We start from the raw sequence: 91,390 nt of genomic DNA, 5'->3' as shown, positions 1-91,390 counted from the left end.
TAGGGGCATAGTTTAAAGGTAGAACAGAGGTCTCCAAAACCTCCAGTGTGGGTTCAATTCCTACTGCCCCTGCCAATAAATATGGCGATTGTGGCGAAGTGGTTAACGCATCGGATTGTGGTTCCGACATTCGTGGGTTCGATTCCCATCAGTCGCCCCATTTTTAGATTAAACTCGAATAATAGCTTATACTAACTAATAAATTTAATTGTTGGGCTATAGCCAAGTGGTAAGGCAACGGACTTTGACTCCGTCATTCGTAGGTTCGAATCCTGCTAGCCCAGCCAACTTAATGCGGAAGTAGTTCAGTGGTAGAACATCACCTTGCCAAGGTGAGGGTCGCGGGTTCGAGCCCCGTCTTCCGCTCCAACAAATTTGGCGGCATAGCCAAGTGGTAAGGCAGAGGTCTGCAAAACCTTTATCACCGGTTCAAATCCGGTTGCCGCCTCCAAAATCTTGCCGGTGTGGCGGAATTGGCAGACGCGCACGACTCAAAATCGTGTTCCGTAAGGAGTGTCGGTTCGACCCCGACCACCGGTATCATTAGATTAATTCTTGCCAAGATTAATCATTAAAAAGACTCCCAAATGTTGAATTAAAACATTTGGGAGTCTTTTTTTGTATAAGAGTAGCAAATCGAAATAGATACCGGAATCTTTATACATTCCCTTCAAATCCCTCCATCAATTACCATTGGACTATCTAAGATAATCTGTTAATATAGATTTAATTTAAATTGAGAACCTTTAAGAGCAGTCCAGAGAGGCTGACAAGGTGGGCGATACTTTGTTTGGAGAACGTATTTATACACATAATATATTATTGTGTGAATAATACGGTTATTTCTGACACCTTCCACTTGTCACTTTATGGCAAGTGGTTTTTTTTGCTCACCAAGACTAATAACTTGGGAGGAAACAAAATGCAATTAAAAGACAAAGATTTTTCATTTCAATCAGTACCTGAAGCAAAACGTAACAGCTTTCTGAAAATGCTTGTTGTTATGCTTGGCTTCACATTCTATTCAGCAAGTATGTGGGCTGGTGGATCATTAGGTGAAGGATTAACATTTATGCAGTTGATTGGTGTCATCTTATTAGGAAACCTTATATTAGGAGCATTTACCGGTGCATTAAGTTATATTGCAGCAAAAACAGGATTATCGACTCACTTACTGGCACAATATAGTTTTGGTGAAAAAGGAGCATATATCTCTTCATTCATGTTATCAGCAACCCAAGTCGGATGGTTTGGTGTAGGACTAGGAATGTTTGCCTATCCGGTTTCTAAATTAACTGGCCTTCCACTAGTACCGATTGTCATCATTACTGGGATTTTAATGACAGCAACTGCTTATTTCGGTATGAAAGCTTTAACAATCTTAAGTTTTATCGCTGTACCGGCTATTGCGATTTTTGGATCAACAAGTGCGGGAATGGCCATTTCAGATATGGGAGGAATGGAAGCGCTCATTGCTTATAAACCTGAAACTTCCTTAACATTAGCAGCAGCTTTAACGATTACAATCGGTTCATTCATTAGTGGTGGTACATTAACACCCGACTTTGCACGCTATGCAAAATCAGGAAAACATGCTGTAACAACAACTGTCATTGCCTTTTTCTTAGGAAATACATTAATGTTCCTATTTGGTGCGATTGGTGTAATAGCAACCGGTCACAATGATATTTCAGATGTAATGATTTCACAAGGCTTACTATTGCCGGCTGTTTTAGTGCTCGGATTAAACATTTGGACAACAAACGATAACTCCCTGTACGCATCTGGACTTGGTTTTGCAACTATGTTCAAGAAGCCAAAGGTATTTATGGTTATGATGAACGGTACGATTGGTACGGTATTTGCCATCGTTCTTTATAACAATTTCACAAGCTGGCTGACATTCCTGGGATCCACTCTGCCGGCTATTGGATCAATTATTATTGTGGATTTCTTCTTTATCCAAAAAAGACAATATATTCAGTATGAGCAGGCAAACATTGCAAAAGTACATGTTCCAGCCATCATTGCATGGGCTGTTGGTGTCATCTCGGGGTTAACATTGCCGGGAATCGCTTCACTAAACACATTATTGATTACAGGAATTGTTTATGTAGTTGCTGTTAAGCTAATGAAAACAACAGTTGTTACCGACAGGGAAGAGGAGGCAGGATGCTATTATGAAAAAGTGGGCTAATGCTTCGATCTTTGGACGAGAAGGTCTTTGGGATTTACTAATAGAAAATGGTACGTTTGTAAAGATTGTTAAAGCTGGTACAAATGAATTTGACAGCTGTGAAACACTCGATCTAAGCGGAAAGATGGTTTGTGCACCATTTATTGAGCCGCATATTCATCTGGATACTGCCTTAACGGCAGGCCAACCACGTTGGAATGAAAGTGGGACTTTATTTGAAGGTATTCAATGTTGGTCTGAACGCAAAGATTCCTTAACAAAAGAGGATGTAAAAGAGCGTGCAAAGAAAGCCCTTAGCTGGCAAATTGCTAACGGAATAGGTGCTGTGCGTACACATGTCGATACAACGGATCCTTCTTTAGTAGCATTAGAAGCTATGCTTGAAGTGAAATCAGAAATGAAAGACTTTGTTGATTTACAAATTGTCGCTTTCCCGCAGGAAGGTCTAATATCTTATCCAAATGGGTTGGAGCTGGTAGAGGAAGCCTTAAAAATGGGTGCTGATATTGTTGGGGGCATCCCTCACTTTGAATTTACGCGTGAAGACGGAGTTCAATCGGTTCGCGAGATTTTTAAATTGGCCATGAAATATGACAAGCCGATTGATATTCATTGTGATGAAATTGATGATGAGCAGTCTCGGCATGTGGAAGTTGTAGCACGTGAAACGATTATGAATGAGTACCAAGGTCGTGTTACAGCAAGTCATACGACGGCAATGGGATCTTACAATGATGCCTACGCATATAAATTAATGCGTGTACTTAGACTTGCAGAATTGAATTTCGTAGCAAATCCATTAGTGAATATTCATCTGCAGGGGCGTTTTGACACGTATCCAAAACGTCGTGGCTTAACACGCGTAAAAGAGCTTGATCAAAACGGATTAAATGTTTGCTTCGGTCATGATGATATTATGGATCCTTGGTATCCAATCGGAAACGGGAATATGCTCCAAGTATTGCATATGGGCTTACATGCTTCACAGTTAATGGGCTATAGTGATATTGCAAACAGTTTACGTTTTGTGACTGGTAATAGTGCTAAAGCATTGAACCTTAAAAATTACGGTATTGCTGAAGGAAATCCAGCAAACTTCGTTGTGCTGAATGCGGAAGATGGTTACCATGCCCTTCGCCTGCAAGCAGAGATTCTATACTCTGTTCGAAACGGTAAAGTGATTGCTGAAACGAAGCCTCGTGAGACGAACATTTTTCTGCAAGATCAAAAGAACATTACCTTTATGTAAGTAAAAGTGAAGACTATCATCAGTTAATGAACTGCCCCTGAAACGGTAGACACGGATTTACCTCTTCAGGGGATTTTTTGAGTGAATGTATATGATGAACAACGTATTGAAGCGGTTAAAAGATACATAAATGGCTCTGAAACATAAGAGAAAGTTCGAAAATGAAATTAAACACGGGAGTTATCAAAAAACGAAATTTATATATGAAACGTAGTGCTATCTTCCGGATTATGGAAAATCCTCGAAGCAGGTAGGTTAATCTTAATGTAATATAAAAAAGCCAAGGGCAAATTCTTAGCTTTTTTTCCGAATATTGAGTGGGATGGATGGCTGAATTCTTTTTTGATTTGTATGATGGCTTTAGTTTTTTCTCCTTTTGTTACCTCAGATGATAAAGAACCAGGGCCTCCACTACGTTCATAATAGACTTTCCCATCAACCTCTCTCTTTTTCTGATTATCCTCAAAATATATTTCAAATTTAACCTCATCATTTTCTGGTAATGTATTTTCATAATAGTAAATATATAATTCTTTCCTGCTTAGTTCGCTTTCAATTTTTATAAAAGCAACTACAGTGGGATATCCACCACTTCCTGTAGGTCCATAGGAGAAAAAGACTCCATAATCAAAATTCTTATCGATGATCTTAGAAATTTTCTTTCTAATTGAGATTGATTCATAGAAGTTATGTTTTTCATATCTTCCTTAATGAACGATTTTATAATTATATTTTATCAAAATGAAGGATTCTCTCGCATTATAAAATGGAAAATAATAGTTTTAATTATGTTCGTAACTGAATTCAGATTAATTGACGATGAGTAAGGTATATGAATGTTGGACATTTACTCACTATCCGCATGATTAGTAGTAATCGAATGGAACGTTATTTACCGAGTTGTTTGTTTAATATTCAAAATATTAAAAAAGTAAGTTGACTTGTACAAACGAGTGGAATATGATGGTAAAAAATGAATGCGCTTACAATAATAGAGCTTGTTTTAAAAGAGTAAAAGACTAAAGGAGGTTATAAATAACTTGTAATTTAAAGGATTGACTAGGTTCAAATGAGTATAAACCATAAAAATTGAGGTGTATAGAATGAGCGTGTTAAGTGCTGGTAAACGTAAGATAATGACTCTTGTTTTGGCATTAATACTGGTTTTGTCCTTTTCATTGGCTGGCTGTAGTTCAGGTGACTCCCCTTCTGATGCTAAAACAAAAGATGGAAAAGCTCAATATACCATGTGGACATTTGTACAAGTACATGCTGATTATTGGAAAGATGCAGCTGAAACCTGGAATAAAAATCATCCTGATGAACAAATTAATTTAAAAATAAATGTTCTTCCTTTTGATCAGATGAATCAAAAGTTACAGGTAGCATTAAATTCTGGTAATGGTGCTCCAGATATCGCGGACGTCGAGATTGGACAATTCGCTAAATATACGAAAACAAACAAGCCTCCATTTGAAGATATTACAAATGAAGTAGAACCATATAATGAAAACTTAGTAAAAGGACGCACAGATAATTATACGGTAGATGGCAAAGTCTATGGTCTGGATTATCATGTAGGGACAACTCTTGTTTATTACAATATGGATATCATGAAAAAAGCGGGGGTAGATCCATCCACTATTAAAACTTGGGATGACTATGTGGAAGCAGGGAAAGTGGTTAAAGAAAAGACGGGTATATATATGACTTCTGTAGAAACAAGTTCCCAATTTGTATATACGGCAATGGTTGCTCAACAGAAAGCAGATATGGTAAGAGATGATAAGTCTATTTTATCCGAGGAAGCCAGTGTAACTGCTGTACAAACTCTTCAAGATATGGTCTACAAACATAAAATTGCTAAAACGGCAGAAGGCGGCCATCAAGATGTTGAAGAATATTATGCAGCCTTTAATAAAGGTAAGTATGCTTCAGTGGTCATGCCAGCGTGGTATATGAGTCGTATGGTAAGCTTTATGCCTAAATTAAGCGGAAAAATAAAAATCCAGGGTTTACCAATATTTAAAGAGGGAGATCTCCGTTCGGCGGGACTTGGAGGAACAGCTACAGTTGTCACAAATCAAGCGCATGATAAAGATTTACTTAAGAAATTTGTAGTTGAATCCAAGGCCAGTGAAGAAGGATCTATTAAGACTTGGACAATACTTGGTTTTGATCCAATTCGATCAGATGTATGGCTGAGTCCTGAAATGGAAAAACCGAACAAATACACAGATTATTTCGGAACTGATATTTTTAAACAAATGGCAGTATTGAAGGATGAGGTAGGAACATTAAGTTTTACCCATAATAGTTATCCGATTATTATTGATGAGTTACTCACGAATGGTATGCCAAAAATGATGACTAAACAGGCGGACGTACAAAAAACTTTGGATGCTGTTGATAAATCTGCCAATAAACGAATTAAAGCAGGTAAATAATGTTTGTAATCTAACAAATTAAGGAGGGAACATTCTCTTCTTAATTTGTTGGATAACATTTTTGTATGAAGAGGGATAAGGGGGAATGAAGATGACGAACGATATTACGGCACAAATAAGTCCAAAGAGCAAAAATCCATTAAAAAGAGAAAAAAAGAAAATAAATATGCAGAAGGTAGCTCCATATCTATTTGTTTCCCCGTTTATTATTGTATTTTTAGTGTTTTCTTTATACCCTTTTATAAATTCGATTATTATGAGTTTCCAAAGAATCTCAGGTTTCGATGAAACGACATTTATAGGTTTAGAGAATTATAAGCGGTTGTTTACAGACCCTGTATTTTACAAAGCTTTATGGAACGTTACCAGGTATACATTTTGGACTATTTTAATTTTAATTCCATTACCACTCTTGCTGGCTATAGTGATGAATAATAAAAATACTAAATATAAATATTTTTTTAGATCAATCTTCTTTATACCAGTATTAACATCTACGGTAATTGTAGGGCTGGTATTTAAATTTGCTTTCAGCAAAGAACCTACTGGAGTATTCAACAGTTGGCTTAGTTACCTTAACATAGGTCCGATTGATTGGCTTAATAATTCAGGGACAGCTATGTTTGCACTTGTAATAGTATGTGTGTGGAGATGGCTTGGTGTAAATATGATTTATTTTTTATCTGGGTTACAAAATATCCCACGGGAGTTGTATGAATGCGCTGAAATTGATGGCGCAAGTAAATGGGATAAATTTAAAAGTATAACATTGCCAATGATTAAACCAATTACTACTTATGTTTTAACTATATCTATACTCGCAGGCTTTTCATTATTTAATGAAACTTATGTGTATTGGGGAGCACAGTCTCCAGATAATATTGGAACAACTTTCTTAACATATATTTACAAAACAGCCTTTAGCGATGGGGATTTCGGGTATGCATGTACGCTTGGAGTAATAATGTTTGTGATTGTGGTTGCAATAAATTTGATTCAAGTTTCAGTAAGAGGCTTATTTAAGGAGGATTAATGATGAAGGCCAAAAAAAGAGTATCAACCCTGATCACAACCCTATTACTTAGTGTTATCGGATTTATTATACTGATTCCTTTTTGGTTTATGTTAGTCTCCTCCTTTAAAGAATCCTCAGATATTTTTGCACAGGGTTTAAATATACATATAGATTTATCCAGTATCAACTTTAGTAACTATGGAAAATTGTTTACTAATAATAATGGTATATTTCTATCCTGGTTTAAAAATAGTGCACTAATAACAATTATACAAACAGTTTTAGTACTGATTTTTTGTTCAATGGTAGGTTATGGTTTGGCACAATATCGTTTTAGAGGCCGAAATTTTATTTTTATGCTTGTCTTGATTATGTTGATGGTTCCGGGTGATATTTTATTAATTCCGTTATATAAGCTAGTTACAAATTTAGGCTTAATGGATACATACGCAGGGGTGATATTACCAGGAATAGTTCCGCCTGCTACAGTGTTTTTCTTTAGGCAATATGCAATTGGGATTCCAAATGATTATGCTGAGGCCGCTAGAATAGATGGGGCGGGAGAATTTCGTATTTTCTCGCAAATATATGTACCGATGATGAAACCGGCTTTTGGAGCAATGACTATTATGACTTCCATGGGAGCTTGGAATAATTTTCTTTGGCCATTGATTGTTATGAGGTCAGATGAGAATTTGGTTATACCTGCAGGGTTATTAACTGCAATGACACCATATGGTAATAACTATGATATCGTCTTTTCGGGCTCGATCATGTCTATTATTCCTATACTTATATTATTCTTATTCAATCAAAAATCTTTTATATCAGGAATGACTGTTGGTGGGGTAAAAGGTTGAAGTGTCAGTAAATGAGGTGTTTTTTGATGGCAAATAAAAGCTTTTTAATCAAAACTACAAATATTGTCTGGAGTTTATTTGTGGTAGGTATTTGTGCTTTGTTAACGAGTGGTATTCTGATTTTTTTATTGCTATTTGTAAAATTCCACTTAATTACACTTCCCTTATATTTAATTGCTTTTTTGTTAATTGGCCCAACAATGGGGGCGATATTCCAAACTATTTTTAAAATGCTTTTTGAAACTGAAATTAGGGTCGTGAGAAAATATTTCTATTACTATAAGAAAGATTTCAAAGATTCCTTAAAACTATGGATTCCATACAGTGTATTAATACTGATTTTGTGTGCAGATATTGATTTTCTGGCCTCCAACGAAAAAGGCGCATATTTGTTACCTATGTTATTTTTAATCCTTCTTTTATCAATGATTAGTTATGTCTATTCACTCATTCTATATAGCCGCTTCATTATCAGGATGAGAGACATTATAAAATACTCCCTTTATTTAGTCATCAATCGCCCGGTACAATCTTTATCTATTGTTATATTAATCTTTATCCTGTATCAATCGTTTAAATATTTTGGCAACTTTGCGATATTTTGGGGAGTCCCGATGTTTGCAGCGTGTACTGTCTTGTTAGTGAGAAATGTGTTACTACAGATTGAAATGAAATATGTTCAATAAATAGATTGAAGAATACTATCATGCATATTACAGAAATCTGTTGAAGAAATATGGCTCTTAGTGAGGGATTCGGCAATTTATGAATGTGAGTTAAAAGTGAAATGATCCGATCTATCGTTTAAAACCAGAAAGCATTTAGAAATTGGAGGAGGATTGAGCGAATACGAAAATTATCACAACTGACATTTCATGTCGATCGTTACGGTAGAGATTGAAAGAGGTGAAAGAATGAATAGGAGAAATATTTGAAAAGCTGTTCAGGAAGTATCAAAGTCAGTGAAGATCATATTCAATCTTTAATTAAGGAAGCAGATTTAAATAAGTTCAATATTGTATCCGATGAATTATATAAAGCAAGGGTAGAAATATGCAAACAATGTTCTTCTTTTCAATATGGGACAACCTGTTCTTACAGCCGGTCAATCATTCATTATCAAGCGAAATTTAAAAGTCAGACTTGTCCGTACCCAAGGGAATCAAAATGGGCAATGATAACGATCTGATTTGAACATATTGTACTTATATAAGTTAGGCTAGTACAAACAAAATGGAGGGATTGTAAATGGCAGCCAATAAAGCAAAAATGATTCTAGAGAAAGATTTTAAAATCGCTGAAATTGATAATCGTATATATGGTTCATTTATTGAACATTTAGGCAGAGCTGTATATGGAGGTATTTATGAGCCTACTCATCCTCAGGCAGATGAAAATGGCTTTAGAAAGGATGTTCTAGAATTAGTAAAAGAACTAAAAGTGCCGTTAGTCCGATATCCTGGAGGGAATTTTGTCTCCGGCTATAATTGGGAGGATGGTGTGGGTCCTAAAGAAAAACGCCCAAACCGCTTAGATCTTGCATGGAGTACTACAGAAACAAATGAAATGGGTACCAATGAATTTATGAAATGGGCTAAATTGGTGAATGCAGATGTAAATATGGCTGTTAATTTAGGTACGAGGGGAATTGATGCAGCTAGAAATTTAGTGGAATATTGCAATCATCCTGGAGGCTCTTATTATAGTGATTTGCGCATCTCGCATGGTGTAAAAGAACCCTATAATATAAAGACATGGTGTCTTGGCAATGAAATGGATGGTCCTTGGCAAATTGGACATAAGACCGCTGCTGAATATGGAAGAATAGCTCAGGAAGCAGCAAAGGTGATGAAGTGGGTAGATCCAAGCATCGAATTGGTAGCATGTGGAAGTTCGCATAGAGCGATGCCTACATTTGCTGATTGGGAAGCAACGGTATTAGATTATACATATGACCATGTTGATTTCATCTCTCTTCATCAGTATTATGGGAATCGAGACAATGACCTATCCAATTATTTAGCTTTATCTTTAGAAATGGATGATTTCATAAAATCAGTTGTCGCCATTGTTGATTATATTAAGGCGAAAAAACGTGGTAAGAAAACTATAAATCTATCTTTTGACGAATGGAACGTTTGGTATCACAGTAATGAGCAGGATAAACAGATTGAACCTTGGAGTATTGCGCCTCCTCAATTAGAGGATATATATACTTTTGAAGATGCGCTCTTAGTTGGATGCATGTTGATTACGTTGCTGAAGCATGCGGATCGAGTTAAAATTGCCTGTCTTGCGCAGTTAGTGAATGTCATTGCGCCGATTATGACAGAAAATAACGGACCTGCTTGGAAGCAAACTATATTCTATCCTTATATGCATACTTCCGTTTATGGACGGGGTATTTCGTTAAATCCGATTATTACTAGTGATAAATACGATAGTAAAGATTTTACGGACGTTCCATATTTAGAGTCTACAGCGGTTTATAATGATGAGGAAGATACATTAACTATTTTTGCGGTTAATCGTCATCTTGAAGAAGTTTTGGAGCTAGAGGTAGATATACGTAATTTTAATGAATATGAAGTAATCGAGCATATTGTTCTAGAAAATGAAAATATTAAACAAACCAATTCAGCACATAAAGAGACAGTAAAACCACATTCCAATGGGAATGCAAAATGTGAGAATGGTAAGGTAATAACCATTCTGCCGAACTTGTCATGGAACGTAATTCGTTTAGCAAAACAGAGATAATTATAAAGTATGGCATATTTTTTTAATATATTAGAAAATATGCCTGCTTATCTAGTATTATTTGAAGCAAGTAAGTACTTTATAGCTGTTCACAAATTGAGTGAGAGTTGTGGATTTAAAACAAGATCGATAGAAGAAAGAAGTATTTCTACATTTTCTCAATTAGACAGCTAATTTTGTTGTATACTTTGTTTATCTATTAGACAAACAAAGTATAAAGTGCTACAATGCTAATTAATACAGGTTGCAGATTAAGAATTTAGAGACTCATATTTTGTAAGCATTTACATAAACGATCTGAAACCTAAAAAATTTGGGAGGCATGCCACAATGGCTTATTTCGAAACTGTTAATAAAATCCAATATGAAGGCGCTTCATCTAAAAATCCTTTAGCATTTAAGTATTATAATCCAGAAGAAATGATAAATGGAAAAACAATGGAAGATATTCTCCGATTCTCAGTTACCTATTGGCACACGTTCACAGCAGATGGAACAGATCCATTTGGTGTTGGTACAGCGATTCGCCCATGGAATAATCTCAAAGGTTTAGATTTAGCAAAAGCCCGTGTGGAAGCGGCATTTGAACTCTTTGAAAAATTAAATGTTCCTTATTTTGCTTTCCATGATGTAGATATCGCTCCAGAAGGAAGCACATTAAAAGAAACAAATGAAAATCAGGATATTATCGTAGCAATGATTCAGGAATACATGAAAACAAGTAAAACAAAGTTGCTTTGGAATACAGCAAATATGTTCACAAATCCTCGTTATGTACATGGTGCTGCCACTTCTCCAAATGCTGATGTATTTGCCTATTCAGCTGCGAAAGTAAAAAAAGGCTTAGAAGTAGCGAAGGAACTTGGCGCTGAAAACTATGTGTTTTGGGGCGGTCGTGAAGGCTACGAAACACTCCTAAATACGGACATGAAGCTTGAACAAGATAACTTGGCTCGCTTCTTCCATATGGCAGTTGACTATGCGAAAGAAATCGGTTTGAATGTTCCTTTCTTGATTGAGCCAAAACCTAAAGAACCTACAAAACACCAATATGATTTTGATGTGGCGACTAGTATGGCTTTCTTGCAAAAATATGATCTGACAGATTATTTCAAGTTCAATATTGAAGCTAACCATGCAACTCTTGCTGGCCATACATTTGAGCATGAGTTAAGAACAGCTCGTATCAATGGAATGCTTGGATCAGTGGATGCAAACCAGGGGGATACACTCCTTGGATGGGATACAGATGAATTTCCGACTGATCTTTATTCTAATACATTAGCAATGTATGAAATATTGAAAAATGGAGGTTTAGGCAAAGGTGGTTTAAACTTCGATGCAAAAGTACGACGGGGTTCATTTGAGCCAGAGGATCTTTTTCATGCCCACATCGCTGGTATGGATGCATTTGCTATTGGATTAAAGGTAGCAAACAAGCTTATTGAAGATAAAGCTTTAGATAGCTTTGTTGAGGAACGCTATAGCAGCTATCAAGAAGGCGTTGGCTTAGATATCGTTGAGGGCAGAACCAACTTCCGTGAATTAGAAAAGTATGCTCTTCAATTAACTGAGATTAAGAACACATCTGGAAGAACAGAGCGCCTGAAAGCCATCATCAACCAATATTTATTAGAAACACTATCAAGCGTACACGTTTAATCTATTAATCTTACAAAGTGCTGGAAGCCTTTCCTCCAGCACTTTTTTTAGAAAAGGATGATAAGGATGAAATATGTTATTGGTGTAGACCTCGGAACAAGTGCAGTGAAAATCTTACTGGTGAATCAGCGTGGAGACGTATGTATGGAAGTAGCAAAGTCATATCCGCTTATTATTGAAAAATCTAGTTACAGTGAACAAAACCCGGAAGAATGGGTTGAAAAAACAACAGCAGGAATAGCGGAATTAATTCACCAGTTCGATGGAGATGTAAATGATATCGAGGGGATCAGTTTCTCGGGTCAGATGCATGGTTTAGTTTTACTAGATGAAGATAATCAAGTCTTAAGAAATGCAATTTTATGGAATGACACGAGAACGACAAGGCAATGTCAGGAAATATACGATGTTATGGGGAGTAAACGTTTATTAGAAGTAACGAAAAACCCTGCATTAGAAGGCTTTACCCTGCCTAAAATTCTCTGGGTAAAAGAAAATGAACCAGACATTTTCAAACGTGCCAGATTATTTGTGCTCCCAAAGGATTATTTACGCTACCGTCTAACTGGAAATATCCATATGGACTACTCCGATGCTGCAGGAACGCTATTACTGAATGTGGCGGAACGGGAATGGAGCCAGGAAGTATTGGCGGCATTTGGTCTATCCTCTGATTTTTGCCCACCATTAGTGGAATCACATGATTTCGTAGGTACAGTAACAGCTGAATTTGCCCAAAAAACAGGATTGACTGAAGCGGTAAAAGTGTTTGCAGGCGGAGCTGATAATGCATGCGGTGCGATTGGTTCCGGAATTTTAACACCAGGAAAAACGTTAGCAAGCATTGGTACCTCTGGTGTCGTACTATCTTATGAAGAAAGAAATGACCAAGATTTTAATGGGAAAGTTCACTATTTTAATCATGGTGAAGAAAATGCTTACTATACAATGGGTGTGACGCTTGCGGCTGGCTATAGCTTAAGCTGGTTTAAGGAAACGTTCGCGAAGCAAGAAGATTTTGATCAATTTTTGGCTGGAGTGGAAGAAGTACCTGCAGGCAGCAATGGTCTATTATTTACGCCATATATTGTCGGTGAAAGAACACCACACGCAGATGCCACTATTCGCGGTAGCTTTATTGGCGTTGATGCATCTCATGATCGGAAATATTTTGCCCGTGCGGTTCTGGAAGGGATAACGTTCTCTCTAAACGAATCAATTGAAATTTTCAGGGAAAATGGTAAGACGATTAATTCAATAATCTCTATTGGCGGCGGTGCCAAAAATGACACATGGCTGCAGATGCAAGCGGATATTTTCAATACGAAAATTGAAAGACTGACAAGCGAGCAAGGTCCAGGAATGGGAGCGGCGATGCTTGCAGCGTATGGATGCGGTTGGTTTGCTTCATTAAACGAATGTGCCCATCATTTTATTCAAGTTGCAAAATCCTATGATCCGATTCAAGAAAATGTCGAGACGTATAAGCGATTATTTAAGGTATATCAACAGGTATATACTCAAACGAAGGGGCTTAATGAGCAACTTGAAGAATATAGAAAATAATTAATGGTAATGGTGTTATTTGGGTTTTGAAGTGCCAAAGGTGATGTTGTAATCCTTTTCTAACTGCTAGTAAAAAGTAAATAATATTCGTAAAATAAGTCGGACTATTAAATCTGACTTATTTTTTTGATTAATAGGTCAGATTTTTTTGTAATGAGAGAGAAAGTTCTAACCGTTATTAAATTTTTATAGGTCCCTCAATATTCTGTTAATGAGAGAAATAAATGAGTTCGATTATATTCCACGTGTACTTGTGGAATACTTTTTATATGGTTTTAGCAGTTTATTAGGAGGATCTTGATGGATGAACTAAAAAAGGAAAGTCATCAATTGGAGAAAATAAGTCCGTTTGAGTTAAAAGATAAGCTCATTGATCTTGCAAAAGGAAAAATGAGAATCACTAGAACTATGCTGGATGCAGGACGGGGGAATCCTAATTGGATTGCAGCGACACCTCGAGAAGCGTTTTTTGCTTTAGGGCAATTCGCTGTTACAGAATCGAGGCAAGTATGGGATGATGGCAATTTAGCGGGGATGCCAAGTCGGATAGGAATTGCAGAACGTTTTAATAAATATGTTGAGGCCAATCGACAAATTCCAGGAATTCATTTGCTGAAAGAAATTATTCAATACGGTATCAAAAATAAACAGTTTGAGCCAGATACATGGGTCTATGAATTAGTAGATGGAATTATTGGTGATAATTACCCGATTCCGGATCGAATGCTTGTTAGAACTGAACAGGTTGTACATGATTTTTTAATTAAAGAGCTATGTAATGGTGATTCGTCGGCTGGTCCGTTTGATTTATTTGCTGTTGAAGGAGCAACGGCAGCGATGTGTTATATATTTGATACGTTATTTAAAAATTATTTGCTGCCCAAAGGATCTAAGATTGCGGTGATGGTTCCAATTTTTCCGCCTTATATAGAGATTCCAGAGCTTCCTAACAATGATTACGAACTTGTGAAAATTGAAGCAACCGAATTAAACAATGAAGGACAGCATACATGGCAATACCCTGATGAAGAAATAGAAAAATTAAAAGATACGGACATTAAAGCACTTTTTTTAGTAAATCCGAGCAATCCGCCTTCAGTTTCTTTGGAAAAGAAATCCACAGAAAAAATCATACAAATCGTGAAACAAGATAATCCAAATCTTATGATAATTTCAGATGATGTATATGGTACTTTTGTTGAAGGGTTCCGTTCCTTAATGGTGGATTTACCATTCAATACAATTGGGGTCTATTCATTTTCTAAATATTTTGGTGTGACAGGCTGGCGATTAGGGACGATTTCCATAAATCGATCCAATGTCTTTGATAAATTAGTCGATGATTTACCAGAAGAAACGAAGGAGGTTCTACATAAAAGATACGCTTCGCTTACACGGAATCCAGAAAGTCTTACGTTTATCGATCGAATAGTTGCAGATAGCAGAGCCGTTGCGATGAATCACACAGCTGGATTATCGACACCGCAACAAGTACAAATGGCTTTATTTTCAATTTTTGCAATGCTCGATACCAATAATGAATACAAGAAAAAAACTATGGACATTTTACACCGGAGGATGAATTTATTATACAAAGGTCTCGGTTTACCTAAGAAACATTTGCCTAATGATGCAGATTATTATACAGAAATCGATTTGGAAATCTGGTGTAATCATCACTTTGATAAAGGGTTCACCGATTACCTGAAAAAGAATTATAACCCGGTTGATATTTTATATCGCCTAGCAGAAAACTCATCGATTGTATTATTAAGCGGCGAAGGATTTTCAGCACCAGTATGGTCCATTCGTGTATCTCTTGCTAATCTAAATGATGAAGACTACTTACAAATTGGCCAAGAACTAAAAAATGTACTAGAAAATTATGTGATGGAATGGAAAAAGAAAATGGGCCATATTTAAATTTAAGTGCCTAATTCCAGAGATTTTACTAATGCTATTTAGGTATCATCAGACGGAATATAATTATTCCTGTATAATAATGGTCGAGGCTTTGCTACGAAATTTATGTAGCAAGGCTTTTTAAGTTATTTAATATTCTGTCATTTCATTGCTACTATTTATTATTGATAATAACCATATTTTACTCCTTTACCAGATTAAAATGTTGAAGTATAGTTGTACATGTTATTTACAATGTTAAAAGATGACTATATAATTAGAAATTATTGTAGAATAACTAAAATGTTAGAATAGGAGAGTAGTAATGGAACTATTAGGGATCTTGATTATAATAATAGGATTTGCACTAAAGTTAGATACCATTGCAGTAGTTGTTGTAGCAGGTATTTCGACTGGACTTGTGGCAAACATGAATATCGTAGATATACTTAATACACTTGGAGAAGCATTTGTATCAAATAGAGTAACTTGTTTATTTTTGATTACCATTCCTGTTATAGGGTTGAGTGAAAGATACGGATTAAAAGCCAAGGCAGTTATGCTTATTAAAAAAGCAAGCAGTTTATCAGTAGGAAAATTACTGAGTGGTTATACGTTTATAAGAGAAGTAACGATTGGTATGGGCGTAACACTTGGTGGACACCCACAATTTGTTAGACCTTTAGTAAGCCCAATGGCAGAAGGTGCAGCCGTTGCTAAATACGGAGATAAGGTCGACGAAAAAGATATTGAAAAAATAAAATCATACTCAGCAGCATCTGATAATATCGGTAATTTCTTTGCGCAAAATGTATTCATCGCAAATTCTGGTGTACTTTTAATTGCATCTACACTGGAAGGGCTAGGCATGCAGGTAGATACACTTGAAGTAGCGAAAGTTTCAGTACCAGTTGCCGTTATTGCATTCATATTCTGGACTGCTCAAAATTTATTATTCGATAGAAAAATGACGCAAAAATATTCTAGTAAAAATGGAGAAGGACGAGGTGAACAATAATGGATATAACACAAATCTCTAATCTTTTATTAGAACTCTTTTATATTATAATCGGTTTATTCATGGGAGTTACCATGGTATTTACTTTAAAGGATAAAAACCACAAAACAAGAATCGGTACAGCTATGTTTTGGGGAATACTAGCCGTAATTTTCATACTTGGAAACTATATTCCAAGTACGATAGTAGGTATTTTAGTAGTTGTTATCGCTGTATTATCGGCAACTAAGCAAATAAATATTGGAACGTTAAAACAATTAGATGAGACATTCGCTAACTTAAAAGCAGAAAAATTAGGCTTGAAAATTTTCATCCCATCACTGTCTATCGCAGTTATAGCCATGCTTGTGGCTCAATTTACAAGTTTCCCTGGAACGGTAGCGATTGGCATAGCATCAACAATAGCATTAGTATTAACGTTTATATTAACTAAAGCTACTTCTAAAGAGCTATTAGAGGATACAAATAGAATGTATCAATCAATTGGAGCATTTGCGATTCTGCCTCAATTATTAGCTTCATTAGGCGTATTATTTACGACAGCGGGTGTAGGCGATAAGATTGCATCGATTATTTCGAATGTGATCCCAACAGGTAATGCATTGGTAGGTGTAGCAACTTATTGTGTAGGTATGGCTTTATTTACAGCTATCATGGGTAATGCATTTGCCGCATTTGCTGTAATAACGGCTGGAATCGGTGTTCCGTTTGTATTTGCTATAGGCGGAGACCCCCTTATCTGTGGAACTCTGGCATTAACAGCTGGATACTGTGGAACATTAATTACACCTATGGCTGCAAACTTCAATATGTTACCAGCTGCATTGCTTGAACTAAAAGATAAGAATTCAGTCATAAAGGCACAAGCTCCAATCGCTTTAACATTATTAGTTGTTCATATATTTATGATGTATATTTGGGGATTTTAAGATAAAAAACTTACAATAGGAGAATAAATTATGAAAGTATTAATAACTGGATTTGATGCATTCGGAGGAGAGCCAGTAAACCCAGCTGAAGAAGCTGTTAAAATGGTAAACAACAAAATCGCAGGAGCAGAGGTTATTAAGGTCATTATACCGACAGTTCAAAATAAATCTGTTGAAGCAATAGAGAATGCAATAGAACAGCACAAGCCGGATATTGTCATATCAGTAGGGCAGGCAGGAGGAAGATTTGATATAACTCCTGAAAGAGTTGCTATTAACCTGGATGATTATAGAATTAAAGATAACGAAGGTAATCAACCAATTGATGCAGTTATCCAACCGGATGGTCAACCTGCTTATTTCTCAAACTTACCAGTAAAAGCTATGGTTAAACATATGAGTGAAAATGGAATCCCGGCAACGTTATCAAATACAGCCGGAACATTTGTATGTAACCATGTAATGTACGGAATTCTTTACATGATTGATAAGAAGTATCCAAATATAAAAGGTGGATTTATTCACATCCCTTATATGACTTCTCAAGTGATGGATAAGAAAAATACTCCGTTTATGTCGTTAAATGATATTGTAAAGGGCTTGGAACTGGCTATTGAAGCTTGTGTTATCTATGACGAAGATATAAAAGCAATTGGCGGAGAGATTTGTTAATGAGTCGGATCAATCTTTTTGTTTATGGAAGCTTACGGGAAGGGTTTTTCAATTATAATAAGTATTTAGCTAATAAGGTCATTGAGAAAAAAGAAGCCAAATTAGAAAATATGAAATTATATCATATGCCGTATAAAGGTTATCCTGCTATTACATTTGGTGAAGATGTAGTATGGGGAGAAATCATGGTCATAAAAGAAGATTGTTACGAGGATACAATGAAGGCAATGGATGAGATGGAGGGATACATTAGTGAAAATAATCCCGAAAATGAATACCATAAAGTAGTGCTGGAAGTAGAAAATCTTCATACCCATCATAAAGAAAAATGTTTTGTTTATTTCTATAACAAAGACAAAGATTCAATTTTTGAGAGTAGTACCATTTATATTCCGCATGGTGATTGGAAAGAATACATGATAAGTGGAAATTTACAAAAAGAGCTTTCTCCAAATAAGAATATTTTAATCGGGATGGCTAAAGAAGAAATGCGAGAAAGCTATGTTTATAGCTGAGCTTTCTAATGTAATCCGAGTATTAAACAGCTGTGTAAAAGCAGCTGTTTTTCTTTTTTTGTTTTTTGATCTGGAATTAAAGAATTTCACCTAACCCTATCTCTTGGTAAGGTGTTGAAAACTAGCATTTTTCATTAGGTCAGGAGGTATTATTGTCCTCCATAAATCCTTTATTTTTATGATATAAAATAACGGTGAGCAGGATAATACTGGCTGCTATCCAGATGGCTGTGTTCCCCATATGAATACTGGAATAGGTCCCAACTAATGCACCAAAAATAAAGGAGAGTATAATGGCGGAAAACCCTTTAAATTTTCTTTTTGATTCTGAATCACGATCTATAAAGGCGCCGTAAAAAGCTGAAGAGGCAGTTCGCAGATTTCCGGTTGTGATGGTTGAATTGTAGCTCCAATTTTCCAATTTGTTAAAGGTAGCGATTTGCAGGGAGGATACAAAGGCAATGCTCATAGTGACAATCATATTCGGTACACTTCCTGGTAACCAACCGACAATAAATAAAATGACACACTCCAGTATTAAAACTGCTCGTCTATGCATATCGTGTTTGTCTTTGATGTATTCGGCTGTTAACACGCCGGCAATAAAAGCTAAAAAAGGCGGTACATTCTGAATGGCTGCACCGTATTTTGTGCTGGCTGCTCTCACCGCAAATAAAACGGTATTTCCTGTTTGTGCAGTTGCAAAAACTCCGTCCCTTGTAACGTATGTATAAGCATCTAAAAACCCACCTACTAATGCCAGGATCATTCCCATAACTAAGGAATTAGCTGATAATGAAAGAAATTTTCTTATTCTATGTTCCATATATATCTCCTTACGACCAGCCCATTTTTAGCAAAAAGGAAGAGAACGTGGCTTTTATGAAAATGATTCCACATACCTACTTAGATTATTCAAAAAATCTTGAATGTCATTATCCGAAAAATAAGTGGATGAGGAAACGGATGCGATTTTTTTGCATTTTAGATGGACGGAGAAGCTAACTGCTACTAAAGAATGTAAATGATTTATTACGCACTATTAGACCGTTTGCTCGAGGAAGAGGGGAGATGAAATAGAGGGAGTTATCTTTGCAAAGAATGAAGAACCTCCATTAGTAACTAGAGGTTCTTCATTCTTTTTAGGCTTTAATTTTCTTTACATTCATTTCTTTTAGAGAAACAACTTTTGTTTTCTTACTATATTTATATCCAAACCACAAAATTAGAAATAGCGGAAGACTGATATAGGATACTAATAAACCGTACCAATCTATAGTACCGCCAAATAAGGCATCGGTATTTTGGCCAAGTATGATCAGGGTACATAGTGTGGCAGCAGCGAGCGGTGCGAACGGGAACCATTTTGCTTTATAAGGAAGATCATTTACATCATATCCCTGAGCCACATATGCTCTGCGAAAACGATAGTGGCTAATGGCGATGCCAAGCCAGGCAATAAACCCAGATAAACCGGCTGCATTAATGAGCCAGACATAAACCACACCATCTCCAAAAAATGAACTTAAAAATGCCAGACAGCCAACCAGGCCAGTAGCAATTAAGGCATTGATGGGTACACCTTTTTTGCTTAATTTTCCAAGGAATTTTGGAGCATGTCCTCTTTCTGCTAAGTTCCATAGCATTCGGGCTGCTGCATACATTCCTGAGTTACCTGCTGAAAGAATGGCGGTCAGGATGATTGCGTTCATAACAGATGCAGCAAAGGCAATGCCAGCGCGCTCAAATAGAAGAGTGAAAGGACTTTTTACGACACTATCGGTAGCAGCAAGGTCCGGAGTAGTATAGGGAATCACTAAACCGATGATTAAGATAGAAAGAATAAAGAAAATTAAAATCCTCCAAAAAACTGAATTTACAGCTTTAGGAATAGTTTTTGCTGGTTCCTTACTTTCTCCGGCCGTAATCCCAATAAGCTCTGTCCCTTGAAATGAAAAACCAACGACCATAAAGACTCCTAATATAGCCATGATTCCTCCATTAAAAGGTGCATCATCAACTGTGAAATTCTTGAATCCAATGGCTTCTCCGCCCATAATTCCAAATATCATCAAGACACCTGTACCAATAAAAACAATAATGGCAATTACTTTTATTAATGAGAACCAATATTCTGACTCTCCGAAGCTTTTAACAGAGAGAGCGTTTAGTAGAAAAATAATGAGAAGAAATAATCCACTCCATAATGCTGAAGGGCTATCAGGAAACCAAAACTTCATTATTAACACAATCGCTGATAGCTCTGCTGCAATCGTGACTGCCCAACTATACCAGTAATTCCAGCCAAGTGCGAAGCCAAAGGCAGGATCGACGAACTTTTCTCCATAGATACTGAATGATCCCGCAACGGGCATATGTGCGGCCATCTCTCCCAGACTTGTCATTAAAAAATATACCATTATACCAACAATTGCGAAGGCAACAAGGGCACCGCCAGGACCGGCAGCATGAACTGTATTTCCACTAGCCAGAAATAATCCCGTACCAATCGTTCCGCCGAGAGAAATCATTGTTAAATGCCTGGTTTTTAAATCTCTTTTTAATTTTCTTTTCTTTTTACGTTTATATATAGGTGATGCTTCTTTAATGGCAGGTTCCATTATTATGCCTCTTTCCTTCTTTATGTCATTTATTAATTAGTAGTGTTATATACCAATTTAGCAAGCAAGCTTAAACATTTTTGTTAACAATCTAATATTTTAGAAAAAACAGTAAATTTATAATTTGGGAATAATAAAAATAGCGTGGGCAATGAGAAAAGAGCCTCTCTTCTTTACAGAGAAAGGCTCTTTAAAACAGAGGGTAAGCTATTTATTTATGAGATTCGAGGTTTAGCGTTCCATCAATAATTTTATAAACTTTATCACAATAATCTATTAGTCTTGTATCGTGTGTGACCACAATGGTTGTTTTACCATGATTGGTAGTTGCATTTTTCAACATTTCCATTACCTCAAAGGCGCGGTCAGAATCAAGGGAGGCGGTTGGTTCATCAGCAAGAATGATACTAGGATCTGTATATAATGCTTTTGCTAATGCAACACGTTGGCGCTCACCACCCGATAAATCTGATGGGAAACTGGTAAGCAAATCCTCAATTCCAAGTGCCCTGTAAAGGCTTTGAATTTGAGTATTATCCATATTATCCTTCTTTACTTTATCAAGTAAATGCATTTGCTGATTTACTGTAAGAAAGGGTACAAGGTTAGAGGCTTGCAAAACAAAGCCTATTTCTTTTAAACGAATGGATGCTCGTTCTTTTTCCTTTAGGTTAGTCAGGTTTTGATCATTTACAATCACTTCACCGTTGCTTGGTGCTTGAAGACCGCCCGCAATGGTTAGAAAAGTACTTTTTCCAGAACCGGAAGGACCGATAACGGCAATTAATTCTCCTGAATCTGCCGAAAAGTTAGTAGTTTTTAATGCTTCGATTTCTGTACGGCCGGACATGAAAACTTTGTTGACCTCTTTTAATTCAAGTAATGCCATTATGTTAACCTCCTATCGCGTCTAAAGGATCGATTTTGACAATAGTCTGTACAGAGAATAGCGCTCCAAGTATAGATACAATAACCAGGACAGCAGCGTATATCAGCATATCCATATAGTTAAAGGCAACAGGAACAGCTGCTGGTAAGAAATATCCGGTTATAAGAGTTAGGGTGAAACCAACAATAACTCCTGCTAAGGATAGGATAAATGTTTGGGCAATCACTGATTTGGACAAATAGCTGTTGGAAATTCCCTGTGCTTTCATAACTCCGAAAATACTGATTTTTTGAATGGTTAATACATAAAGGAATATCGCCAGGATGACGGCAGATATGATAAATAGAAAATAGATCATAAAGGTTAATGTCAAGTTTTGTTCGGAATATCCGGGCATGTTTTCAATAAATGTTTGTGTTGAAACCACACTAAGTGAATCGTCGACAGCGACGCTTTCTAAGTTATCTGTACGAATGACATAACCATTAATTTGATCATCTTTTTGCTCTGCTGCATCACCAAAACGAACTTCCTGTATCGTTTCCAGTGATCCATACAATACTGGTGCAGCATTAAATTTTGCATCCTCAGTGAATCCGGTAATCGTAAGAGTGATGTCCGTAGAAGAAAGGCTCAATTCATCGCCAATTTTAAACCCTTCATCTTTGAGAGAATCATCGGCTATTACATCACCCATTTTACTAAAAGCCTTCCCTTCACTTACATCAGGCATAATAAATTCATCTTCATTGATACCGAAAAGTGAGACATTTGTTTTTATATCATCTGTTTTTGCGATGGAGTTTACTTGAGACAAAATGGCGTATTCATCTGTACCGTCCCCCTCAAAATCGCCGATTGCCAAAGTTGATTGCGGGAGATTTATATCTGATTCATCCGTCAGTATGACTCCATCTGCCTCCCATTTATCAACGGCTTCTTTATTTAGGTTTTCAAGCCCATTAGCTAATCCGGATAAAAAGAATACTAGGTAGGAAACGAGTGTTAAAACACCGACAATTAATAAAAAGCGAAGTTTATTATTCTTTATTTCATTCCAGGCTAAAAACATGTACCCCATCCTCACATTATTTGTATTTAGAATATAATTAATATATAGATAATGTATAAGAAAAATATAATAATAGCAAATAATTGAATTTGAGGTAAATTTAATTATGAAAAGAAAAATGCCCCAACAGGAATTGGGGCATGAAGTAAGTATTTAATTTTTATAATCATTAATCTGACTCATGATGTTCAGCCAGTCTTTGTCAAACGGAGATACATCCCAGCGAGGTTCTTGTTTTTTGCTTTCTTTAATTCCTAAACCGCCGATGATGAATTTTAACTTTGGATTTTGCTTATAAAGAATATCTATATATTTTTGGGCCTTCAGTTCGTGTTCATCACTGGAGATAGAAATGGCCACTATCTCAATATCTTTTTCCTTAATCAACTCATCCAACCCATCAAGTGGTGTATCGGCGCCTATATAATAGACTGGATAATGCTGCTCTTTTAAAAAGAGAGTAAAGAGGATTAATCCAAGTTGATGATGCTCTCCTTCCGGACAAATGGCAATCACTTTGGGTAGAATGGGGGATGAATGGAAAATCGTAAAAAAATTAATGGCACGCTGAAGCACAATATTACTGATCATATGCTCCTTAATAACAGACAACTCTCCCTTTTCCCAAGCATCTCCAACTTTATACATAAGTGGGACGACAATTGAATAAAAGACCGTTTTATAATGAAATTGAGAAAAATATAAATCAAAGAGCTGATTGCATCTCTCGGAATCAAAATGTAGCGTTGCTTCAAATAATTCATTAATTTGCGCTTCAAATGAATGATTAATCGTGTTGTCGATTAATTGCTCCTTTTCAATTTCACCTTTGTGGATTTTCAGAAGCTGAACTGCCTGGCTGACGCTCATCTTATGATCCTGAACCTGTTTTTTGAGCCATTTTAAATCATTTACATTTTCTTCTGTATATACTCTATGACCCGATTCAGTACGTTTCGGAGTAATAGCATGATAACGGGTTTCCCATGATCGAATAGTAACAGTTGGCATATCTAATAATTTAGAAACAGCATTAATCTTATACATAAAATAACCTTTCTTTTACAAGTACTATAAATTCTCTATATTTTAACTGTATATTAAGTTTATAAAAGAATGCAATTCCTGGGTTACTATTTAGTTTTGGATTTTGTTAGGTTTAGGAAAAAAGAGTTACTTTAGTGGGGTAGTTTTTTTAAATGGAAGAGTTATGGATTGAGGTAATTCAATATTATAATAGAGGTAGTGTTGAAATTAATAGAAAACATACAAAGATAGTTCAGCCATTCCTTTATAACATAATCCCTGAACATTTTTTTAAGAGATGAACTACCAATAATATATGCACTCTAAAAAGAAAATTATGATTTGTGGATGATTTTAAGGAATATTAAAAAAAGTAGGCATTTCATACATAAAAGAGAACCCAGTCAAGAGACTGGGTTTCTTCAGTTTTAATATAATTTAAGGCAGTCTAGTTTCTTGGTTCTTTAGGCGATTTTGTTGATCCGGTTTACGGCCTTTATCAATTGCGTTTTCTGGCTTCTTCTGACTGTTTTGAACTTTTCTTTCGAGTTCTAGTAATCCTTCAGTGTTATTTTTGTCTGTCATATTGTCGCCTCCTAACGTGTTGGTTATATTTTTCATTCCTGTATTCTTGAGCTGAAAACATCTTTATCCAGCTAGCGTATTTAATATTTTGCTGATTATCCCTATAGATTTAAGTGAATTTATAGGATAACAGTTAGCAGATTTTAAAATAAAAAAATATATGTACATATTTTCCAGTAGGGGTTAAACTATATTCAGAATATTTTAATCTTTCGATCAAATCACCGTTTCATATCTTTATCTATAAGAAAAATAGGGGGCATGTGTAATGAAAAAGAAGAAACTAGCTGGTATTATTCTTTCATTATCATTAGGTATGGGTGTTTTGGCCGGCTGCGGTGGAGAGAAATCAGGCGGCGGAGAAAAAGGAGATACGATTAAAATTGGAGCCAACCTTGAGTTAACTGGCGGTGGGGCGTCCTATGGTCAATCCATTGTGGAAGGGATGGATCTGGCACTTGAAGAAATAAACAAAGAAGGTGTCGGTGGCAAAAAACTGAAAATAGTAAAATATGATAACAAGTCAGATGCAGCAGAAGCAACGACCGGAGCAATCAAGCTTGCCAGCCAGGATAAGGTGGATGTCATGATTGGTGCGGCGACAAGTACAAATACATTGGCGCAGGTCCAGGTTGCCAATGATAACAAAGTTCCATTAATTACACCTACAGGGACGAACGAAACGATTACTTCGAAGGATGGCAAGGTTAATGAATATGTTTTTAGAACGTGTTTCATTGATCCGTTCCAGGGAACAGTTGCAGCGAATTTTGCTCAGCAGGAATTAGATGCAAAAACAGCTGCTATCTATATTGATAGCTCCAGTGACTATTCCAAGGGGCTAGCTGCAGCATTTAAAGATGCATTTACAAAAGCAGGCGGTCAAATTGTAGCAGAAGAAGCATTCCTGCAAAAAGATACCGATTTCCAATCAACATTGACAAGAATCAAAAAAGCAAATCCGGACTTTGTTTTTGTTCCAGCATTCTATGAAGAAGTTGGATTAATTTTAAAACAAGCACGTGAGTCAGGAATTGAAGTTCCAGTTATGGGAGGAGACGGTTGGGATTCTCCTAAGTTACTAGAAATTGCCGGTAAGGAAGCGCTGAATAATACCTTTATCACGAACCATTATTCTGCTGGAGATCCGGACAAAAAAATCCAGGATTTTGTATCGGCATTTAAAAAGAAATATAAAGATAAATCACCGGACGCCTTTGCAGCACTTGGTTATGACACAGCCTACTTCATTGCAGATTCGATAAAACGCGCAGGAGATGACGCAACACCTGAAAAAATTAAAGATGCACTTGCTGAAACAAAAGATTTACAGCTTGTATCGGGGAATTTAACGATGGATAAAAATCATAATCCGGTTAAATCTGCGGCCATTTTAAAATATGAAAATGGTGAGCAAGTTTTTGAAACAAAGGTAAATCCATAAGAATGAGGAATAGGAAGCTTTGTGATAAAGCTTCCTATTTTTGAAATAATGACCGAGGGGAGTCTAAGGTTATGGAATTTATTCAGCAACTTGTAAATGGGATATCACTTGGCAGTATTTACGCGTTAATAGCGCTCGGTTATACGATGGTGTATGGAATTGTAAAATTGATTAATTTTGCACATGGCGATGTATTTATGGTTGGAGCCTTCATCGGCTTTTATGCGATTACGTTTATGGAATTATCTTTTTTTCCCGCACTGCTTCTTGCCATGGTTGCCTGTGCTATCTTTGGAGTTTTGATTGAACGGATTGCGTACAAGCCTCTGCGTAATGCGACTCGTATTGCGGCACTCATTACGGCCATTGGGGTTTCCTTATTAATCGAAAACGGGATGATCCAAATCAGGGGAGCGCAGCCTGAAGCATATCCAAATAATGTTCTGCCAGCAGATTCAATAGATATCTTTGGTGTTACGATAAAAAGTCAATCGCTGATGATTTTGGGTGTTTCACTCTTCTTGATGATCGTTCTGCAATTTGTTGTTCATAAAACTAAAATTGGCCGGGCGATGCGTGCAGTTTCATTTGATGCAGATGCTGCTAAATTAATGGGAATCAGCGTAAACAATACAATTTCTGCTACGTTCGCAATCGGATCAGCACTTGCGGGAGCAGCGGGTGTTATATTTGGGACCTACTATACAAAAATAGAGCCATTAATGGGAGTAATGCCGGGACTTAAGGCTTTCGTCGCCGCGGTCCTTGGAGGGATTGGCATTATTCCAGGTGCCATGGTAGGCGGTCTGTTGCTTGGTGTAGTAGAGGGGTTGGTAAGTGCCTCCGGTTTATCCTTATGGAGGGATGCAGCTGCATTTGTTGTCCTCATCTTGATATTAATTTTTATGCCGCAGGGCTTGTTCGGAAAAAACAGAAGAGAAAAAGTGTAAGGGAGACATGGCGATGGCAATTCTTAAGAAGGTTAAAGGTTTTTGGCTCTCTATTTTACTCTCATTCGTCTTGTTTATCGTGGTACAGGTTCTTATTTCAGGCGGATATTTAAATGCTTTTAATACTAATCTTATTGTGACAATTGGAATTAATATTATTCTGGCAGTTAGTTTGCATCTAATTATTGGAATTACGGGCCAGTTCTCGATTGGACATGCTGGCTTTCTGGCAATTGGGGCATATGCTTCTGCTGTCATGTCTATGATGCTAGAGGTCTCATTCTTATCTGCCTTATTAATGGGAGGGATTGCAGCGGCCTTGGTAGGCATGCTTATCGGGATCCCGAGCTTGCGTTTAAAGGGAGATTATTTGGCGATTGCCACTCTTGGGTTTGGAGAAATAGTTCGTATTGTTTTTCTTAATATGGACTCCGTTGGTGGGGCAAGAGGGATGATGGTCACGCAAATGACAACCTGGCCTTGGGTTTTTGCCTGCTTACTAGTGACCATTATCGTCATTCGGAATTTCACTAATTCTACTCACGGTCGTGCTTGTATATCTGTGAGGGAAGATGAAACAGCAGCTGATTCCATGGGTATTAACACAACCTATTATAAGGTGGCTGCCTTTGTCATTGGTGCCTTTTTTGCTGGGATTGCCGGTGGGTTATATGCTCATAACTTTTATATTATTAATCCGTCAACCTTTGGTTTCCTTCGGTCGTTTGATATTTTAATATTCGTCGTGCTTGGGGGATTGGGCAGTATGTCAGGTTCTGTGATTGCAGCAATTCTCCTTACATTAATTTCTTCCTTCCTATCAGATTATTCTGATACGCGGATGATTCTTTACAGTATTATCCTAATTGTGACAATGCTGTACAGACCGCAGGGATTGATGGGTACAAAGGAAATTACCTCATTTTTCAAAAGGAAGACAAAAGGAGGCATGAAGGATGCAAACCACCAAACCACTGCTTAAGGTTGACCAAATTGGAATTCATTTCGGAGGGTTAAAGGCTGTAGCAGATGTATCTATGGAGCTGTATCCCGGTGAACTGTGCGGCTTAATAGGACCGAATGGAGCAGGGAAAACCACCTTTTTCAACCTTTTAACTGGTGTGTACGTACCATCAGAAGGAACCATTCATTTAAACGACGATAAGCTTAACAAATTACCGCCTTATAAAATTACAAGAAAGGGAATTAGCAGGACATTCCAAAATATTCGCTTGTTTGGAGATTTATCTGTCATAGATAATGTCAAAGTTGCTTATCATTCACAGGCTAAACATTCTATGCTCAGTTCAATTATACGAATGCCTAATCATTTTTCGGGAGAATTGGAAATGGACCAAAAGGCTGTAGATTTCCTGAAAATATTTAATCTGGATTCTTATCGTGATGAAAAGGCCAAGAATCTTCCATATGGAATGCAACGCAGACTTGAAATAGCCAGAGCCCTAGCAACGGGTCCGCGGTTACTGCTGCTGGATGAACCGGCAGCGGGTATGAATCCGAAGGAAACAAGTCAGCTGATGGAGTTAATCAGCTTAATACGTGAAAAATTTGATTTAACTGTACTTTTGATTGAGCATGATATGCAGCTTGTGATGGGGGTATGTGAACGTATTTATGTACTTGATCATGGACAATTAATCGCACACGGTACACCGGATGAAGTCCGCAATAATCCTAAGGTTATAGAGGCTTATCTTGGCGAGGAGGTTTCCTGATGCTGAAGGTTGAAGATATTAACGTTTACTATGGAAATATTCAGGCATTAAAAGGTGTCTCTTTTCATATTGACGAAGGGGAAATTGTTACCTTAATCGGTGCAAATGGGGCTGGAAAAAGTACACTACTTAAAACTGTTTCAGGTTTACTTAAACCGAAGCAGGGTCAAATCATGTATCAGGGTAAATCCATAGGTGGAAAAGCAGCTCAAGTGATTGTAAAGCAGGGAATCTCACATGTACCAGAAGGACGGCGGGTTTTTGCCAATATGACAGTGGAAGAAAATTTACAGCTTGGTGCTTATTTACGTAGGGATCGAGCTGGGATTAAAGAGGATATGGAGAAGGTATTTGATCTTTTTCCAAGGATGAACGAACGTCTTAAACAGCCGGCAGGAACATTGTCAGGTGGAGAACAACAAATGCTCGCAATGGGAAGGGCATTAATGGCTAAGCCCAAATTGCTTTTACTCGATGAACCTTCCATGGGATTGGCTCCACTACTGGTTAAAACAATTTTCCTCATAATTGAAGAAATAAATAATGCGGGAACAACTATTCTTTTAGTTGAACAAAATGCTAATTTGGCACTATCGATTGCCAACCGTGCCTATGTAGTGGAGACCGGCAAAATCGTCCTCTCGGGTTCGGCAGATGAGTTAACCTCAAGTGAAAAAGTAAAGATGGCCTATCTTGGCGGACATTAAAGGTGAATCACTCCTCTGTAAACTTTTACAGGGGAGTTTTAGTTTTGTGTGGGTTACAGGAACGAGAGGATTGGATTAATTAGCCTAACATGTTGTCGATCGGGTTACTCGTTAAGCAATTGAGTCAGGCTTCATCCTAATAATTAATCAGATAATTGTAAAAAAATACACATCTATTCCACATTGTGAACAGGAACGTAATCTGTTATATTAGAATAACAATTAGATAGTACCTTATCATTCCGATGGGGTAGAGGCGCAGGATTCAAGAGTAAGCTATGTGAGGATGACAACAGAGAGCATGGCCGAAAGGGGAAACTGCCGAAGCAAGTTGATTAGTCAAAAATGAATTTGCTGGGGTTGTTTTAAATAAAAGCAACACTGTCATTATAAGAGGTTCTTATAATGAGGAGCTACAGGTCGTGATGGAGAAAGAAAAGCTGATAATGGGCTGCAGTAGATATTTCTCTATTGCAGCCCTTCTTTATTCTCTTTTTCATAAAAGGATAGAGCGCAAGGGTCAGCATACACGGCGAGTTCCCCTTATTTATTTGAAGGAGGAAAAAAGGAATGGAGTCGACAGTTTATACGCTTATTCCCCCACTATTGGCAATTCTAATGGTGGCTGTAACAAGGAAGGTTTTGCTTTCACTTGGTGCGGGGATTGTAGCATCAGCTTTAATGCTTACTGATTTTAATATTAGTAATACGTGTATCCTTATATGGGATGCGGTAAAAGGAATCTTTATATCAGATGGATCACTGAATGTATCCAATATATATATTATTTTATTCTTGCTCATCCTTGGCATCATTACGGCTTTCATTTCCATTTCCGGTGGGAGCCGTGCTTTTGGTGAATGGGCGATGAAGCATGTTAAAACAAGAGTTGGGGCTCAGCTGGTAGCTGCCTTGCTTGGAATACTCATCTTTATTGATGATTATTTTAATGCTCTGGCGGTTGGTCAAGTATCACGTCCGATTACAGATAGACATCAAATACAGAGAGCGAAGCTTGCCTATTTGATTGATTCTACCTCAGCTCCCATCTGTGTAATCATGCCAGTATCCAGTTGGGGGGCTTATATTATTGCACTGATTGGAGGAATTTTCATCACTCATGGGGTGACAGAATACAGTTCCTTATCAGCGTTCATTCAAATGATTCCAATGAATTTTTATGCGATTGCGGCGTTGGCAATGGTGTTCATTGTGATCTATCGAAATTGGAATATTGGTTCGATGAAAGTACATGAGGATAGAGCGGTAAAAGAAGGTATTCTTTATAATCCATCCAAGACAGTTCCAGGTGAATTAAAAGAAGATTTACCGAGAAGTACAACTGGAAGGGTTGGAGATTTGGTAATCCCCATTGTAACTCTTATTGTAGGTACAGCGGCTGCGATGCTTTGGACAGGTTATCAGGCAGTTTCTGGACATGCAACACTTCTCACCATTTTTGAAAATACTAATGTCACTAAATCATTGGTTCTGGGTGGTACAATCGGAATTATTGTAACGTTTATTATGTTTTTACGACAAGTTTTTATTTTGCATGGAATTTCTTTAAAGGTTTTCACAGTAGGAGTAAAACACGGAATCGGCTCCATGCTGCCAGCGGTTTATATTTTATTATTTGCCTGGACAATCGTTGATTTAATCGGCAGGCTTGGAACGGGCCAGTATTTGGCTGGACTTGTACAGGATTTAAACTTAAATGTATCCTTTCTGCCATTACTTTTATTTTTAATAGCCGGATTGATGACATTTGCTACGGGTACCTCATGGGGATCATTTGGTATACTGCTCCCGATTGCAGGAGAAATCACGGCAGCAACAGATATTTCGATGATATTGCCGGCAATGGCGGCTGTATTGGCTGGTGCGGTATTTGGTGACCATTGCTCACCGATTTCTGATACAACCATTCTTTCTTCTACTGGTGCCTGTGCGAATCATATTGATCACGTGATGACGCAAATCCCATATGCTTTAATCAGTGCGGGTATAGCTATGGTAGGGTATATTGTCCTTGGATTTACAGGAAGTACGCCGATGGGATTAATCACGGTCATTATCTTGCTGGCATCTTTTGTATGGGTATCTAAGCCCAAAAAGCAGGAGCAATTAGAAAACAGTATTATTCATTAATAGATAGGATGGCTGGATACCGGCCATCCTTTTCTTTTTGTCTCTTTAACTAATAATGTGATGTTTGAACCATAAAATGCTCTACTTAAATTTTTGTTGAAAAGGGTTAAAATTGTATTTCTCCTGTTATAAGACCTATATAAATAATTGCAATAAAAATGGCTAATATGGAAAGGGATATTTTATAAAATAAAGAAATAGATTTCAGACGTTTTTTTAACTTATCAGAAAGATGTAAAGTAAGGATTAGTATAGAAATTCCAATTATTATTGCTAGTAAATCCGTGTAAGTAAATGGCTTACTAATATAACTGTCTAAATAAAAATTAGTCAGGATAATCATGCCAATTAGTAGACATTGTATACCTAAATATTTAATAAGGTTCATTTTTATACTCTCTTCTTTGTAAAAAATTAGCTAAGATAAAAAATTGAAAAAGCTCCCATGATAATTGTGGGTTTCCCCCTTTCACTATCATGTAAAGAATTGATTTATTTTATCCGCACAAATTTCCTAATAGTAGTAATGATTATTCCGCATATCAAGGCAACGGCGATGAAGGTAATTAGAAAAAACAAAGGAGAACCAACTGTTCCAAAAGCCACTTCACTTTGTAGCATTTTTACATTTTCCCATTCATCTTTAATATCGGGTTTATAAGTCTTTATAGTTATATAGCCTACGATTAGGGATCCACCAATATAGATTATATGAATCACAAATGAAACAACCAATGATTGAATAATAGTTTTCATTTAAACACACCCTTAAGCACCTTGTATTTCCATTATAATCCATGTTGGTTATTTCAGTAAATAGGACATGTATAAAGTCTGGATAGAGTCTGAAAAACCCATCTGAAGTGTTTAATACATGAATAAAACGGATAAATATTATTATATTTATATAATAATTTACTATTCGGAGAGTTTTATAACTTTTAGGATAAATTTTATCAGGAGGGTGAGGAATCGTGAGAAGCAGTATTCCATTTAGGTCATTGGTATCTATTATCATGCCAAGCTATAATTCAAAGGTTTTTATTCGTCAAACCATAGAATCAGTTAAAAAACAAACCTATGAAAACTGGGAATTAATTATTGTTGATGATGCTTCGACTGACAATAGCAAGGATATGATAAAAGAGTATCTAATGGATGATTCCAGAATTAAATTAATTACCCTGCAGGAAAATGTCGGTCCGGGCAAAGCCAGAAACATGGCTATTCAGGCAGCCAAAGGACATTATATTGCCTTTCTAAACAGCAAAGATTTATGGGCACCGAATAAATTGGAAAAGCAGCTTGAATTCATGGAAGCGCATAACTTGGCATTTAGTTACACTGATTATCAGTTTATTGATGAGGAGAACCAAGCATATGAACCTGTTATTGAGATGCCGGTTCATCTTACATATCAAGATTTGTTAAGAGATACAACAGCTATTGGCTGCTCGACTGTCATGATTGATAAATATAAGGTTGGGAAAATTCAATTAGTACATAACCGAGATATTCCTGAAGACTTCGCCCTTTGGCTTTCTATATTGAAAAGAGGATTTAAAGCGAAGAGACTAAAAAATGTCTATGTTTATCTTAGAAAAAGCAATGATGTTTTGGAAAAAAACAATTACCAAACGGCATCAAGAATCTGGTCGTTATATCGCCAAGTAGAGAAATTAGGTGTTTTTGAATCTGCTTTCTGTTTTGTAAATTATGCAAAACACGAGGCGAAAAGAAATCGAAGCTTAAAAGAATAAGGGAAAAGTGACGCCTACTAAATAAGGGCGTCACTTTTTAAGTAAATAAAAAAATGCGATTTTTGTCGAAAAAAGGTTGAAATCAGGTGAACTTTCTGCTAGTATAATATTTATCTTCTTTGCGGGTGTAGTTTAGTGGTAAAACCTCAGCCTTCCAAGCTGATGATGAGGGTTCGATTCCCTTCACCCGCTCTTGAATTGTTAACAACGCAGTGTTTCGTAACTTAGGAGTACGAAGCATTGCGTTTTTTATATTTTGATAGTATTGCATTCTTGGCTCAGTAGATGGATGGCAGATTCCCCTCCATGGACTTGAATGAACATCTTGGATATCGCGCCCATCATTTGCTGTGCTTGTTCAATGGTGATTTCGGGATAAAAATAAATGATATGCAGTGCATCTGAAGTATGGTCATCCACACTTGTGCGTACAGAATCAACATACGGGCTACCAAAAGGGCCTATTTGATCAAAAGAACCTATAATACCCTCCGATTTATTTACACGGCCATTTAATCCCTCATAGGTATCCTCAGCAACACCAATTCGAAATTCTACATCACCTTTCACAGCTGATAAATCATATATTCCTAATGGACAAGTATATTGCAGGGAGAAAAAATTATTGAGAGCAATCGCTGAGTTGCCTGACGGCGTGTATGCTTCTTTTTTGACGCGTCTAAGTAAGGATTCTACTGAGGGACGGTAACGAGATGGATCACTTCCAGTTTGTTTAAATACTTTCCTCCATGATACAATCCCTTCGTATGCATTCAAGGATTTACTCTCTAGTTCAGTATGTAAATGTTCAATATAGAGCTGAAGGCGTCCTACTAGCATCGGGGGAATGGCATCAGCAACAATTCCTTGATAGCGGATAATACCGATTTTTACATCGCCGGCCTTTGCGAATAGCTGGCGATCTACATGAATTTGCATAAATTTACACCTCCAAAATGATTGGATATAGTTTACCATACATATAAAAGTTATTCATTTTCCAGAGAAAGGAGAGGCTAAGATGGATTTTCAAATACTCAAAGATGAGCTTATCGAATATAGCAAGACAATAGGGATTGATCAAATTGGATTTACATCAGCTGATCCTTTCCAGGTTTTAAAGAAACGACTGATTGATCAACAGAACCTCAATTTTGCATCGGGTTTTGAAGAGCCAGATTTAGATAAGAGGACTAATCCAAGAAGGCTAATGCCAGAAGCACAATCTATTATAGCTATTGCTGTAGCTTATCCATCTAAACTCAAAGATGCACCTAAAAGTAAAGTGGGGGATAGACGTGGCATTTTTAGCCGCTCTTCTTGGGGGCAAGATTATCACTATGTGGTGAAAGATCGCCTGAAGAAGCTTGAAGCTTTTATTTTAGAGCGCATGCCGAATTCTTATTTATCCTCTATGGTAGATACAGGTGAGCTGGTTGATCGGGCCGTAGCAGAGCGGGCTGGTATAGGCTGGAGCGGCAAAAATTGTTCGATTTTAAACGAAGAATTTGGTTCATATATGTACCTTGGCGAAATGATTACAAGCATTCCATTTCCTCCGGATACTCCAATGGAGGATTTGTGCGGAACATGTACAAAATGTTTGGATGCCTGTCCTACCGGTGCGTTGGTTCAAGGAGGACAGATTAATGCAAAGAGATGTATATCCTTTCTGACTCAAACGAAGGATATGATTCCTTATGAATTCAGAGATAAAATGGGTAACAGAGTATATGGATGTGATTCCTGTCAGACATCATGTCCTTATAATCGCCGTATAGATTTTCATAATCACCCTGAATGTGAGTCTGATCCTGAGTTGGCAAAACCTCAGCTGGTCTCCCTTTTAAGCTTGAGCAACCGCCAGTTTAAAGATAAGTTTGGCAGTGTTTCAGGTTCTTGGCGTGGGAAGATGCCCATTCAAAGAAATGCGATTATCGCATTGGCACATTTTAAGGATTCAGAAAGTGTTGCTTCAATTAAAGAATTGCTGCAAAAGGATCCTAGGCCTGTTATCAGAGGTACAGCAGCATGGGCGCTTGGAAAAATAGGTACCGAGGAAGCAATGGCTGTATTAAAGGATTGTTTAAAAGAAGAGACCGATCAGATGGTAGTGGCTGAAATAAATAATGCCTTAGAACGTCTTATGTTACCGGAGTAGCTTTTTACTCCGGTTTTTTGTATGTATTTTAGTCATTCATCATACTTTTTAGAGAAGGAGTGGATGAATGGATGAAAGAGAAACTGCAAAAACTGGTCGAGGAGAGGATACAAAAACTCAAAGAGAATACATCCTCAAATAAGACAGATAATATGGAAACCTTATTGAAGAAGCAGGAAGGCATGCGTAAACGCAATGGAGAAATAGTGAAGGTCATGGCAAAAGGGCATGTGAAAAAAATCAAGGAGCGGGAAGATGTCGTCGATGCTATATATGAGACTCATTGGAAGCTTGTAATGAAGCAAGGGACACAATTTTACATGGAAGAACATGTGGAGCTTCGTAAAGCTTCCTTTAAAGAAACTAAACTCTTGATAGATCAGAAATTAAATGTTAAGCCTCAAATAATGGAACAAGACCTCCTGAGGAGTTTAGATCTTACTTCCTCGCGTGCCAAGATTGCCTATAATCGGTTAAAGGCGGTTCAATACGCCGAGAGATGGTGGAATCCCTTTAATCCCACCTATCCACAATTCACCGATGATTGTACGAATTTTATATCTCAATGTTTATATGCCGGTGGTATACCGATGTGGGGTAAACCTAATCGTTCAAAGGGGTGGTGGATAGAAGGAAAAAGCAATTGGAGCTTTAGTTGGACAGTGGCACATGCTTTTATGCTCATGTTAAAGGCAGCTTCTTGGACGAAGGAAGTAAAGAATCCTTCCCAATTAATGATTGGAGATATTATTTGTTATGATTTTGAAGGGGATGGCAGGTTTAATCATAATACGATTGTGACCGGAAAGGATGAATATGGCTACCCTTTGGTGAATGCTCATACAACGAACAGCCGTATGAGATACTGGAATTATGAAGATTCTACTGCCTATACGCCTAATATCCAATATAAATATTTTCATATAATAACGAATTAGGTCTTCCATTTTTGGAAAAAGAGAAATAGTGTTATAATGAAGGCTGCTTATACTAACCAGAGGTGAGGAAAAGTGTCTTTACATATTGTTTTATACCAACCATTAATCCCGGCAAATACGGGGAATATTGCCCGTACATGTGCAGCTACAGATACAACCCTGCATTTAATCCGTCCTTTGGGCTTTTCCACTGACGATAAAGCTTTAAAGCGTGCCGGCCTTGATTATTGGGAGCATGTAACTATTATTTATTATGATTCAATTGAAGATTTTTTTGAAAAGAACAGTGGTGGGGAGTTCTTTTATATCACAAAATTCGCGAAGAATTATCATAGTGATATCTCATATGAAGATACCAATAAAGATTACTACTTTATCTTCGGCCGAGAAACGACAGGTCTGCCAAAGCATTTATTAGAGGAACATCCTGAAAGAGGATTGCGTTTACCTATGAATGATACTCATGTTCGTTCGCTTAATTTATCGAATACAGCAGCAATTGTTATCTATGAAGCTTTACGCCAACAAAATTATATTCATTTGACATAACTTCTCTTTCTAGAGAAGTTTTTGTTTTATAAAGAGTTAAACAAAATTTTAGATAACACTTCTATAATTTGTTATATTTGTACTACGTTATAAAGGAGCTGAGTCCAGTGAATGAAACGATTAACCTATTAAATAATCACCGATCGATTCGTAAATTTAAAGAAAAATCTCTCTCAAGGGAGCAGGTTGAAACAATTATAAGTGCAGCCCAGTCTGCATCCACATCGAGTTTTGTTCAAGCTTATTCAATCATTGGGGTCAGTGATCAAAGTAAGAAGACACAATTAGCGGAGCTGGCAGGTGGACAATCGTATGTTGAACACAATGGATATTTTCTAATGTTTTGCGCCGATTATCATCGCCATAAGTTGGCTGCTGATATGGAAGGTATGAATATGGATCACAATCTGGAAAGCATGGAAACATTCATGATTGCGTTAATTGATACAGCCTTGGCTGCACAAAATGCTGCTATTGCAGCTGAGTCTATGGATCTTGGTATTTGTTACATCGGTGGTATACGGAACAATATCGAAAAGGTATCTGAGCTTTTAAAATTGCCTGATCGTGTTATTCCACTCTTTGGAATGGCTATTGGCTATCCAGATCATGAATCTGATCTTAAACCGCGCTTACCGCTGAAAGCAGTCTTTCATGAGAATGAATACGAGGACAAGCAAGCAGAACTCGAAGAATACAACGAAATTATCTCTGCTTACTATAATGAGCGTACAAACGGATTGAGAAAAGATAGATGGACAGAGCAAGTCGTTGGTATGTTAACTAGTAAACAACGTGAATTTATGATGGATTTTGTTAAATCTAAACACTTTGCGCTCAAATAAATAAAAACACAAAATACCCCTCACTTTTATCTCAAAGTGAAGGGTATTTTGTGTTTTGTTGCTATGGGACATGATTATTTTAGTCTTTGTTCCTTAATGCAGTCGTTTCAGCTTTTTAGTTAATCCAGCTTCGACGGCTAGAAGCTCAGGACATAAGCATGGTCTCTGCAGGAGGAAGAACACCTCCTTCCGAGCCCCTGTCTTATGCTCCTCGCGGGCCTACACGATGTAGGTCATGAAGACGTTGCCACAGGACGTGGCGTATTTAGTCTTCGTTCCTTAATATAGCCGTCTTAGCTTTTTAGTTAATCTAGCTTCAGGGCCTAGCCGCTCGAGACATAAGTGTGGCTGCTACGGGAGATAAAAGCGCTCTCCCTACGCACCTCATCTTATGCTTGTCGCGGCTGATCAAGGCCCTTCAGCTTTTTAGTTAGTTTTATCATTGTAGCCGCCGGTGAAGATGGCTGCGAGGAATGCTAGGGATACGGCAATAATAATGGCAAGTTTCATTGGATGATCCTCCTTGTATGAATGCTTTGGAAAAAGTATACCATATAAGTTAATTTTTTCTCCACTAAGAATATTTTAGAAAATTATAAAATGGTAATTCATTATGGATTCTTAAGGGGCTTACACATGTTTGCCTATATACGTGCATACAGTATTAGTAGCAGCTGAATCACAGCTAGGGGAGGATTAATACTGAATGGATATCATTAAAAAAATAGAACAATTTAGAGAAGAAGAGGAAAAGCTGAAGTGGGAAGGGACATTCGGTGATTATTTGCAATTATTAAAGAAAACACCCTTAGTAGCTCAATCAGCTCATTCCAGGGTTTACAACATGATTAAGGATGCAGGTGTAGAAATTGTTGATGGGAAGAAAAAATACAGCTTTTTTAAAGATGAATTATTTGGCCTCGAGGAGTCACTTGAGCGCCTTGTAGAGGAATATTTTCATCCAGCTGCTAAACGATTAGATGTGCGAAAACGTATTTTGCTACTAATGGGGCCTGTGAGTGGTGGTAAATCGACCTTAGTAACGCTTTTGAAACGCGGATTAGAACGATATTCACGGACGGATCGGGGAGCGATTTATGCGATAAAGGGTTGCCCGATGCATGAAGATCCATTGCATTTAATACCGGCACATTTACGTAATGATTTCTTTGAGGAGTATGGAATCAGGATTGAAGGTAATCTTTCACCTCTAAATTTGATGAGGTTGGAACAGGAATATGGTGGCCGTATTGAAGATATGCTGGTAGAAAGGATATTCCTCTCAGAAGATAAGCGGATTGGAGTAGGGACATTTAGTCCATCTGATCCGAAATCACAGGACATTGCAGATTTAACTGGAAGCATCGACTTTTCTACGATTGCTACGTATGGGTCTGAGTCCGATCCGCGCGCCTATCGATTTGATGGTGAATTAAACAAAGCGAACCGCGGGATGATGGAATTCCAGGAGATGCTGAAGTGTGATGAAAAATTCCTGTGGCACCTGCTTTCTTTGACTCAGGAGGGTAATTTTAAAGCTGGCCGATTTGCGTTGATTAGTGCCGATGAATTAATTATAGCGCACACGAATGAAACGGAATATCGCTCCTTTATTTCCAATAAAAAGAATGAAGCCCTGCATTCTAGGATTATCGTAATGCCAGTCCCTTATAACCTGAAAGTATCCGAGGAAGAAAAAATCTATGAAAAAATGATTCATGACAGTGATGTATCGAATGTTCATATTGCTCCGCATACTTTAAGGGTTGCAGCCATGTTTACTACTCTTAGCAGATTAAAAGATCCAAAAAAAGGCGATATTGATCTTGTTAAGAAAATGAGGCTATATGATGGAGAAAACGTGGAAGGCTTTAATTCTGCAGATGTAGAAGAATTGAAGAAGGAACATTCGGATGAAGGGATGGGCGGCATCGATCCGCGTTATGTCATTAACCGAATATCTTCAACTATTATTAGAAAAGAAACACCTTCCATTAATGCACTGGATGTATTGCGTTCCCTAAAAGAAGGATTGGATCAGCATGCTTCAATTACAGCCGAGTTGAAAGAACGGTATATGAATTATATCTCACTTGCACGAAAAGAATATGATGATATCGCGAAGAAGGAAGTACAGAAGGCATTCGTTTATTCCTATGAGGAATCAGCCAAAACCTTGATGAATAATTATTTGGATAATGTGGAGGCATTCTGCAATAAGTCAAAACTTCGTGATGTCCTAACAGGTGAGGAAATCAATCCTGATGAAAAATTAATGCGATCTATTGAAGAGCAAATCGGAATTTCTGAGAATGCTAAGAAAGCGTTTAGGGAAGAAATCTTAATTCGAATTTCTGCATATGCCCGTAAAGGAAAGCGATTCGATTATAATTCTCATGACCGTTTACGGGAAGCAATACAGAAGAAACTGTTCGCTGACTTGAAGGATGTCGTTAAAATTACAACCTCCTCTAAAACTCCAGATGAAAGTCAATTGAAGAAAGTAAACGAGGTAGTTGCCAGATTAATAGATGAACATGGATATAATTCTACCTCGGCAAATGAGCTTCTGCGTTATGTAGGCAGCTTGTTGAACAGATAAGTATTGACGAAGGAGAGCTATCTTACATGTCGAGGTATTCGACTTGTAGATAGTTCTTTTTAGGTTGCTTTCTGAAGATTAATGAGGGCACCTATCTTAGGTTAGCTGAAATATCGGGGGTATCGGCTGGATAAAAGACTAGTTTGGCCGGATTATGAGGAGAATCGGCTGGAAAAGGCTAAGATTGGCCGGATACAAAGTTAAAACGGCTGAACGAAGGCTCAGTCTAAGTATTCTCTATGGCTTTAAAATGGGAAAAAATGTTTATTGGGTTGATAGGATGGGAATAGGTCTTATGAGGTGATAGTGATGAAAAAAGACGAAAAGGCAGATACAATCGCTGAAAGTCTTGCTGAAAATGGCTCGATGGCACCGGATCTTGAAGAAATGAAGAACCTTGGAAAACAGATGGAGCACCTAAGGACAAATAAAGAATTATCCAAAGAATATAATAAGCAGCCTGATCCTGTTCAACATGAGGAAGAAGAGGCAGAAAATAAATAAATAGTAGTAGTTTTACAAAACGCTTGGTAAATGGCATCTCCCATTGTATATTCTGTTTGACAGTAGGGGAGATTACTAAGCGTTTTTTTCTTTTGATTAGATATATAGCCTAACACCAAATCGTTGGTTCGGTACATAGAGGTGAAGGGAATCTGGATACTTGGTCAATTTTTAAGATAAATTACTCTTTGCGTTCAGCTTCCATATTTAGCACTTCTCCATAATATTCAGGATAGTAATTTCCCTTTTAATAACTCTCAATGGCTTTATCTGAACCTTAATGTTAATACTTACTAAACTATTCTCAGTAATAAGGATGGTTATAGATTCTATAATTCCAAATGACAAGGGGATAAGCAAAACTTTGTCTTATTTTAAGAATATTTTGGCAATAAATTGTAGTTTACGCATAGGATAGAGTAATCAAACATTAAATTCTAAAAAAGACTATTTAACATCTAGAGTATTATGATAAATGTGTTATAGGAGGGGGAAAAACGATGTCGGATAAGAACAATAGCCATCAGTTCGCCATTTCAAAGGAAGATTGGGCCCTCCATCGAAAAGGTTTTGATGATCAGCAAAGACATCAGGAGAAAGTACAGGAAGCGATACGTAATAATCTACCTGATCTAATAACAGAGGAAAGCATTATTATGTCCAATGGAAAGAATGTTGTGAAAATCCCGATACGCTCTCTTGATGAATATAAGATTCGTTATAATTATGATAAAAACAAGCATGTTGGTCAGGGAGATGGAGATTCCCAGGTTGGAGATGTAGTAGCAAGAGATGGAAGTGGACAAAAGGCGCCAGGAAAAGGAGGAGAAGCTGGAGATCAGGCAGGAGAGGATTATGTTGAGTCTGAAGTTTCTTTATTGGAAATAGAGGAAGCCTTATTTGCAAAATTGGAATTACCGAACTTAAAAGAAAAGGAACAGGGAGATCATACCATTGAGCATTACGAATTCAATGATATTCGTAAAACAGGTTTAATGGGAAATGTGGATAAGAAGCGAACGATGATTAGTGCATTTAAAAGAAATGCACTGGGTGGCAATCCTGGATTTACACCTATTTATCAAGATGATCTTAAGTTTAAAACATGGAATTCAGTTGTGAAGCCAGAATCTAAAGCAGTCGTTTTGGCTATGATGGATACTTCTGGAAGTATGGGGCTTTGGGAAAAATATATGGCACGTAGCTTTTTCTTTTGGATGACACGTTTCTTGAGAACGAAATATGAAACAGTTGACATCGAATTTATTGCTCATCATACAGAAGCAAAGGTGGTAGACGAAGAGGATTTCTTTTCTAAAGGTGAAAGCGGTGGGACGATTTGTTCATCAGCCTATCGGAAAGCATTAGAAATAATTGAACAAAAGTATCCGATGGAACGCTATAATATTTATCCTTTTCATTTTTCGGATGGTGATAACTTAACTTCAGATAATCCTCGTTGCATAAAACTTGTGGAAGAATTGATGGAAGTATCTAATATGTTTGGGTATGGTGAAGTTAATCAATACAATCGTAATTCCACATTAATGTCCGCATATAAAAATATTAAAGATGAAAAGTTTCAACACTATATATTGAAGCAAAAGGCAGATGTCTTTCATGCTTTGCAGTCATTCTTTAAACCAGAAAGTATGATTCATTAAAGTATGTTTCTCTTTAAGGAGTAAATAATTAAATTGCTTAGTATAAAGACGCTAGGGTATTTATCCTCTAGCGTCTTCTGATTTAACTGGACTTCTTGGTATTACTATTTTTTGTTTTATTATAAATTGCTATTGTCACATAAATAAGGATCAAAATGAGTTGACCGGCCATGGTTTCAACTGTTGGATAAAAACCAATTTGATTGAACACGGGTAATTGGTGAATGACGGTCGTCGGCAATATATTGGTGAGCTGTAATGTATGAATGCTTGAACCGATGATTTTAAATGCCAATACATAGATGAAAATGGTGGCTACAAAGAAAAATTTATGCACTTGGATTCGTACACTCATTTTGAATAATATAAAGGCAACAAGAGCCAGAATGGCTAATGCAATGATAATACCGAGGGTAAAATCAAACATCGGCATGTTGGGGGCAATACCCACGTAAAAAATAATAGTTTCCGCTCCTTCACGGAAAACAGATAAAAACGATACAGTAGCCATGGCAAACACAGATTGTTTTGAGATGGCCTGTCCCATTTGCTTCGATAAATAAGAGTTCCAGGATGCAACATTAGATTTGTTATGAAGCCATCCCCCGACCCCAATCATCATGGCAGCGGCAATTAGTCCGACATAGCCCTCCAAGATTTCGCGGCTCGTATTAACGGTCAATGAATTAAAGATGAACGATAATGCCACAGCGGCTACTGCAGATACAAGGACCCCTAAAAGAGCACCCATATAAATCCATCGAGCCATGTGCTCCTGATTCGATTTCTTCAGGAATGATACGAGTACCATAATAATAAGAAGTGCTTCCAAACCTTCACGTAATAAGATCAATGCAGAATCCCAAAAAGTATAATCGCTATCTTCCTGCAATAATTGGATTTCTGTTTTGAAATTAGATAATTGGTTAGTGATCGAATCTGTATCTATAGTATCCTTCGTTAATTCACTGACCAGAATTGGTAAATCACTTTCCAAGTTTGTATATAAGGAACTGTTGCGGGTAGAAACCTCCATTTCAATGTTCGGCCAAACAATAATGAATTCTGTCAAAGCATCACTGGCCTCGTCAAACTTTTCCATATCAATTGCCTGCAAGGCATCATCAATATGATTAATTAACGTTTGGAGTGAGTAACTTCCTTCTTCAACAGCAATATCTTCACCTGCCAAAAATTGTTCAATGGACGCTTTAAACGCTGCATATTGACTTGCTACAAGGGGTAAGTCTGGGTCTTCGCTTGCCAATGTGATGCGGATAAAAGCTAACTGTGTTTCAATTTGTCCATACATACCTACACTTTGATCACGTACAGGCTGTTCGTATTGATTCCATTTTCCATTAAGAACATTGTATGCTGGTAGAATCTTTTCATAGTCGTCCGTGGCTAATGCTTCTTCAAATTGCCTCATAAAAGGTGTATACTTCGTTTCAAACTCTTTCCGTTCTGCTTCCTCATCAACTGGATTTTCAAGTTTTTCTAATTGAGAAAGAGTTGTTGATAGCTGCATGATTGTCTTAACCCGTTCTTCTTGTGTTGAAGATTCAAGTACCGCGTTTAGTGCATCATCAACAGCTCTTTTTGCTTCCTTCTGTTCGGAAGTCACCGATGCCCAATTTTCTGCAAACTTATCTATAGCTTTTTGGGTTTGTTCGTCATTTCCTTGCTTTGCATTAATTAATGCATCACTAATTGATATGTAAAAAGAGCTGTAGGATGTTGCAGCTAAAGCTGGCAAAGCTACAAGCATACAAACTAGAAAACTACAAATTTGTAAAAAGCGCTTCACCTAAATAACTCCCTTTTTCAACACCAGGGAAGCAGGCAAAAATGGCGCTGCCTCGATGTGTAATATATTCATTTAATTTATCGTTACGGCCTAAACTATTTTGAATGTCGATAAATTGTTGCGGATGTTTTTGGAACGAGATAAACAGTAAGCCAGCATCATAAGCCCCGGTGTTTGACATAATGCCTGAAGAATAAGAAAAAGAACGGCGGAGAATCTTTTGCTTTGCTAATCGTGCAAGATGGACATGGGATGTTTCCGGAACAATGTAGTTGCCATTTGCATCTTTCTCTAATTCATTAAAATCGTCAAATTCATCTTTCTTACCGAATGCCGCTCCGCTTTCACGATAGCGGCCAAATGTTGCCTCCTGCTGATGTAAGCTGGTCCGATCCCATGTTTCCAAATGCATTTGAATGCGACGATAAACCAAATATGTTCCATTTACCAGCCAACTTTTCGATTCACCGGATTGAATCCATACAGAATCATTATATTCACTGTTTTTGGCAGGATTAACCGTACCATCTTTAAATGCAAATAAGTTGCGCGGTGTACTTCCATCGCGTGGAATGGCATTAAAACCAGATTGAGACCATTTGCTTCTGACCTTCCCGTTTGCCGCACGAACCAAATTCCGTACGGCGTGAAATGCTATTTGAGGATCATTGGCACATGCTTGTATGCAAATATCTCCGCCATTGTATGCTTCATCTAATTGATCTTTTGGGAAATGCGGCAAATCCATCAATTCTTTCGGCCTTAAATGCTGAATGTTAAGATTTTTATTATCGAATAGAGAAGGACCAACCCCAAACGTTATAGTTAAGTTAGAAGCATCGATTCCCATCGCTTCACCAGTATCAGTGGGAGGGATGTGACCGTTAGTGGAAGGTTCGACGATTTGTTCACCATTCATTAACCGAACAGTAAGAGATGTCCACAATTTAAATAATTGGCGCAATTCCTCTTTTGATTCTACTAAAACGTCCAATGCGGCAAAGTATATATGGCCTTGTAAAGGGCTTGTGATACCGGATTGATGGCGTCCATAAAATGCAATTTTGTTTTTTACAGACTGGTTATCATCCAAGGAAGGTTGCAACTCATAGCCTAAAGCATTCATCGTGGAACCCAATCCGCTTGCACCGATAACCATTCCTGTTGCTCCGATGCTAGTTAATTTCAACATCTCGCGTCTTGTCATTTTGTTAGTAGACAACGATACTCACCCTTATTCTAAAATGATCCCCATTTGGCTCAATGGTTCACCTAGTTGATTGACGGCTGTGGCTAATGCATTTGTATCTTTTTTCGTCAATTCATTGTATGATACATAGCCGCCATCAGCTGTTTCATATTTTGATAATAATTCATCGAGCTTAGCGAATTTCTCTTCTAGTGTAGTGACCAAGGCTTCATCTTTTGCTTCGATTTTATCATGTAAAATCTCGAAGATTTTTTCTGCCCCTTCAATATTTGCTTTAAAGTCATAAAGGTCTGTATGTGAGTAAATTTCTTCTTCACCTGTAATTTTTGAAGTGGATACTTCGTTCAATAAATCAACAGCACCAGTAATCATTAAATCCGGTTCTACTTCGACTGTTTGTACTAATGCATGCAATTCCTTTGTATCAGCTAATAATTGATTCGCGACTTCTTCATAACCCTTAGTTGTGTTTTCAATCCATAATGCATACTCAAGTTTATGGTAGCCAGTCCATTCTTCTTCGCCTTTGCCTTCTTCCTGGATATCAGCCAGACGGCCATCAATGCGTGGATCTAAGTCACCGAAGCTTTCCGCGATTGGCTCAGAGCGTTCAAAAAACATGCGCGCTTCAGGATATAATGCTTTCGCGGTTTCGATATCTCCATCCAGGAACGTAGTAACAAATTTTTCAGTTTCGACTAGAAAAGAATCCATTTGTTCCAAAGCGAATGTTTTATAAGTATCCGTTTCGGTTTTCAAGTCGGCAACAGTTGTTTTAGTCGATGTTGTTTGGTCTGCCGGTGTTGCAGTGGAAGCTGTTTCTTCTTCTGTACCGCATCCAGCTAATAGTAGGGAGGCTGATAAAACAGCTGCTGACATCATATTGAATTTTATAGACTTAAATTTCATAATTTGTAACCTTCTCTCTAGAAATTGTTATTGTAGAGATAATAAAATCCTTCTTAGTGTCCTACCCAGCCAATTTTTGAAGTAATGAATAATTGATATACATATTAGATTGATTAGACCGAGTTATTAATAATACTTTTTTATCTATTCAAAAATTAAATGTGATAGATAAGTAGGAGAATAAGGATGATTGTCATTATCTGCTAGTATACAAACTATATGATATTGATAATCATTATCAATTGTCAATTCAAAGTTTAAAAATAGGACTTTATACATGTCATAAAAATATTTTCGACAAACGTCATTAAAAAATATATTAGAAAATTATCGAACTGAGAATCATTATCATTGACAATGATTCTCAGTATTGCTAATATTTAAACCGCAAATGACTGATATATGGTTATTTATGTATTGAGTGATGTACATGTCATCAGGTTGATTAGGAATTTTAGGGAGTAAGATCGAAGAAGTAAAAGGAGGAAGATATCTAGTTTCAAGAAAAATTTTCTGAAAATACATAAAATTTTGTGACTTAAGATCTATTTACACGAAAAGAGGAGTTTAAAGATGGGGAAAAAGTTATTCAAAGGATTAACAGCAGCTACAGTGGCGTTCACATTTGCTATGCCGCTTGGGACAGTTTCAGCTAAAACAGTGCAAAAGACCCAAGTTGAGGTGCCTGCTATCGGCACTGCCAACAATGGCCAATTGATAGAATCAGAGGGGAATACAGCAACGAATGTATCTTATGGTGGGAAAGCTAGTGAAGAACAAATAATCGTGAAATATAAAGATGAAAAAAGTTCTGCCAAATCCGTGGAGAAAGTTGAACAATTGGGTGGAGAAGTGGTAGAGACTACGGATGAAATGGCTCTTTATAAAGTGTCGGAAGAAAATGTTGAAACTTCGATCGAAAAGCTAGAAGAAATGGATAATGTGGAATTTGTTGAAAAAAACACAATTTATTCAATTGAGGGTACAGTTAATGATACATACTTTGACAGTCAGTGGAACTTAGAAGCAATCAATGCTCCAAAAGCTTGGGAAGCAGTAGAGAACACAGATAGAGATGACGTAGTAGTGGCTGTCTTGGATACAGGTGTCCAAAGCTCTCATGAAGACTTGGAAGGCCGTGTGTCGGAAGAAGCTGCCACTTTCGTTGATGGATATGAAGAAACATTCGCATGGGACGATAATGGCCATGGAACCTTTGTTTCCGGCATTGTTGCAGCAAATTCCAATAATGAGAAGGGGATTGCTGGGGCAGCAGGCAACAACAACGTTAAAATTTTACCGGTTAAAGTCATGAGTAAATCGGGTGTTGGTGATGCTTATAATATTGCGAGAGGAATCCAGTATGCAATAGAGAAAAAAGTAGACGTCATCAACTTAAGTTTTAGCGGAGAATATAGCGAATCGGTCGATAAAGCTATACAGCAAGCCCATGAAGCGGGAATTGTTGTTGTAGCTGCTTCAGGTAACGGAGGCGGAAATGCAGATGTTTCGTATCCTGCAGCATTACCGAACGTTATTTCAGTTGGTGCCATTGCCGCCAAAGACCAAGTGTATGCGGGTTCTAACTATGGTAGTACGCTGGATCTTGTGGCTCCTGGTGTAAGTGTTTTGAGTACATCGATTTCAGGGGATTTAGGCGATGAAAATGGTCATTACAAAACAGGTACCGGTACTTCTTATGCAGCACCGCATGTAGCAGCGGTAGCAGCACTATATAAATTGAAAAATCCAGAAGCGAATGTAACGGCAGTAGAAGAAGCATTATCAACGACAGCTGTTGATATGAATACGGATGGGTTTGATGAAAAAACTGGCTATGGAAAAGTCGATGCATTAGCTGCTTTATCTGATGATGTAACAATCTCTCCCTTATCCTTTACTTTGCCAAAAGCGAATGCAACTGTTATTGGTAAAACAGCTATTCAAGCAGAATTAAACAATGTAACAGACGTTGTAAGTACAAAGTTTTATATTGATACAACGGATGAAACCAACTTAATCGGCATTACCGAGGGTAAAGCCTCGTCCACTGTTTCTGTAGAATGGGATACAACGCAGGTTGCCGATGGTGAACATAAAATCATAGCTGTTACATATGATGAGAATGGAAATAAGATTACTCAAGCTGAGCGTTCTGTAAAGGTTCTTAACGAAGCGCAATCCGGTTATATGTTCAGTGTGAAAACACCGAATGATACTGTCGCGAAAGGCGCGGCCGTTCAGTTGTACGAAAAAGTGAAAGCGAAGGATGGCGAGTATTCTTATTCATCACTTTGGTCCGGTGCAACAGACTCTGAGGGAGTTGTTCGTGTACCTAGTCATGTCGGTACAGATTTAAAAAAACTTACAGTTGTCGTTCAAGGAAAATTTGATTCCGAAGAGGGTAATGCATGGTTCATGTATTCACGTGAAGTAAACAGCAGCGGCACAGTGGAGTTGGCTAGTGAAAACACGCAAGCGGTATCATTGAAAACTCTTGGTGCAAATGGTGAAAACGTTGAAGAGGCACAATACTTCATTAAGATGAAAGATGAAGAAGGATTGGATATTACTGCCGATACAGCAATCAATGAAGAAAATGCAACAAAGTCCCCTGTTGTGTATTTGGATAAAGGTGCATACAGTCTTTACTCTTATTATAAACAAGATGGAGACACGTACTTTTTAACAAACTCTGATGCTTCGATTACGAGTAAAACATCGTCATTGGTCTTTGATAGTCATGAAACCGGTGAAATCGCTATCGATAATTCAGACGGAAAGCTTGTAAATGCAGTACTTTACTTGGATAACGAAGATGTGTCTGAAATTTTTGGTACATCTGAAGTATTAACAGGCCAAAAATTTTTCGTAACAGCTGGTGAATATGATTATATTGTCGATGCAGAGGTCAAAGATCCTGATGGCGGTGAAAATTGGATTTATGTTTTAACGAATGATGACCAAACCGCTGTGGTTGAAAAAGGCGGAAAAACATCCATTAAAGCTGGTGGATCGCTTGAAATCAGTGAATTCCTACCGGATCAAGAGTCATTAAAACGGTATTATGCACAACGCGGATTGACATATATTGAGCGTACAAGTCCATATACGGCTTATAAGTTAGATGGCGCAATTTATACTAAGCAAGTATTCTCTGATGAATACGGAAATATGTTAGTCGGGATGTACCGTGGTTCGGTAGACCCAACAAACGCATTGTACAAGAAGAATGTTGAAACTGGCGAAACGGTCATTATGGATGAGGAAAATACCGTAGCTGCTATAAACTTTGGTGACCTTTATCCAGTTTATCAAGTAAAGAGGGTTTCGGATGGCGAAATCATGTTAAATAGTTATACGAAAAACCCTACAAACCCAGCTAATCGTAGTTATTATTTTTATTCCTTCTGGGTACCGAATAGTTCAAAAGTGACAAACGGTGAGTATGAGCTTTCATTAACATTGGATTCAAGCCCGCTTGCACCGAATGGTTTGAATAAGGCAATGACCATCGACATGCAAGATTCAGGTGTCAATGTAACATTAAAAGATGATCAAGATCAAAATAAAGCAACATACGTGACAATCAATCGAGTGGAAAAAGACGAACATGGCGAATATCAGTGGGTACAGGCATTTGGACGGAATTCAGATTCTACAACGAAGGTATTATCCGTTCCTTCAAATCTTGAATTGAGTCAAGAGGAAAATGGAAACGTTGCAATCATCCGGTACACAACATCGACTGGTGAGTTTGCGTATTTGTTCCGTCAATTTACTGATCTTGAGGAACTTTCTGTTCCGATAACCATCCCTGACAATATGCAAAAAGTCTCCATCTCTGCAATGGATGGCAGTGAAAAACTGGATAATGTTTCTTCGAAGCTTTGGATGATTAAAAAGCCTGTTGAAGTAGATGGCGTAACCGTATATCCCACAGCAAACAACTTGCAAAGTTACAAAAAAGAAGCGGTTTACTTAGAGCCAGGTTCATTTGTCATCGAAGGCAGCTATGTTACCCTGCCAAATGCGGATGGTGAAAAATCAAACTATTATTTCTTAGAAAACGATGTAGAAATCAAAGCTGACGATGAAAATCAAGTTATCTTCAATACGGAAGAATTAGCGGAAATTAAAATCGATGCAAATACTGAAGACTTCAAAGATGTTCGTGGAGCTATATTGTATCCATACAATCAATATAGCTCGGCATTTACAAAAACATTGCGAGTTGGCCATAAATTCTATGTGCCAGCTGATATGGAAATGGACTTGCAGGTACAGCTTGGTTATGGAGATCCAGAATCAACTGATTATATCTGGAATTACTTTTTATATAAAGGTACACAAACATTCAGCGCTGATGAAAAGGTAAACTGGAAGGTAGGCGGCCAATTCAAGGCTTCCATTGCTTTAAAGGATAACAAACTGAAGCAAGGTGAACCTTTATCTGCCGATACATCCATTCAAGATGAATATGGAAATACCATTAGTTCGGTAATTGTGAATAAGACGTCTGATTATAGCATCGCGGAAAATCAGGAGATTGTTTATGAACGTTTGGCGAATGGGCAAATCGTCGAAAAAGTGGGGACAACAGACAGTGGGAAATACCAGATAACTCATAGTGGTGTAACTGAAGCCAGTTCGGAAAGTGTAAAACCATTACTGCGTATATATAATAAAAAAGGTGAAATAGTAGTGGAACAATCCAATCTGGATTTCTATCAATCTGTTGAAGACTTACCATTATCATTGAATACAGGCAGATATCGAGCTGAATTAGCGATGGCAGCAAGCCCCATGGGACCAATAACATCAAGTGAGAAGGAGGGATTATTTAAGGTTACAAAGAAAAAATATCCTCCAACCACTAAACCAAACGGGAACTGGTCAAGTGAAGATTTAACAGCCACTATGACTAAGAAGAAAAATGGTTTCTCGTTTACTTTTACAGAAGAGCAGTTGAATACAATCAAGGCATCGGATGTGGGAAAGGTAACATTAGTCACAAATACCGGTGTAAAGATTCAGGTTGATACAAGTGAGTTTAAAGAAAAATATGCAAATACTTTAACAATGAGTCTTTCATTGAAAAAAAACCGACTGATCTTTGGAGCTTCTACAAATGGTAAGAGCATTCACTTCTCGAACTATGTATTCATTAGTCTGCCTCAAGAAGAGCTTTCCGCTCCTCTTGAGAAAATAGTCATTTTACGTGAAGGACGAAAAGGAATTGAAGTGGTTCCTCACATTGTGACCGATGAAGGCATCGTGCTAAAAGTAAAACAAGGTGGACAATTCAAAATAAGCACAAACAAAAAACCTTTTCATAATAAACGTTCATAAAGAGTATATTGAAGGAAGCGATTGATCTTAGGTCAGTTTTAACATTTTTGTTTGAAACAAAAGGCTGAATTTCATGTAAAGAGAAGTTTCTTTAAAAAAGAGATGGAGAGTATAGGTTTGATATAATAAAAAAGACTGACGTTATGGCAGATGAAAAATCTCGTGCCTTGCGTCAGTCTTTTTTATAAGTTAATTATTTTATTTCCATCATTGCAACAAGTTTCTTGGATAGTGCTAAAAGAATTAGACCGAAGAAAATTGCTACACCGCCGATAAGGGCGAATACTTCAAAATATCCAAGTGATTGTGTTACAGCAGCTAATTGTCCAGCAATAATGTTAGCGACACCAGAAGAAGCTAACCATACACCCATTAGCAAGGACGCTAATTTAACTGGAGCAATTCTACTTACAAGGGAAAGTCCTACTGGAGATAAGAACAATTCACCCATTGTATGAAGGAAGTATGTTACCACGATGAACATGATACTTGCTTTTTGTTGAATGCTTGCAGCATCATTACCTGTTTTGAAAATTGCAAATAACAATACGATATAACCTAAACCTAGCGTAATCATACCCATTGCCATTTTAGTTGGAACTGGGATGTCACCACGTTTGGAACTTGCAAGTTTAACCCATAATGCAGATACAATTGGTGCCAAGAGTACGATGAATAATGGGTTAAGTGATTGGAACCAGGATACTGGCACTGTCCAACCGAATACTTCACGATCTACAAAGTCTTTTGTATATAGAGTTAACGAACTTCCAGCTTGTTCAAAACCAGCCCAGAAGAAAACAACAAAGCAAGTAATGATAATGATTACCCATGTACGTTGTTTCTCACTGCGTGTTAATGGAGCATTGGATTTTTCTTTAGATTCTTTTGTTGCAGAAACTGCTGGGCGTTTACCAGCATCACCTAAATATTTGTTAGCCAATAAGTTAAATAGTAATTGACCAATGATCATACCAATTGCTGAAATTAAGAAACCATATTTGTAGCCATAGGTCATAACACCGTCAATTGTCTTAGTAAATAAGTCTTCCGAAACAAAACCGATGACTAATGGAGCAAAGAAAGCACCAACATTTATACCCATATAGAAAATTGTATAACCTGCGTCACGGCGAGATTCATTGCCTTCATATAATTGGCCAAGCAATGTGGAAATATTTGGTTTGAAGAAACCATTACCAGCGATTAATAGAGCTAAGCCAATGTATAAGAATGTTTGGCTTTGATGGGCGAACAACGCGATATTACCTAAAGCCATCAAGACCCCACCAATCGTGATGGACAGACGGTGACCTAAATAGCGGTCTGCTAACCATCCACCGACAAGCGGCGTGAAGTAAACAGCACCAGTGTAGAATCCATAGATACTGAGAGCTGTTTTATTATCAATCCCTAATCCGCCACTGACTAATTCAGTAGTTAAATAGAGGATTAAAATGGCACGCATGCCGTAATAACTAAATCTTTCCCACATTTCTGTTAGGAATAAAAGATATAATCCAGGAGGATGCTTTTTCTTGCCAAGCTCCTGAGCTTGAGTGTTAACTGACATCTTTATTTCCTCTCCTTATTTCATTTCGCATAAACATTATTTTAAAAAAATTTTAACTAAATAACAATAGTTTTTTTAACGCTTTAGCGAAGTAAAAAGATTCATAAATATTCAATAATTATTAATTTTTAAATAATGTTTTTACACATAGTAAGCTGAAGATATGAATATGAGAATAACTTTTTTGTATATAAATACATTGGTTTGTAAATCTATATTAACATAAATAACTATATTAAAAAAGTGTTTAATCGGATTCAGGAAAATAAAACTATTGGAAATAAATTTACAAATAAAGTATTATTAGGGAAATGGATGTGTGATATAAATAATTTGGTGTAATAGGATTACGTTTTCCTATAAAAGGGGAAATATCTAGATAAAATATAATATGGTATTTCAAAGGGGATTGGTGGAGTGTTTAAAACAGAAAACAAATTACATATTTCATCTGAAATAGGCCAACTTAAAAAAGTACTATTACATAGGCCGGGTAAAGAAATTGAGCATGTAATTCCTTCAAATATGGAGAGATTGCTATTTGATGATATTCCCTTCCTTCCCAGGATGCAATTGGAGCATGATCAATTTGCAACTGAGCTGGAAAAACGAAATGTTGAGGTCATCTATTTGGAAAGTTTGGTTAAAGAGTCATTTACTTCTCCAGAAATCAAGTTGCAGTTAATAGATACTTTTTTACGCGAAAGTAAACATCATCTTGTTGGAAGCTATGAAATGGTTAAAGAATACCTTGAATCCTTAACAGATACAGAGTTAGTCAGAAAATTAATGGAGGGTGTATTAAAAAAAGAACTGGATGATCGTAAAAAAGTTCATCTGGATGATTTTCTATCAACCTATTATCCTTTTTATATTGATCCCCTTCCAAATCTGTACTTTACAAGAGACCCTGCAGCAATCATAGGGGATGGAATGACCATTCATAAAATGTCTACAGCGGCCAGGAAAAGGGAATCTCTATTTTGGGAATTTATTATGAAACATCATCCTGATTATCAAAAACAGGATTATAAACACTGGTCCGATCGTTCCGAGCCTTTTGCAATTGAAGGAGGGGACATTCTAGTATTAAGTGATGAGGTTGTGGCCATTGGTGTAAGTGAGCGCACATCAGCACGGGCAATTGAAAGGATGGCCTTTAATCTGCTTAGTAGTTCTATGACCTATAAAAAAGTACTGGCTGTTGAGATTCCAAAAAAACGTGCATTTATGCATTTAGATACAGTGTTTACTATGGTTGATTATGATAAGTTCACTATTCATCCGGAAATAGAAGGGACAAATGGGCAGATGAATATCTTCATTTTGGAGCTGGTAAATGAGTCTGGTATCCAAATATCAAGAAGATATAATTTAGTAGATACCTTGAAGGAAGTATTGAACTTATCGGAACTGGCCTTAATTCCATGTGGTGGGGGAGATGATATCGTTTCACCGAGAGAACAATGGAATGATGGATCCAATACACTGGCAATAGCGCCGGGAGTTGTAATTACGTATGATCGCAATCAAGTAACAAATAAGCTACTTCAAGATTTTGGAGTGGAAGTTATCGAAATCCCAAGTTCAGAGCTGTCACGTGGCAGGGGAGGTCCTCGTTGTATGAGTATGCCCCTTTTACGAACCTAACAAAAAAACAGATGTAACGGTTAAAACCGTTACATCTGTTTTTTATTATCCAGTTTCTTAGTTGAGGCTTTCTTCGGCTGTCAGATTCATAGCATCTTTAATCGCCTTATAAGTGTATCCAAGATCTGTGGCTACCGCTTCATAGGTAACATAACCGTTAAGCGTGTTAACCCCCTTAGCTAAGCCAGCATTATCCGTAATAGCTTGGATTGCTCCTTTATTTGCAATCTCAAGGGCATATGGAATAGTTACATTTGTTAAAGCTATCGTAGAGGTTCTTGGTACTGCACCTGGTATATTGGCTACGGCATAATGAATCACGCCATGTTTTGTATATGTTGGACAATCATGTGTGGTAATATGGTCGACTGTTTCAAAAATGCCGCCTTGATCGATTGCCACGTCTATAATCACTGAACCAGGAGTCATAGCTTGTACCATTGAATCTGTCACAAGCTTTGGCGCCTTAGCACCTGGTATAAGAACAGCACCAATTACCAAATCAGATTCAGCAACAGCATCAGCAATATTAAATGGATTAGAGATAATGGTAGTCACTTGGTTGCCGAAAATATCATCAAGCTCCCTTAAACGATCAGGGCTTAAATCGATAATGGTAACTTCTGCTCCTAAGCCGATGGCAATTTTGGCAGCATTCGTACCAACTACACCACCGCCAATAATGGTTACTTTTCCTCTTTTAACCCCTGGAACACCGCCTAATAAGATTCCTTTTCCGCCCTCTGGCTTTTCTAAATATTGCGCACCGAGCTGAACAGCCATCCTGCCGGCTACCTCACTCATTGGAGTTAATAAAGGTAATGATTTTCCAGATGAAACTGTTTCATAAGCGATGGAAAAAACCTCAGAATCAACTAATGCTTTTGTTAATTCTGGACAAGCAGCTAAGTGAAGGTAAGTGAATAAAATCAAACCAGGACGAAAATAAGTGTATTCCTCAGGTAGTGGTTCTTTAACTTTCATAATCATGTCTGCTTTTGTCCAAACCTCTGCTGCTGTTGGGTATATTATAGCTCCTGCAGACTCATAATCTGAATCTGTAAAGCCACTGCCCATTCCAGCTGAGGATTCAATCATGACTTTATGTCCGGCAGATACCAAAGTCAAAACGCCTGCTGGAGTTATGGCAACACGATTTTCGTTGTTTTTAATTTCTTTTGGGATTCCTATCAGCATGTTTTATCCTCCAGTCTTATCTAATGTACAATTATTATAATCCGTATTTTATCTGAATAGTATGTTAAAAACAGAAAATTTAAAAATAACGTTTTGTGATAATTCACAAAACGTTCAAAAAATTTTTGGTTATGAACTTATATATATGATTAATATTTAGATAATTTCATTTCGATTAAGAGATGAGAGGTTATTTTATGATCCTTTAAATCATATTGGCTGATCTCTGTTATTCTTTTTAAACGGTAAGAAAGAGTATTAGGGTGTATATGCAGAGTGTTGGCAGTAAAAGCAGGATTAGAATTATTTGTTAAATAGATTTCTAACGTTTCATATAGCTGTGTTTGATGTTGTTCATCATATTTTTTTAGGATATTCAGACCGGTAGGGAGTTGTTTTGGTTGGCTGCTTCGTTTTTCACTGATTATATGGAGGTATTGATAAAGACCAAGTTCATCGTACCATTGAACATTAGTTAATTCAGCTGTATATCTTTTTTTTAAACTAATAACCTCAAGAGCTTCTAAATAGCTCTTACTGGTATCAATATAGTCAGAATATACATTTCCGCAGCCTTCCGAACAAATGGTAACGTTAAAACGTTCCTTCATATCAGCCTTAAAGGATCGAATAAAGAATGATATCAAATCCTTAGATTGATTCTTACTGGTATTCAGTAAAAGAATAAGTTTATTTTGATCTATCGTATGAAAGATAATAGATACTTTTTGTGTTGTACTGATTAAATAGACGATTTGTTTATCCAAGTCAATATCAATAGAGGATGTGAACTCAAATACAAGAATCGTATAATGTTTCGATAATGTAAATGGGAATTTAACCAAATCTGCGAGTATTTCCTTTTCAGTAGGATAATGTCCGGTTAAAAGTTTCCAAAAGAATTCCTGATAGTTGTCTTCCTGACTTTTTAAGCGCGACTGAAGAAGTAAGAGCTGATTTTTTGCTTCCTTTGCTGCAAATGCCAGTATGGATAGTTTTTCATCCGTGATGGCAGTATCCGATTCAAGAGCCCAAATAAACCCCAGAATCTCATCATTTTTACGTATTGAAACAGCAATTCTTTTACCAAGTCCCACATCATCAAGGGGGTCAACAATAATAGGCTGATCATTTTGAAGTAGGAAGGGAATTATTCCTTTTTTCCACAGAGCATTAATTACTTTTTCAGGTACACGTCTGCCCATAATGGTTAGAATACGGGCTTGATCGGTAACATTGGTATGAGCACTATATGCCAGCAATCGATGATTGGCATCCTCAATGGTGATTGGATAGTTGATTAAAGAACTGATTCGATCAGCAAATTCATGCAGGCTACCATATAATCCTTTAAAAAAATCCTTGGAATAGTACTGATTCTCCATTGAAAGACTCCTTACCGAAAATGGTTGTTGCTTCCATTATACAAGAAATATTCATATGATATGATGATTCAATACAAAACAAAAAAGAGATTGGAGGGGATTACGAACGTAATACTCTCCAATCTCTTTCTATATTAATAAATTTCTATTTAAAAAAAGAAATTTAAACTAAGATAAATCAAACCAGCTAATGCTGCCGAAATAGGCATCGTAATAACCCAGGTTATGACCATTTTCTTGGCTGTACTCCATTTAACACCTTTTACACGGTGGGAAGCACCTACACCCATAATAGATGATGAAATAACATGAGTGGTACTTACAGGAAGATGAATAAAGGTAGCTCCAAAGATAATAGCTGCAGAGGTTATGTCAGCTGCTACACCGTTAACAGGACGAATCTTCATAATGTTTCCGCCGACTGTTTTAATAATTCTCCAACCGCCTATAGACGTTCCAAGCCCCATTGCGGCAGCACAGGATATCTGTACCCATAAAGGAATGTCAGTAGATGACGTAAAGCCATTTGAGATTAAAGCAAGGGTGATAATCCCCATTGCCTTTTGGGCATCATTTGTTCCGTGAGAGTATGCCTGCAAAGCAGCAGTACCAATTTGAATGAAACGGAAATTCTTATTGGTCTTTGTTAAATTATTATTTTTAAAAATTACTTTAAAGATACTGTAAACAATATAACCAGCAACAAAGGCAATAACTGGCGAGAATAATAAAGCATAGATAATTTTTAGGAATCCGTCGAAGTGTATCGCACCAAATCCAGCTGCTGCAATTGCAGCCCCGGCAATAGAACCGATAATGGCATGTGATGAACTACTCGGAATACCGTAATACCAAGTGATTAAATTCCAGGCAATCGCTGAGATTAAAGCTGCCATAATAACAATTGAACCATTTTCCAGTGTAAATGGGTCAACAATATCCTTTGTGATTGTTTTTGCCACACCAGTAAAAGTCATGGCTCCGACAAAGTTCATAATGGCTGCCATTAAAATGGCATGTCTAGGTTTTAATGCTTTTGTTGACACAGCTGTTGCGATTGCATTGGCTGTGTCATGAAACCCATTGATGAAATCAAAGGATAAGGCCAATATTACAATCAATACTGTAATTAAAAGTAATGTATCCATAATTGTTTAAGAACCTTTCATCAAGCGTTTTTCATAACGATTGTTTCTAATGTATTCGCCACAGACTGACAATAATCCGCAATTTCTTCAAGGTTCTCGTAGATTTCTTTATACTGAATAATACGGATTGGGTCTTTTTCCACAAGGAAAAGATGTTTAACAGATTGACGATGCAGAGTATCACAATCAGATTCATGTTCTTTTATTTTAATTGCAATAGGACGAATGTCATTTAATTTTTTAGTCATTAGTAATTCTACAGCGCGGTCAATTTCATGAGCGGCATTGCGAATTTCATCGACAAATTTCAACATATATTCATTTGCATTGACAATAGAGTACATTTCAAAGAGCGCAGAACAATGCTCAAGACCATCGAGAACATCATCCATTGTCATGGCAAGCATCAATATATCTTCACGCTCAATCGGTGTGATAAAAGCATTATTAAGCTCTTTGATCACTTCATGTACATAATCATCTCCAGTTGTTTCATATTGCTTCATTGTGTCGGAGAAGATTTTTAAATCGCTGATATTTTTTAATTTATAATCTGCGAAGTAATCAGAGCTTTCTTTTAAATTCGACGAAATATTTAAAAGCATAACCGCAAATTTATCTTTCTTTGATTTGAATACCATAGTGACCTCCACTTTCGGAAAATAATAATAATAATTAAGATTAACAATGCAAAATTAATTCTAAACCTTTTATTTAGACATGAAAAGAAAAAACCTTTCTTTAGAGGTAATATTTACATAAAAGCGTATACAACTTATTTAATATTTACGTTATATTTACAAAGCTGTAATATTTAGAAATAGAATTTACAAAATAATAACATGCAGAATGATTTCAGTTCTGAATTACTTTCCGATTTAACTAACTCATTGTAGGGGGAAAAGGCTGGTATTATTGACAATTCAGTTGGAATAAAAGATAAGTTATATCACCTTGGACTTTAAGGAGATATGAGTGTATAGTACCCAAGTTAGGGACATTTAAGCTATTCAGATATGTAGTCTGTAAGCGTGGTCTGCGAAACAAGATATACATTGTAAGATTTAATTAAAAAAGAAAGCCCCCAATTCCTAAAGAATTGGGGGCTTTTAGCTTACTCTTCGCTCTTCGTTGATGTAGTTTCACCATCAGCAGCGTTAATATTATAGTTGTATTTTGATGGGTCTACAGGTTTGAAACCTTCTGGAGTATAGAATCTGAGTAAATCTCCGTAAATAATTTTATCGGACATAGCGAGCATGGTTGAGGCATATTCGCCCATTTGAGCATACTCTTCAGTTTCTTCAATAAGTGTTCCAGTGGAATCATAGTACTTGCCATCAATATATTTTACATTCGGACTCATAAAGTTACCATTTCTAAAAGGTACTATTTCAGTATGGTCTTCTGATAGTAAATCAGTTCCAAGTTGAATGTAATTCTTTGAATCAACGCCTAGTAAGTGTAAAAGTGTAGGAAGTAAATCGATCTGCCCACCATACTGATGTTGGACGCCGCCTTCCATACCAGGAACTCGAATAATTAATGGTACTTCTTGAAGTTCGGCTGAGTCATACTTAGTAATTTCCTCTTTATTGAGTACTTGTGCCATCGCTTCATTATGGTTATCAGATATACCATAGTGATCGCCATAAAATACAAGGACAGAACGATCATAAAGACCTGTTTCTTTTAAATAATTCACGAATTCTTCCACTGATTCATCCAAATAACGAGCCGTTTGGAAATAACGGTCTACAGATCCATCACCTGTAGTTGCTGCTTCAATAGTAGCATCCTCTTCAGAAATTGGATAAGGGAAGTGGTGAGATACTGTTATGAACTTTGTATAGAACGGTTCTGGTAAGGATTCAAGTAAAGGCTTAGACTGCTCGAAGAACGGTTTGTCTTTTAAGCCATAGTTTAATACATCTTCATCCTTCATGTCATAATAGCTGGCGTCAAAGAAGTTTTGAACACCCCAATGTTTATAAACTTCATCACGGTTCCAGAATGATTTATAGTTACCGTGGAATACAGCAGAGGAATACCCTTTTTCTTGTTCAAGGATAGAAGCAGCTGACTGATACGTATTATTACCATTTGTAGTCATTGCTGAACCTTGAGATAGGCCAAACAAGGAGTTTTCTAGCAGCATCTCTGAGTCAGATGTTTTTCCTTGCCCTGTTTGGTGATAAAAATTATCAAAGTAAAGTGTATTCTTATCTTTTGTAAGCGAGTTGATAAAAGGTGTTACTTCTTCTCCATGCAGCTTGTAATCAATCAGGAAGTTTTGGAAGGATTCTAAATGAATATAAATCACATTCATTCCTTCAGCCGCTCCAAAGTACTTTTTATTTGGTTCTGCATAGTTTGCCTGTACAAAGTTTTGAACCTCTGTTAGGTCACTGGAATCAGCTGACGCTTTTTGGGCATTCACCTTCATCGTTTTTAATCCATCATAAATTGTGTAATTGTAGGTTCCCAGATATTTGACCAAGTAGTTACGGTCGAATGTTCTAGTTAATAACTGAGGACGGTCAATCTCGGCTAATACAACATTTAATACAAGCATTCCTACACCAAATGCGAAAACTGCCCCTGTTTTACGGAATTTCAAGCGGCCTTCACTTGGTTGGAATTTCTTATAAACGATGAATAAAATAAGAATGATTGTATCAAGGAAATACAGTGGATCATAAATGCGTAAAAGCTCCATTACACTTCCGAGCAATCCACCGCCATCGCCCACATTGAGATTTTCTGTCTGCTTTAATGTTTGCCATGTAATAAAGTCGTTAAAGAATCGATAATAAACGATATTGGCATACTGTACAAAGGATAGAATAATGTTTATAAAAACTAACCATTTAAATGCACGTTTGCCCTTTGCTAATAAAGCAAGACTGAAGAAAATAACGGCTGAACTGATTGGATTAATGAAAAGTAAAAATTCTTGCATCGTATTCGTGATACCAAGATCAAATTCTACTATATAACTTGTATAGATTTTAATCCAAAAGAGAACAACAGCGACTATAAGGAAACCAACAGGTCCACTTAAGCTCTTCTTCGCTTTGCTCGTAAATGCACTCATTGTTTCACCTCAATATTTGATTTTAGATTTATTAGTAGTTTCAAATTTTTATGCTTATTTTTTGTCTGACTCCAAAAGGGATAACAATATTGAATTATAAACTGAATCTGGAAAAAGTCAAATGGAATCCTTTCGACAAAATACCAATGAATCCCTGATATATAAGGATTTTATATTTTGATTCAGGCTAAGTTTTTATATGGTTTTATTGACAATTCGAGGTGAGCTTAATCAACTGTTTCTAGTCAGAGGTGTGTCTATATAAAAATGGAAAAGTATTCTATGATTTAGATATTTTCAAATGGCGGGTTAATAGCCAGTTCTGTATTGTATGCTCTAGGTCTGGAACGAGAACAAGCTATGCAAAACAAATTTATATAGACATTTTCTTTTAAAGATTGGAGTCATAAATAATTTGCAAAGTGGATTCTTTCATCTAAAGGTAATTACTCGGATTACTTAAATACAAAAGAAGTTTACATCCATTATATATCGAAAATATTATCAAAACCATTTGTATGATCCTCTTATCTATATAGTAAGGTTAACCATACTAAACCAAAAATATTATTACAGCAGATTTATCTATCTAAATTAAAAATTAAATCTCTATTGGAAGATAAACCCTATAATGATCCATTATATAGTATAAAAATCTTTATAAACAGATTCTTTGGACTTGTTTTCCTATCTTGTTAGCGGATTTAACTATGCTCATAATCAGACCCAATACAAGATTTAAACCGTTTAATCAACTTTTCTATAGTATTTGTTAGTTATTGATTAGTACTCAATAAAAAAGCAAGAATTATTATTACCCTTAGTAACGAACGTTTAATCGTCTAAATTAAATTTAATATAAATAATGGACATAGATGTTTATTATAAAAATGAACGGGAATGTATAGAGTATTAACGGCGCCGTTGAATAAAACAAAACAGTCCATAATTGGTCTGAACAAGAAATTATTTGTGAGTAACCACAGATCTTGTTAAGTAAACATCTGAATAAACTTTTTTACAATCAGATTAGGGATAAACTTGAGTCTGTTGGCTACTCTATATATTGAAATATGTTTTGAAGTTATAACGCAATTATCCCTAATCAGGTAACTGACATAGTCAGGCCAATTGAACAAATAAAAGGAGGAAAATAACATGAGTTTTATTATATCATTAATCGTAGGTGGAATTTTAGGTTGGGTTGCAAGTTTAATCGTAGGTAAAGATGTACCAGGTGGTATTATCGGTAACATTATTGCAGGTATTATTGGTTCTTGGTTAGGTACAGCTATTTTTGGAGATATGGGACCAACAGTTGCAGGATATGCAATTATACCGGCATTAATCGGTGCGATTATTTTAATCTTTATCGTAAGCATGATTATGAAAGCTGTAAGAAAAACAGCCTAACTATCAATTGAAAATCTTACTATAGCTTAAAAAGTAAAAGACAAATCCTTTCTGCCATAGGTAGTAAAGGATTTGTCTTTTTTTGCATTATTATTTCGAAGGAAATCTTCTATATAAATGGAATTTCGCTTTCGACCGATAATTCTTCTCCTGTAAGCGGCTGTATAAACTCTAATTTGTATGCATGAAGGGCCTGTCTATTGAGAGAGGCACTTTTTGTTCCTCCATATAAGGTATCACCAATAAGCGGATGGCCAATAGAGCTCATATGGACTCGTATTTGATGAGTACGGCCAGTTTCCAATTTACAGGCTACAAGAGATTGATTTTTAGATTTAAATCTTTGTAAAACTTTATATTTTGTTACTGCATGTTTACCGGGAGTGGATACTCGCATTCTCCCTGATGTATGCCGGTCTCTGGCAATCGGAGCATTTATGGTACCTTGCTCTTTTTTTACGATTCCCTGAACTAGGGCTGCATAAGTTCTTTTTATTTTCCCTTGACTCAAAGCCTGATCCAGTATCGCTCCTGCATAAGCATGCTTAGCAAAGAGAATGGCACCCGAAGTATCCTTATCTAAGCGATGGATATGGCGAGGCTTAATTTTATTATTATCAATATATGCGGTGACAGCATTTATTAAGGAATGGTTATCATTTTCTGAGATTGGATGTGTATTAAGAAATGGTGGTTTGTTCACGACCATAATATCATCATCCTCATAAAGGATATCTAATTTCATTTTTAATGGTACTAACACATTTAAATCTTCTGCATAAATGGGTATATACATAATAGAAGAAGATTCTATTTTAGTTGACCAGGAAATCACCTCACTATTTAATAAAACGATTTTTTCCATTCGCCATTGATGTAACATTTTCTTTGGTATATGCAGGTGATCTCTTAAAATGATTTCCACTGATTTTCCTATCCAGTCAGGAGGGCAGGTAATTAGAGCATATGGACCTGATTTAATTACGTTTAACATGTAAATACCTCGTTTTTAGTAAAGTTAATTAGTATTATCAATACAATATCATGTGCTATCCTATAAATGCCAACAGAGGAAGATTGCAGAAAGTGAGGGTGATCAATATGAAAATTGTAGAAGGCTCTCTTCATTTACAGGATATAGAAATAGATAAGACTGTAGAGAAATTTTATGTCGAACTGTTCCCAATGTACTTTACTAAAGAACAAATTGATTTGTTCACTTTAAATGAAGTACTGTATGTACCAAGTTCAAATTCTCATATCGGTACGTTAAAAGGTGCCTTTCAAGCATTATCCTGTATGCAAACCTTGATGATCATTCTAGAAAATCGAAGTGAAGATTCCAAGGCTGTTGAATTATTTAATCACAATGCACGACTCTTAAATGGACTTGGTATCTTTTTTCCTTTTGAGCATAAACACTTTTTTAGTGAGGATAGACAGATTGAGCTTCCATTGTACCAAACAAAAGCAGCCAACACCTATTTAATTTAAAGAAACACGCCGAGCAGTGCGCCCGGCGTGTTTTTTATAAATTGTCAAACCACTGTTTAAATTCTTCAGCGGAATGTTCTCCCGAAATACGGCTTGTTTCTTTACCATTTTTATAATGGATAAGAGTCGGTGTTCCTGATCCTTCGATTTCGTCCCAGCCTTGCTCAAACTCCAGCACATTATATTGATAAATATGCTCGTCCATTTCTTCTGCTACGGGCATTAGAATTGGAGTGGTTTTTACACAATGTGGACATTCAGGACTGAAATAATAAACAGTCATTGCTTCTTCTTTTTCAAGCTTTTCATCTAATTCATCCGGTGTAATGATGTTTTGATAAAGTGGATCATCCAACTGATCAACAGTGGCAGGTCTTAAATTTTCTTTTCCATATGGATTATTACCTGACGTTTTTTCTGTTTGCTGTTTATTAGATAAATACGCTATTGCGGCAAAAATTAAAACAACCGCTGCGACGAAAATAATGACTTTCTTCATTTTGTTTCCCCCTTTGTCACTTTAAATATATACAAGCTGCATACAAATATGATGATAAAAGCAATTAATGCAAGCATTGGTATAGTTATGAAGCCAAGCCAGTTAATATAGTCGCCTGTACACGGAATTCGGCCGCATGTAACAGCACGATCCGTAAAAAACGGTACCTTCTGAATAAGCACGTGATAGGTTGAAATGCACGCTCCGATGGCAGATAAAATCATTGTATAAAAAGCAATATGATAATCTTTTTTCCAGATTGCCAGCACAAGGATTACAGTAAAAGGATACATCACAATTCGCTGATACCAACATAAAACACATGGCTCATAGCCTTTTATTTCTGAAAAATACAGACTGCCGGCCATCGCTATAAAGGCTGCAGCAAATGCCAGAAAAAGGGCGTTGTCACGATTTATAATTTTCTTTTGCATGAAAATTCCCCCTTTTCATTTTATTTCCTACATTAAAATTATAGTATGTTATCATAATATTGTAAAAAGAAATCGCTTACCAATACATAATTGGAGTATATTGGCTTTAAGGCTCATAGCAGAGCAGTAGGGATTAGATTTTTAGTATTCATACCAATGTACACATCGTTAGGAAGGTGCTGAATAATGAAGAAACAGTGGTGGAAAGAAGCAGTTGTTTATCAAATTTACCCACGAAGCTTTATGGATTCCAATGGAGATGGAGTGGGTGATATTCAGGGAATCGTCTCACGCCTGGACTATTTAAAAGAGCTTGGTATAGATGTAGTCTGGCTTTCTCCGGTATATAAGTCACCAAATGATGATAACGGTTACGATATTAGTGATTATCGCGATATTATGAATGAGTTTGGAACCATGCAGGATTGGGAAATGATGCTTGAGGAAATGCATAAAAGAGGCATAAGGCTTGTGATGGACCTTGTCGTCAATCATTCATCTGATGAACATGCATGGTTTATGGAGTCGGAAAAATCTAAAGACAATCCCTATAGAGATTATTACATATGGCGTCCAGGTAAAGATGGAAAAGAGCCGAATAACTGGGAATCCTTTTTTAGTGGATCAGCTTGGCAATATAATGAAGAAACTGATGATTATTACTTACATTTATTCTCTAAAAAACAGCCGGATCTTAACTGGGAAAATGAAAAGGTTCGTAAAGAAGTATATGATCTCATGAAGTTTTGGCTTGATAAAGGGGTAGATGGATTCCGAATGGATGTAATCAATCTAATTTCCAAGGACCCTTCTCTTCCTGATGGTCCGGTTGTGGAAGGCAAAGATTATGCATCTGGTGCGGATTATTATATGAACGGCCCTAAAATACATGAGTATTTACAGGAAATGAATAAAGAGATGCTTTCGCATTACGATGTCATGTCTGTTGGAGAAACCCCTGGTGTAACACCAAATGAAGGTATTTTATATACGGGTGAAGATCGTCATGAGTTAGATATGATTTTTCAATTTGAACATATGGACGTAGATTCCGGTCCATCAGGAAAATGGGACGTTAAGCCCCTGGACTTGGTGAAATTAAAAAAAATCTTATCAAAATGGCAAACAGAACTCCATGGAAAAGGGTGGAATAGCCTTTATTGGAATAATCATGACCAGCCAAGAATCGTTTCCCGTTTTGGAGATGATGGCACATATCGTATAGAATCTGCCAAAATGTTGGGTACATGTTTGCATTTCCTGCAGGGTACTCCTTATATATATCAAGGTGAGGAAATCGGAATGACAAATGTACAATTTCCTGATATTGAGTATTACCGGGATATCGAGAGTATAAATATGTACAATGAAAAAATAGAAAAAGGCATGGAGCCAGAGCAGATCATGAAGGGTATTTTTGCAAAAGGCCGTGACAATGCACGTACCCCAATGCAGTGGGATAACTCTGAGCAAGCTGGTTTTTCAACCGGGAAACCGTGGATTAACGTAAATCCAAACTATGTGGATATAAACGCTAAGAATGCATTAAAGGATTCCGATTCGATTTTCTACTATTATAAGAAGCTAATCGCCCTGCGTAAGGAAATGCGGATTATAGTAGAAGGAAGTTTTGAATTGATTGAAGCAGAACACGAATATGTCTTTGCCTATATGAGACATCTTGATAATCAAACATTGCTTGTGTTAACCAACTTTACAGGTGGGGAACAATCAGTAGCTTGGCCGGATAGTGTAAAAGATTATCCAGGACAAAAGGTAATAAGTAATTACCCTGATCGTAGTACTAAGCAAGAAGCTGCTGCTGAGACAATTTTGAGACCATGGGAAGCTATTGTTTATTTAATAGAAAGATAAAGCACTAATGAGCTGTTAGAGATAAAGCCAACAGCTTTTCTTTATGTGACGGCAGCTGTATCGAGTTTTCTTTCCATTTGGTCTTGGCTATTGTTTAAAAAAACAGATAAATGGGAAAAAACAGAGGATAGAGAGAATGGGTATGAAAAAGGAGTGTCGTGTCCGTGACAGAGGAATTGGATTTAACTAAATATGAACATAAAATGGAAATTAGGCGAATGGAGATCCGCGATATAGATGATATTATGGAGCTTCAAAAGCTTTGTTTTCCCGGGATGGATCCGTGGAAACGCGAGCATTTGGAAAGCCATTTATCCATTTTTCCGGAAGGACAATTTGTAGCAGAATTAAATGATGAAGTGATTGGTTCATGCTCTAGTTTAATCATTAATTTTGATGAATATGATGATCGTCATACTTGGTCTGAAATAACAGATGACGGATATATCACCAACCATAATCCTGATGGTTTAAATCTTTATGGTATAGAAGTTATGGTCCATCCTAAGTATAGAAAAATGAAGGTTGGGCATCGTTTGTATGAGGAACGTAAGGAATTAGCCCGTAAATTAAATCTAAAAAGTATTATTATCGGTGGAAGGATTCCAAACTACCATAAATATGCAGATCAAATGACTGCACGTGAATATGTGGAAGAAGTACGCTTACATAAAATATATGATCCGGTCTTATCCTTCCAATTTCTGAATGAATTTACGCTCACACGTATTAATCAAAACTATTTGGAGGATGACCGAGCATCAGGAAAATATGCAACACTGATGGAATGGAATAATGTAGATTATCGTCCTAAATCTAAACGGTATTATAAAACCGCATATCCTGTAAGAATATGTGTTGTGCAATATATGATGAGAAAGATCAACTCATTCGAGGATTTCGCGAATCAAGTTGAATACTTTGTTGATGTGGCAGCGGATGCAGATTCTGATTTTGTGGTATTTCCAGAAATTTTAACCTCTCAATTGATGTCCTTTTTAGATGAAAAGGTTCCAAGTAAGGCAGTGCGAAAAGTGACAGATTTTACAGAGCAATATATTGAGTTGTTTACAAACTTGGCGGTCCGCTATAATGTAAATATTATTGGCGGTTCCCATTTTGTGAAAGAAGAGGATGATAATATTTATAATATTGCTTATCTCTTTAGGAGAGATGGAACAATCGAGAAGCAATATAAACTCCATATTACACCGAATGAGAAAAAGTGGTGGGGGATTAATGAAGGTGATGAGGTAAATGTATTCGATACAGATTGCGGAAAAATCTCCATGCTGATTTGCTACGATATAGAGTTTCCTGAATTATCCAGGATCGCAACAGATAAAGGAGCAAATATTATTTTCACTCCATTCTGTACAGAAGATCGACAGGGATATTTAAGGGTTAGATACTGTGCTCAGGCACGTGCAGTCGAAAATCAGGTATACACCGTCATATCTGGAACAGTAGGCAATTTGCCGCAAACAGAAAATATGGACATTCAATATGCGCAATCGGCGATCTTTACCCCCTCTGATTTTGAATATCCGCGTGATGGCATTGTGGGAGAAACGAATGCTAATATAGAAATGGTGCTGATTGGAGATGTCGACCTTGAAATTTTGCGACGTCAAAGATTATCCGGGACCGTACGCCAACTAAAGGATCGGAGAAGGGATTTATATGAACTTCATTACAAAAAGTATTGATTGGTAAATATTTCTCTAAATGAAAATATTCAAGAAATATTAAATATTTAGTAAAATAAAGAAGATCTTATTTAGTTAGCAATTTATTTAGGAGGAATAAAATAAATGGATTGGAAAACAACTTTTAATAAATGGAATGATCACTTAACGCTTGAACCAGAGCTTCATGAGAAACTGACTTCTCTTGTGGATGATGAAGTTGCGTTAGAAGATTGTTTCTATAAGAATTTAGAATTCGGTACAGGCGGTATGCGTGGAGAAATTGGTGTAGGAACAAACCGCATGAATGTTTATACAATCCGTAAAGCAACACAAGGCTTTGCATCCTATATTGAGAAATTAGGAGAAGAAGCAAAACAGCGTGGAGTTGTTATTGCTTATGATTCCAGACATAAATCACCTGAGTTTGCGATGGAAGCAGCAAAAACACTGGCAACCAACGGAATTCAAGCTTATGTATTTGATAGCCTTCGTCCAACTCCGGAGCTTTCTTTTGCAGTTCGATACTTACGTGCAATCGGTGGTATTGTAATTACAGCAAGCCATAATCCTCCAGAATATAATGGATATAAAGTGTATAACGAAGATGGTGGACAACTGCCTCCTGCTGATGCAGATGTTCTGATTGAGATGGTTAATGCTATTGAAAATGAACTTGAAATTAAAGTGGAAGAAGAGTCTGTCTTACGTGATAAAGGATTAATTAAAATCATCGGTAAAGAAGTGGACGATGCATACAATGAAAAAGTCCTTACTATTTCTGAACAGCCTAATTTAGCAAAAGAAGTAGATGTAAAAGTCGTTTTCACGCCGCTTCATGGTACAGCTAATCTTTCTGTTCGCCGAGCATTGAAGGATTTAGGTTATGAACATGTAGAAGTTGTAAAAGAACAAGAATTACCTGATCCTGAATTCTCAACTGTAAAATCTCCTAACCCAGAAGAGCATGCTGCATTTGAATTGGCAATCGCTAAAGGCAAAGAGATCGGTGCGGATATTTTAATTGGTACAGATCCAGATGCTGACCGTGTTGGTATTGCTGTTAAGAATGCAGAGGGAGAATATACGGTTTTAACAGGTAACCAAACAGGTGCGTTATTCTTAGACTATATTCTGTCTCAGAAGAAGGAAAAAGGAACAATGCCTGAAAATGGAATAATGTTCAAAACAATCGTAACATCAGAATTTGGACGTTCCATTGCCTCCAGTTATGGAGTAGAAACAGAAGATGTTCTGACTGGGTTTAAATTTATCGGGGAAAAAATCAAGCAGTATGAAGAGTCTGGAGAGTATTCTTTCCTATTTGGATATGAAGAAAGCTATGGTTCATTAATTAAAGATTTTGCCCGTGATAAAGATGCGGTTCAAGCTGCAGTAATGGCGGTAGAAATTTGTGCCCATTACAAACGCCTTGGAAAAACCTTATATCAGGCATTAGAGGATTTATATGAGAAGCATGGTTATTACTTAGAAGGAATGCGTTCCCTGACTTTAAAAGGAAAAGAAGGAGCTGCTCAAATCCAGCAAATTCTTGCTACATTCCGTAAGGAGCCGCTAGCCTCTCTTGCAGGTGTAAAAGTAGTGGCTGTTGAAGATTATAAAGAAAGCACACGAATGGATTTACTTACGAATGAAGAGGAAGCAATTCATTTACCAAAATCCAATGTTCTTAAATATTTCTTTGAAGATGAGTCTTGGGTTTGTTTAAGACCATCCGGAACTGAGCCTAAAATTAAGTTCTACTTTGCCGTTAAGGATAGCCAAAAACAAGCAAGTGAACAAAAGCTTCAGTCCTTCATGAATGAAATGATGCAAAAAGTATCAGAAATATAAAATACAAAACAGAGAGCTGACTAAAAGTCAGCTCTCTGTTTGTTTACACCCTTGGTTTCGCTGTTTGCATTTAGCCGTATATTTTTCCCACCACAGAAAAAAATAAAGATATTAAAAAGTCTGCATCGCCCATCCTTCTTCCTGATCATAAGGCAGGAATGTTGCATGGTCTATATATTGAAGAAGGGCATTTAGGGTCTTTTCAACGGACGCATTATCCTTAGAGAAATGATAGGCGTGCAGAAAATGTTCAATTTTTTTGGACAAAAAGTGGTCTTTTGTCCTTACCATCAGAAGTAGGAGGTTATCCCATTCTGAACGATGCGTGTAGTACAAAGCACGATCATAATCAACCTTATCCATTTGCTTCACTCTCCTTCTAGTGAGGAGTTAAAATTAGTTTGTTCAAAGTCATCATTTTATCACCCTGTAAAAGTTGGTCAGTTTGTAAATAGTAAAAATGAAACTTTCCATGGCTTAATTGTTAGAGGAACGGTTATCCTAATATCCGTATTTGACGTTTCTATTCTATATTTAATGTACTCAGTGACGAGTATGTGTAAGATATGGGCTAGATTTTAGGGGAGACTATTACATAAAGGCAGTTAAGGAAGTAAGTAAATATAAATCAAGGGCAGGTCGAATAATTATTCTGTTTCTAACCCATTTTTCAGGTTGTTTTTAGACTCATTTGAGGACTTTTATACATGATTTTCCTATCCCTTCATATTAATGAGGTAAGAGAATGAGGGGGTGAATGGGTGAGAGCAGACGAGCAAAAAGACTTGGAGTATGCCATTGATGAAATAACGGAAATCGCTGTTGGATTTGGGCTCGATTTTTACCCAATGAGATATGAGATCTGCCCAAGCGAAATAATATATACTTTTGGAGCATATGGAATGCCAACTCGATATTCTCATTGGAGTTTCGGAAAACAATTTCACAAGATGAAGCTTCAGTATGACGTTGGATTAAGCAAAATTTACGAGCTGGTTATTAATTCTGATCCTTGCTATGCTTTTTTATTAGATTCCAATTCCTTGATTCAAAACAAATTAATTGTGGCTCATGTACTGGCACATTGTGATTTCTTTAAGAATAATGTTCGTTTTAAAAATACGAAGCGAGATATGGTGGAAAGTATGTCTGCCACTGCGGAAAGAGTTAGGCAATACGAGATTGAGCATGGGAAGCTGGAGGTTGAGAAGTTTCTTGATTCGGTCTTGGCGATTGAGGAACATATTGACCCATCGCTTGTTCGTCCACAATTGAATTGGTCCATGGATGAAGAGGAGATAGAGGATGATTCTCCGCAATTTACTACACCGTACGATGATTTATGGAACTTGGAAAGCAAGGAAAAGGGGCAAAAGAAAAAAACAAAGGTCAAGAAATTTCCCCCTCGTCCAGAAAAGGATATTCTTTTATTCATTGAACAGTATAGCCGTAACCTAGAGGATTGGCAGCGAGACATACTGACGATGATGCGTGAAGAGATGCTCTACTTTTGGCCGCAGCTTGAAACTAAAATCATGAACGAAGGCTGGGCGAGTTACTGGCACCAACGCATCCTACGTGAACTTGATTTAACCAGCGGTGAGTCAATCGAATTTGCAAAACTAAATGCAGGAGTGGTGCAGCCGTCAAGAACAGGCATTAATCCATATTACTTAGGCATCAAGATGTTTGAGGATATCGAAGAAAGATATAACAATCCAGACGAAGAGATGAGAAGGCGCGGGGTTAAACCAAATTCAGGTCGTGAAAAAATGTTTGAAGTGCGGGAAATCGAATCGGATATCTCCTTCCTCCGCAATTACCTCACAAAGGATTTGGTTATGCGTGAGGATATGTATCTATTCCAGAAAAAAGGACGCGACTATAAGATTGTCGATAAGCAATGGAAAGCGGTACGAGATCAGCTTGTCGGCATGCGGGTCAATGGAGGGTTCCCGTATATTACGGTGAATGACGGGGACTATTTAAAGAATGGGGAACTTTATCTGAAACATTGGTATGAAGATATTGAGCTGGATGTGAAATACCTGGAGAAGGTTTTGCCGCATATGCATTATTTATGGGGGCGTACGGTTCATATTGAAACGGTGTTGGAAGGTAAGGGGATTTTGTTTAGCTATGATGGGAAGAGTGTGAGTCGGAAGTATGTATAAGGAGGAAAGGAGAGCCGAATGGATTGGCTCTCCTTTTCTTGTTATGATAGCATTATTTCAAGTATCAAAAATGAATAAAAAATATAGAAGTTATCAAGATCTCTGGGTTCTATCATGAAGACTTATGATTTGCTTTCATAAGACTCAAGGGCGGTGTATCCGCTTTTTTTGTTCTTCCACAATGGGACAGTTAGTGGAAGAAGGAGTTTGAATAAAGATGTTTAATTTATCCTGTGCAGAGTGTGTTACATGAAAATTTTATTGACGTATTTTGATAATTTATTATAGCTTGATAGTATTCTAAATGTTAGAAAGTATCTTTCCCACGGGGGGCCTTCGTTCTACCCCAGCTACCTCTAGTATTCTAGACCTCAAAGAAAAAGGTCAACCAATTAACTTGGTCAACCTTATAATACGAAGGGCAGGATAGTTGCATAAGGAGTTATAATATATTAGACCAATTCTTTATGTTATTAATAATTTGTATCTGACACAAAGTGGTAGTGTTTAATTTACAAATAAAAGAGGAAGCGATACATATGATTCATACTTTTGCCGTAACAAACGATTTAAAACTAATAACTGATATACCATTAAAACGTTTAGATGATTCTGATATTAAATGGTTTTGGGTAGATTTCGATACACCTAGTGATAGAGAAGCACTCCTTTTACAAACTCATTTTGATTTGCATCCACTTGCAATTGAAGACTGCTTACATTCTCTACAACGTCCAAAACTTGATTATTATGATGGGTATAATTTTTTTGTTCTACACACTTTAAACCAATACTCCCTTGTACCTGAAGAATTAGATATATTTGTCGGACACAATTTTATAGTTACTTTCCATTCATCACCTTTAAGTGAAATAGGAATGGTTCGAAAAAGGGTAATGGAGGATAAAAATACTATTAATAAAGGGGTTCTCCACATTTTTTATTCAATAATGGATAAAATTGTAGATGAGTATTTTCCAAGTATTTATAAATGTGAAGATAAATTGAATGAAATAGAAATGAATAAAACAAATCAAGATTTAATTGAAAATGTTTATGAAATAAGAAACCAGTTACTTAAGTTAAGACGCACAATTTTTCCGATGAGAGAATTGCTGTATAGAATTTTAAATTCGGAGAGAGTGATAGTCCCAAAAGATGATCGAGTCTATTTTATGGATATATACGACCATTTATTGAGACTTTCTGAAATGATTGAGTCTAATCGAGAAATGACGGCAGATATACGAGACAATTATATTTCACTAAATTCAAACCGAATGAACAGAATTATGAAAACACTAACTGTTATGACATCAGTTTTCATTCCCTTAACGTTTATTGCCAGTATATATGGGATGAATTTTAAATATATGCCAGAACTTACCTTGCAATGGGGATATTTTGGAGTGCTGGGAGTTATGGTATCAGTTGGCTCTGTAATGTTGTTATGGTTTTGGCGTAAGGGTTGGTTTAAATGATTAAAAATAAAAAGCCGATGCAAAAAACGGGCACGATTGTTTAAAAAGGTTCACTTTTCCTTATAGAAATAACGGGGGCGTTGATCTAAGAAGAAGGATTAATGCCTTTTATGTTGAATTTCTTATGCAGCTAACGGGGCAGGTTAGTTCAACAAGGATAAGTAAAAAGGAGCTAAAATTTTAGCTCCTTTTTATTTGCTTTGCTCCCTATGGTTTTCTCCGTAAAGCTCATCTAAATGTTTTAAATGTCCTAAGCCCCATTCATGCATTGACATCAATAGTGGCATTAATCCTTTTCCATATTCGGTTATTGAATATTCAACTTTTGGAGGAATTTGTGCGTATATCTTACGGTTTATTATATCGTGATATTCCAATTCCCTTAGTTGAGTAGTCAGCATTTTTTTCGTTATATCTGGAATAAAGCGTTGAAGTTCACTAAAGCGTAGTGTTCCATTAACAATAATATGATAAAGAATAACAGGCTTCCATTTTCCAACAAGAATATCAAGAGCTGTCTCAACTGTTCCAGTTCCATTTCCTTTACATTCGTCAGCCATTTTCCCTACTCCTTTTATGGTATCTTTTTGTATACTATGATACATTAATGTGCCTACTTCCAAAAGTTGGTTCTAGAGATTATTATAACCTTAGTGGTTGATTTAGAACAGAGTATTTATTTCATTGCTAAAAACATGATTTGTAAATAAGTCTGAATTGAGGTAATTACTGATGCTTTTTGATAAATTACTCAAATAAAATAGGAGGTAAAAAAATGAATAACTTTCATAGCAGACCTAATACTTTTGTAAATCACGTTCATTTAAAGGTTGAAAATTTTAAGAGATAAAACAGGGAAGTTAGATATTTCTAAACATAGTCCAATGGATTTAGAAAGCGTCATCGCTGCAGCGAACGGTGAAAGATGGAATAGCATTCCTGAAGGAACAATAATCGGTCATATTCATTTGCATGTATCTAATTTAGATAAAACAAAAGAATTTTATCATGATGGTCTAGGGTTTGATATAGAAATGGATATACCAGACCAAGCAGTATTCTTCTCAAGTGGCAAAATATAGAATGAATGGGTTATTTAATAAAAGAAGAAAAAGGGGAATTCTTTACCGAAGATCCTTCTGGGAATCGAATTCTTTTGTACTGTTAAAAATTGCAATATTCAGACTAGGGGATGAAAATCATGTGCTACATTCCTAGAAGAATTCAGAGAGATTAAATAAACTAAATTAAAAATAGGGAGAGATAATTACAATGAAGTGGACAGTTCGAATATTACAAGGATTATTAGCAGTAGGTTTCTTATTATTTGGGTTTATGAAGGTTAGTGCAAACCCTATGCAAGTACAGGCATTTACCAATGTTTATGGCTACGGTACTGGTTTCATGTATGTAGTAGGAGCTATTGAAATCATATCAGCGATTGGTTTGCTGATTGGGTATTGGAAGAACAGTTTAGTTCCTGTTTTCAGCGGTATATTAACGATCACTATGGCTGGGGCAGTATTCACACATTTAAATAGTGGTCAAGGGTTTGGAGTTACTTTGACACCGTTTATTTTGTTGGTTTTAGCAGTAGTAGTGTTTTTTAGTCAGCGAAAAATGATAAACAAGAACAGTTTAGAAGGGCTTAAATTATGAATATTGCGTTATGGGTTGTTCAAATTATTTTAGGATTAGCATTTATTATGTTTGGGGCTATGAAAGCATTTCAATATGAGAAAGCTAAAGCAAGTTTGCCTTGGGTAAAAGATTCTTCAAAAGGATTGGTCACATTTATAGGAATGGCGGAACTGCTAGGAGGACTGGGGTTAATTTTACCTTATGTCACCGGAATCGCACCTATATTAACACCAATTGCTGCTCTTGGACTTGGATTAGTCATGATTTTGGCTGCTGGGTTACACGTTAAGAGGAAAGAAAATCAGGCAATTAGCATGAATATCATTTTTTTAGTCCCTGCCATATTCGTAGCAATCGGACGTTTGTAGGAGGAGTAAATAAATATGTTTCTTGCAATGGGCAAGGGAGAAGAAAACAAGGAACCAGTAGTCATCAATGAAACGTATGAATTTGGTGAAATGTGTAATTTGTGTGTTAAATTTTAGAACTGGAGAGGAACTATATGAAAATATTAGTTACAGGAGCAACAGGGAAATTAGGTTCAAAGGTTGTAGAATCATTATTGAAATCTATACCTGCAAGTGAACTGGCAGTAAGTGTTCGAAACCCTGAGAAAGCAGAAGGACTTCGTGATAGTGGAGTAGAAGTTCGTTATGGCGATTTTGACCATCGAGAAACATTGGAAAATGCTTTTAGAGGGATTGACCGCTTATTAATTATTTCTGCGGATGGAGACAATGAAACAAGAATTCGTCAGCATACTAATGCCGTCCAAGCAGCTGAGCGTGCAGGAGTAAAATTTATTGCTTACACAAGTTTAGCAAATGCAACCGATAGTAAAATATTGATTGCCCCTCCTCATGTTGCGACAGAAGCAGCCATCATTAAAACGGGTATCTCATATTCTTTCTTACGAAACAATTGGTATTTGGAAAATGAACTGGGAAGCATTCAAGGTGCTATTGCAGGAGCCCCATGGATAACTTCTTCAGGAGAAGGTAAAGTAGGCTGGGCACTGCAACAAGATTATGCAGATGCAGCGGCAGCAGTTCTCGTAGGAAACGGTCATGAAAATACAGTGTATGAACTTTCAGGTCCTCTATTAACTCAAGAAGAATTGGCATCTTCTCTTGGTAATGTATTGGGTAAAGCAGTACCTGTACAACAAGTTAGTGATGAAAAATATGCAGAGATCATGAAAGGCTTAGGTGTACCTGATTTAATGATTCCGTTTGTAGCAGGGATTCAAGCTAGCATTCGGAACGGTTCGCTAGAAGTTGCAAGCAATGATTTTGAAAAAGTTCTTAGTCGTCCAGTTACTCCGATTAACGAAGCTCTGAACCAAATTGTTAATACAATATCATAAACAAAATAAAATCCTGAAAAAACCGACATAAAAGTCGGTTTTTTTTCAGGATTTATGCACTTGTAATATATACATATGTATAGTTTTTTTAAATCGTAATTGAGAAGAATTTATTATCCCTTATTCAACTAACTGGGGCGTTAACGGAATAATGAAGTTAAAAGTAGCCTCTTTTTAGCAATACTGTTTATGAATAGCGCCATTAATAAAAGATCCTTAGGAGAAGAAAGGCTGGGCAAGCTATTGGCACCAACGAATCCTCCGCGAACTTGATTTAACGAGCGGGGAATCAATCGAATTTGCAAAACTTAATGCAGGTGTGGTGCAGCCGTCAAGAACAGGTATTAACCCTTATTACTTAGGCATCAAAATGTTTGAGGATATTGAAGAGCGGTATAACAACCCAGACGAAGAGATGAAAAGGCGCGGGGTTAAACCAAATTCAGGTCGTGAAAAAATGTTTGAAGTGCGGGAAATCGAATCGGATATCTCCTTCCTCCGCAATTACCTCACAAAGGATTTGGTCATGCGCGAGGATATGTATCTGTTCCAGAAAAAAGGGCGCGATTACAAAATTGTCGATAAGCAATGGGAAGCAGTACGCGATCAGCTCGTCGGCATGCGGGTCAATGGGGGGTTCCCGTATATTACGGTGAATGACGGGGACTATTTAAAAAATGGGGAACTTTACCTGAAGCATTGGTTTGAGGATATTGAGCTGGATGTAAAATACCTGGAGAAGGTTTTGCCGCATATGCATTATTTATGGGGGCGTACGGTTCATATTGAAACGGTGTTGGAAGGTAAGGGGATTTAGTTTAGCTATGATGGGAAGAGTGTGAGTCGGAAGTATGTATGAGTAATGTGAAGAAGCCAATCAGGGATTGGCTTCTTTTATTTGAGAAGTGTTACTTTTTGAATATAAGGTCGTGCTCGATAATTGAAGAACGGGAATATAATTTGGTTACCAATTTTCTAAATTCCTCTGTCCACAAACAAATGGAAGCAATAGCAGAAGATCAAGATTGTCAAATGGACGGTATCTTTTTATGCTGCTAAGGGGCAGCATTCCTGCAATAAATGAACAGTGTGGTTAAATATGTGAAACAACATCATTTAAACTATCAATGGCAATAGCAGAATCATCTATAAACACCTTGAGAGGCATCGCATAAGATAAAAAATACCGCCATTGACGGTATACAATCTTCTACTATTAAAATTGGGAGTGGAACAATGGTTGAAACTAATTGACACTATTATTTTTCCTAATTTCGTCACGAATGTCCTTTAGATAATCATTTTTTTGTTTCATTAACTTTATGATAGTACTTGCAACATAAGTAGCAAAAATGAGAATTCCTAAATATATTATGATAGGAATAATTCCCAAGAAATCCAACATTTCCATAAATTAACCCCTCTAAACTATATTTTATTATTATATTATCATATTTATCACAAATTAATCGTTAATAAACTTAAACTCTCAGGGTAGATACAAAATGAGGGCAATCGCTTTTTTATTAAAGGGGAAGGTTAACGAAAAGAGACAAACGGAATCGATGGTAATTTAATCAAACATCAACATTATTGTTTAAAAACCGTGAGCTAGCCTGACACGGTTTTTATCTTTCTAATTCCATTATTCTAGTTGTCTCTAAAGGTCAATAGGCTAACTTACCCCATTATTTTTTAGGATTCAACGGGTCAGGGACAACAAACTTCACATCATGTTCCTTGCATCTGGTGTTACTCAACACATTTTTTACCTTATCTGTGTACCGCTCCTCTAACCAATCTCTTGAGAAAGAATTCGTCGCTGAGACGAAGAGAGTATCTTCTGTTTCTTTGATTAGATACGTATCTCTTAACCAAGCATTGAAACTGGGTTCACTGATGACACCTGATAAGCTTTCTAAAGCTTCACTCCAGATTTCGTTTGTTACCGAATTTAAAGAAGTATCTGTTTTGATTTCTGGATTCACTTTCATATAAGCCGCTAACATCTTATCGAGCAGATATCCAAAATTCTCATAATAGCCAGAATCGATCTCAAACAAGATTTGTTCCTTTTGAGGAAAATCGATTTGCACCATGAATAGCTTGAAGACCGTTCGTACCTCAGCCACCTGGAGAAGTGATACTAACACATCCTTGTTATTATATATGAGTTCCATCTCTTTCTTCGTAAGCATCCCTTTCCATCCCATCCTTAAGAAATTAATAAGTCAAGTATATCGGAACCAGTGTATAAACTCTTGACGGCTGTATTATTCCTGCATTAACCTTTGTAAATTCGATTGACTCGCCACTTGTAAAATCAAGCTCGCGGAGGATTCTCTAAACAGTATCACTAAGAAGAGGATATTTTTAAGCTTCTTTATTCTGTTAATGCCCCCGTTTGTTTAAGTACGTTTCATCACAAACATGCTTTATACTCTTCATTCAAAAGCTATAATCACAGATCCTAATAGAAGTAATCTCCTTTGCAGCAGAGAAATAAAGGATAATATTATTAATACTTCTCTAGAAATAAACTTCATAAATATTTGTTTATTTAAAAAAGTTTTTTATCTATTTTAAAAGTTTTTTTACTAAATCTACTATTTCGTTGTAATCGTTATAACTGATTTGTTTATTTTTTGTTAAATCTGTTACTTCAAAATGCCCCAAAGTATGAAGGTAACGTACTCTTACTCTAGGTATATTATTTTTAGTAAATACTTCTTCAATTTCACAATCAGAAAATGTCTCCATAGTTTTCAGTATTTTTAATATGTGATTTGTTGTTGGCATTGCTTCACCTCTTTTATGGTAATGAATGGAAATCCACTGATACCAAATTAAATGAAATAGTGTGTCTGATTATAATCTATCCAATGACCTATCGACCAAGGCCTTCAAACGGTGTAACAATCAAATAAAGACTACCCATTAATCCTTTTATTATTAGTAATAATTTGTTGCGTTTAAATATGAGTTCATTCAATAAAAAAGAGTTGAATTTTCTTCAGCTACCTCGTTACTACTCTTACTTCTGGAAAATAATCACAGCTTCATCGCCCGAATATTTAATTTTTAGAATGGTTTTCTCTGAATTGGCTTCCAACCATTCTGCAATACGTTTTGTTTTATTTGGTAAAACACCCCATTTAATAACTTCAATACTTATTAAATTTGCTTTTCCTAACATCTATAATGATCCTTTCTGTCATAATGTACTTCTTATATGAGGTATTACTCTTTAATAAACGTCTATTCCATTCCAGAGTTGAGGTAATTCAACAGTGTTTTGTTTAGGAAGTAGGAATCGAAAATTAAACATAATTGTTTCGATCACTTTCATATAATTGCAGTGGTAAATTTCTGTTTTTGTATTTTTTACTATATCGATAATTTTATAAGAACCAGATGAATAATAAATAATAATAGTTGGAGAGTCATTTTTGCAAAAAACTTCTACGATAGCGGTTTCGCGAAACATATACAAAGTTTTCAACCTAGTTATAAGAAAGCAAGTCGAACGCATACGTATAAATCCCCTTCGTATTTTCGATGATAAGTCCCATATATAAATAAGATTGCAAACTATAAACAAAACTTTCTAACAGTTTTTATTTGAATTCTTCCCCTTTATCAATATAAAATGTTAACAGATCTAGTAAACAACACGTGTCGGTTAACATATCATTTATCAGCATTATTATTATTATAACTTGATAGTTTTTTTCTTCAATCCACAATAAAACAGATATGTATTAGTATTCAACATTCTGTATAAAAGTGTTGAAAAAAACACGTTAAAAAGATTAAAAAGTCGGGGTGCTTATGTTATGAAACATAAAAAAGAAGATCGGAGAGTAGTCAGAACTAAAAGGGATTTGAAAGATGCCTTTTTTACTTTATTAAACGAAAAGAATGATATCGAAAAGGTATCAATTGTTGATATAACGGAAAAAGCCAATTATAATCGAGCAACTTTTTATGTCCATTATCTGGATAAACAATCATTAATCGACGAAATTATTGATGAAACACTCGATGGTTTTCTTGCCGCCTTTAGAGAGCCTTATAAACAAATAAAAACTCTCGAATTAGATAAGGTTTCCATACAAGCAATTCAAATATTCAAATACATTGAAGGTAATTCGGAAATTTTCAGATTGTTATTTACTAATAAGGCATTTAAGGGGTTTAATAAAAAATTCAGTAGTGTACTGGAGGAATTATTCCTAACTGAAGTAAGCTACTTCGACAATCAATCCCAATATTTTGAAAAAATTAACAAGGAATTATTTGTTCGTGCACAGTCTTACTCTATGATAGGAATTATCTCCTATTGGGTTGAACACAATTTTATCTATTCAGCCGATTTTATGAACGAACAACTACTAATGATTACTAGGTATTATGATTCAACTAAGATAACGTTTGTTAAACCATGAAATATATGGAATTTCTGCCAACGCATCCTCCGCGAACTTGATTTAACGAGCGGGGAATCAATCGAATTTGCAAAACTCAATGCAGGTGTGGTACAGCCATCACGAACATGTATTAACCGTTATCACTTGGGTATCAAGATGTTTGAGGATATCGAAGAACGATATAACAACCCAGACGAAGAGATGAAAAGGCGCGGGGTTAAACCAAATTCAGGCCGTGAAAAAATGTTTGAAGTGCAGGAGATTGAATCGGACATTTCCTTCCTCCGCAATTACCTCACAAAGGATTTAGTCATGCGTGAGGATATGTATCTGTTCCAGAAAAAAGGGCGCGATTATAAAATCGTCGATAAGGAATGGAAAGCGGTACGAGATCAGCTCGTTGGGATGCGGGTCAATGGAGGGTTCCCGTACATTACGGTGAATGATGGGGATTACTTGAAAAATGGAGAGCTCTATTTGAAACACTGGTTTGAAGATATCGAGCTGGATGTGAAGTATCTGGAGAAGGTTTTGCCGCATTTGCATTATTTATTTATGGGGTCGCACAGTTCATATGGAAACGGTGTTGGAAGGTAAGGGGATTTTGTTTAGTTATGATGGGAAGAGTGTGAGTCGGAAGTATGTGTGAGTGATGAGAAGAAGCCAATCCAAGATTGGCTTTTTTTGCAGTTAGGGATAACCAGTATTTCTCTTTCTTAATTTTGCTTTATTTAAAAATATTCATTCACAAACTTTTTCATATTATTTTTCTTTTAATATAGGAGTGCTGCTCTCCATTTGTGACATAAGAAAGCTTGTATTCCAGTACGCCACCATACTTGTGATAAAACAAATGGATAAATTGTGAAAAATAGCACAAACATCGGTAAATAAAGTAAAAATATGCTAAAGTGGTTTATATAGAAAGTATAAAGGAGTGTATATAGTGGGGGCAGTAGAAAAGAAGAAAAAGCCATTTTATAAAAAATGGTGGGTTTGGTTAATTGCAATCATATTGATTATAGCAGTGGGTACTTCTGAAGAAAATGAGGAGAGTAAGGCTGTTGATTCTTCTGATGTAAAAGAAACAAATGTAGTTAATGACACTAAAAACAAAGAACAAGAAAAAGAAGAAACAACTACTAAAGAAGTAGCAAAAGAAGAACCGAAAGAAGAAGCAAAAACTGAAAAAGTAAGTGTTTCAAGAGAATTTAGTTCTGCATTGAAAAAAGCAGAACAGTATGCTGAGAGCATGCATATGTCAAAGAACGCTATATATGACCAATTAGTTTCTGAATATGGAGAACAGTTCCCTGCTGATGCAGCTCAATATGCTATTAATAATCTTGAATTTGATTGGAATGCAAATGCATTAAAGAAAGCAAACTCTTATGCTGATGATATGGATATGTCAAAAAGCGCTATATATGACCAATTAGTTTCTGAATATGGAGAAAAATTCACTCCAGAAGAAGCTCAATATGCAATAGATAATCTAGAGTAATAGAATAATTTTTTTGACTAGAGTAGCAGTTTTGCTACTCTTTTTGTTAGGTGTTACAGGCATTATCCATCCATAGCAGAAGATGATTTGCATAAGATTATGAAACTAATTATAGATAAAGTGTGAAAAATAAAAGGTGAAAACTTCATTTCTGTTAATTTTATGGATAATGTTTGCTACGAATGATCCTGTATTGCAGGTTTGGCCGGTAAACCCGACTATGAGGAGCGGGGTGAGGTGAACCTGGATATGGTACGCCATTGATCAAACAGGGAAAAACCAGTTCATGGTCAAAGCAGACTGGGTGGATTCTGTGTGACCTGGTTCCAATTCGCCAGGTAGATCACGAAAAAAACGATGCTGTTTCATGAGAGTAATTTCTAGTGTTCATATGTGTGTTAAAGTAGAAGCCAATCAGCGATTGGCTTCCTTTTTATTGTTAAGTATAATATTTCGAAATTGAATGAGTTATCTAATGGTAATAAAACGATTTTTTGACTTTTTAACTTAATTGGTTTCGGTATCTATTTTTTTATTTCGACATATTCTTAGAGGATATTTCTTTACATTTAATATCTCCTTCTTCTTGGTGAGATTGTGGCTGTATCAATTAAGCAAGGAAGATTCTTAGAAGAAGAGAGACTGGAGTTGTTTTGTCTAAAGATTTCAATGGAACATTACAGGAGGGTTGAGCAAGTAAAACCAGCTATTGCTGGTTTATCTTCGTTTCCTTCGCCAAATCCACACGTTTGACAAGAGAAGTAATCCTGCAATGGTACCAGCAATTCTTTGATCGCGGCTTCGGGTATATTCTAAAAAGTCATCTGCATCATAATCTGCCAGTTCCCCGTTTGGAAACTTTTCCACGTCCGTTGTCAGCTTCGGCCATTCATCTGTTCGTCCGCACGGATCAACCTCAATGTGTAATCCTTTTTTATGTCCGTAAATGAGGTAGATTCCGCCTTCTTTGAGAGTTTCTTGTAACCAATCTCCGATCATGTCTTTCACTTTAACCCTAGGTTTCAGTTCTCCTTTATAGACCGTGTCCACTTGGATAATGTAACTGTCTCCATTTCGCTCCTTTACCATCCCTTTAAATACGAAATCGGCGTTCTTGAAAGCTTTTTCCGCGCGTTCAGGTTCCGCGCAGCTCAAAGCCTCTCCCGTAGTGGGAAAGGACAGGCTCCCTAGCAGAAGGAACAGAACCAATCCAAATCCTTTAGCCGTTCGCCAACTGTTCATACTGCTCATCCTCCTCTTATAATCCACATAACTTTAATTCAACTGGTATTTCGAAATAACCTTACCGTAAATTTGTTATTTATAAAGAATATTATTTAAAATTTTGAGGTAGTTGTTTTTATATTTCTTTATTTCAAGCAGGCTATATAATTATTTTAATGGATAAATCTTGAAAATGGAGCTGCATTCTTAAAAATGCCATTCAATAGGAAGAGATAGATGAAGAACATTTTGTTAATTGGACTTCTCTTGCTGGGATTACTCGTGAGCCACATATTAGTAAATATCCAGCCAAAACGCACAATATTTCGCATATGAAATCTGCGTGCGTTTTTTTGTTGTGATTTATTTTTCTTTATTTAATTTATATGCAGCGAATCCTAAATCAAAAATCGTGGAAATGAAAGGCAAATGAAAAAATAGAATAGTATTATGTGATAAAATATTTACTTACATGTTATTAACGTTAATTATAGGGGAGTCCTAGAATGAAAAAGAAAATAAACTATATAATCTCACTTTTAACGATTATCTTTTTGGTGAGTTGTTCGAATGCTGATGATACATCTATTACAGATGTAGAAAAAGAATCACAAGAAGTAACCACAGTTAATACAGAAGAAAATAGTCAAAAAGAAGAAAAAGAAGAAACTACCCCTACGGTTAGTGATGAACCAGCAGTAGAGGAACAAGTAGTTGATGAACCGGTAATAGAGGAAACAAAAAACCAATCAAAGGATGAACGGTTCTCAGGATACAAACGGATTGAAGTTGATGGTGGCGATTTGTCTGGATATCGTGAAGCTAACGTTGTCGTTGACATTGGCTTTGGGGATCGTGAATATTGGGCATTTACGAATGAATACGGCCAATTAGTGCGGGTCATTGCTGACGAAATTATTCTGCAAGATGATCGTGGCGAACCTGTAACATCATCTGGAAGATACTACTCTGATGAGGCGAAAGTTCCTGGTGTTGAGAGTGATAATTTAGATGAAGGACATATCATCGCTGATTCTCTCGGCGGGGTATCGAATGCTTATAATATTACCCCGCAGGATAGTACACTCAACCGACATGGTGACCAAGCTTATATGGAAGATGCGATTCGTCGTGCGGGTGGAGCTACTAATTTCGAAGCAATTATCACCTATCCGAATACGAAAACACAGGTCCCTTCCCATTACCAGTATTCCTATACTATAAGGGGTAACGAGATTGTGGATAAATTTGGCAATGTAAACCCTGATGAAGTAAACGCATCGCTCGGTTTAACAGAAAGTAAGCCTTCTGATTCAACTAGTTCAAGTAATTCTAGTAGTTCAACTAGTTCAAACACGAAAGGTGATATTTCTAGTGTTGATGTGAATGGTAATGGACAAGTGACAATTAAAGAAGCAAAAGATGCAGGTTTCAGTATGCCCATAACGAGTGACCATTGGTTATATCCTTATATGCGCGATAACGATAATGATGGAATGGTAGGGGAGTAACACTTTTAACTCTGAGACAAACTAGATGAACGAGAGAATAGTTCTTCGTTAAAGATCTATAAGCTTGGGATATCCCAAGCTTATTTTTTATTAATAGGTTTACTCAATCATTAGCTATTTTTGTTAGGAAAACGGATGGTATTTGAGCTGTGCTTTATATTTGATGTCTTTTTTAGAGGATAAGGATAGAGAATGTGAACGAGGTATTAGAGGATGCTACTATATGACGATAGGTTGTGGTGATGGTTCTGCTACTATTACACAAGAATAAACATCCAAGTATGAAAGGTGAGCGACGTATTATTTGCTATTTATAAAATTACCTGTTATTGTTAAGAAGAATTATTTTTGTTCGGTTTCAGATTGAGAAGAGATTTTGATTTTCGTCTAAGGTATTTGAGCAAGGATAGTAACACATTGTGTGGATATCCACACTAGGAGGCAACAATTATGGAACAAGGTAAAGTGAAATGGTTTAATGCAGAAAAAGGTTTTGGATTTATCGAACGTGAAGGCGGAGAAGACGTATTCGTACATTTCTCAGCTATCCAAAGCGAAGGTTTCAAATCTTTAGACGAAGGTCAAAGTGTAACGTTTGAAGTAGAACAAGGACAACGTGGCCCACAAGCTACAAACGTTCAAAAAGCTTAATAAGAGCTAATGAAAGACCCTGCATATGCAGGGTCTTTTTTTGTTTTTAAATCAATTTGCGCAATAAAAAAGCCCTATTCAAGAAATGAATAGAGCTTAGACAACAAAAGAATGAAACTGTATAGCAAATGGTAGGCTAAGTATAGCACAGTGCTTGAATAATCCCTAATTTAAACTTGCTTAATTGCAAAGGGAGTATTTTTCTAATCTTTTTTATGAATACAATAACTGCTAGCTTCCTTAAAAATCCTTCATTAAACATTTAATAAGGTAACAAAAGTTTCCTTCATCACTTCTTCAGATGGACGGTCTCCACTTTTTACATATTTAGTTGACATTCCATATAGGATCCAACTAATCATAATGCTATGCAAGTCTGCTTTTTCATTTGACGAAGAGGGGTACTTTTTTTTAATAAATCTTTAAATACCCTTGCGAGTTCTTCTTTTATGATAGTTTCAATTTTGGGTGTAAATGCTTCATGTGAAGTTACATCTTTTAATATTCCCTGTAACACATCTTCACTGATGACTGTTTCCAATAAGTCATATTTATCAAAGAAGTGATAATAAAACGTTGCGCGATTAACAGTTGCTCGTTGCGTAATGTCTTTTATAGTAATATCCTTGAAATCCTTCTCAATTACTAACTCCATAAATGATTCCATAATTCTTTAGACATTACGAAGCAGTATATTGCACAAGGATAACCATCCTATTATGAAAGGTGAGATCGTATGGTTTGCTATTATTGGAATTACCTGTTATTCTTAAGAAGAATTATTTTTGTTCGGTTTCAGATTGAGAAGCGATTTTGATTTTCGTCTAAGGTATTTGAGCAAGGATAGTAACACATTGTGTGGATATCCACACTAGGAGGCAACAATTATGGAACAAGGTAAAGTGAAATGGTTTAATGCAGAAAAAGGTTTTGGATTTATCGAACGTGAAGGCGGAGAAGACGTATTCGTACATTTCTCAGCTATCCAAAGCGAAGGTTTCAAATCTTTAGACGAAGGTCAAAGTGTAACGTTTGAAGTAGAACAAGGACAACGTGGCCCACAAGCTACAAACGTTCAAAAAGCTTAATAAGAGCTAATGAAAGATCCTGCATATGCAGGATCTTTTTTTGTTTATAAATAATTTGGTCCATAAAAAAGCCCTATTCAAGAAATGAATAGAGCTTAGACAACAAACGAATGAAACTAGTATAGCAAATGGTAGGCTAAGTATAGCACAGTGCTTGAATAATCCCTAATTTAAACCTACTTAATTGTAAAGGGATTGTTTGTGTTATTTTTTTACGATGCAGTCACTAATCTACTGAAAATCCTTCTTTAAACATATTTAATAGAAATTCCTTCATCACTTCTTCCGATGGCCGATCGCCACTATTTATATATTTAGTCGACATCCCATATAGGTCCAACTATCCTCTAGTGATGAGCAGCTAACCAATCAGGAGTCAGAGCGAGAGACCACTGGCTTTTTAGCTTTAGAACATTTCCAAGCAGTATATTGCACACGGATAAACATCTTATTATTAATGTTGAGCGTCGTATTATTTGCTATTTTTAAATATACCTGTTATTCTTAAGAAGAATTATTTTTGTTCGGTTTCAGATTGAGAAGCGATTTTGATTTTCGTCTAAGGTATTTGAGCAGGGATAGTAACACATTGTGTGGACATCCACACTAGGAGGCAACAATTATGGAACAAGGTAAAGTGAAATGGTTTAATGCAGAAAAAGGTTTTGGATTTATCGAACGTGAAGGCGGAGAAGACGTATTCGTACATTTCTCAGCTATCCAAAGCGAAGGTTTCAAATCTTTAGACGAAGGTCAAAGTGTAACGTTTGAAGTAGAACAAGGACAACGTGGCCCACAAGCTACAAACGTTCAAAAAGCTTAATAAAGCTAATGAAAGATCCTGCATATGCAGGATCTTTTTTTGTTTTTTATTCAATTTGGTCAACAAAAATCCCTAATCACGGGCATATTTCCAACTGTCCAAATTTTATATGAATTTAACGAGTAATAAAAAAATTACCTAGTAAAAGAAGTAACGATTTTAATGAGTTGAGAAATCATTAGTCTCTTTTAATCGTTGAAGCTTATTCCATGGTAAATACATCAAAACCCATAAAATAACAATCATACAAGCTAAACCAAATATGTACCCGGGATTCCCAAGTACCTTTTCAAGCGGAACAAGTGGGGAACCAGGTGAGGGGACATTTAAAAACATAAAGTTTGTATCCCATATTTTATTTAATGGATAGATAATTGATCCTGTCACAGCTAAAAATAGGACTGAACCTACTATTCTTTTTTTATTTGGTTTTACAATCCCAGCGTATAACACCATGACACAATACATAACAAGTGCAAAATGAAAAATAAAGCTAAATAAACTCATAAATTCATAAATCGGGCGATGTGTCCAGTTACAAAATAATAAAGCTGCAATTGCACCAGGTAAGAATAAGTTATAGAGCTTTTCACCAATTATTAAGCTATTTGTATAGGCATGATATAAAATCGCAAAAATCGCAAAACCACATAATTCAAACGGTAGAAAGTCAACTGTAAATTCATTTCTGTTAATCAAATAGATATTCTTAATTATCTCAAATAATAAAATAAACCATGCGATTCTTCGTTGTACAATACTCTGACTTTTGGCATCTAATTTATTGAAATGCTTACTAACCTTGATAACGGTCAACGTTATTATAATGAGCCATGCAATATGATATGGTCCAAATAATGAAAATCCCATTTTTCTACCTTCCTTTTTATTTCATGAAGAAACCATTTTGGCAAAAGCGCAAAATGGCTGGATTTATTATGATGAATATTTCGTATCTGTTTTTTCTACTAAATTAATGATATCCAAACTAATATAAGTGCCACGACTAGCACCCTAAGAAGAACAACACTATAAACTATTAATGACTTCATGGCTAAAGAATAAGTCTCCATTTTCACCATTGGCAATACGGCTGTCATAACAATAATCCCTAATATTAAAATAGCAATAATCGGCACGACAAACAATCGGTTGGAATTTTCTAATTCTTTCAATATCTACCTTTCCTATTAATGAACAAGATGTCTATATATACTCTACATGGAAATGATCATTGGTGAGAATATATTTTATACATGAATACTTTGAATCTCAAGATTAAGTTAGACTAGGGGATGAATCTGTTTAAATTCCCTTAGAATGAGAGTAAACCATTATCTTAGCCGAAGGAAATGTGGCTGTTTCCCTCGTTATTGGTGTCTTAACCATTAGAGAATACCCCCTCACCATTGGTCGAGGAGGTATCACCACTTATTTTTAGGATAACCTCCCTCCGTCGCAGGCACATTATATTTTTCTGTGAAACGGGTTATATCATGTGGTTGTTCATCTTGAATGTTTCAGAGTATATATTGCATCATGGATAAATATCCAATTATGAAAGGTGAGGTCGTATAGTTTGCTATTATTGGAATTACCTGTTATTCTTAAGAAGAATTATTTTTGTTCGGTTTCAGATTGAGAAGCGATTTTGATTTTCGTCTAAGGTATTTGAGCAAGGATAGTAACACATTGTGTGGACATCCACACTAGGAGGCAACAATTATGGAACAAGGTAAAGTGAAATGGTTTAATGCAGAAAAAGGTTTTGGATTTATCGAACGTGAAGGCGGAGAAGACGTATTCGTACATTTCTCAGCTATCCAAAGCGAAGGTTTCAAATCTTTAGACGAAGGTCAAAGTGTAACGTTTGAAGTAGAACAAGGACAACGTGGCCCACAAGCTACAAACGT

78 protein-coding genes, 7 tRNA genes, 3 pseudogenes and 1 riboswitch are annotated in these 91,390 nt (G+C 36.5%); of the genes and pseudogenes, 58 read left to right on the top strand and 30 right to left on the bottom strand.

What is annotated here, in order from left to right; translation table 11 throughout:
* The first annotated feature begins 1 nt into the window (after position 1).
* The 21 genes from AC4BHA_RS16125 (at position 2) to AC4BHA_RS16025 (ending at position 18,792) form a co-directional block, all read left to right on the top strand.
* A tRNA-Trp gene (locus AC4BHA_RS16125) sits at positions 2 to 75 on the top strand.
* 9 nt (positions 76 to 84) lie between these two features.
* Positions 85 to 160 (top strand) — tRNA-His (locus AC4BHA_RS16120).
* 52 nt (positions 161 to 212) lie between these two features.
* Positions 213 to 287, top strand: a tRNA-Gln gene (locus AC4BHA_RS16115).
* Between the two features lie 7 nt (positions 288 to 294).
* Positions 295 to 369, top strand: a tRNA-Gly gene (locus tag AC4BHA_RS16110).
* Between the two features lie 8 nt (positions 370 to 377).
* A tRNA-Cys gene (locus AC4BHA_RS16105) sits at positions 378 to 451 on the top strand.
* A 7-nt stretch (positions 452 to 458) separates the two neighbouring features.
* Positions 459 to 540: transfer RNA gene (locus AC4BHA_RS16100), tRNA-Leu, on the top strand.
* 382 nt (positions 541 to 922) lie between these two features.
* The gene (gene codB, locus AC4BHA_RS16095; RefSeq protein WP_490558915.1) at positions 923 to 2,197 is read left to right on the top strand and encodes a cytosine permease; all 1,275 of its coding nucleotides are present in this window, start codon (positions 923 to 925) and stop codon (positions 2,195 to 2,197) included.
* Entirely contained in the window at positions 2,181 to 3,446 is a 1,266-nt protein-coding gene (codA, locus tag AC4BHA_RS16090) for a cytosine deaminase (protein ID WP_490558914.1), read from the top strand. Before codB ends, codA begins: the two co-directional genes overlap by 17 nt.
* 1,103 nt (positions 3,447 to 4,549) lie before the next feature.
* The gene (locus tag AC4BHA_RS16085; protein WP_066102853.1) at positions 4,550 to 5,893 is read left to right on the top strand and encodes an ABC transporter substrate-binding protein; all 1,344 of its coding nucleotides are present in this window, start codon (positions 4,550 to 4,552) and stop codon (positions 5,891 to 5,893) included.
* A gap of 91 nt (positions 5,894 to 5,984) precedes the next feature.
* Entirely contained in the window at positions 5,985 to 6,926 is a 942-nt protein-coding gene (locus AC4BHA_RS16080; RefSeq protein ID WP_217491074.1) for a carbohydrate ABC transporter permease, read from the top strand.
* A complete protein-coding gene (locus AC4BHA_RS16075) occupies positions 6,926 to 7,768 on the top strand; it encodes a carbohydrate ABC transporter permease (RefSeq protein ID WP_490552308.1) in 843 nt (280 codons plus the stop codon). The genes AC4BHA_RS16080 and AC4BHA_RS16075 overlap by 1 nt, the downstream gene beginning before the upstream one ends.
* A gap of 26 nt (positions 7,769 to 7,794) precedes the next feature.
* A complete protein-coding gene (locus AC4BHA_RS16070) occupies positions 7,795 to 8,454 on the top strand; it encodes a DUF624 domain-containing protein (protein WP_066102844.1) in 660 nt (219 codons plus the stop codon).
* Positions 8,455 to 8,699: 245 nt separating this feature from the next.
* Positions 8,700 to 8,957 carry a hypothetical protein gene (locus tag AC4BHA_RS16065; RefSeq protein ID WP_066102841.1) on the top strand — a complete coding sequence of 86 codons (258 nt, stop codon included), beginning with the start codon at positions 8,700 to 8,702 and terminating at the stop codon, positions 8,955 to 8,957.
* A gap of 59 nt (positions 8,958 to 9,016) precedes the next feature.
* Positions 9,017 to 10,528, top strand: coding sequence for an arabinosylfuranosidase ArfA (gene arfA / locus AC4BHA_RS16060; RefSeq protein ID WP_490558913.1), 1,512 nt, complete (start codon positions 9,017 to 9,019; stop codon positions 10,526 to 10,528).
* Positions 10,529 to 10,858: 330 nt separating this feature from the next.
* Complete coding sequence (xylA, locus tag AC4BHA_RS16055; protein ID WP_148631200.1) at positions 10,859 to 12,190, top strand: xylose isomerase; 1,332 nt, start codon at positions 10,859 to 10,861, stop codon at positions 12,188 to 12,190.
* A 66-nt stretch (positions 12,191 to 12,256) separates the two neighbouring features.
* Entirely contained in the window at positions 12,257 to 13,756 is a 1,500-nt protein-coding gene (gene xylB / locus AC4BHA_RS16050; protein WP_490552302.1) for a xylulokinase, read from the top strand.
* A gap of 300 nt (positions 13,757 to 14,056) precedes the next feature.
* Positions 14,057 to 15,679, top strand: a complete 1,623-nt coding sequence (aspD, locus tag AC4BHA_RS16045; RefSeq protein WP_490552300.1) for an aspartate 4-decarboxylase — start codon at positions 14,057 to 14,059, stop codon at positions 15,677 to 15,679.
* A 304-nt stretch (positions 15,680 to 15,983) separates the two neighbouring features.
* Positions 15,984 to 16,676: a DUF969 domain-containing protein gene (locus AC4BHA_RS16040; protein WP_066102823.1), complete on the top strand. Its 693-nt coding sequence runs from the start codon at positions 15,984 to 15,986 to the stop codon at positions 16,674 to 16,676.
* Entirely contained in the window at positions 16,676 to 17,605 is a 930-nt protein-coding gene (locus AC4BHA_RS16035) for a DUF979 domain-containing protein (RefSeq protein WP_066102819.1), read from the top strand. The genes AC4BHA_RS16040 and AC4BHA_RS16035 overlap by 1 nt, the downstream gene beginning before the upstream one ends.
* A gap of 30 nt (positions 17,606 to 17,635) precedes the next feature.
* Complete coding sequence (gene pcp / locus AC4BHA_RS16030) at positions 17,636 to 18,277, top strand: pyroglutamyl-peptidase I (RefSeq protein WP_066102816.1); 642 nt, start codon at positions 17,636 to 17,638, stop codon at positions 18,275 to 18,277.
* Positions 18,277 to 18,792 (top strand): gamma-glutamylcyclotransferase family protein, encoded by a 516-nt coding sequence (locus tag AC4BHA_RS16025; protein ID WP_490558912.1) that lies wholly within the window; start codon positions 18,277 to 18,279, stop codon positions 18,790 to 18,792. Before pcp ends, AC4BHA_RS16025 begins: the two co-directional genes overlap by 1 nt.
* Before the next feature lie 139 nt (positions 18,793 to 18,931).
* Here AC4BHA_RS16025 and AC4BHA_RS16020 read toward each other — a convergent pair whose 3' ends face one another.
* From AC4BHA_RS16020 to AC4BHA_RS15995, 6 genes are all read right to left on the bottom strand, one after another.
* Positions 18,932 to 19,618, bottom strand: coding sequence for a YoaK family protein (locus tag AC4BHA_RS16020; protein WP_066102813.1), 687 nt, complete (start codon positions 19,616 to 19,618; stop codon positions 18,932 to 18,934).
* Between the two features lie 316 nt (positions 19,619 to 19,934).
* Positions 19,935 to 21,413 (bottom strand): amino acid permease, encoded by a 1,479-nt coding sequence (locus AC4BHA_RS16015; protein WP_490558911.1) that lies wholly within the window; start codon positions 21,411 to 21,413, stop codon positions 19,935 to 19,937.
* Between the two features lie 211 nt (positions 21,414 to 21,624).
* Positions 21,625 to 22,302, bottom strand: a complete 678-nt coding sequence (locus tag AC4BHA_RS16010; RefSeq protein ID WP_066102807.1) for an ABC transporter ATP-binding protein — start codon at positions 22,300 to 22,302, stop codon at positions 21,625 to 21,627.
* 4 nt (positions 22,303 to 22,306) lie between these two features.
* Complete coding sequence (locus AC4BHA_RS16005) at positions 22,307 to 23,374, bottom strand: ABC transporter permease (protein ID WP_140462307.1); 1,068 nt, start codon at positions 23,372 to 23,374, stop codon at positions 22,307 to 22,309.
* 153 nt (positions 23,375 to 23,527) lie between these two features.
* Positions 23,528 to 24,421, bottom strand: coding sequence for a MerR family transcriptional regulator (locus AC4BHA_RS16000; RefSeq protein WP_140462308.1), 894 nt, complete (start codon positions 24,419 to 24,421; stop codon positions 23,528 to 23,530).
* A 417-nt stretch (positions 24,422 to 24,838) separates the two neighbouring features.
* On the bottom strand, positions 24,839 to 24,985 hold the full coding sequence (locus AC4BHA_RS15995; RefSeq protein ID WP_490558910.1) for a hypothetical protein: 147 nt from the start codon (positions 24,983 to 24,985) through the stop codon (positions 24,839 to 24,841).
* Between the two features lie 268 nt (positions 24,986 to 25,253).
* Here AC4BHA_RS15995 and AC4BHA_RS15990 point away from each other — a divergent pair, with 268 nt between their 5' ends.
* From AC4BHA_RS15990 to AC4BHA_RS15965, 6 genes are all read left to right on the top strand, one after another.
* Positions 25,254 to 26,429: an ABC transporter substrate-binding protein gene (locus tag AC4BHA_RS15990; RefSeq protein ID WP_066102797.1), complete on the top strand. Its 1,176-nt coding sequence runs from the start codon at positions 25,254 to 25,256 to the stop codon at positions 26,427 to 26,429.
* Between the two features lie 71 nt (positions 26,430 to 26,500).
* Positions 26,501 to 27,379: a branched-chain amino acid ABC transporter permease gene (locus AC4BHA_RS15985; RefSeq protein ID WP_066102795.1), complete on the top strand. Its 879-nt coding sequence runs from the start codon at positions 26,501 to 26,503 to the stop codon at positions 27,377 to 27,379.
* A gap of 13 nt (positions 27,380 to 27,392) precedes the next feature.
* Positions 27,393 to 28,361 carry a branched-chain amino acid ABC transporter permease gene (locus tag AC4BHA_RS15980; protein WP_066102793.1) on the top strand — a complete coding sequence of 323 codons (969 nt, stop codon included), beginning with the start codon at positions 27,393 to 27,395 and terminating at the stop codon, positions 28,359 to 28,361.
* Positions 28,336 to 29,115: an ABC transporter ATP-binding protein gene (locus AC4BHA_RS15975; protein WP_066102791.1), complete on the top strand. Its 780-nt coding sequence runs from the start codon at positions 28,336 to 28,338 to the stop codon at positions 29,113 to 29,115. Before AC4BHA_RS15980 ends, AC4BHA_RS15975 begins: the two co-directional genes overlap by 26 nt.
* Positions 29,115 to 29,822 (top strand): ABC transporter ATP-binding protein, encoded by a 708-nt coding sequence (locus tag AC4BHA_RS15970; protein ID WP_490558909.1) that lies wholly within the window; start codon positions 29,115 to 29,117, stop codon positions 29,820 to 29,822. The genes AC4BHA_RS15975 and AC4BHA_RS15970 overlap by 1 nt, the downstream gene beginning before the upstream one ends.
* 243 nt (positions 29,823 to 30,065) lie before the next feature.
* Positions 30,066 to 30,246: riboswitch (Lysine riboswitch) on the top strand.
* Positions 30,247 to 30,392: 146 nt separating this feature from the next.
* Complete coding sequence (locus tag AC4BHA_RS15965; protein ID WP_490558908.1) at positions 30,393 to 31,973, top strand: Na+/H+ antiporter NhaC family protein; 1,581 nt, start codon at positions 30,393 to 30,395, stop codon at positions 31,971 to 31,973.
* Between the two features lie 492 nt (positions 31,974 to 32,465).
* On the opposite strand, the gene AC4BHA_RS15960 is transcribed toward AC4BHA_RS15965, so the two are convergent.
* Entirely contained in the window at positions 32,466 to 32,729 is a 264-nt protein-coding gene (locus AC4BHA_RS15960) for a hypothetical protein (RefSeq protein ID WP_066102780.1), read from the bottom strand.
* A 218-nt stretch (positions 32,730 to 32,947) separates the two neighbouring features.
* On the opposite strand from AC4BHA_RS15960, the gene AC4BHA_RS15955 reads away from it, so the two are divergent.
* Both AC4BHA_RS15955 and AC4BHA_RS15950 read left to right on the top strand, forming a co-directional pair.
* Entirely contained in the window at positions 32,948 to 33,733 is a 786-nt protein-coding gene (locus tag AC4BHA_RS15955) for a glycosyltransferase family 2 protein (RefSeq protein ID WP_077247997.1), read from the top strand.
* Between the two features lie 121 nt (positions 33,734 to 33,854).
* Positions 33,855 to 33,925 (top strand) — tRNA-Gly (locus AC4BHA_RS15950).
* A gap of 57 nt (positions 33,926 to 33,982) precedes the next feature.
* Here AC4BHA_RS15950 and AC4BHA_RS15945 read toward each other — a convergent pair.
* A complete protein-coding gene (locus AC4BHA_RS15945; RefSeq protein WP_140462311.1) occupies positions 33,983 to 34,672 on the bottom strand; it encodes a B3/B4 domain-containing protein in 690 nt (229 codons plus the stop codon).
* 82 nt (positions 34,673 to 34,754) lie between these two features.
* Between AC4BHA_RS15945 and queG the strand changes: the two genes are divergently transcribed.
* From queG to yhbH, 7 genes are all read left to right on the top strand, one after another.
* Positions 34,755 to 35,894 carry a tRNA epoxyqueuosine(34) reductase QueG gene (gene queG / locus AC4BHA_RS15940; protein ID WP_490558907.1) on the top strand — a complete coding sequence of 380 codons (1,140 nt, stop codon included), beginning with the start codon at positions 34,755 to 34,757 and terminating at the stop codon, positions 35,892 to 35,894.
* Positions 35,895 to 35,965: 71 nt separating this feature from the next.
* The gene (locus AC4BHA_RS15935) at positions 35,966 to 36,832 is read left to right on the top strand and encodes an amidase domain-containing protein (protein WP_490558906.1); all 867 of its coding nucleotides are present in this window, start codon (positions 35,966 to 35,968) and stop codon (positions 36,830 to 36,832) included.
* Positions 36,833 to 36,904: 72 nt separating this feature from the next.
* A complete protein-coding gene (trmL, locus tag AC4BHA_RS15930) occupies positions 36,905 to 37,381 on the top strand; it encodes a tRNA (uridine(34)/cytosine(34)/5-carboxymethylaminomethyluridine(34)-2'-O)-methyltransferase TrmL (protein ID WP_066102772.1) in 477 nt (158 codons plus the stop codon).
* A gap of 107 nt (positions 37,382 to 37,488) precedes the next feature.
* Positions 37,489 to 38,226: an oxygen-insensitive NADPH nitroreductase gene (gene nfsA / locus AC4BHA_RS15925; RefSeq protein ID WP_066102767.1), complete on the top strand. Its 738-nt coding sequence runs from the start codon at positions 37,489 to 37,491 to the stop codon at positions 38,224 to 38,226.
* 706 nt (positions 38,227 to 38,932) lie between these two features.
* On the top strand, positions 38,933 to 40,828 hold the full coding sequence (locus AC4BHA_RS15920) for a PrkA family serine protein kinase (RefSeq protein WP_066102762.1): 1,896 nt from the start codon (positions 38,933 to 38,935) through the stop codon (positions 40,826 to 40,828).
* A 309-nt stretch (positions 40,829 to 41,137) separates the two neighbouring features.
* The gene (locus AC4BHA_RS15915; protein ID WP_066102759.1) at positions 41,138 to 41,332 is read left to right on the top strand and encodes a hypothetical protein; all 195 of its coding nucleotides are present in this window, start codon (positions 41,138 to 41,140) and stop codon (positions 41,330 to 41,332) included.
* A gap of 500 nt (positions 41,333 to 41,832) precedes the next feature.
* Positions 41,833 to 42,996, top strand: coding sequence for a sporulation protein YhbH (gene yhbH, locus AC4BHA_RS15910; protein ID WP_066102758.1), 1,164 nt, complete (start codon positions 41,833 to 41,835; stop codon positions 42,994 to 42,996).
* A gap of 82 nt (positions 42,997 to 43,078) precedes the next feature.
* Here the strand turns inward: yhbH and AC4BHA_RS15905 are convergent, their stop codons facing one another.
* From AC4BHA_RS15905 to efeO, 3 genes are read right to left on the bottom strand one after another with little or no spacing between them, the layout of a single operon-like run.
* Positions 43,079 to 44,806, bottom strand: a complete 1,728-nt coding sequence (locus AC4BHA_RS15905; protein WP_148631174.1) for an FTR1 family iron permease — start codon at positions 44,804 to 44,806, stop codon at positions 43,079 to 43,081.
* Positions 44,781 to 46,013 (bottom strand): iron uptake transporter deferrochelatase/peroxidase subunit, encoded by a 1,233-nt coding sequence (gene efeB / locus AC4BHA_RS15900; protein WP_066102869.1) that lies wholly within the window; start codon positions 46,011 to 46,013, stop codon positions 44,781 to 44,783. Before efeB ends, AC4BHA_RS15905 begins: the two co-directional genes overlap by 26 nt.
* A 27-nt stretch (positions 46,014 to 46,040) precedes the next feature.
* A complete protein-coding gene (efeO, locus tag AC4BHA_RS15895; protein ID WP_175354246.1) occupies positions 46,041 to 46,925 on the bottom strand; it encodes an iron uptake system protein EfeO in 885 nt (294 codons plus the stop codon).
* Between the two features lie 573 nt (positions 46,926 to 47,498).
* On the opposite strand from efeO, the gene AC4BHA_RS15890 reads away from it, so the two are divergent.
* Positions 47,499 to 52,277, top strand: a complete 4,779-nt coding sequence (locus AC4BHA_RS15890) for a S8 family peptidase (protein WP_490558905.1) — start codon at positions 47,499 to 47,501, stop codon at positions 52,275 to 52,277.
* Between the two features lie 193 nt (positions 52,278 to 52,470).
* On the opposite strand, the gene AC4BHA_RS15885 is transcribed toward AC4BHA_RS15890, so the two are convergent.
* The gene (locus AC4BHA_RS15885) at positions 52,471 to 53,850 is read right to left on the bottom strand and encodes a peptide MFS transporter (RefSeq protein WP_077247996.1); all 1,380 of its coding nucleotides are present in this window, start codon (positions 53,848 to 53,850) and stop codon (positions 52,471 to 52,473) included.
* A 417-nt stretch (positions 53,851 to 54,267) separates the two neighbouring features.
* On the opposite strand from AC4BHA_RS15885, the gene arcA reads away from it, so the two are divergent.
* A complete protein-coding gene (arcA, locus tag AC4BHA_RS15880; protein WP_066102748.1) occupies positions 54,268 to 55,500 on the top strand; it encodes an arginine deiminase in 1,233 nt (410 codons plus the stop codon).
* 57 nt (positions 55,501 to 55,557) lie between these two features.
* Here arcA and ald read toward each other — a convergent pair whose 3' ends face one another.
* The 5 genes from ald to ltaS all read right to left on the bottom strand — a co-directional run bounded on the left by ald (position 55,558) and on the right by ltaS (position 62,327).
* On the bottom strand, positions 55,558 to 56,697 hold the full coding sequence (ald, locus tag AC4BHA_RS15875) for an alanine dehydrogenase (RefSeq protein WP_066102745.1): 1,140 nt from the start codon (positions 56,695 to 56,697) through the stop codon (positions 55,558 to 55,560).
* A 149-nt stretch (positions 56,698 to 56,846) separates the two neighbouring features.
* Positions 56,847 to 58,082, bottom strand: a complete 1,236-nt coding sequence (locus AC4BHA_RS15870) for a PucR family transcriptional regulator (protein ID WP_490558904.1) — start codon at positions 58,080 to 58,082, stop codon at positions 56,847 to 56,849.
* Positions 58,083 to 58,231: 149 nt separating this feature from the next.
* Positions 58,232 to 59,230 (bottom strand): inorganic phosphate transporter, encoded by a 999-nt coding sequence (locus AC4BHA_RS15865; protein ID WP_148631166.1) that lies wholly within the window; start codon positions 59,228 to 59,230, stop codon positions 58,232 to 58,234.
* A 20-nt stretch (positions 59,231 to 59,250) separates the two neighbouring features.
* Complete coding sequence (locus AC4BHA_RS15860) at positions 59,251 to 59,871, bottom strand: DUF47 domain-containing protein (RefSeq protein WP_066102736.1); 621 nt, start codon at positions 59,869 to 59,871, stop codon at positions 59,251 to 59,253.
* A gap of 473 nt (positions 59,872 to 60,344) precedes the next feature.
* Positions 60,345 to 62,327 (bottom strand): lipoteichoic acid synthase, encoded by a 1,983-nt coding sequence (ltaS, locus tag AC4BHA_RS15855; RefSeq protein WP_066102731.1) that lies wholly within the window; start codon positions 62,325 to 62,327, stop codon positions 60,345 to 60,347.
* Between the two features lie 1,158 nt (positions 62,328 to 63,485).
* Here ltaS and AC4BHA_RS15850 point away from each other — a divergent pair.
* Positions 63,486 to 63,740 carry a GlsB/YeaQ/YmgE family stress response membrane protein gene (locus AC4BHA_RS15850; RefSeq protein ID WP_066102728.1) on the top strand — a complete coding sequence of 85 codons (255 nt, stop codon included), beginning with the start codon at positions 63,486 to 63,488 and terminating at the stop codon, positions 63,738 to 63,740.
* A gap of 109 nt (positions 63,741 to 63,849) precedes the next feature.
* Here AC4BHA_RS15850 and AC4BHA_RS15845 read toward each other — a convergent pair whose 3' ends face one another.
* Positions 63,850 to 64,734 carry an RluA family pseudouridine synthase gene (locus tag AC4BHA_RS15845; protein ID WP_490558903.1) on the bottom strand — a complete coding sequence of 295 codons (885 nt, stop codon included), beginning with the start codon at positions 64,732 to 64,734 and terminating at the stop codon, positions 63,850 to 63,852.
* A gap of 107 nt (positions 64,735 to 64,841) precedes the next feature.
* Here AC4BHA_RS15845 and AC4BHA_RS15840 point away from each other — a divergent pair, with 107 nt between their 5' ends.
* On the top strand, positions 64,842 to 65,234 hold the full coding sequence (locus AC4BHA_RS15840; protein ID WP_490558902.1) for a DUF5365 family protein: 393 nt from the start codon (positions 64,842 to 64,844) through the stop codon (positions 65,232 to 65,234).
* A gap of 34 nt (positions 65,235 to 65,268) precedes the next feature.
* On the opposite strand, the gene AC4BHA_RS15835 is transcribed toward AC4BHA_RS15840, so the two are convergent.
* Both AC4BHA_RS15835 and AC4BHA_RS15830 read right to left on the bottom strand, forming a co-directional pair.
* Positions 65,269 to 65,733 carry a thioredoxin family protein gene (locus AC4BHA_RS15835; protein WP_490558901.1) on the bottom strand — a complete coding sequence of 155 codons (465 nt, stop codon included), beginning with the start codon at positions 65,731 to 65,733 and terminating at the stop codon, positions 65,269 to 65,271.
* The gene (locus tag AC4BHA_RS15830; protein ID WP_066102716.1) at positions 65,730 to 66,167 is read right to left on the bottom strand and encodes a disulfide oxidoreductase; all 438 of its coding nucleotides are present in this window, start codon (positions 66,165 to 66,167) and stop codon (positions 65,730 to 65,732) included. The genes AC4BHA_RS15835 and AC4BHA_RS15830 overlap by 4 nt, the downstream gene beginning before the upstream one ends.
* A 186-nt stretch (positions 66,168 to 66,353) precedes the next feature.
* On the opposite strand from AC4BHA_RS15830, the gene AC4BHA_RS15825 reads away from it, so the two are divergent.
* The 3 genes from AC4BHA_RS15825 to AC4BHA_RS15815 all read left to right on the top strand — a co-directional run bounded on the left by AC4BHA_RS15825 (position 66,354) and on the right by AC4BHA_RS15815 (position 71,584).
* The gene (locus AC4BHA_RS15825) at positions 66,354 to 68,042 is read left to right on the top strand and encodes a glycoside hydrolase family 13 protein (protein ID WP_140462316.1); all 1,689 of its coding nucleotides are present in this window, start codon (positions 66,354 to 66,356) and stop codon (positions 68,040 to 68,042) included.
* Positions 68,043 to 68,206: 164 nt separating this feature from the next.
* Positions 68,207 to 69,751 carry a bifunctional GNAT family N-acetyltransferase/carbon-nitrogen hydrolase family protein gene (locus AC4BHA_RS15820; RefSeq protein WP_140462317.1) on the top strand — a complete coding sequence of 515 codons (1,545 nt, stop codon included), beginning with the start codon at positions 68,207 to 68,209 and terminating at the stop codon, positions 69,749 to 69,751.
* A gap of 105 nt (positions 69,752 to 69,856) precedes the next feature.
* Positions 69,857 to 71,584: a phospho-sugar mutase gene (locus tag AC4BHA_RS15815; RefSeq protein ID WP_066102708.1), complete on the top strand. Its 1,728-nt coding sequence runs from the start codon at positions 69,857 to 69,859 to the stop codon at positions 71,582 to 71,584.
* A gap of 111 nt (positions 71,585 to 71,695) precedes the next feature.
* Here AC4BHA_RS15815 and AC4BHA_RS15810 read toward each other — a convergent pair whose 3' ends face one another.
* Entirely contained in the window at positions 71,696 to 71,947 is a 252-nt protein-coding gene (locus tag AC4BHA_RS15810) for a YhdB family protein (protein WP_066102706.1), read from the bottom strand.
* Between the two features lie 398 nt (positions 71,948 to 72,345).
* Between AC4BHA_RS15810 and AC4BHA_RS15805 the strand changes: the two genes are divergently transcribed.
* Together AC4BHA_RS15805 and corA are read left to right on the top strand one after the other, a co-directional pair.
* On the top strand, positions 72,346 to 73,758 hold the full coding sequence (locus AC4BHA_RS15805; protein ID WP_490558900.1) for a SpoVR family protein: 1,413 nt from the start codon (positions 72,346 to 72,348) through the stop codon (positions 73,756 to 73,758).
* A gap of 539 nt (positions 73,759 to 74,297) precedes the next feature.
* Positions 74,298 to 75,239: a magnesium/cobalt transporter CorA gene (corA, locus tag AC4BHA_RS15800; RefSeq protein ID WP_066102697.1), complete on the top strand. Its 942-nt coding sequence runs from the start codon at positions 74,298 to 74,300 to the stop codon at positions 75,237 to 75,239.
* 191 nt (positions 75,240 to 75,430) lie between these two features.
* Here the strand turns inward: corA and AC4BHA_RS15795 are convergent, their stop codons facing one another.
* Positions 75,431 to 75,799, bottom strand: coding sequence for a winged helix-turn-helix transcriptional regulator (locus AC4BHA_RS15795; protein ID WP_148631153.1), 369 nt, complete (start codon positions 75,797 to 75,799; stop codon positions 75,431 to 75,433).
* Between the two features lie 270 nt (positions 75,800 to 76,069).
* Between AC4BHA_RS15795 and AC4BHA_RS15790 the strand changes: the two genes are divergently transcribed.
* The 5 genes and pseudogenes from AC4BHA_RS15790 to AC4BHA_RS15770 all read left to right on the top strand — a co-directional run.
* Positions 76,070 to 76,321, top strand: a complete 252-nt coding sequence (locus AC4BHA_RS15790; RefSeq protein WP_490552250.1) for a VOC family protein — start codon at positions 76,070 to 76,072, stop codon at positions 76,319 to 76,321.
* A gap of 190 nt (positions 76,322 to 76,511) precedes the next feature.
* Positions 76,512 to 76,898 (top strand): DoxX family protein, encoded by a 387-nt coding sequence (locus AC4BHA_RS15785; protein WP_490552248.1) that lies wholly within the window; start codon positions 76,512 to 76,514, stop codon positions 76,896 to 76,898.
* Entirely contained in the window at positions 76,895 to 77,248 is a 354-nt protein-coding gene (locus AC4BHA_RS15780; RefSeq protein ID WP_148631147.1) for a DoxX family protein, read from the top strand. The genes AC4BHA_RS15785 and AC4BHA_RS15780 overlap by 4 nt, the downstream gene beginning before the upstream one ends.
* Positions 77,249 to 77,382: 134 nt before the next feature.
* Positions 77,383 to 78,246, top strand: a complete 864-nt coding sequence (locus tag AC4BHA_RS15775; protein WP_148631145.1) for an SDR family oxidoreductase — start codon at positions 77,383 to 77,385, stop codon at positions 78,244 to 78,246.
* A gap of 226 nt (positions 78,247 to 78,472) precedes the next feature.
* Positions 78,473 to 79,063, top strand: a pseudogene (locus AC4BHA_RS15770) (SpoVR family protein); the annotation flags it as partial.
* Between the two features lie 871 nt (positions 79,064 to 79,934).
* On the opposite strand, the gene AC4BHA_RS15765 reads toward AC4BHA_RS15770, so the two are convergent.
* The 4 genes and pseudogenes from AC4BHA_RS15765 to AC4BHA_RS15750 all read right to left on the bottom strand — a co-directional run bounded on the left by AC4BHA_RS15765 (position 79,935) and on the right by AC4BHA_RS15750 (position 81,442).
* Positions 79,935 to 80,444: a DnaA N-terminal domain-containing protein gene (locus AC4BHA_RS15765; RefSeq protein WP_490558899.1), complete on the bottom strand. Its 510-nt coding sequence runs from the start codon at positions 80,442 to 80,444 to the stop codon at positions 79,935 to 79,937.
* Positions 80,445 to 80,478: 34 nt separating this feature from the next.
* Positions 80,479 to 80,589 (bottom strand): annotated as a pseudogene (locus tag AC4BHA_RS15760) (SpoVR family protein); the annotation flags it as partial.
* A gap of 234 nt (positions 80,590 to 80,823) precedes the next feature.
* On the bottom strand, positions 80,824 to 81,045 hold the full coding sequence (locus AC4BHA_RS15755) for a hypothetical protein (RefSeq protein ID WP_490552241.1): 222 nt from the start codon (positions 81,043 to 81,045) through the stop codon (positions 80,824 to 80,826).
* A gap of 235 nt (positions 81,046 to 81,280) precedes the next feature.
* Entirely contained in the window at positions 81,281 to 81,442 is a 162-nt protein-coding gene (locus tag AC4BHA_RS15750) for a hypothetical protein (RefSeq protein WP_490552239.1), read from the bottom strand.
* 640 nt (positions 81,443 to 82,082) lie between these two features.
* Between AC4BHA_RS15750 and AC4BHA_RS15745 the strand changes: the two genes are divergently transcribed.
* From AC4BHA_RS15745 to AC4BHA_RS15735, 3 genes and pseudogenes are all read left to right on the top strand, one after another.
* Entirely contained in the window at positions 82,083 to 82,694 is a 612-nt protein-coding gene (locus AC4BHA_RS15745) for a TetR/AcrR family transcriptional regulator (RefSeq protein WP_490552236.1), read from the top strand.
* 18 nt (positions 82,695 to 82,712) lie between these two features.
* Positions 82,713 to 83,325 (top strand): annotated as a pseudogene (locus tag AC4BHA_RS15740) (SpoVR family protein); the annotation flags it as partial.
* Between the two features lie 297 nt (positions 83,326 to 83,622).
* Complete coding sequence (locus AC4BHA_RS15735; protein WP_490552234.1) at positions 83,623 to 84,180, top strand: Ltp family lipoprotein; 558 nt, start codon at positions 83,623 to 83,625, stop codon at positions 84,178 to 84,180.
* Between the two features lie 717 nt (positions 84,181 to 84,897).
* On the opposite strand, the gene AC4BHA_RS15730 is transcribed toward AC4BHA_RS15735, so the two are convergent.
* The gene (locus AC4BHA_RS15730) at positions 84,898 to 85,422 is read right to left on the bottom strand and encodes a hypothetical protein (RefSeq protein WP_066102172.1); all 525 of its coding nucleotides are present in this window, start codon (positions 85,420 to 85,422) and stop codon (positions 84,898 to 84,900) included.
* Between the two features lie 488 nt (positions 85,423 to 85,910).
* Here AC4BHA_RS15730 and AC4BHA_RS15725 point away from each other — a divergent pair, with 488 nt between their 5' ends.
* Complete coding sequence (locus AC4BHA_RS15725; RefSeq protein WP_490558898.1) at positions 85,911 to 86,915, top strand: DNA/RNA non-specific endonuclease; 1,005 nt, start codon at positions 85,911 to 85,913, stop codon at positions 86,913 to 86,915.
* Between the two features lie 450 nt (positions 86,916 to 87,365).
* Positions 87,366 to 87,566 (top strand): cold-shock protein, encoded by a 201-nt coding sequence (locus AC4BHA_RS15720; RefSeq protein ID WP_066102150.1) that lies wholly within the window; start codon positions 87,366 to 87,368, stop codon positions 87,564 to 87,566.
* 358 nt (positions 87,567 to 87,924) lie between these two features.
* Here AC4BHA_RS15720 and AC4BHA_RS15715 read toward each other — a convergent pair whose 3' ends face one another.
* Positions 87,925 to 88,221, bottom strand: coding sequence for a TetR/AcrR family transcriptional regulator (locus AC4BHA_RS15715; protein ID WP_490552230.1), 297 nt, complete (start codon positions 88,219 to 88,221; stop codon positions 87,925 to 87,927).
* A gap of 232 nt (positions 88,222 to 88,453) precedes the next feature.
* Here AC4BHA_RS15715 and AC4BHA_RS15710 point away from each other — a divergent pair, with 232 nt between their 5' ends.
* Both AC4BHA_RS15710 and AC4BHA_RS15705 read left to right on the top strand, forming a co-directional pair.
* Entirely contained in the window at positions 88,454 to 88,654 is a 201-nt protein-coding gene (locus tag AC4BHA_RS15710; RefSeq protein ID WP_066102150.1) for a cold-shock protein, read from the top strand.
* A 622-nt stretch (positions 88,655 to 89,276) separates the two neighbouring features.
* Positions 89,277 to 89,477 (top strand): cold-shock protein, encoded by a 201-nt coding sequence (locus tag AC4BHA_RS15705; protein ID WP_066102150.1) that lies wholly within the window; start codon positions 89,277 to 89,279, stop codon positions 89,475 to 89,477.
* A 159-nt stretch (positions 89,478 to 89,636) separates the two neighbouring features.
* On the opposite strand, the gene AC4BHA_RS15700 is transcribed toward AC4BHA_RS15705, so the two are convergent.
* Complete coding sequence (locus AC4BHA_RS15700) at positions 89,637 to 90,347, bottom strand: TMEM164 family acyltransferase (protein ID WP_490558897.1); 711 nt, start codon at positions 90,345 to 90,347, stop codon at positions 89,637 to 89,639.
* Between the two features lie 98 nt (positions 90,348 to 90,445).
* Positions 90,446 to 90,652, bottom strand: a complete 207-nt coding sequence (locus AC4BHA_RS15695) for a hypothetical protein (protein WP_490558896.1) — start codon at positions 90,650 to 90,652, stop codon at positions 90,446 to 90,448.
* A 550-nt stretch (positions 90,653 to 91,202) separates the two neighbouring features.
* Between AC4BHA_RS15695 and AC4BHA_RS15690 the strand changes: the two genes are divergently transcribed.
* On the top strand, positions 91,203 to 91,390 hold a 188-nt coding region (locus AC4BHA_RS15690; RefSeq protein ID WP_490558895.1), incomplete at its 3' end, for a cold-shock protein.

It is taken from the genome of Pradoshia sp. Z3_51 (assembly GCF_058215915.1).
This window is presented reverse-complemented; position numbering and strand designations above follow the sequence as displayed.

Excerpts from the sequence above, each read along its gene's own strand:
- AC4BHA_RS15810 (WP_066102706.1), bottom strand. The coding sequence starts at position 71,947 with ATGGATAAGGTTGATTATGATCGTGCTTTGTACTACACGCATCGTTCA.
- AC4BHA_RS16070 (WP_066102844.1), top strand. The coding sequence starts at position 7,795 with ATGGCAAATAAAAGCTTTTTAATCAAAACTACAAATATTGTCTGGAGT.
- AC4BHA_RS15975 (WP_066102791.1), top strand. The coding sequence starts at position 28,336 with ATGCAAACCACCAAACCACTGCTTAAGGTTGACCAAATTGGAATTCAT.
- AC4BHA_RS15870 (WP_490558904.1), bottom strand. The coding sequence starts at position 58,082 with ATGGAGAATCAGTACTATTCCAAGGATTTTTTTAAAGGATTATATGGT.
- codB (WP_490558915.1), top strand. The coding sequence starts at position 923 with ATGCAATTAAAAGACAAAGATTTTTCATTTCAATCAGTACCTGAAGCA.
- arfA (WP_490558913.1), top strand. The coding sequence starts at position 9,017 with ATGGCAGCCAATAAAGCAAAAATGATTCTAGAGAAAGATTTTAAAATC.
- queG (WP_490558907.1), top strand. The coding sequence starts at position 34,755 with ATGGATTTTCAAATACTCAAAGATGAGCTTATCGAATATAGCAAGACA.
- AC4BHA_RS16040 (WP_066102823.1), top strand. The coding sequence starts at position 15,984 with ATGGAACTATTAGGGATCTTGATTATAATAATAGGATTTGCACTAAAG.
- AC4BHA_RS15745 (WP_490552236.1), top strand. The coding sequence starts at position 82,083 with ATGAAACATAAAAAAGAAGATCGGAGAGTAGTCAGAACTAAAAGGGAT.
- AC4BHA_RS16015 (WP_490558911.1), bottom strand. The coding sequence starts at position 21,413 with ATGGAACCTGCCATTAAAGAAGCATCACCTATATATAAACGTAAAAAG.
- AC4BHA_RS15915 (WP_066102759.1), top strand. The coding sequence starts at position 41,138 with ATGAAAAAAGACGAAAAGGCAGATACAATCGCTGAAAGTCTTGCTGAA.
- AC4BHA_RS15725 (WP_490558898.1), top strand. The coding sequence starts at position 85,911 with ATGAAAAAGAAAATAAACTATATAATCTCACTTTTAACGATTATCTTT.
- AC4BHA_RS15825 (WP_140462316.1), top strand. The coding sequence starts at position 66,354 with ATGAAGAAACAGTGGTGGAAAGAAGCAGTTGTTTATCAAATTTACCCA.
- AC4BHA_RS15750 (WP_490552239.1), bottom strand. The coding sequence starts at position 81,442 with ATGTTAGGAAAAGCAAATTTAATAAGTATTGAAGTTATTAAATGGGGT.
- AC4BHA_RS15865 (WP_148631166.1), bottom strand. The coding sequence starts at position 59,230 with ATGGATACATTACTTTTAATTACAGTATTGATTGTAATATTGGCCTTA.
- AC4BHA_RS15985 (WP_066102795.1), top strand. The coding sequence starts at position 26,501 with ATGGAATTTATTCAGCAACTTGTAAATGGGATATCACTTGGCAGTATT.
- AC4BHA_RS15785 (WP_490552248.1), top strand. The coding sequence starts at position 76,512 with ATGAAGTGGACAGTTCGAATATTACAAGGATTATTAGCAGTAGGTTTC.
- AC4BHA_RS15995 (WP_490558910.1), bottom strand. The coding sequence starts at position 24,985 with ATGACAGACAAAAATAACACTGAAGGATTACTAGAACTCGAAAGAAAA.
- AC4BHA_RS15835 (WP_490558901.1), bottom strand. The coding sequence starts at position 65,733 with ATGAAGAAAGTCATTATTTTCGTCGCAGCGGTTGTTTTAATTTTTGCC.
- AC4BHA_RS16035 (WP_066102819.1), top strand. The coding sequence starts at position 16,676 with ATGGATATAACACAAATCTCTAATCTTTTATTAGAACTCTTTTATATT.
- corA (WP_066102697.1), top strand. The coding sequence starts at position 74,298 with ATGATTCATACTTTTGCCGTAACAAACGATTTAAAACTAATAACTGAT.
- ald (WP_066102745.1), bottom strand. The coding sequence starts at position 56,697 with ATGCTGATAGGAATCCCAAAAGAAATTAAAAACAACGAAAATCGTGTT.
- AC4BHA_RS15755 (WP_490552241.1), bottom strand. The coding sequence starts at position 81,045 with ATGCCAACAACAAATCACATATTAAAAATACTGAAAACTATGGAGACA.
- AC4BHA_RS16075 (WP_490552308.1), top strand. The coding sequence starts at position 6,926 with ATGATGAAGGCCAAAAAAAGAGTATCAACCCTGATCACAACCCTATTA.
- yhbH (WP_066102758.1), top strand. The coding sequence starts at position 41,833 with ATGTCGGATAAGAACAATAGCCATCAGTTCGCCATTTCAAAGGAAGAT.
- efeB (WP_066102869.1), bottom strand. The coding sequence starts at position 46,013 with ATGACAAGACGCGAGATGTTGAAATTAACTAGCATCGGAGCAACAGGA.
- AC4BHA_RS15705 (WP_066102150.1), top strand. The coding sequence starts at position 89,277 with ATGGAACAAGGTAAAGTGAAATGGTTTAATGCAGAAAAAGGTTTTGGA.
- AC4BHA_RS15765 (WP_490558899.1), bottom strand. The coding sequence starts at position 80,444 with ATGCTTACGAAGAAAGAGATGGAACTCATATATAATAACAAGGATGTG.
- aspD (WP_490552300.1), top strand. The coding sequence starts at position 14,057 with ATGGATGAACTAAAAAAGGAAAGTCATCAATTGGAGAAAATAAGTCCG.
- AC4BHA_RS15920 (WP_066102762.1), top strand. The coding sequence starts at position 38,933 with ATGGATATCATTAAAAAAATAGAACAATTTAGAGAAGAAGAGGAAAAG.
- AC4BHA_RS15860 (WP_066102736.1), bottom strand. The coding sequence starts at position 59,871 with ATGGTATTCAAATCAAAGAAAGATAAATTTGCGGTTATGCTTTTAAAT.
- ltaS (WP_066102731.1), bottom strand. The coding sequence starts at position 62,327 with ATGAGTGCATTTACGAGCAAAGCGAAGAAGAGCTTAAGTGGACCTGTT.
- AC4BHA_RS16080 (WP_217491074.1), top strand. The coding sequence starts at position 5,985 with ATGACGAACGATATTACGGCACAAATAAGTCCAAAGAGCAAAAATCCA.
- AC4BHA_RS16020 (WP_066102813.1), bottom strand. The coding sequence starts at position 19,618 with ATGGAACATAGAATAAGAAAATTTCTTTCATTATCAGCTAATTCCTTA.
- xylA (WP_148631200.1), top strand. The coding sequence starts at position 10,859 with ATGGCTTATTTCGAAACTGTTAATAAAATCCAATATGAAGGCGCTTCA.
- AC4BHA_RS15945 (WP_140462311.1), bottom strand. The coding sequence starts at position 34,672 with ATGCAAATTCATGTAGATCGCCAGCTATTCGCAAAGGCCGGCGATGTA.
- AC4BHA_RS15890 (WP_490558905.1), top strand. The coding sequence starts at position 47,499 with ATGGGGAAAAAGTTATTCAAAGGATTAACAGCAGCTACAGTGGCGTTC.
- AC4BHA_RS15795 (WP_148631153.1), bottom strand. The coding sequence starts at position 75,799 with ATGGCTGACGAATGTAAAGGAAATGGAACTGGAACAGTTGAGACAGCT.
- AC4BHA_RS15990 (WP_066102797.1), top strand. The coding sequence starts at position 25,254 with ATGAAAAAGAAGAAACTAGCTGGTATTATTCTTTCATTATCATTAGGT.
- AC4BHA_RS15845 (WP_490558903.1), bottom strand. The coding sequence starts at position 64,734 with ATGTTAAACGTAATTAAATCAGGTCCATATGCTCTAATTACCTGCCCT.
- AC4BHA_RS15935 (WP_490558906.1), top strand. The coding sequence starts at position 35,966 with ATGAAAGAGAAACTGCAAAAACTGGTCGAGGAGAGGATACAAAAACTC.
- AC4BHA_RS15720 (WP_066102150.1), top strand. The coding sequence starts at position 87,366 with ATGGAACAAGGTAAAGTGAAATGGTTTAATGCAGAAAAAGGTTTTGGA.
- pcp (WP_066102816.1), top strand. The coding sequence starts at position 17,636 with ATGAAAGTATTAATAACTGGATTTGATGCATTCGGAGGAGAGCCAGTA.
- AC4BHA_RS15700 (WP_490558897.1), bottom strand. The coding sequence starts at position 90,347 with ATGGGATTTTCATTATTTGGACCATATCATATTGCATGGCTCATTATA.
- AC4BHA_RS16085 (WP_066102853.1), top strand. The coding sequence starts at position 4,550 with ATGAGCGTGTTAAGTGCTGGTAAACGTAAGATAATGACTCTTGTTTTG.
- AC4BHA_RS15840 (WP_490558902.1), top strand. The coding sequence starts at position 64,842 with ATGAAAATTGTAGAAGGCTCTCTTCATTTACAGGATATAGAAATAGAT.
- AC4BHA_RS15830 (WP_066102716.1), bottom strand. The coding sequence starts at position 66,167 with ATGCAAAAGAAAATTATAAATCGTGACAACGCCCTTTTTCTGGCATTT.
- xylB (WP_490552302.1), top strand. The coding sequence starts at position 12,257 with ATGAAATATGTTATTGGTGTAGACCTCGGAACAAGTGCAGTGAAAATC.
- AC4BHA_RS15715 (WP_490552230.1), bottom strand. The coding sequence starts at position 88,221 with ATGGAGTTAGTAATTGAGAAGGATTTCAAGGATATTACTATAAAAGAC.
- AC4BHA_RS15965 (WP_490558908.1), top strand. The coding sequence starts at position 30,393 with ATGGAGTCGACAGTTTATACGCTTATTCCCCCACTATTGGCAATTCTA.
- AC4BHA_RS15850 (WP_066102728.1), top strand. The coding sequence starts at position 63,486 with ATGAGTTTTATTATATCATTAATCGTAGGTGGAATTTTAGGTTGGGTT.
- AC4BHA_RS16025 (WP_490558912.1), top strand. The coding sequence starts at position 18,277 with ATGAGTCGGATCAATCTTTTTGTTTATGGAAGCTTACGGGAAGGGTTT.
- efeO (WP_175354246.1), bottom strand. The coding sequence starts at position 46,925 with ATGAAATTTAAGTCTATAAAATTCAATATGATGTCAGCAGCTGTTTTA.
- AC4BHA_RS15775 (WP_148631145.1), top strand. The coding sequence starts at position 77,383 with ATGAAAATATTAGTTACAGGAGCAACAGGGAAATTAGGTTCAAAGGTT.
- AC4BHA_RS15885 (WP_077247996.1), bottom strand. The coding sequence starts at position 53,850 with ATGTCAGTTAACACTCAAGCTCAGGAGCTTGGCAAGAAAAAGCATCCT.
- AC4BHA_RS15815 (WP_066102708.1), top strand. The coding sequence starts at position 69,857 with ATGGATTGGAAAACAACTTTTAATAAATGGAATGATCACTTAACGCTT.
- AC4BHA_RS16005 (WP_140462307.1), bottom strand. The coding sequence starts at position 23,374 with ATGTTTTTAGCCTGGAATGAAATAAAGAATAATAAACTTCGCTTTTTA.
- AC4BHA_RS15970 (WP_490558909.1), top strand. The coding sequence starts at position 29,115 with ATGCTGAAGGTTGAAGATATTAACGTTTACTATGGAAATATTCAGGCA.
- AC4BHA_RS15710 (WP_066102150.1), top strand. The coding sequence starts at position 88,454 with ATGGAACAAGGTAAAGTGAAATGGTTTAATGCAGAAAAAGGTTTTGGA.
- AC4BHA_RS15730 (WP_066102172.1), bottom strand. The coding sequence starts at position 85,422 with ATGAACAGTTGGCGAACGGCTAAAGGATTTGGATTGGTTCTGTTCCTT.
- AC4BHA_RS15960 (WP_066102780.1), bottom strand. The coding sequence starts at position 32,729 with ATGAAAACTATTATTCAATCATTGGTTGTTTCATTTGTGATTCATATA.
- AC4BHA_RS15780 (WP_148631147.1), top strand. The coding sequence starts at position 76,895 with ATGAATATTGCGTTATGGGTTGTTCAAATTATTTTAGGATTAGCATTT.
- AC4BHA_RS16000 (WP_140462308.1), bottom strand. The coding sequence starts at position 24,421 with ATGTATAAGATTAATGCTGTTTCTAAATTATTAGATATGCCAACTGTT.
- AC4BHA_RS15980 (WP_066102793.1), top strand. The coding sequence starts at position 27,393 with ATGGCAATTCTTAAGAAGGTTAAAGGTTTTTGGCTCTCTATTTTACTC.
- codA (WP_490558914.1), top strand. The coding sequence starts at position 2,181 with ATGAAAAAGTGGGCTAATGCTTCGATCTTTGGACGAGAAGGTCTTTGG.
- AC4BHA_RS16010 (WP_066102807.1), bottom strand. The coding sequence starts at position 22,302 with ATGGCATTACTTGAATTAAAAGAGGTCAACAAAGTTTTCATGTCCGGC.